This window comes from Pseudomonas sp. MYb118 (assembly GCF_040947875.1).
Taxonomy (GTDB): domain Bacteria; phylum Pseudomonadota; class Gammaproteobacteria; order Pseudomonadales; family Pseudomonadaceae; genus Aquipseudomonas.
Genome location: NZ_JBFRXN010000002.1, coordinates 1,421,681 through 1,533,350, shown reverse-complemented (window position 1 = coordinate 1,533,350; position 111,670 = coordinate 1,421,681). Strand labels below are relative to the sequence as shown.

Genomic DNA, 111,670 nt, shown 5'->3' with positions numbered 1-111,670 from the left:
CGGAGGTATTGGGTGGCAGTTGTACGCAGGCTGGCGAACCGGAGCACAAGGAATCCGGCAGACCCGAAGGTCCCCCACGCACAACCGCCATGATTCGAAACCCGGGAGAAAACCCGTCTTCGGACGATCGTGGTGCACCTTGAGCTTCCAGGTCGCCAAACCCAGTGCTGAAACATTCAGCATTGGGAGAGCTTATAAATCGGACTGTCTGGGGGCAATCAGACGGGGGACGAGATTTGTGTAGGACGTTGCCTGGATGTTTGCGGGGGCAAAGATCGGGTGGGTGGGACGTCCTACAGATGGGGCTGAAGGTCGTTTCGACCTTCATCGCGGGCGAGCCCGCTCCTACAGGGGGAGGGCGTTATTCGCTGGGTGGGTTCAGCTTGGCTTCCAGTTCGGCGACTTTGGCTTCCAGGCTTTCCAGGCGGGCGCGGGTGCGGGCGAGGACGACCATCTGGCTGTCGAATTCTTCGCGGCTCACCAGGTCCAGTTTGCTGAAGGCGCTTTGCAGCAGCATCTTGAACTGGCTTTCGATTTCACTTTTCGGCAGCGGGGTGTCGCCGCTGAAGAGGCGGGAGGCGGTGCCGGTCAGGGCGTCGAGGAAGTCTTTGGGCGCGAGCATGGTGGATGTCCTGAAGTCGAGGCCGGCAGTGTATCACGCAGCGTGTCGGGCCTTTTCCGGGCACTGGCCCTGCACGCTTTTCGCGCATCCGGATGGACGGCGTCGCACCGTTGTTGTGCGTAACGGCCGGGCCATTTCGGCGCAAGGCCCTGCTGGCGCGGGCAAGCGCTTGAATTCTGGAGTTTTTGCCGAGATGGCAAGCTTTCTGCTTAGTCGGTAGTAACCCATGCACTGATGCAGTCGCTGTGACGAATGCAGTGCGCCAAGCGGAACGGGGGAAGTGTTTCGCGCGGAGCGGTTAGCTGGCGTCGGGCGGGCAGGTTAAGGCCGACGATGCGTTACAAAGCCAGGCACTGCGCTTAGACTTGAGACGGGTTTGTTTTCCTGGGGCAAGTCCACCAATTCGGGAGAGAGTTTTCATGAAGCTAGTCACTGCCATCATCAAGCCGTTCAAGTTGGACGACGTGCGCGAGTCGTTGTCCGAAATCGGCGTGCAGGGCATTACCGTCACTGAAGTCAAAGGCTTCGGTCGGCAGAAGGGTCACACCGAGCTGTATCGCGGCGCGGAGTATGTGGTCGATTTCCTGCCAAAGGTGAAGATTGATGTCGCCATCGACGACAAGGATCTCGACCGGGTTATCGAGGCGATAACCAAGGCGGCCAACACCGGCAAGATTGGTGACGGCAAGATCTTCGTGGTGAATCTGGAACAGGCGATTCGCATCCGTACCGGCGAAACCGATACCGACGCAATCTAAGCCGCCCCAAACCCAACGCCCCAGGAGAAAACAATATGACTCTGCGTAAATTCGCAGGGCTAGGAGCCCTGTTGTCCATCGTAATGCCAAGCCTGGCCATGGCGGCAGACGAAGTGGCAGCCCCAGTCCTCAATTCCGGCGACACCGCCTGGATGCTGACCGCCACAGCCCTTGTGCTGTTCATGACCATTCCCGGCCTCGCGCTGTTCTACGGTGGCATGGTTCGTTCGAAAAACATTCTTTCCGTCATGATGCAGTGCTTCGCCATCACCGGCCTGATCAGCGTCCTGTGGGTCATTTTTGGCTACAGCCTGGCGTTCGACACCACCGGCATGGAGCAAGGCGTCGTCAACTTCAATTCCTTCGTCGGCGGTCTGGGCAAGGCCTTCCTCGTCGGCGTAACGCCAGACAGCATCACCGGCCCGGCGGCGCTGTTCCCTGAAGCGGTGTTCATCACCTTCCAGATGACCTTCGCCATCATCACCCCGGCGCTGATCGTCGGTGCCTTCGCCGAGCGCATGAAGTTCTCCGCGATGCTGGTGTTCATGGGTATCTGGTTCACCCTGGTCTATGCACCGATTGCGCACATGGTCTGGTCCGGCAACGGCGGCCTGATGTGGGACTGGGGCGTGCTCGATTTCGCGGGTGGCACCGTAGTGCACATCAACGCCGGTATCGCAGGCCTGGTGGCGTGCATCGTGCTCGGCAAGCGCAAAGGCTTCCCGACCACTCCGATGGCCCCGCATAACCTGGGTTACACGCTGATGGGCGCGGCGATGCTGTGGATCGGCTGGTTCGGTTTCAACGCCGGTTCCGCCGCAGCGGCCAACGGCACCGCCGGCATGGCGATGCTGGTGACCCAGGTCGCTACCGCCGCCGCTGCACTGGGCTGGATGTTCGCCGAGTGGATCACCCACGGCAAACCAAGTGCACTGGGTATCGCCTCGGGTGTGGTTGCCGGCCTGGTGGCGATCACCCCGGCCGCTGGCACCGTGGGCCCGATGGGCGCCCTGGTGATCGGCCTGGCGGCAGGTGTGGTGTGCTTCTTCTGCGCCACCACCCTGAAACGCAAACTCGGTTATGACGACTCCCTGGACGCCTTCGGCGTGCACGGCATCGGCGGTATCCTCGGCGCGATCCTCACCGGTGTGTTCGCTGCTCCGTCGCTGGGTGGCTTCGGCACCGTCACCGACATCGCCGCACAAGTGTGGATCCAGTGCAAAGGCGTCGGCTTCACCGTTATCTACACCGCGATTGTCACCTACGTCATCCTCAAGGTGCTGGACGCGGTCATGGGCTTGCGTGTCACCGAAGAAGAAGAGGCAGTGGGTATCGACCTGGCCCTTCACAACGAGCGCGGCTACAACCTGTAAGACGCGCGCAACAAAAAACTGCCCGGTTCGCCGGGCATTTTTTTGCCCGGGATTTGTCATTGAAGAAACTGCTGAAAGGTTTTTTCGTACACGTTTGATGGTGTTTGCGGCGGGTGTTTTTTTGCGGTCAATCACTTACGTGATCGAAGGCGTATCAGGGCCTTTGTTTTTTTCCAGAGCGCGCTAGAATGCGCCCCGAACGTGCGGAGAACTGTATGTGGCAACAGACTCTGATTACCCTGCGGGCCAGGCCCCGGGGCTTTCATCTGGTAACGGACGAGTTACTCGCCGGCCTGCCTGAACTCAAGGCATGTCGGGTCGGTCTGTTGCATTTGTGGCTGCAGCATACCTCGGCGTCGTTGACCATCAACGAGAACGCCGATCCGGCGGTACGTCGCGACTTCGAACGATTTTTCAATCGTCTGATCCCACAAGGCACAGACGGCTATGAGCATAACGACGAAGGCCTGGACGACCTCCCGGCGCACTTCAAGGCCAGCGTACTTGGCTGTCAGCTCTCTTTGCCGGTTTCGGCAGGCAGGCTGGCGCTGGGGACCTGGCAAGGCGTTTATCTGGGCGAGCACCGTGATCATGGCGGTGCTCGTAAAGTCCTCGCCACCTTGTACGGTGAAGGGGCATAAACCGCTGGTCACCAGCGGTTACTGAATTTTTCCAGCAGCCGTCGACAGGCGGCTAAGCTGGACTATAACTAACCTGCTTTTCGCAAGTCATGAGGTAGAACATGAGCGACGATGATCTGGAAAACGACGACCTCGAAGTAGGCGACGAAGACGAAACCGAAGAAGGTCTGGAAGCAGCGGCGGACGACGTCGCTGAAGACGACGGCGGCGATGCGCCGGCCCCTACTGCCAAAGGCAAGGCCAAGGCTGCGGTGTCGGTCGATGAGCTGCCGAGCGTGGAAGCCAAGAACAAGGAGCGCGATGCCCTGGCCAAGGCCATGGAAGAGTTCCTGGCGCGCGGTGGCAAGGTGCAGGAAGTGGAGGCCAATGTGGTCGCCGATCCGCCCAAGAAGCCCGACAATAAGTACGGCAGCCGGCCTATCTGATCGCCTGCCCTTGCTTGCTGAAAAAGCCCGCCGTCGCTGCGGGCTTTTTCATGGGCGGACAAAAACCCAATTGGCTGGAGACTTCCCTTTGTGGGAGCGAGCCTGCTCGCGATGGCGGCGGGTCAGTCAATATCTTCATCGACTGATGCGCCGTCATCGCGAGCAGGCTCGCTCCCACAGGGGGCACAGGGGCCACAGGTGTGTCAGGCGTGGGTCTTGTTCCAAACCGCCAACAACGCCGGCAGCTCGGTCAGGCTGCGGATCTCGGCATCCGGCAGGCGCTCAGCCTCCCAGACCTTGCCGGCCGGGTTGAACCAGATCGCCCGCAGCCCCGCCTGTTGCGCCCCGGCGATGTCGTCTCCGGGATGGTCGCCGATGTGCACCGCCGTCTCGGCCGTGGCCTCGCCGCGGTGCAGGGCTTCATGGAACAGGCGCGCATCCGGCTTGGCGACGCCGATGTCTTCGGCGCACAGGGCGAACTTGAAGTAGTCCGCCAGCCCCAGCCTGCGCACGTCGGCGTTGCCATTGGTGACCACGCCCAGGGCGTAGTGATTGGCGAGGATTTCCAGGGTCGGCTGCACGTCCGGGAAGATGTCCAGCTGATGCCGTGCGTGCAGGAATACTTCAAAGCTCTGGTCCGCCAGGTCGGACGCCTCGCCGTGCGGGTAACCCGCCTCTTGCAGCGCATGGAACAGCACGCGCCGACGCAACGCGCTGATGCGGTGCTTGAGCTCCGGCTCTGCGCTCAGGACGCGTTCGCGAATCTCCCACAAATGTTCGACCGGCAGCGCCCCCAGGTTCGGTGCGTTCAGGCTCAGCCACTCACGCAACACGGCTTCGGCAGTGACGATGACCGGGGCGGTGTCCCACAGGGTGTCGTCGAGGTCGAAGGTGATCAACTGGATAGTCATGAATCATCGCCCTTAATGCGTTTGGCCCGTGGATGGGCACTGTCGTAGACCGTCGCCAGGTGCTGGAAGTCCAGGTGGGTGTAGATCTGGGTGGTCTTGATGTCCGAGTGGCCGAGCAGCTCCTGCACGGCGCGCAGGTCCTGGGACGATTCGAGCAAGTGGCTGGCAAAGGAATGCCGCAGCATGTGCGGGTGCAGGTTTTGCCCCAGCTCGCGCTCGCCCGCCGCCTTGATGCGCACCTGCACCGCCCGTGGTCCGAGGCGTCGGCCTTGCTGGCTGATGAACACGGCGTCGTCCGCCGGGTTGGCCATGGCGCGTAATGGCAGCCACAACTCCAGCGCTTCGCGGGCCTTCTGGCCCACGGGCAGCAGGCGGGTCTTGCTGCCTTTGCCCAGCACCTGGACCATGCCGTCCGCCAGGTCCAGTTGGTCGAGGTTGAGTCCGGTCAGTTCCGACAGGCGCAGCCCCGAGGAGTAGAACAGCTCCAGGATCGCCTGGTCGCGGCGCGCGAGAAAATCATCCTCCACGGCGCCTTCCAGCAGTTGCAGCGCGCGGTCGGTGTCGAGAGTCTTGGGCAGGCGGCGCTCACCCTTGGGCGGCGCCAGGCCGTTGGCCGGATCGTGGTCGCACAGGCCTTCGCGGTTCAGGTAGTGGTAGAGCCCGCGCACTGCCGAGAGCAGGCGCGCCAGGCTGCGCGACGATTGGCCCTGGGCGTGCAGGCGGGCGATCAGGCTGCGCAGGCGCTGGATGTCCAGCGCAGCCCAGCTGCCGATGTTCTGCTTGATGCAGTAGCCCAGCACCTTGTCGAGGTCGCGGCGATAGGCCGACAGGGTGTGGGGCGACACCTGCCGCTCACTGCGCAGGTGTTCGCAGTAAGCGTCCAGTTGCCGTTCCACGATCAGCGTACCGAGCGCAGGGGATTGTTGACCCGTGGCAGCACGCGACCCATGACTTCGGCGATGTAGCTCAGGAACAGGGTGCCGACCGAGCTCTTGTAGTGCTGCGGATCACGGCTGGCGATGGCCAGGATGCCGTGGATGCCCTGGTGACTGATGGCGACGACGGCGGTAGAGCCGATCTGCTTGCGCTGTTCTTCGCCGAACAGGAAGTCCAGTTCATGCTCGCGCAGACTGCCGCTGACACTCTTGTCTTCCGAGAGCAGGCCGCCGATGGCGGTCTGTGCGTCGGCATGGGTCACCCAGCGGCCGACCGGCATCGGGTTGTCGCCCAGCAGGATCAGGCTGACAAACGGTACCTGGAAGTCCTGGCGCAGGCTGTCTTCGACGCACATCACCACGTCTTCCAGGCTGGCGGCATCCATCAGCGCGAGGATCAGGCGACGGGTCTTGTCGAACAGCCGGTCGTTGTCCCGGGCCACGTCCATCAAATGCGAAAGACGATGGCGCAACTCGATGTTGCGGTCGCGCAGGATGGTCATCTGCCGCTCGACCAGCGAGATGGTGTCGCCACGCCGGTGCGGGATGCGCAGCGACGGCAACAGTTCTTCGTGCTCGACGAAAAAGTCCGGGTGCGCCTCCAGGTACGCGGCAATAGCCGCCGCCTCGAGGCTTTCGGCAGGGGACTCGTCGGATGGTCGGGCGGGAACCTGAGGCTTGTCGGTCATGGTTTTAGCTCGCTCAAAGACGCACTTGTCCTTCGTAGACTCGCACTGCCGGGCCGGTCATCAGCACCGGTTGGCCTGGGCCTGCCCATTCGATGGACAGACGCCCGCCGGGCAGGTCGATCAACAGCGGCGAATCCATCCACCCCTGGCTGATGGCCGCTACTGCGGCCGCGCAAGCGCCGGTGCCGCAGGCCTGGGTTTCCCCGGCACCGCGCTCCCAGACGCGCAACTGCGCGCGGTTACGGTCGATGACCTGGAGGAAACCGACATTGACCCGTGCCGGAAAGCGCGGGTGATGTTCGATTTTCGGCCCCAGCTCATGCACCGGTGCGTTGTTGATGTCGTTGACCCGCAGCACGGCGTGGGGGTTGCCCATCGACACGGCAGCCAGTTCCACGGCCTGGCCATCGACGTCCAGCGCATAGCTGGATGCCTGGGTGTCGGCGACGAACGGGATGTCTGCCGGCACCAGGCGCGGTGCGCCCATGTCGACGCTGATCTGGCCGTCGTTGCGTACATCCAGCTCGATGATGCCGCTTTTGGTCTCGACGCGAATCTGCCGCTTGGCGGTCAGGCGCTTGTCGATGACAAAGCGGGCGAAGCAGCGCGCGCCGTTGCCGCACTGTTCCACTTCGGAGCCGTCGGAGTTGAAGATCCGGTAACGGAAATCCACGTCCGGGTTGCTCGGCGCCTCGACGATCAGCAGCTGGTCGAAACCGATGCCGGTGTGCCGATCACCCCATTGCTTGGCGTGCTTGGGCAGGATGTGCGCGTGCTGGCTGACCAGGTCGAGAACCATGAAGTCATTGCCCAGGCCGTGCATCTTGGTAAAACGCAGCAGCATGGTTTTACTCCGGCAGCAGGCTTTCGCCAGCGAACAACTCGGCTACCGTTTCACGGCGACGCACTTCGAAGGCCTGGTCACCGTCCACCAACACTTCGGCGGTACGCCCGCGGGTGTTGTAGTTGGAACTCATGACAAACCCGTAGGCACCGGCCGAATGCACGGCCAGCAGATCGCCTTCTTCCAGGGCCAGTTCACGTTCCTTGGCCAGGAAGTCGCCGGTCTCGCAGATCGGCCCGACGACGTCGTAGGTGCGCGCAGCGGTATCGCGAGGGCGTACGGCGGTGACGTTCATCCACGCCTGGTACAGCGCCGGGCGGATCAGGTCGTTCATGGCCGCGTCGACGATGGCGAAATCTTTGTGCTCGGTGTGCTTGAGGTACTCGACCTGAGTCAGCAGCACGCCGGCGTTGGCGACGATGAAGCGGCCCGGTTCGAACACCAGCGCCAGGTCGCGACCGTCCAGGCGTTCGCGCACGGCCTTGATGTAGTCGGCCACCAGTGGCGGCTCTTCATCGCGATAACGCACACCCACGCCACCACCGAGGTCGATGTGGCGCAGGTAGATGCCGCAGTCGCCCAGGCGATCGACCAGGCCCAGCAGGCGGTCGAGGGCGTCGAGGAACGGTGGCAGGCTGGTCAGTTGCGAACCGATGTGGCAATCGACACCGACCACTTCCAGGTTGGGCAACTGTGCGGCGCGGATGTACACGTCCTCGGCGTCGGCGATGGCGATGCCGAACTTGTTTTCCTTCAGACCGGTGGAAATGTACGGGTGGGTGCCGGCATCGACGTCCGGGTTCACGCGCAGCGAGATCGGTGCACGAACGCCCAGTTCGGCGGCGACCACTTGCAGGCGTTCCAGCTCATCGGTGGATTCGACGTTGAAGCAGTGAACGCCGACTTCCAGGGCGCGACGCATGTCGTCACGGGTCTTGCCGACGCCGGAGAACACGATCTTGTCGGCGCTGCCGCCAGCGGCGAGTACCCGTTCCAGTTCACCGCGCGAAACGATGTCGAAACCGGCGCCAAGACGGGCCAGGACATTCAGTACGCCCAGGTTGGAGTTGGCCTTGACCGCGAAGCAGACCAGGTGCGGCACGCCTTCCAGCGCATCGGCATAGGCCAGGTACTGGGCTTCGATGTGGGCGCGGGAGTAGACGTAAGTCGGCGTGCCAAAGCGTTCGGCGATGGCGGACAGGGCAACCCCTTCCGCGAACAGCTCCCCGCCACGGTAGTTAAAAGCGTCCATGGCGTTCCCTTATTGGTAGACGTCGTGCTTGTGTGCCTTGGAAGGCTGCTTCTGCGAGGACTGGGCCTGCTCGGCCGGGTCCTGGTTCTCGTCTGGCAGGTACAGCGGGCCTTTTTGACCGCAGGCCGACACAAGGCAAGCAAAAGCGACGATCGAAGTGAGCGCAGCAAAGGAAGAGATCAGGCGCTTCATGGCGAAATCCTTGAAAATGCATTAATTGCGCCGGAGTATACCGGCCACCCGGCAGATTGCCTATGCAACGGGCTTCCCGTCCGGCGGGGGCTGGTCTATACCAATTTTCTCCTGTGGGGCTTGCTCTCATAACAACTGTCACCTTGGCTGTTTTTTTTGCAATCGAGGAGGCTCGCCCGTATCTTGCGGCGCTTGAGTCTGATCAGACACTTTTTGAGGTTGCCGTAATGAGTTTGTCCGAAGCGCGTTTCCACGATCTGGTCGATGCCACCCAGCAAACCCTGGAAGACATCTTTGACGACAGCGATATGGATATCGACCTGGAGAGCTCGGCCGGTGTGCTGACCGTCAAGTTCGAAAACGGCAGCCAGCTGATCTTCAGCCGCCAGGAACCCCTGCGTCAGCTGTGGCTGGCCGCCGTGTCGGGTGGTTTCCACTTCGACTATGACGAAGAAAGCGAGCGCTGGATGTGCGACAAAAGCGAAGAGCAACTGGGCGAAATGCTCGAGCGCATCGTCCTGCAGCAGGCCGGCGCCGAGTTCGACTTCGAAGGTCTGTGAGGTCGTGACCCAGCCCGCACCGGTCCGGCCGCCCAAGCCGCTCTACAGCAATGTCAGTCCGGCCGTGCCTTCGCCGTGCAGCGGCGTGTGCCGGCTGGATGAGCAGAAAGTCTGCCGCGGCTGTTTCCGCCATGTCGAAGACATCCGCGAATGGCGTTCGGCCGACGACGCCCGCCGCCGGGTCATCTGTGAGCAGGCCGCACAGCGCAAGCAGCCTGCACCGGACTCCTGTGGGAGCGAGCCTGCTCGCGATGGTTTCAAGCAAAACACGTAGTATCTGCATGCCTGCGTTGTCCGGACGGCCATCGCGAGCAGGCTCGCTCCCACAGAAATCGCCAGCCAAGGGACAAGACACCCCTGGCTTGTATATTTTTTGAGCTGTGTTAGTGTCCGGATACGCCTCAACTCACCGAGGCTCGTGAAAACCCCGCCTGATTTTGGCGGGGTTTTGCTTTTTTCGTGCAGAAGAAAGGAGTCTGCCCTGATCATGACCGCACCTTCCATCACCCTTACCCGACTGGACGTGCAACGTCTGGAGCGCCTGATCGAAAGCCTGGATGAAACCCTGCCGGGTGTGATCGCGCTGCAAACCGAACTGGATCGCGCCGAAACCCTGGTCGGCCACGATGAAGTGCCGGCCGATGTCGTGACCATGAATTCCCGCGTGCATTGCCGTGAAGAGGGCAGTGGCAAGGATTATCACCTGACCCTGGTCTACCCCAAGGACGCCAACGCCGATGAAGGCCGGATCTCGATCCTGGCGCCGGTGGGCAGCGCGTTGCTCGGCCTGAAGGTCGGGCAGCACATCGACTGGCCTGCTCCGGGTGGCAAAACGCTCAAGCTGACATTGCTTGAAGTGGAATCGCAGCCTGCCAACGGCGGCGCTTTCCCGGAATAACGTTTCAAATCAATTCAAGCGCGTCATTCAAGGCGCGCTCCAGGTCAGCCTTGTAACGCAGATACAAATTGCTCGAGCTTTGCCCTTCGCCGATCAGGCCGGACAGGTCCAGGTCGGTGATGTAGCAGCGATAGCGCTCGACTTCCCGGCGCTGCTCGACGATCTCCCGGGCGACCCTGCTGAACAGCTGGTCGCCATGTTCCAGTTCGGAAAACTCCCGCTGATTGCAGTACAACGTGACTTGCACCTCGCCTGGCGCAGCTTTGCCGACGATCGCCTGTACGTCGTAGAACGGCTTGGCCACCGGAGTTTGTGGCGCGGGTCGGGCCTCGACCCGGCGAGCCCTGCCGGGGCCGGAAGGCAGCAGTTGGTAATACAGCGTATCGAAGCCCGGCTGGGCGGCATCCATCGGCAGTAACGCCTCGCGCCGGTACTGGATCGACTGCAGGAAGCGCTGCAGCGGCACCAACAGACTCTGTTCGTCGTGATACGGCAGGCGCTGTTGCCACAGGGCATCGAATTCATCCAGCACATACAGGTCGGCCTGATCGTCCTGGATCCGGTAGAACACCTGGATGCACTCGGGCTGGCCCATGGGCAGGACCAGCGCCAGGTCGTGGTCTTCCAGCGCCATCGGATCCAGGTGCAGCGGGCTGTAAGTCGGCAGCTCTTCGCCCAGGTAGTCCAGCAGCGCCGGCAGCGTGGCGAGGGCGACATGATTGACCTGCCCCGGCACCAGCTCTAGCACGTGGTAATGCTGCTGGACCTGAATCAGGTAGCGATGATTGAGTTGGCTCAGCAGCAGGTTCTGCGCGGTATCGAGCACCTCTTCGACCCGCCGGGCGATGAATTGCGCGCGGTTATGGCAGAAGCAGCGCACGTGCAGCTTCGGCTGGCGGGGGCCGTTCGGCAGGTTGTTGAGGTAGTCGCGCAGGCAGTCGAGCAGGGCGTGAGGCCCGTCGAAGCGATTGACCAACACTTCGTTCCAGCTGTTGAGCGTGACCTGATCCAGGGTCAGTACCAGGTTCTCCCTGACGCCGGCGTAACTCAGGGAGTCGGTGCGCTCAGTGGTCATCAGGATGTTCAGGTCGCGATGGTGCTTGAGCGGGTCGACGCCGACGTTCACCAGGATCAGCACTTCGCTCGGCACGCTGGCACGCAACAGCGGTTCTTCGGCCACCGTGGGCAGGGGCAGGGCGATGCTCTGCTGCAGGCTGCCGAGCAGGTTGAACAGTTCGAACTCGCTCAGGTCGCTCTCACCGGGGTGCAGGGCCAGGCGGGTGCTGCTGTCGATCACACCGTTGCGATGACACCAGGTCAGCAGCTCCAGCAAGTGGCGGCTGCGCTTGATCGGGGCGAAGTGCTCCCACTCCAGGGCCGTCAGGCTGCCGTTGTACAGGCCCCAGTAGGTTTGCACCGATTCGGCCTTGTTGGGCGCATGCACCAGCGTCAGGGTGTCTTCGGCCAGGTCCGGCGCGATGCCCGGGTTGATGAACTCGACCTTGTCGGCCTTGCGCTCGAACGCCGCGTACAGGCGTCGGCCCAGTACATTGAGGTCGCGTTTGTTGATCAGGCTGACCGTCTGCTCGTTGCGGGCGAACTCGGTCAGGAAGCGATAACTGTAATTGAGCTCGTTGACCAGCGAGCGGCGCTCGGCGCTGACCTGGCGGACTTTCCACTGGCTGCGGCTGTCCAGCAGGGCCAGTTGTCGATGATCCCAGTGCCATTCGTGCGCCAGTCGTTCCAGCAATGAACGTTGCCAGCTCTGGCTGCGACTGTTGCCGGTGAGTTTGCGGTTGACCTTCAGGTACAGCGCACGGCGTACCAGCTCCAGGCGCTCGGTTTCGCCACGGGTGATCAAGTATTCCTCGATGCGCCGGTAAACCACGACGTACGGGTCCAGTTCGTCGAGGTCCAGGCGGTTGGCGAATACCGCCTGCTTGAAGCGCAGGCTCAGGCACTGGACCCTCGGGTGTTCGCTGGCGTAGACCTCGGTCAGCAGCAGTTTGAGCACCGACTTGTAGGGCGACTCGATACCCTTGAACAACTGCCACAGGCCGGCGCCGATGAATTCGCCGGGCGGGATGTAGGCCAGGTGACCCAGGTCGAGGGTTTCGTCGGCGCGGATAAAACGCTTGGACAGCAACGTGTGGGTGTAGCGGTCGTAGCTCGACTCTTCGTACACCGGCACCAGCCACCAGATCGGTGTGCGCCCGGCCAGCCAGATGGCGGTACGGTAGAACTCGTCCAGCAGCAGGTAGTGCTGGGTGGTGCCGCAGTCTTCGGAACTCAATTGCGTATCGCGCTCGCCGAGCACGAAACGGGCCGGGTCGATCAGGAAAAAATGCGCCTCGGCGCCCTGGCTTGCTGCCCAGGCTTCCAGCAACTGGCACTTTTTGCGCAGCTCGGCGAGCTCGTGTTCCGTCAGGTCCGGCGCGTGGGACACCCAGAAGTCCATGTCGCTTTGGTCGGCCTGGGCCAGGGTGCCGAGGCTGCCCATCAGGAACAGGCCGTGGATCGGTCGTGGCGGGTTGCTGCCATGGCGCGGTTTATAGGAAAACGAGCGGGTCAGGCGCTGGGCGTCGGCCAGGGCGTTGGCGTCGGGTTCGAAGTTCGACAGCCCGGCCGGTGTGCTGCCCGAAACGTAGCCGGGCAACAGCGGGTGATTGACGTGAAAAAACAGCGGCAACAAGGTCAGCACGCCTTGCTGGCGGGTCGAAAGCCCTTCCATGGCGCGGGCCATGCGCCCTTCGTTGAGTTTCAGGAAACGCGCGCGCAACTGGCTGAGCACCTTGCGGTCGATGCCTTCTTCCAGATCGGGGCGAATTTCATGGGTGCGGGTCATGTCAGCTCAAACCGGCTCGCAAGGGGCGCGGACAACGTGTCTCGCGATGATGCGCAGTTTAGCCTCCCGCCAGCGGGACGTTCAGCTGGATTTTTGTTTTTTGGCGTCAGATTTCTGCTGCCTGGCGACGGCAAGCGACAGGGTGTGCCCGCGGAAATCCCGTGAATGGGCTTTCCGTGGGCGATACGCTGATGATCAGGCCGTTTCGGAAGCTTTCAGAATCGTCAGGACGGTCTGCACATTTTGCGCAGCGTCACGACCCAGGCTGGTCAGGTAACCACCATCGGGCTGGTCGATCAGTTCTTTTTCAAACAGGCGTTGTGCGGCGGCGATAGCTTTTGGGGCAGCGGTCTGATGAATTTTCAAGCCTTCCTGGGAACTGTCCAGGTTGAAGAGTGCGAGGATTTCCAGTTCGGCAACCAGTTCAGGGCTTAGCGACATAGGGACTCCAGACTTTCTAGGAATTGGACGACAGCGCCCCTAAGGTGAACCTGCTGATGCGGCATGTCCAGTGCCAATCTGCGTCTTTCTCACTGTAGGAGCGAGCTTGCTCGCGAGACGGTGTGTCAGCTTGAGGTGATGTCGGCTGACACACCGCTTCGCGAGCAATCGAGCGTCGACCGGCTGCTCCTACAGGGAACGCGAAATCACTGCTTTTCCGGGGGCAATTCGGGCAGGGCGCGCAGCGCTGCTTCGTACCATTCGGTGTTGAACGGGCGGTCTTCTTCGAGGATCGCGTCGATTTCTACCGCCAGCACGTGGGCCATCAGGTTGAGGATGTCTTCACGCTCGTAACCCACCAGCGTCAGCTTGTTGAAGGTGGCCTTGGCGGCGGGCGGGTTTTCGCTTTCGATCTGGTTCTCGATCGCTTCGATCAGGGTGTTCTCGGCGAATGCTTCTTCGTCGTTGTCGATATCTGTTGGCTCGCTCATGGCAGGCTCCTCAAGTTCAGGCGGGCAGTTTACCTGCATTCAGTGCGGTGATGCTGCTGGCGAGAACGCCCCGGGCGTTCTATAAAACAGGACTGCCCACCCCGCACGGCCCGGAGGCTTTGTGATGCTCGAGCTTTATGGATTTTCCGTCAGCAATTACTACAACATGGTGAAGCTGGCGCTGCTGGAAAAAGACCTGCCGTACAAGGAAGTGCCGTTCTACGGCAGCCAGACGCCTGAAACCCTGGCCATCAGCCCTCGCGGCAAGGTGCCGGTGTTGCGTGTCGAGCAGGGGTTCATCAACGAGACATCGGTCATCCTCGAATACCTCGAGCAAACCCAGAAGGGCAAACCGCTACTGCCCGTCGAGCCTTTCGAGCGGGCCCAGGTACTGGCGCTGGCCAGGGAAATCGAGCTGTACATCGAACTGCCTGCGCGTGCCTGTTACGCCGAGGCGTATTTCGGCATGCCCCTGCCGGAGGCGATCAAGGAAAAGACCAAAGCCGAACTGCTGCTGGGCGTCGCCTCACTGGGCCGGCACGGCAAATTCAGCCCCTATGTGGCGGGCGACAGCCTGAGCGTGGCGGATCTGTACTTCCTGTACAGCGTGCCGCTGGCCTGTGGGGTGGCGAAGAAGCTGTTCGATATGGATCTGCTGGAGCAATTGCCAGCGGCCAAGGCACTGCTCGAGCGTCTGGAGCAGAATCCGAACGTGCAGAAGGTGGCGGCGGACCGTGAGGCGGCGATGCCGGCGTTCATGGCGATGGTGGCGGGGAAGAAGTAGATTCGAAACCTGTGGGAACGAGCCTGTCGCACCGTCGCGATGGGCAGCCCATCCGGCATCCACGGTGCCTGACACAAAGCCATCGCGAGCAGGCTCGCTCCCACAGTGGATCTCCTGTGATAGCAGGATCCCTGTGGGAGCGAGCCCGCTCGCGAGATTTTGGCTTTTTAGCTGTTACCGGCCAGCAAGCAACGCCTGGCCCCGCACCACAGCCGCCTTCACCTGCGCCGGCGCAGTACCGCCGATGTGGTTACGGGCATTGACCGAACCTTCCAGGGTCAGGACGGCAAACACGTCCTGGTCGATCTGGTCGCTGAACTTGCGCAGCTCTTCCAGGCTCATTTCCGCCAGGTCCTTGCCGGTGTCCACGCCGTATTTCACGGCATGGCCAACGATTTCGTGGCAGTCACGGAACGGCAGGCCACGGCGCACCAGGTAATCGGCCAGGTCGGTGGCGGTGGAGAACCCGCGAAGGGCCGCTTCGCGCATCATGGCGTGCTTGGGCTTGATCGCCGGGATCATGTCGGCGAAGGCGCGCAGCGAGTCGCGCAGGGTGTCGGCAGCGTCGAACAGCGGCTCCTTGTCTTCCTGGTTGTCCTTGTTGTAGGCCAGCGGCTGGCCTTTCATCAGGGTCAGCAGGCCCATCAATGCGCCGAACACCCGGCCGGTCTTGCCGCGCACCAGCTCCGGTACGTCCGGGTTTTTCTTTTGCGGCATGATCGAACTGCCGGTGCAGAAGCGGTCCGGCAGGTCGATGAACTGGAACTGCGCGCTGGTCCACAGCACCAGCTCTTCGGAGAAGCGCGACAGGTGCATCATCGCGATGCTGGCGGCCGAGCAGAACTCGATGGCGAAGTCACGATCGGAAACGTTATCCAGCGAGTTGCCGCCGACAGCTTCGAAACCCAGCAACTGCGCGGTGTATTCGCGGTCGATCGGGTAGGTGGTACCGGCCAGCGCGGCGCTGCCCAATGGCATGCGGTTGGCGCGCTTGCGGCAGTCCACCAGGCGCTCGTAGTCGCGGCTGAGCATTTCGAACCAGGCCAGCATGTGGTGGCCGAACGTCACCGGCTGTGCGGTTTGCAGGTGGGTGAAGCCCGGCATGATGCTTTCGGCTTCATGTTCGGCCTGTTCCAGCAGGCCTTTTTGCAGGCGGGTGATTTCGCCCAGGATCAGGTCGATCTCGTCGCGCAGCCACAGGCGGATATCGGTGGCGACCTGGTCGTTGCGGCTGCGGCCGGTGTGCAGCTTCTTGCCGGTGACGCCGATGCGGTCGGTCAGGCGGGCCTCGATGTTCATGTGCACGTCTTCGAGGTCGATGCGCCAGTCGAATTGGCCGGCCTCGATTTCGCCCTGAATGGTTTTCAGGCCATCAATGATGCTGTCGCGCTCGGCATCGGTCAGCACGCCGACCTTGGCCAGCATGGTGGCGTGGGCGATCGAGCCCATGATGTCGTGGCGATACAGGCGCTGGTCGAAGGTGACGGAGGCGGTGAAGCGGGCGACGAAGGCGTCGACGGGTTCACTGAAGCGGCCGCCCCAGGACTGATTGGTCTTGTCAGTGCTCATGAATTCGCTCGTATCGGCTGGAATAAAGATGGCGTTGAAACTGTCGCGAATGATAACAGGGTTGCCAATCCTGTCGCTGGCGCTGGTCGACAGGTTTTTCCGGCACCGCGTATGTGCTCGACACGCTGCATGGCGGGAAATGCGCAACGATATTTTTCAATTGAGCAATAACGCGCCTGCAACCGTCTACAGTTGGACAGTAGGAACAATGCACTTATGGGTGCGGCTGCTGACTATAAGAAGAGGGGGTGTTCATATTGCGTATCAGCAAACCCTGTGGCGATGCCTCGCCAATGCGGGCCTGGGCCGCCAATTACCCGGCAGTTGAAAATTTTGCCGTCGGACGAGCGGCACTTTTTGGCCCTCGCGCTAGTCTTAGCGTGGATCGCGGTGACGGACGTCACTTCACCTGTCTACGCTATCCTTTTGCGAGACTCACGCAGGAATCCAGCGCAATATGAATGTCCTGATCGTTGACGACGACCCCCTTGCCCGCGAGCGCCTGAGCCGAATGGTTGGCGAACTCGAGGGTTACAGTGTCCTGGAGCCCAGCGCCACGAATGGCGAAGAGGCGCTGGCACTGATCGACAGCCACAAGCCGGATGTCGTATTGCTCGACATCCGTATGCCAGGCCTTGATGGCTTGCAGGTGGCTGCCCGACTGTGCGAGCGCGAGACCCCGCCGGCCGTGGTGTTTTGCACAGAACCCAATGAATTTGCCGTGGAAGCCTTTCAGGCCAGCGCCTTGGGCTATCTGGTGAAACCCGTGCGTACAGAACAATTGCATGATGCGATGAAAAAAGCCGAGCGGCCCAATCGTGTGCAGCTCGCCGCCCTGACCCGTCCCGCCGCCGAGTCCGGCAGCGGCCCTCGCAGCCATATCAGCGCCCGCACCCGCAAGGGCATCGAGCTGATCCCCTTGGGCCAGGTGGTTTATTTCATTGCCGACCACAAATACGTGACCTTGCGCCATGAAGGCGGCGAAGTGCTGCTGGATGAACCGCTCAAGGCGCTGGAAGATGAATTCGGTGACCGGTTCGTGCGTATCCACCGCAACGCCCTGGTCGCCCGCGACCGCATCGAGCGCCTGCAACGCACGCCGCTGGGGCACTTCCAGCTGTTTCTCAAAGGTCTCAATGGCGACGCCCTGATCGTCAGCCGCCGCCATGTGGCCGGCGTGCGCAAGATGATGCAACAGCTTTAATTCGCCCTGCGCAGGCGAATTTCTCACCCGATTGCCGGACATCCGGGGCCAGGGAGGCCGAGTATTACCTGATACAAGTCAAAGTGGATTTGGCTGAGCTGTTATCATCCGCCGTATCTCTTCCAGTACGGATTGATTGATCCATGTCCTCTCGCGAAATCCGCATCGCCACCCGCAAAAGCGCCCTCGCCCTGTGGCAGGCCGAATACGTCAAAGCGTGTCTGGAGAAGGCCCACCCGGGTCTGCTCGTGACGCTGGTCCCCATGGTCAGTCGCGGCGACAAGCTGCTGGACTCGCCGCTGTCGAAGATCGGCGGCAAAGGCCTGTTCGTCAAAGAGCTGGAAACCGCACTGCTGGAGAACGAAGCCGACATCGCCGTGCACTCCATGAAGGACGTGCCGATGGACTTCCCCGAAGGTCTCGGCCTGTTCTGCATCTGCGAGCGCGAAGACCCGCGTGACGCCTTCGTTTCCAATACCTATGAAAGCCTGGACGCCTTGCCAAAGGGCAGCATCGTTGGCACCTCCAGCCTGCGCCGTCAGGCCCAACTGCTGACCCGCCGTCCGGACCTCGAGATCCGCTTCCTGCGTGGTAACGTCAACACGCGCCTGGCCAAGCTGGACGCGGGCGAGTACGACGCCATCATCCTCGCAGCGGCCGGCCTGATCCGCCTGGGCTTCGAAGATCGCATCACTTCGAGCATCAGCGTCGATGACAGCCTGCCTGCCGGTGGCCAGGGCGCCGTGGGGATCGAATGTCGCACCGCCGACAGCGAGATCCACCAGTTGCTCGCACCGTTGCACCATCAGGACACCGCCACCCGCGTAACGGCCGAACGTGCACTGAACAAACATCTGAATGGCGGCTGCCAGGTGCCGATCGCCTGCTACGCCGTGCTCGAAGGCGAGCAGGTCTGGTTGCGCGGCCTGGTCGGTGACCCCAACGGCGGCCTGCTGTTGAGCGCCGAAGCCCGCGCGCCGCGCAGCGATGCCCAGGCACTGGGTGTGCAGGTGGCCGAAGACCTGCTGAGCCAGGGCGCCGATGACATCCTCAAGGCGGTCTATGGCGAGGCAGGCCACGAGTGAGCGGCTGGCGCCTGCTGCTGACGCGTCCCGAGGATGAGTCGGCAGCGCTGAGCGTTGTGCTGGCCGAAGTGGGGATTTTCAGCAGCAGCCTGCCGCTTTTGGAAATCGAACCGATTCCGGCCTCTGACACAATGCGGCGCGTGATCGGGGCGTTGGAGAGCTACTGCGCAATTATCGTGATCAGCAAGCCGGCCGCCAGAATCGCGGTGCAGTTGCTCCAGCGATACGGGCAGCAAACCGATGGTTTGAAGTGGTTCAGTGTGGGCGCGGCGACGGCGCAGATCCTCGACAGTCACGGGCTCGACGTGGGTTTCCCGGCGCAGGGCGATGACAGCGAAGCCTTGCTCGAGCTGGCGGCGTTGCGCCAGGCTGTGGCAGGGTCTGATCCGCGGGTGTTGATCATGCGTGGGGAGGGCGGGCGCGAGTTGCTCGCCGAGCGTTTGCGTGCGCTTGGTGCTAGTGTCGATTATCTGGAACTGTACCGTCGTGGCCTGCCGGACTATGCGCCGACGGCCTTGCCAGAGCGGATCGACGCGGAACGCTTGAACGGGCTGGTGGTCAGCAGTGGACAGGGTTTCGAGCACCTGCACCAATTGGCCGGCGCTGACTGGCCGCGATTGGCGCGGTTGCCGTTGTTTGTTCCAAGCCCGAGGGTCGCCGAGCTGGCTCGTGCCGCCGGGGCCCAAACAGTTGTGGATTGTCGTGGCGCCAGTGCCGCGGCCTTGCTGACGGCGTTGCGGGAACATCCCGAACCCGTTTCCTAATGCAAAGGATGGATACGTGAACGAAACTGCCTTGCCTAAAGATGACTCCCGGCCAGTGATCGATCCCGATGCGTCGGTTGTAACACCGGCTGAAAGTACACCGCCTGCGGCCGAGCAGCGCCGGGGCAACGGGCTGGCAATCGTCGCGCTGTTACTGGGCGCCGCCGGCGTGGCAGTAGGCGGCTGGGGCGTGTGGCAGGTGCGTCACCTGCAAGCCAATACACAGCAGCAGCTGAGCCAGGTGCAGGCGCTGAACGATCAGGCGCAGAGCCTCAAACTCAATGAACAACGCCTGAGTGCGCGCCTCGAACAGATGCCGGCCGCCGAAGAGCTGGATGCCCGCAGTCGCCTGGTGGTGCAGTTGCAGGGTGATCAGCAGCGTTTGAACCAGCGCCTGGAAACCGTCCTGGGTGCGAGCCGCAAGGACTGGCGCCTGGCCGAGGCCGAACACTTGCTGCGCCTGGCCAGCCTGCGGCTTTCGGCGTTGCAGGACATCAGCAGCGCCCAGGCGTTGGTGCAGGGCGCCGACGAGATTCTGCGCGAGCAGAACGACCCCGGTTCGTTCGCCGCCCGCGAGCAAGTGGCGAAAACCCTGGTCGCCCTGCGCAGCACCGAGCAACCGGATCGCACCGGCCTGTTCCTGCGCCTGGGGGCGTTGCGTGACCAGGTGATCAACCTCAGCGAGCTGGCGCCCGAGTACAAGGACCGTGGCGAGTCGCTGCTGGGCCTGACCGCCGATGGCGATGGCGCCAGTCGTTGGTCGCAGTGGTGGGATCAGATTTCCCGCTACATCCGCATCGACTTCAATGCCGACAAGAATGTTCGTCCATTGCTGGCCGGCCAGAGCCTGAGCCAGGTCCGCCTGGCCCTGAGCCTGGCGCTGGAGCAGGCGCAATGGGCGGCGCTCAATGGACAAGCGCCGGTGTACACCCAGGCGCTGGCCGAAGCGCGGGACGTGCTCAAGGGTAATTTCAACCCCGACAATCCGCAGAGCAAAGTGATGCTTGAGCAGGTGGCCGAGCTGAGCAAGGAGCCGGTCACCGTGGTGACGCCTGACCTCACGGGCACCCTGAGCGCCGTCCAGGCCTACCTCGAACGTCGCAACGTCAACGCCGAAGACTCGATCAAACCCATGGCCAAACCAGCCGCAAACACTGCGCAGGAGGCCACGCCATGAAGCGCCTCTATGTGATCGTGTTTCTGGTCATCGCCGCTGCCGCCGCACTGGGGCTGGCGATTGCCGAACATTCCGGCTACGTGCTGATCGCTTACAAGAGCTTCCGTTTCGAATCGAGCCTGTGGGCGACCCTGGCTCTGGTGGCGGTGTTGTGGCTGGTGTTCTGGGGGATCAAGGCGCTGGTCGAACTGGTGATGACCTCCGGTGGCGTGGTCAATCCGTGGTCGCGACGCAACCGCAGCCGGCGGGTGCAAGTGGCCATCGAGCATGGCCAGCTGGATCTCGCCGAAGGTCGCTGGGCCAGCGCGCAGCGGCATTTGCATCGCGCCGCCGAAGCCGAACGTCAGCCGTTGCTGTATTACCTCGGCGCCGCCCGTGCGGCCAATGAACAAGGTCACTACGAAGAAAGTGACAACCTGTTGGAGCGTGCACTGGAACGCCAGCCCCAGGCTGAACTGGCCATTGCCCTCAACCATGCACAGTTGCAGACCGATCGTGGTGACACCGAAGGCGCCCTGGCCACGCTGCAAGCCATGCACGAGCGGCATCCGCATAACGCTCAGGTGTTGCGTCAGTTGCAGCGTTTGTATCAACAGCGTGGCCAATGGTCAGAGGTGATTCGCCTGCTGCCGGAACTGCGCAAGGACAAGGTATTGCCCGCCACCGAGCTGGCCGAGCTGGAGCGTCGGGCGTGGGGTGAAAACCTATCCCTGGCCGCTCGGCGCGAAGAGGATGGTACGGTCGGCTTGCAGTCACTCGAACGCGCCTGGCAGCAGCTCACTTCGGCGCAGCGCCAGGAGCCGCAATTGATCGTGGCCTACGCCGAGCAGCTTCGCCAACTGGGTGCTCAGGTCGAGGCTGAGGAAGTTCTGCGCAGCGCACTCAAGCGCAACTATGACAGTCACCTGGCGCGCCTCTACGGTTTGGTTCGCGGCAATGATCCGGCGCGTCAGTTGCAGGCCGCCGAGGGTTGGCTGAAGAATCACCCGGACGATCCGAGCCTGTTGCTCACCCTGGGCCGCCTGTGCCTGCAAAACAGTTTGTGGGGCAAGGCCCGCGATTATCTGGAAGGCAGCCTGCGCTTGCAGCGCAACCCGGAAGCCTGTGCGGAGCTGGCGCGGTTGCTGGCACAACTGGGCGATACCGAAGGCAGCAACCAACTGTTTCAGGAAGGCCTGGGCCTTCTGGATGATCGCTTGCTGGCGGCACCGTTGCCGATGCCCGCTCGCGTCTGATCGAGCATTCCTTCAGCCGCCGCCGAGGGTGGCGGCTGAAGGAATGCGTGTCCGGCAGGTCGTCAAACCCGGCAAACTCTTGTCCATTTCTTACATTTTTTTCGGCCAATGGAAGATTCCTACAGAGGCCTGCATCTTATCCGTTGGACTCTATCGGGAATTGCCTACAGGTGCGGTAGAACTGTCCCTGCTGCGCTGTCTTGAAAGGCTGGCACGCTTTCCTCTACCGTAACCACTTGTCTCTATCGGTACGGAAAAGCCATGTTGTTGGCCTGCTCACGCTCCTTGTTTTTCATGGTTTTTGTTGCCGGTGCCTTGGCGTTGGGCGTTTCTTATTATCTGGAATATGCAGTGGGCCTGCAGCCTTGCGCGATGTGTCTGTTGCAGCGTATTTGCCTGGCGTTGCTGACGGGGTGCTGCCTCCTGGCAGCGGTGCATGGGCCTGGTCGTATGGGGTCTTTCGGGTACTGGCTGCTGGGTTTGCTGTTCAGCCTGGCAGGGACCGTGACCGCGTGGCGTCAGGTGCTGTTGCAGGCCGATCCGAAGGCGCATCTGGCGATGTGCTCGCCCAGCCTGTCCGACCTGCTGGCAAACAATCCCTGGGTGTCGGTGGTGCCGCTCATGTTTAATGGCACCGCCGATTGCGCGCACATCTCCTGGACGCTGTTCGACCTGAGTCTTCCGGAGTGGAGTCTGTTGTTCTTCGTCGCCATCACGACCCTGGGTGTTTACCAGTTGCTGCGCCTGTTGCGCAGCGCCTTGCGGCGACCGCTCAGCGGCGAGTCGTCGCATCCGGCGCTGGCGGGCGATTAAACACTTGTATGAACTTTATCTCCTGCGTACCTTGAAGCCATTGGCGTGCGGGCATAATCTGGCCCGCACGTGTCGTCGCAATTTGTTGCTCGAATGGCGCTCTGCCTGGCCGATCTTGATCTTCAAGTATGTGACAGGTGCAGAGCAGCATGACCCACAAGGGAAGAGAGATCACCATGCTCGAAAGTTGTCAGAATGCTCAGGAACGCTGGGGTGGAGTGCATCTGCTGATCGATCGCTGGTTGCAGGAGCGTCACGAACTGGTTCGGGCCTATGATGATCTCGGCGCCAAGCCTGAGGCCCTGGGGGAGAACCGCAAGCCATTGCAGGAATTCTGCGGCGTGTTGGTCGACTACGTATCCGCCGGGCATTTCGAGATCTACGAGCAACTGACCGGCGAAGCCAAGGCCTTTGGCGACACGCGCGGGCTCGAACTGGCCGAGACGATCTACCCGCGCATCGACGTCATCACCGAGAAGCTGCTCGCGTTCAACGACCTGTGTGATGCAGGTAAATGCGTGGCAGAAAAATTCAAGGAGCTGGGTGGTCTGCTGCACGAGCGCTTCGAACTGGAAGACTGCCTGATCGAAGTCCTGCACACCGCTCACAAGGAAGAAGATTCAGTTCAAGCCTGAACCCTCTTTTGAATTACCCAAAAAACGGTGCGCCTTGCGCACCGTTTTTCGTTTCCGGCGTTCAGCTCGTCGCACCGCGCAATTCGATCTCGAACACCAGTGGCGTGAATGGCTCGATCAGGTCGCCTGCACCGTCAGCCCCATAGGCCTGATCCGAAGGGATCACCAATCGCCACTTCGCACCGACCGGCATGTTCTGCAAGGCGCTGCGCCATCCGCTGATCACACTGTCCAGGCTGAACCACTGCGGCTGGTTGTTCTGATCGAACACGGTGCCGTCGGGAAGACGGCCGACGTACAAAACCTGCACTTTGCCATTCGGGCCTGGCTTGGCTCCGTTGCCTGGCGCCAGCTCTGTGAGCAGGACACCGTCGGCCAGTTCACGAACACCCGGCTTGGCTTTTTCCGCCGCCAGAAAACGCTTTTCGCTTTCGACGGCCGCGTCGTTCTGCGGCGCGTTTTGCTGCAAGGCCATCTGCGCTTCGTGCTCCGTCAGGATCTGTTCGATCTGCTCGTCTTTCAACGCCAGCGGCTTGCCTTGATAGGCTTGTTGCAAGCCCTCGATCAAGGCCTGGAGTTGCAGCTCGGGAGCCTCGAGACGCAGGCGCTCACCGAGGCTTGCGCCCAGGCTGTAGGCGAGATCGTGGGCTTCGGTTTCCCTGGTTTTTTCGGCGGCATCGGCCACGGAAAAAAATACGCACAGCGATAAAAAAAGGTAGCGCGACATCGTCACTCTCCGACCTGAGATGCGGCAGATTATGCCAGTGTGAATGCGCGCGACAGTGAACTTGTTTTGCGTAAACGCAGAAGATTTTCGATCCGTTGCAACGCAACGCTTTCGATACTGTCAACATGCCCTAGCGGCGGTAGCAGCAGAGGGCTAGTATGAGCCGCACCCACGTCAGCCAGGAGGTAAACCATGTCGGCCACCAAGAAGTCTGTAAATACCCCGTTGCACTTACTTCAACAACTCTCGGGCAGCTTGCTCGAGCATCTGGAAACCGCTTGTTCCGAAGCCTTGGCTGATGCGGAAAAACTGCTCGCCAAACTGGAAAAACAGCGCGGCAAAGCGCAGGAAAAACTGCACAAGTCCCGCACCAAATTGCAGGACGCTGCATCGGCTGGTAAAGCCAAGGCACAAGCCAAAGCCAAGGACGCGGTCAAGGAGCTCGAGGACTTGCTCGACGCTCTGAAAAATCGTCAGTCCGAAACCCGCGGCTACATTCTGCAACTCAAGCGCGACGCTCAAGAAAGCCTGAAACTGGCCCAGGGCGTAGGTCGCGTGCAAGAGGCTGTGAGCAAGGCGTTGTCCCTGCGCTCGGCCAAGCCTGCGGCAACTCCTGCCAAGAAAGTCGCTGCAAAACCTGCTGCTGCAAAAGCACCGGCCAAGCCAGCTGCCAAGCCTGCGGCGAAAAAACCCGTAGCTGCCAGCGCAGCCAAACCAGCGGCCAAACCGGCTGCTAAAACTGCCGCTGCCAAACCAGCCGCCAAGCCTGCTGCCAAGCCAGCCGCTGCCAAAACCGCAGCCGCCAAACCGGCTGCAAAACCCGCTGCTGCCAAACCTGCCGCCGCTAAACCGGCCGCCAAGCCAGCAGCAAAACCAGCCGCAAGAACGGCTGCCGCCAAACCAGCAGCCAAACCTGTCGCGGCTAAACCCGCTGCCAAGCCAGCGGTAAAAACCGCCGCTAAACCTGCTGCCAAACCGGTAGCGAAAACCGCTGCTGCCAAGCCAGCCGCCAAACCAGCTGCACGTACTGCCGCTGCCAAACCTGCTGCTGCCAAACCGGCTAGCGCTGCCAAGCCTGCTGCTGCCAAACCGGCCACTGCCGCCAAGCCAGCTACCGCTAAACCAGCCACCGCTGCCAAGCCAGCCGCTGCAGCAAAACCAGCTGCGAAACCTGCCGCTGCCAAACCGGCTGCAAAACCTGCCGCCAAGCCTGCTGCTGCCAAGCCAGCCGCAAAACCTGCAGCCAAACCCGCGGTGAAAAAACCGGCCGTTGCTGCCAAGCCGACCCCGGCACCTGCTGCCAAGCCAGTGACCACGACGCCTTCGGCTTCGGTTGCTTCGGCACCGGTAGCTTCCAGCGCGACCACTACCCCGACGCCAACACCTGTTGCCCCGTCGAGCGCCAGCACCACCCCAACCAGCGCTTCCTAAGTGCCGGTTGCCGCGACGCGCAGCTGATGCAGCGCGTCGCGGGCCAGGTGTTGGGCGTTCGCCGCGACACCGGCAAGCCAGGCCGACACGTCGGTCGCCTGATCCTGTGGCCAGTCCTGTGCCAATCGCTCCAGTCGCACCAACAGTTGCCGTTCAGCTTCCAGCTCGAGCGCCTTGATCTGCTCGCGTAAGGCATTGAGCTCGGCATCTGCACGGGCCCCGGTTTTCCATTGCGTGCGCAAGGAGCGCAGCGGCGCAACGACCTGCATATCCCAGGGTTCGACCACCTCACGAAGCTGTTGCAGGCGTTGTTCGCTACAGGCGACGCCACGTTGCCCCAGCCACAAGCCGCACAGCAACAGGCACACATTGACCCCGCTCGATTGCAGGGTCAGGCATGCGGTCTCTACGCCGGGCCGGGCATAGGTATCAAGGGAAAAGCTCCACAGGTCAGAGGACATAGTGCTACTCGCGCCAGTTGCGAGCGAAGCTGGTAGACTCCGCCGCCATTATGATTCGACTTCAGAACCTGACTTTACAGCGTGGCCCGCAGCGTCTGCTAGAAGACGCCGAGCTGACCCTGCACGCCGGCCAGAAAGCCGGCCTCATCGGTGCCAACGGCGCCGGCAAATCGAGCCTGTTCGCCCTGCTTCGCGGCGAGCTGCACCCGGACTCGGGTGACTGCTTCCTGCCGGCCGACTGGCGTATCGCCCACATGCGCCAGGAGGTCGACACGCTCGAGCGCCTGGCGGTCGACTACGTGCTCGATGGCGACCTGCGCCTGCGTCAGGTACAACGCGACCTGGCGGCCGCCGAAGCGGCCCATGACGGTGCCGCCCAGGCGCGCCTGCATGCCGAGCTCGACAGCGCCGACGGTTACACCGCTGACGCCCGCGCTCGCAAATTGCTGGCCGGCCTCGGGTTCACCAATGAGCAGATGGATCGCCAGATCGGCGATTTCTCCGGTGGCTGGCGGATGCGCCTTAACCTGGCGCAGGCCCTGATGTGCCCATCGGACCTGCTGCTGCTCGACGAACCGACCAACCACCTGGACCTAGACGCCATCATCTGGCTCGAAGAGTGGCTCAAGAGCTACCCCGGCACCCTGTTGCTGATTTCCCACGACCGGGATTTCCTCGACGAGGTGGTCGATCACGTCGCCCACGTCGACCAGCGTAAGATCACCCTGTACCGCGGTGGCTACACTGCCTTCGAGCGCGCCCGTGCCGAACGTCTGGCCCAGCAACAGCAGGCCTACGAGAAGCAGCAGGCGCAGCGTGCGCACATGGAAAGCTACATCGCCCGCTTCAAGGCCCAGGCCACCAAGGCCCGTCAGGCCCAGAGCCGGATCAAGGCGCTGGAGCGCATGGAAGAGCTGTCCGCCGCCCACGTCGATTCGCCGTTCGATTTCGTCTTCCGCGAGTCCACCAAGATCTCCAGCCCGTTGATCGACCTGTCCGATGCCCGCCTGGGCTATGGCGAAAAGGCCGTGCTGGAGAAGGTCAAACTGCAACTGACGCCGGGCGCGCGCATCGGTTTGCTCGGCCCCAACGGCGCGGGCAAGTCGACCCTGATCAAAAACCTCGCCGGTGAACTGTCGCCGCTGGCCGGGCGCATGACCCGTGGCGAGAACACCGTGGTCGGCTACTTCGCCCAGCATCAGCTCGATTCCCTGGATTCCAAGGCCAGCCCGTTGCTGCACTTGCAGCGCCTGGCGCCCACCGAGCGTGAACAGACCCTGCGCGACTTCCTCGGCGGTTTCGACTTCCGCGGCGCGCGTATCGACGAGCCGGTGCTGAATTTCTCCGGTGGCGAGAAGGCCCGCCTGGCCCTGGCTTTGATCGCCTGGGAGCGGCCGAACCTGTTGCTGCTCGACGAACCGACCAACCACCTGGACCTGGAAATGCGCCTGGCGCTGACCATGGCCCTGCAGGAATTCAGTGGCGCGGTACTGGTGGTCTCCCACGACCGTCATCTGCTCAAGAGCACCACCGACAACTTCTACCTGGTGGCGGATGGCAAGGTCGAGGAATTCGACGGCGACCTGGAAGACTACGCCCGTTGGCTGGTCGACTTCCGCCAGCGCAATGCCCCGGTCAGCACCACGCCGGCCAACCCCGACAAGACCGACAAGAAGGCCCAGCGCCAGGCTGCCGCCGCGTTGCGCCAGCAACTGGCCCCGCACAAGCGCGAAGCCGACAAGCTCGAAGCCGAGTTGGGCAAGCTGCACGAGAAGCTGGCGAAAGTCGATGCCAGCCTCGGCGACAGCGACATCTACGAACCGGCGCGCAAGAACGAGCTGCGTGATCTGCTGGCCGAGCAGGCCAAGTTGAAAGTGCGGGAAGCGGAGCTGGAAGAGGCCTGGATGGAAGCCCTGGAACTGCTTGAAAGCATGCAGGCGGAGCTGGAGGCGCTGTCCTGATGGAGGCGTTCAAGCTGCCGCTGCCGGCGGCCTGGGTCGAACCGGTCTGGTTGGTCGTGCAGATCCTGCTGATCCTGCTGGCGGGCTATGTCGCGCAACGTTTCGTCGCCAAATGCCTGACTCGCCTGGGTGAGCGTTATCCGCTGCCGCCGCAACTGCTCATGCCGCTGCGTGGCGGCCTGCGCTGGCTGATCATGGGCAGCGCGCTGATTTTCGTCCTGGAGCGCCTAGGCGTGTCGGCCACGGTGCTGTGGACGGCGTTGTCCGGCTTCGTGGCCGTGGCGGCGGTGGCGTTCTTCGCCATGTGGAGCGTGCTCTCCAACCTGCTCTGCGCGATCCTGATCTTCACCGTCGGGCCGTTCCGTATCGGCGACATCGTCGAACTGGTGGACACCACCGACAAGCCCGGCGTCAAAGGCCGGGTGGTGGCGATCAACCTGCTCTACACCACGTTGATCGAGGCTGAGGAACTGGGAACCGGCAGCGCTATGGTGCAGGTGCCCAACAGCCTGTTCTTCCAGCGTTCGGTTCGGCGCTGGCGTGGGGGGGATGTGTTTCCATCTTCCGGGTTTGAAAAATAAACCTTCCGTTGCCTGACCGATTGCTACCTGTAGGAGCGAGCTTGCTCGCGATGGTGGTCCAGGCACCGCCGGGTGTCAGGCAGCCAGCGTCATCGTTGGCGACCATCGCGACGGTTCGACGCCTCGACAAGCTCGCTCCTACAGGGATTGTGTCTGACACATCCCGCAAAAAAATCGGTAGTCATCCGCCCGAAGCCGCATTAGCTTAGACATCTGTCACGAGTCTGAGTCGAGGTGTGCGATGGAGCTTCAAACATGGCTGGCGTTTTTTGCCGCCTGCTGGGTGATCAGTCTGTCTCCCGGTGCTGGCGCCATTGCGTCGATGTCCAGTGGTCTGCAATACGGTTTCTGGCGCGGTTACTGGAACGCCCTGGGTCTGCAATTGGGTCTGGCGGTGCAGATCGCGATCGTCGGCGCCGGTGTGGGCGCGATTCTGACGGCCTCGGCCACCGCGTTTTACGCGATCAAGTGGTTCGGTGTGGCCTACCTGGTTTACCTGGCGATCAAGCAATGGCGCGCGCTGCCCAGCGACATGAGCGACGACGCGGCCGTGCGCCAGATCGGCAAGCCGATGGCCCTGGTGTTCCGCGGCTTTCTGGTGAACATCAGCAACCCCAAGGCCCTGGTGTTCATGCTGGCGGTATTACCGCAGTTCATCGACCCGCATGCGCCGCTGCTGATCCAGTACCTGGTGATCGGCGTGACCATGGTCTGTGTCGACCTGATCGTCATGGCCGGCTACACGGGCCTGGCGTCGAAAGTGCTGCGCCTGCTGCGCACGCCTAAACAGCAGAAGCGCATGAACCGCACGTTTGCCGGTTTGTTCATCGGCGCGGCGGCGTTCATGGCGACCTTGCGCAAAGCCGCGGTGTAAACCGTCCAGGCACAAAAAAGGCGACCCTTTGGGTCGCCTTTTTCATGTCCGCTATCAGCGCAGGATCACCGGCGCCGTATCCGCTGGCAGGTTGTTGCGTGCCGCCGGTTTGCCTGGCTGTACGTTGCCATCGCCGCCGAGCTGCTGGCTCAGTTGCGCGGCTACGTCCTCGCCCAGCGCCTTGGACACGTCACGCACCACCCGTGGACGGTTCAGCGAGACGCGCACGTCGCGATGATTGACCAGCTTGGTGTCCTGGCCTTCGCCCATCGCCGTGAAGGCCGAGGTGATCTCGAAGGTGCGGGTGTTGATCAGGCTGAAGTCGGCCACCAGGGTCAACGCCAGGATCGCCGAGTAGCTGTCGGTATTGGCCAGCTCGGTGACATCGCGGTTGAAGTCGATGTCCGACACGGTGCCGAACAGCACATAGTCGGCGCCCTTGAAGTTGCCGGCCTTGATCCGCTTGATCACGTCGTACACATCGCCCTTGGAAGCGGCGGTATACGGCGTGCCTTGCACCAGCTGGAACATACCGGTGCGCAGGATCTCGCCCTTGATGTCGCCAGTGAATTTACGCAGCTCACCTTGTTCGATGTAGCTGGTGGTGGCTTCGATTTCGTTGTAGCTCGAAGCACCGCTGGCGCTGTAACGGTTGGCCTGGAAGTTGTTCTGCGCCGAAACGATGTGGATGTACTGCTCCACACGTTCCTGGTACGCCAGGTCCGTCACTGCGACTTTCGGCGCCGCTTGCACGCTGAACGCGCAAGCCATTGCCATCATGCCAATCCATGCGCGCATTGATTAACGCTCCGTGGTCTTGCGGATCTCTTTTTCGTCCATCCACTCGGCCAGACCGCTTTCAACGTCGATCAGTTGCAGGCTGAATTTGTAGAAGACGTCCTTGTAGTCGCTGCTGCGCTTGACGATCGAGCTGATCGAACCTTCAAGACGGTATTTGGCGGCGATCATGTTGCCGGTCTTGGCCACGGTGTTCTTCTTGTACAGGCCGCTCTGGTTTTGCAGCTTGAGCTGGTCGACCTGGCTCTGCATCTGGGTGTTGTCGCTGGCGAAGCGAGCGGTGCCGGACTTCATCAGCTGGGTTTTGATGCTGGTGGTGATTTCGCGGGTGTCGATGTACTCGCTGGTCTTGTTCTTCACGTCATAGACCTGAACCACCGGACGGCCCTGCAGGATGCCGGACTGGGCCAGGGAGCGGGTCATGGATTCGGCGATCATTTGCAGGTCGGTCGAACCGAACTCATTGGTCACGGTTTCCACGGCCTTGGTGTCGCCGTAGCTGATGTTCTTGCTGCCCAGGGTCGGCGAAGTGTTGGCACAGCCACTGGCCAGCAGGGCGATGACGGCGATGAAGGAAAAGCGTGCAAACATGGGAATGCTCTCTGAAACTGAACGAAAAGGGGTTAAGGCGTTTTGATTTCCAGGCGGAAATCCACGGCTTTCGGAGTCGGCGCGATGGCCTGGATGAAGCTGGTCTGCTCGCCGTACATCAGCTGGCTTTTCCAGGTTTCTTCTTCGCCAATCGGGAAGCCTTCAGGGCCGAGCCAGGCAAAGCGGTAGTAGAAGGTCTTGTTGTTGTAGCTGGTGTTGCTCAGCTGCACATTGACCGTCATGAAACCGTTTTCCCGGGCGACGCGCATGGCGCCTACCACGATGTTCTTCAGTTTGCCCATGGCCACGACCTTGCTGGCCGCAGTGCCAGGCTCCGGTGGTGGCGGTGTGGCGCAACCGGCCAGCAAGGCCAGTGCGCAGACGGCGATCAGTTTGAAACGCATGCAAAGACTCCGTTCTTAAGGTTGTTTGAGGCTGGCCACGGCCGTCGGGTTCGCGCTCGGGGTGACGTGGGCGGCCACGCCGCTGGCGAATACCTGGTTACCTACGGCACGCAGGCTGATGACCTGGTAGCGCTGGTCCACGGTGATCTTGACCTGCGAGCCACCGGCCGCACTTGGCAGGGTGACCTGGTGCTCGCCTTTCTTCAGGCGCAGGCGCACCACCTGGGTGTTGTCCGGCAGGGTGCGCCACGTACGGGTATCGGCACCTTCGAGCACCGCTGAAGTGATACCGACCGCCAGGCCGGCGAGCGGGTTGGTTTCGTTGATCTTCTTCTGCGCCACGCCACGAGTGACGGCGCGCACGGTGGTGCGCACGATGATGCCAGGCATGTCGTCACGCAGCGCGCGGCGGGACATGGCGGTGGTGCTGTTGAGCAACGTCAGGTCCAGCTGTTTGCCATCCACGCCGAGCTGGGCGAACGGGGTGGTGGAAGTGTCAGGCTTGATGATCGGGAACGACAGTGGGGTGATCACCACGTTGCCGCTGATCGGCAGGGGCAGGGGGATGCGGATCGAGTCACGGGCGGGTGCCAGGCCGCTCTGCACGACGATCAGGATGTCGCTGTCCTCGTCCTTGCTGCCCTTCTTGTCGAGGTCCTTGAGCGCCTGTTCCAGCAGCGGGGTGTTCGGGCGCAGTTCGGCGGCCTTGCGGTAACCCGGCGCGGCCAGGTCCCTCTCACCCAGGGCTTCATAGACGAAGCCGGCCAGGTAATGACTGAACGCACTCTGGTAGCTGTTTTTCAGGCTGACCACTTCCGGCGCATCGAGGCTGGCCACCGGGTAACCCTGCAAGTCCTTGTATTCAGTCTTGATGCCTTCCTTCTCGGCTTCCTCTTCGCTCTTGAGGTATTCCTTGTCGCGCAGGTCGGCGATCACGGCTTCGCGTTCGTGGGTTTTCTTGATGGCGGTACGAGCGCCGTCGAAGTCGTTGACGGCCAGCAGGTTCAGGGCCATCTGCGTGGTCAGCATGACTTTTTCGTAGTCGTAGCCTTCGTAGCGGCGGACCTTGTCGTTGACCAGGAAGCTGCCGAACTGGGCGAGGTATTTGCCGGTGTCGAGCTTGACCGCGTCTTCCCACTGGCCGACCACGACGTCGGCGCTGCCCCAGGCGTTCTGGCTGCCGGACAGGTCGCCCTTGGCGCGCAGCAGCTCACCCTTCTCGAAGTAATAGAGCAGGTCCTTGTCTTCTCCGGTGTTGTTCTTTTCCAGCAGGGTCAGGGCCGCATCGACGTTGCCGGAAGCCAGTTGCTGGTTGGTTTGTGCGAGTTCGGAATCGTAATTGCGGAACGCCGAACAGCCGGAGAGCAGGGTGACAGCGCCGAGCGCGATCACGGTAAGGGCGCGGGAGGCCATGGATACTTCTTCCCTGAAAGCAGCCGTTGCTTGCCGGTCTGGCTGGTGAGACCTATCGGCGCAGACTGGCGTCCTGCCAATTCCCCGGAGCGGGGAGCTTGAATGCCCTGTCGAGCAGAAATACGGGCGCGGCATTATAAACAGGGATGATGGCTTTGTAGTGGCTTTTTAGTCTGCCTATTTCAGAAAGTGCCATCATCCAGTGAAGCGAAAGTCGAGATCCCTGACCTGCGATTCACAACAAAGCTTGAGTGAAAGTCTTTCGAAGTGAACAATGTGTTACTTCGTATTTCCAATTGAGATTCATCAATGACTGCCCCGTCCCGTTTCCTGGCCTGGCTGGCGTTGCCGCTGGTTGCCTTGTGCAGCTTCAATCTGCTGGCCGACACCGTGGAAGGTGCGCCGCAGGCGCTGCATCTGCTCGATTACATTGGTGCGGATTACCCGCAATCGGTTGACGCCGGCCACGTTATCAATGAATCCGAATACCGCGAACAGCTGGAATTTGCCAAGGTGTTGCAAGGCCTGGTCGCCGCGATGCCGGACAAACCTGAAAAGGCCGGGCTTGAGCAGGGCGTGCACGCGCTGCAAGGCGCCATCGCCGCCCGTCAGGAGGGCACGGAGGTGGCCCGCCAGGCGCGCCAGCTCGGGGCGCAGCTGGCGGTGACCTACGAGGTGAGCCAGGCACCGGTCATTACCCCGGACCCGACCCGCGGCGCGCCACTGTATGCCCAGCATTGCTCGGTGTGCCACGGCGACACCGGGGCCGGTGATGGCCCGGCCGGTGTCGGCCTGACACCGCCACCGGCCAATCTGCGGGATGCCGCGCGCCTGGATCACCTGAGCCTCTATGCGATCTACAACACCCTGGGGATGGGCGTCGAAGACACCGACATGCCGGCCTTCGCCGATCAGCTGGATGATCGCCAGCGTTGGGACCTGGCGACGTACATCGCCGGTTTCAGTGCCGATCCTGCCGCCGCAACCAGCGAAAAGACCTATGACATCGCCCAACTGGCCCGTCAGACCCCGGCCGAGGTGCAGGCCGCCGAAGGCCCACAAGCGGTCGCGACGTTCCGTGCCCAGCGGGCGCAACCGACCCAGGTCAAACGTGGTCCGGGGCAATTGCTCGACTACACCGCGACCACCCTGGACAAGAGCATCGTGGCCTATCGCGCCGGTGATCACGATCAGGCCTACGACCTGTCGGTGGCGGCTTACCTTGAAGGTTTCGAACTGGTCGAAAGCTCCCTGGACAACGTCGATGCCAACGTGCGCAAGGACACTGAAAAGTCCCTGATGGCGTTTCGGCAGTCGTTGCAGGACGGTTTGCCGGTGGCTGAGGTCGAGCAGCGCCTGGACGCAGCCAAGGCCAAGCTGAAGGAGTCTGCCGGCCTGCTCGGCGGCGATGGCTTGAGCTGGTCGCTGAGCTACATTTCCGGCCTGCTGATTCTGCTGCGCGAAGGCCTGGAAGCGATTCTGGTGCTGGCGGCGATCCTCGCGTTCCTGCGCAACACCGGCCAGGAATCGGCGGTACGCAGCGTCAACGCCGGTTGGGGCCTGGCGTTGCTGGCGGGCCTGGGAACCTGGGCCCTGGCGGCGTATGTGATTGATGTCAGCGGCTCGCAGCGCGAACTGCTGGAAGGTGCTACAGCGTTGTTTGCCTCGGTCATGGTGCTCTGGCTGGGCGTGTGGATGCACGACCGTCGCCACGCGGCCGCCTGGCAGGATTACATCAAGAGCAGCCTGGTGGGCGGCGGTGGGCGTTTCGGTTTTGCCACGCTGGCGTTCTTCTCGGTGTATCGCGAGCTGTTCGAAGTGATCCTGTTCTACGAAACCCTGTGGTTGCAGGCCGGGCCGGCGGGGCACAACGCGGTGCTTGCCGGTGGTGCGACGGCGCTGGTGCTGCTGGTGGGCCTGGCGTGGGTGATCCTGCGCGGCTCGGCGAAGCTGCCGCTGGCGTTGTTCTTCAGCATCAACGCCGCGTTGTTGTGCGCGCTGTCGGTGGTGTTTGCCGGGCATGGCGTGAAGGCGTTGCAGGAAGCCGGGATCTTCGGCACGCGGCCGGTCGCCTTCTTTGAGTTCGACTGGTTGGGTATTCATGCCGATGCCTACTCGCTGAGTGCCCAGGCCGTGGCGATCATTGCGATTGTTGTGCTGTATGGGCGTAGTTGGCTGGCAGAGAAGCGGCGGGTGCAGGTTTCCTGAAGCATTCGCTGCGCTCATGATCGCGAGCAAGCTCGCTCCCACAGTGATTTGGGGTGGACACAGTTTTTGTGTTTGACGCCAAAAACTGTGGGAGCGAGCCTGCTCGCGATTTTTTTGAAGAGGTAAACGCAATGCGCGTATGGATCGATGCCGACGCCTGCCCACGCCAGGCCAGGGATCTGGTGGTCAAGTTCGCCCTCAAGCGTCAGTTCGAGGTGGTGATGGTGGCGGGGCAGCCGCAGGTCAAGCCGGCGTTGGTGCTGGTTAAGTTGATCGTGGTGCCCAGCGGCCCGGACGCCGCCGACGACTACCTGGTCGAGCACGCCGTGCCCGGCGAGCTGGTGATCTGCAGCGATGTGCCGCTGGCCGATCGCCTGGTGAAGAAGGGCGTGTCGGCGCTGGACCCGCGCGGCAAGGAGTTCGACGCGCAGAACATGGGCGACAGGCTGGCGGTGCGCAACCTGTTTACCGACCTGCGTGAGCAGGGGCAGATGGGCGGAGGCCCGGCGCCCTATGGCGAGCGCGAGAAGCAGGCGTTCGCCAATGGGCTGGATCGGATTCTCACGCGGTTGGCGCGTAAGGCCTGATGTTTGCCCCCCTGTGGGAGCGAGCCTGCTCGCGATGGTCGTCAACGATAACGCTGGCAGCCTGACACCCTGCGGTGTCTAGATTTCATCGCGAGCAGGCTCGCTCCCACAGGTGGGAATACCGCGTGGTTTACGCATCATTCTCGTGAGTCAGCTCCAGCACCCGGTCGATCAGCTTGTTGATGCCCGATGCCGCCTCGCTGATGCTCTGGGCCAGCATATAGGCCGGGGTGGTCACCAGTTTGCGGGCCTTGTCCTCGATGATGTCGGTGACGGCGCAGTCGGTGTGCGTGGCGCCCATCTTGTTCATCGCCGCTGCGGTCTCGGTGTCGTTGCCGATGGTGCAGTTGACGCCCGGTCCGTAGATCTTCGCCGCCAGCGCCGGGGAAATGCAGATCAGCCCCACCGGCTTGCCCGCCTCGGCAAACGCTTCAGCCAGGGCCAGGACCTCGGGCTGAACCGTGCAGCCGGCACCTTCGATGGCGAAATTGGACAGGTTCTTGGCCACGCCGAACCCGCCCGGCACGATCAGCGCGTCGAAGTCGTCGACTTCGGCCTCGCGGATATCCTTCACATTGCCCCGGACGATCCGCGCCGATTCCACCAGGACGTTACGCGACTCGGGCATCTCTTCACCGGTCAGGTGGTTGAGTACGTGCAATTGCGCGATGTTGGGGGCGAAACACTGTACGTGAGCGCCGCGCTGGTCCAGGCGCAGCAGGGTGATCACGCTTTCCTGAATTTCAGCGCCGTCGTATACGCCACAACCGGAAAGGATCACTGCAACTTTTTTGCTCATGGGCTTTTCTCCTGATTCATGGCGTTAAATGTCCACTAATTTGTCACTCGTTGCCATAGGGTTAATTCGCGGCTACACCTAGGATCTATCCTAAAAATTCCCATCAGGGCGTGTCATGGACTTCATTCTGTACGCGGTGCCGTTCTTCTTCGTGCTGATTGCCGTCGAGCTGTTGGCCGACCGCTGGCGCGGGGTGAGCAATTACCGGGTGGCCGACGCGATCAACAGCATCAGCACCGGCGTGCTGTCGACCACCACCGGCCTCTTGACCAAGGGCGTCGGGCTTGTGACCTACGCGTTCGCGCTCAAGCACCTGGGGTTGTTCGAGCTGCCGACCGACAGCGTCTGGACCTGGGTATTCGCCTTCGTCTTCTACGACTTCTGCTACTACTGGCTGCATCGCTGTGGCCACGAACGCAATATCCTCTGGGCGGCGCACTCGGTGCATCACCAGAGCGAGGACTACAACCTCTCCACGGCGCTGCGCCAGACCAGCACCGGGTTCCTGCTGAGCTGGATCTTCTACCTGCCGATGGCCGTGTTCGGCGTGCCGCTGCTGGTGTTCGTCAGCGTGGCGGCGCTGAACCTGCTGTATCAGTTCTGGGTGCACACCCGGCACATTCCCAAGCTCGGCTGGTTCGAGTGGTTCTTCGTCACGCCATCCAATCATCGGGCCCACCATGCACAGAACGCTCTCTATATGGATCGGAACTACGGCGGGGTGTTCATTATTTGGGATCGGCTGTTCGGTTCGTTCCAGGAAGAGGACGACAACGAACCGGTGATTTTCGGCGTGACCACGCCTTTGGCCAGCTGGAATCCGTTGTGGGCCAACTTGCAGTTCTACGTGCAGCTGTGGGATGACGCGCGCCGGGCGCAAAGCCCCTGGGACAAGCTGCGGATCTGGTTCATGCGCACCGGTTGGCGGCCGGCGGACGTGGCGGCGAAGTACCCGATGAACAAGCCGGACCTGAGCCAGTTCCGCAAGTTCGAAGTGCCGTTGGACGGGCGTCAGCAGATCTACATCGTGTTGCAGTTCTGCGCCTACATCGCGCTGGGCAGCTACCTGATGAACTTCGAGCCGCAACTGTCTACCGCCGCGCTGGTGCTTGGCTGGAGTGCGGTGGCGCTGGGGTTGTTCACGTTGGGCGTGGCCCTGGAGAATCGCCCGTGGGCGTTGAAGCTGGAGCTTGTGCGGTTGGCGTCCAACGTGCCACTGGTGTGGCTGGCGCCGGTGGTCGGGCTGTGGCCGGCCAGCGCGGTGGGCTGGGTCGGCCTGCTCAGTTACAGCCTGCTCAGTGTCATCGGTCTCTACTGCTGCAGAAACCGCTTCACTCGCCTGGCGTCTTGATCTCGGCAGCCTTGGCCTGTTCGGCTTTCAGGGCCTGCTCTTCGGCATAGACCTGTTTGGCCAGGCGCGCATTCTTGAAGCGCCGGCGCAGCCACAGGCCCAGGCCCAGCACCAGCAACGCGCCCAACACCCACAGCTCATACTTCTTGATGCTGCCCAGCATGCCTTCGAGCACCGCGCCGAAGTGATAGGCGGCTGCCGCCAGGGCGGTCGCCCAGATCGCCGCACCAATGCCGTTGAGCAACAGGTAGCGTCCCGGCGGATAGCCGGAAAGGCCGATAGCCACCGGCATCACGGTACGCAGGCCGTAGACGAAGCGGAAGCTCAATACCCAGATGTCGGGGTGCCTGCGGATGTGCTCCAGCGCCCGGTCGCCCATCATTTGCCAGCGCGGCTTGCGCGCCAACAGCTTGCGTCCGTGCTTGCGCCCCATGAAGTACCACAGCTGATCGCCGGCATAGCTGCCGAAGAACGCCACGACCACCACAAGGTTGATGTCCATGTATCCACGGAACGCGAGGAAGCCCGCGAGCACCAGGATGGTTTCGCCTTCGAAGAATGTGCCGATAAACAGGGCAAAGTAGCCGAAGTCATGCAGAAATTGTTGGAGCATTGTCTGGGTGCTGGCGAAATGAACGCGCAGCCTACCCCTTCGGACACATTCGTGAAAGTGTCCAAATGTGTCTCGACGTGAACAATTCCTACAAGGACAATGGAATGCGGCTACCTGTCGCAGGGATGCACATAACTGTCATACGGTGGTCATAATGGCCGCTTATAACTGTCACGCTCGCCCGTCAGCGCGGGCTCAGGAGTCTGCCGTGAGCTTTACCCCCGCTAATCGCTTGTTCCCAGCCACTCGTCTGCGTCGTAATCGTCGTGATGAATTTTCGCGCCGGCTGGTGCGAGAAAATGTCCTGACCACCAACGACCTGATCTTGCCGGTGTTCGTGCTCGATGGCGAAAACCGTCGTGAAGCGGTGGCTTCGATGCCGGGCGTCGAACGCCTGACCATCGACCTGTTGCTGGAAGAAGCGGCCAAGTGGGTAGACCTGGGAATTCCAGCCGTGGCGCTGTTCCCGGTCACGCCGACCAAGCTCAAATCCCTGGACGCTGCTGAAGCGTGGAATCCTGAAGGCATTGCCCAGCGCGCCACCCGTGCGTTGCGTGCGCAATTCCCCGAGCTTGGGGTGATCACCGACGTGGCGCTGGACCCGTTCACCACCCACGGCCAGGACGGCATCCTCGACGAAGAAGGCTACGTGCAGAACGACATCACCGTCGATGCACTGGTGCGCCAGGCCCTGTCCCACGCCGAAGCCGGCGCGCAGGTGGTGGCGCCCTCGGACATGATGGACGGACGCATCCAGGCGATCCGCGAGGCCCTCGAAGTGGCCGGGCACGTCAACGTGCGCATCATGGCCTACTCGGCCAAATACGCCAGCGCCTACTACGGCCCGTTCCGCGATGCGGTGGGTTCGGCGCTGAACCTGGGCAAGGCCAACAAGGCCTCCTACCAGATGGACCCGGCCAACGGCGACGAAGCCCTGCATGAAGTGGCGGCGGACCTGGCCGAAGGTGCGGACATGGTCATGGTCAAGCCAGGCATGCCGTACCTGGATATCCTTTGCCGGGTCAAAGAAGAATTCAAAGTGCCGACCTTTGTCTATCAGGTCAGCGGTGAATACGCCATGCACATGGCAGCGATCCAGAATGGCTGGTTGAGCGAAGGGGTGATCCTTGAATCCCTGACCGCTTTTAAACGTGCAGGCGCTGATGGCATCCTGACGTACTTTGCCGTTCGTGCTGCTCAATTGCTACGAGAGCAACCATAGCCCTCCCAGGAACATTCCATGAATACCGAAGGACTCACTGAAGTTGCCGTAAACGAGGCTCTACCTGTGGTGGAACAACTCGAAGAGACCCCGCCGGAGCTGGAGGCCGTAGCCCCGGTGCCGGCCGCCGAGCCTGCGGCGCCGGCGATTGCCATTCCCGGTCTGGATGACAGCAGCCTGTACATCCATCGTGAACTCTCGCAACTGCAGTTCAACATCCGCGTGCTGGAGCAGGCGCTGGATGAGTCCTACCCGTTGCTGGAGCGGCTGAAGTTCTTGCTGATCTTCTCCAGCAACCTGGACGAGTTCTTCGAAATTCGTGTGGCAGGCCTGAAGAAGCAGATCACGTTCGCCCGTGAACAGGCGGGCGCCGATGGCCTGCAACCGCACCAGGCCCTGGCCCGGATCAGCGAGCTGGTGCACGGTCATGTCGACCGCCAGTACGCGATCCTCAACGACATCCTGCTGCCGGAGCTGGAAAAACATCAGGTCCGCTTCATCCGTCGCCGTCACTGGACGACCAAGATCAAGACCTGGGTCCGGCGCTTTTTCCGCGACGAGATCGCCCCGATCATCACCCCGATCGGCCTCGACCCGACGCACCCGTTCCCGTTGCTGGTGAACAAAAGCCTGAACTTCATCGTCGAGCTCGAAGGCATCGACGCCTTCGGTCGCGACTCGGGCCTGGCGATCATCCCGGCGCCGCGCCTGCTGCCGCGCATCATCAAGGTGCCGGAAGAAGTCGGCGGTGCCGGCGACAACTACGTGTTCCTGTCGTCGATGATCCATGCGCACGCCGATGACCTGTTCCAGGGCATGAAGGTCAAGGGCTGCTACCAGTTCCGCCTGACCCGTAACGCCGACCTGGCGCTGGACTCCGAAGACGTGGAAGACCTGGCCCGCGCCCTGCGCGGCGAGCTGTTCTCCCGCCGCTACGGTGACGCGGTGCGCCTGGAAGTGGCCGACACCTGCCCGAAACACCTGTCGGACTACCTGCTCAAGCAATTCAACCTGAGCGAGAGCGAGCTGTATCAGGTCAACGGTCCGGTGAACCTGACGCGTCTGTTCAGCATCACCGGCCTGGACAGCCAGCGCGAGCTGCAGCACCCGCCGTTCACGCCGCAGATCCCGAAACTTTTGCAGAACAGCGAGAACATCTTCAGCGTGATCAGCAAGCAGGACATCCTGCTGCTGCACCCGTTCGAGTCGTTTACTCCGGTGGTCGACCTGCTGCGCCAGGCCGCCAAGGACCCGCACGTACTTGCGGTTCGCCAGACCCTGTACCGTTCCGGCGCCAACTCGGAAATCGTCGATGCGCTGGTGGATGCGGCGCGTAACGGCAAGGAAGTCACCGCGGTGATCGAGCTGCGGGCGCGGTTCGATGAAGAGTCCAACCTGCAACTGGCCAGCCGTCTGCAAGCGGCCGGTGCGGTGGTGATCTACGGTGTGGTCGGCTTCAAGACCCACGCCAAGATGATGTTGATCCTGCGCCGCGAAGCGGGCGAGATCGTGCGTTATGCGCACCTGGGTACCGGTAACTACCACGCCGGCAACGCCCGCCTGTACACCGACTACAGCCTGCTGACTTCCGACGACGCCCTGTGCGAAGACGTCGGCAAGCTGTTCAGCCAGCTGATCGGCATGGGCAAGACCCTGCGCATGAAAAAGCTGCTGCACGCGCCGTTCACGCTGAAGAAGGGCATGCTCGACATGATTGCCCGCGAAACCCAGTTCGCCCTCGACGGCAAGCCGGCGCACATCATCGCCAAGTTCAACTCGCTGACCGATCCGAAGATCATCCGCGCGTTGTACAAGGCCAGCCAGTCCGGCGTGCGCATCGACCTGGTGGTGCGCGGCATGTGCTGCCTGCGTCCGGGCATTGCCGGCGTCTCGCACAACATCCACGTGCGTTCGATCATCGGCCGCTTCCTGGAACACACGCGGATCTTCTACTTCCTCAATGGAGGCGAAGAGCAGATGTTCCTGTCCAGCGCCGACTGGATGGAGCGCAACCTCGACAAGCGTGTCGAGACCTGCTTCCCGGTGGAAGGCAAGAAACTGATCATGCGGGTCAAGAAAGAGCTGGAGTTGTACCTCACCGACAACACCCACAGCTGGAGCCTGCAGGCGGACGGTCGCTACATCCGCAACACCCCGACCGGCAACCAGAACCCGCGCAGCGCGCAGGCGACCCTGCTGGAGCGCCTGGGCATGCCGATCTTCAGCGTGACCTGATGTTCTCGGCGGCATAAAAAATGGCGATCCCTGCGGATCGCCATTTTTTTTGGCCTTTGTGCCACTTTTTCTGCAGGAGATCCCCTGTGGGAGCGAGCCTGCTCGCGATGGCGGTGTGTCAGCCAACACCGCCATCGCGAGCAGGCTCGCTCCCACAGTTCTTGTCTCTCCCGTTGTTTCAGGGGTGGGGCAGCAAGTCCCCTATCAGCGCACGTTAAGGGTGAAGTTAACCCGCGTCAGCCACTCGGCTTCCAGCGCGAAGTCGGCCTGGGTCAGTTGGTTGTCATCCAGCCATTTTTCCGGGAACAGCACATCCAGACTGTCGCCGTTGGCCTTCAGCACCACCTGGGGCATCTGCTGGGTGCCGCGGATGTGGTGGAACAGGATCGCGAAGCGCAGCAGCACGCACAGGCGGATCAGCTTGATGCCGTCGTCGTCGAACTCGGCGAACTTGTCCTTGGGAATGTTGCGGCGGTGGCCGCGTACCAGCAGGGCGAGCATTTGCTGGTCTTCACGGGAGAAGCCGGCGAGGTCCGAGTGCTCGATCAGGTAGGCGCCGTGCTTGTGGTAGTGATAGTGCGCGATATCCAGGCCCACTTCATGGACCTTGGCGGCCCAGCTGAGCAGCTCGCGCCAGACGCCGTCCTCCAGGTCCCAGTCGGCGGCCACCTGGTCGAATGCGTGCAACGCCTTGCGCTCGACCCGCTCGGCCTGCTCCAGATCAACGTGATAACGCTCCATCAGCGAGCTGAGGGTGCGCTCACGCACGTCTTCGTGATGATGGCGACCCAGCAGGTCATACAGCACACCTTCACGCAGGGCGCCTTCACAGTGGTCCATACGCTGCAATTCGAGGGCGTCGAAGATCGCTTCGAGAATGGCCAGGCCGGCCGGGAAAATCGCCCGACGGTCAGGCTTGATGCCTTCGAAGTCGATCTTCTCGACGTCGCCCAACTTGAACAATTTGCGCTTGAGCCAGGCCAGGCCTTCGGCGTTGACTTCGCCCGTGCCGTGGCCGCCGGCTTTCAAGGCCAGGCCGATCGCCCGGATGGTGCCCGAGGAGCCGATGGCTTCATCCCAGGTCAGGCGGTGCAGGGCGTGCTCGATGCTCATCAGCTCCAGGCGTGCGGCGGTGTACGCCTGGGCGTAGCGGGCCGGGGTGACCTTGCCGTCCTTGAAATAGCGCTGGGTGAAGCTCACGCAGCCCATCTGCAGGCTCTCGCGCAGCAGCGGTTCGAAGCGCTGGCCGATGATGAATTCGGTACTGCCGCCGCCGATGTCGGCCACCAGGCGCTTGCCCGGGGTGTCGGCGAGGGTGTGGGAGACGCCGAGGTAGATCAGGCGCGCTTCTTCACGACCGGAGATGACTTCGACCGGGTGGCCGAGGATTTCCTCGGCGCGGTGGATGAACTCCGCGCGGTTGCGCGCTTCACGCAGGGCGTTGGTGCCGACGATGCGTACGGCGCCCAGTGGCATGCCATTGATCAGTTGGGCGAAGCGTTTCAGGCAATCGAGCCCGCGTTGCATGGACTCTTCGCTGAGACGACGCTCTTCGTCGATGCCGGCCGCCAGCTGTACCTTTTCCCCAAGGCGCTCGAGAATACGGATTTCGCCATTCTGGGCCTTGGCCACGACCATGTGAAAGCTGTTGGAGCCCAGGTCGATCGCGGCGATCAGGGACAGGTTCTTGGCTTTGGATTGCGGCATGGTCAGGGGGTCTCGTTCGATAACCCCGACATCGTGCCACGATCAAACGCCTACGCCAACGCGCAGTGTTCAAAGCCTTGATCCTGCGCAGTCAATCGCGAGCCGGCGCGCTCGCGCATCGGCGTGTGGAGGCTTCGGCGAACAACCACTGACCGGCCCGGTTCAGGAACTGGCGGATCATCAATGCCATGCACAGATACATCAGCGTGGTGAGGGCGTAGGTTTCGAATACGTGCAGATTGCGCGATTGCAGGACATTGGCGACGAAGCTCAACTCCTGGGTGGCGATCATGGAACACACCGACGAGCCGAGCATGACGACGATGATCTGGTTGCTCAGGGCCGGCCAGGCGCTGTTCAGGACCGGGCGCATGGCTTCCAGGCGCGGTACGGGAATGACCTGGAGCTGGTCACGGATAATGAGCGTGGCATGCGCTCCCAGGTTGATGACCATCGCCAGTGCGGCGGCCTGCCAGGCAGAGACCGGGACGCCAATGGCGGGCAGGCCGAAAAAGATGCACAGCAACTGCATCAGGAATGGCGTGTTGCGGATCAGCTCCACATAAAGGCGGAAAAGGTCGGCGAACGGGCGAATGTTCCGTGCCTGCACCAACGCGCCGACGAGGCCGATGCTGATGCCCAGCACGGCGCCGATGGCCGTGAGCTCAAGGGTGAACAGCGCGCCGCGCAGCAGCAGTTCGGTGTTGTCCGCCAATGGCAGTACAGCGGAGGAGTAAGCCATGGATGTCTCCGAATCGGCCGCGAGTGATTGCACTGATTCGGTAGAGCACGGGGCATGCCAACGCGCAGTGGCTGCCGCGCGACGGCGCTGTGCGGCTTTTAAAGGGCCGCTTGATCAGCGCAGATGCACTGCAATGGCGCGCTGGTGTCCGGCGATGAACGCCTTTGGGGCCGGCGCTGGAAATGACCGTTCATCCGGAACGAGCGGCAGCGGGTGTCGGCAAGTCACCGCCAGGCACGGCTTGGGCTATACACAGACTCATGAAACACCATAGCGAGACTCAATCATCTGCGGCTTCCTGAACGAGGGAAGGGCGGCTATGATGGGCCACGTTTTTTTGCTTACAACCCTGGAGAATTCCATGAGCAGCGATCTTATCAAACACGTTAGCGACGCTAGCTTCGAGGCCGATGTACTCAAGGCCGAAGGCGCTGTGCTGGTCGACTACTGGGCTGAATGGTGCGGCCCTTGCAAAATGATCGCTCCTGTTCTGGACGAGATTGCCGAGACCTACAAAGGCAAGCTGACCGTTGCCAAACTGAACATCGACGAAAACCAGGAAACCCCGGCCAAGCACGGCGTGCGTGGTATCCCGACGCTGATGCTGTTCAAGAACGGCAACGTTGAAGCGACCAAGGTCGGCGCCCTGTCGAAGTCGCAACTGGCGGCTTTCCTCGACGCGAACATCTGAGTGTCGCTGTAAAGTGTCAAGAAAGGCCCCGCATATTGCGGGGCTTTTTCGTTGTAGAGGGCTAGACGCTCTGAAACTCAGGTGGTACATTCGGCCCCGCACTGGTTTCTCCACTGCCCCCTGCTAGCCGTCGCCGACGCACTCCTTTCGAACAAGTACGCGATCCTGTCGCCTTCTCCGCGGCGCGGCCTCATTAAGCCAAAAGCTTAATTTCCCCCCTCCATAAATGATTACGTCATTCCTATATGAATCTGACTGAACTCAAGCAAAAGCCGATTACCGAACTGCTCGAATTGGCCGAACAGATGGGCATAGAAAATATGGCCCGTTCGCGCAAGCAGGACGTGATTTTCTCCCTGCTCAAGAAGCACGCGAAGAGCGGCGAGGAAATCTCCGGTGATGGCGTGCTGGAGATTCTCCAGGACGGCTTCGGCTTCCTGCGCTCCGCTGACTCTTCCTACCTGGCCGGCCCGGACGATATCTACGTCTCGCCAAGCCAGATCCGCCGTTTCAACTTGCGCACCGGTGACACCATCGTTGGCAAGATCCGCCCTCCGAAGGAAGGCGAGCGTTATTTCGCGCTGCTCAAGGTCGACACGATCAACTTCGACCGTCCGGAAAACGCGAAAAACAAGATTCTCTTCGAGAACCTGACCCCGCTGTTCCCGAACGTGCGCATGAAGATGGAAGCCGGTAACGGTTCCACCGAAGACCTCACCGGTCGTGTCATCGACCTGTGCGCCCCGATCGGCAAAGGCCAGCGCGGTCTGATCGTTGCTCCGCCGAAAGCGGGCAAGACGATCATGCTGCAGAACATCGCCGCGAACATCGCGCGCAACAACCCTGAAGTTCATCTGATCGTGCTGCTGATCGACGAGCGTCCGGAAGAAGTGACCGAGATGCAGCGCACCGTGCGCGGCGAAGTGGTTGCCTCGACGTTCGACGAGCCGCCAACCCGCCACGTGCAGGTCGCCGAGATGGTGATCGAGAAGGCCAAGCGCCTGGTCGAACACAAAAAGGACGTGGTGATCCTGCTCGACTCCATCACCCGTCTGGCCCGCGCCTACAACACCGTGATCCCGAGCTCCGGCAAAGTGCTCACCGGTGGTGTCGATGCCCACGCCCTGGAGAAACCGAAGCGTTTCTTCGGTGCTGCCCGGAACATCGAAGAAGGCGGCTCGCTGACCATCATCGCCACCGCGCTGGTTGAAACCGGCTCGAAGATGGACGAAGTGATCTACGAGGAGTTCAAGGGTACCGGCAACATGGAGCTGCCACTGGACCGTCGTATCGCTGAAAAACGCGTGTTCCCGGCCATCAACATCAACCGTTCCGGCACCCGCCGCGAAGAGTTGCTGACCGCCGACGACGAGTTGCAGCGCATGTGGATCCTGCGCAAGTTGCTGCACCCGATGGACGAGATCGCCGCCATCGAGTTCCTGGTCGACAAGTTGAAAACGACCAAGACCAACGACGAGTTCTTCCTGTCGATGAAGCGCAAGTAACACTGCAGGCTTCAACAAAAAGCGTCCCGCATGGGGCGCTTTTTTTTGCCTGTCTGCTATTTTGTATCTGATTTGATAACTTTCGCGTACACACGATGTCCCTTGCGGATGGGTTTGTATTGGGCAAGGGACGTTAATGCACACATTTGGTAATCGCCGCGACATCGACGGTTTGCGCGCGCTGGCCGTCATTCCGGTCGTACTCTTTCACTTTGGCTTCAACACGTTCAGCGGCGGCTTCGTCGGTGTCGACGTGTTCTTCGTCATTTCCGGATTCCTGATCACCAGTATCCTGTTCCGCGAGATCAGCGCGCAGCGTTTCAGCTTCGTCGATTTCTGGGCTCGACGTGCACGGCGCATCATTCCGGCACTCAGCGTGGTGATGCTGGCCACGCTGGTGCTGGGCTGGCTGCTGCTGACGGCCAAGGACTTCTCCGAGCTGGGCAGGACGGTGCGTTACCAGTCACTGTTCATTTCCAACATCCTGTTCATGCGTGAGGATGGTTATTTCCAGCCCGCGTCCGACTTGAAACCGTTACTGCACACCTGGTCGCTGGCCGTTGAAGAGCAGTACTACATCTTCTTCCCGCTGCTGATGGTGCTGTTGATGCGCTATATCCGGCATTGGCGCTGGATGCTGTTCGCGGTGCTGCTGGTATCGTTCGGGTTGAACATCGCCTGGATCGAGCGCAAGCCGGATTTCACCTTCTTCGCCCTGCCGACCCGCGCCTGGGAGTTGCTGTGCGGCGCCATGCTCGCCGTGATGCCGGCACCGAAACAGGCGGTGCGGCCGTGGCTGTATCAGGCGGTGGGCCTCGCTGGCCTGGCGGCGGTGCTGATCGCGGTGTTCACCTTTGACAAGTCCACCGTGTTCCCAGGGTGGGCGGCCTTGCTGCCGGTGCTGGGCACTACCGCGCTGATCTGGTCGGGTGCGCAGGGGCCGAGCTGGAGTGCGCGGCTGTTGAGCCTGCCCGCGATGGTCTGGGTCGGTCTGCTGTCCTACTCGCTGTACCTGTGGCACTGGCCGGTTTACGTCTATGCCAACGCCATTTCGGTCGACGGCATTCAAGCAATGGAAGCCCTCGGCTGGATTGCCCTTGCACTCGCGCTGGCATGGTTGAGTTTGCGCTACGTCGAATTGCCGTTTCGCGAGAAGCGCCTGCTGTCCAGCCGCAACGCGGTGCTGGCCGGCGGGCTGGCGACTATCGTCGTGCTCGTGGTGGCCGGTTCGGCGATCCGCTCGGCTGACGGTTTCCCTCAGCGGCTCACTGGCAAGGCGCTGGAGTATGCCCAGGCGCGTGAATGGCGTGCGGGGCAGATGAAATGCATGCTGGTGACCAAGGACAAGAAATTGGACAAGGCCTGTCTGCTCGGGCAAAACCAGACGCTGGAAGCGACCCGCATGGTGTGGGGCGACAGCCACGCGGCGGCGTTGATGCCAGCCGTTGAACAAGGCGCCAATCGTGAGGGGCGCCCGGTGTGGTTGTTCAGCATGAGTGCCTGCCCACCGGTGCTGAGCGACGAGCCGCGCCAGCGCTGCAGGGATTTCAACCAGCAGACCATGGACCAGATACGTCGCCTGCACATCAAGGACGTCGTACTCGCCTCCAACTGGAGCCTGTATGTCTACGGCCGCGAGGACGGTGACAGGAAAGTCCTGCTTAACGAACATGACAATACAGCCCAGGCCGAAGCGCGCATGGCCGCTGCAATCAAGGGGCGGGTGGCGGCGATCCGGGAGACTGGCGCACAGGTCTGGCTGTTCAAGGAAGTGCCGCTGCAGCACAAGGGCGCCGTCAGCCGTCTGACGAGTCTCGCTCGGGTCGGGCGTTCCGCCGAAGGGCTGGGCCGTCCGCTCGAAGAGCACCTGGCGCGTCAGCACTTCCTCAGCGGTCTGTTCGACTCGCTGAGTGCTGCCGATCCAGGTGTGCATGTGATTGATCCAACGCCGATGATGTGCGGGGAGCGGATTTGCAACATCGAGGTCAATGGCCGGTCGCAATACCGCGACGAAGACCACCTCTCGGACGCTGGCAGCGCGCGCCTGAGCCCGCTGTTTACACCGCTCCTGCTGGGTGCGGCGCACAATTGACGGCGGCAATGCGCTGACAGGCTGCTGTTCGGCCGTCAGAGCAGGTAGGATGTACGCCTATTTTCGGGGTGGCATCTTCAATGAAATTCAAGGACCTTCGGGATTTCGTGCAGCAACTTGAGCAGCGCGGAGAGTTGAAACGCATTCAGATTCCGGTCTCTCCCGTGTTGGAGATGACCGAAGTCTGCGACCGTACGCTGCGGGCCAAAGGCCCGGCGTTGCTGTTCGAGAAACCCACCGGTTACGACATTCCGGTACTGGGCAACCTGTTCGGCACCCCGGAGCGGGTGGCCATGGGCATGGGCGCCGAGTCGGTCAGCGAGCTGCGCGAGATTGGCAAGCTGCTGGCGTTCCTGAAAGAGCCCGAGCCACCCAAAGGCCTGAAAGACGCCTGGTCCAAGCTGCCGATTTTCCGCAAGATCATTTCCATGGCGCCCAAGGTCGTCAAGGATGCGGTCTGCCAGGAGGTGGTCATCGAGGGTGATGATGTCGACCTCGCGATGCTGCCGGTGCAGACCTGCTGGCCGGGCGACGTTGCCCCGCTGATCACCTGGGGGCTGACCGTCACCAAGGGGCCGAACAAGGATCGCCAGAACCTTGGCATCTATCGCCAGCAAGTGATCGGCCGCAACAAAGTCATCATGCGCTGGCTGAGCCATCGCGGCGGCGCCCTGGACTACCGCGAGTGGTGCGAGAAGCACCCCGGCCAACCGTTCCCGGTGTCCGTGGCCCTGGGCGCCGATCCGGCGACCATTCTCGGTGCCGTGACGCCGGTACCCGACAGCCTCTCCGAATACGCCTTCGCCGGGCTGCTGCGCGACAACCGCACCGAACTGGTGAAGTGTCGTGGCAATGACCTGCAAGTGCCGGCCACCGCCGAGATCATCCTCGAGGGCGTGATCCATCCGGGCGAGATGGCCGACGAAGGCCCGTACGGCGACCACACCGGCTATTACAACGAAGTCGACAGCTTCCCGGTGTTCACCGTCGAGCGCATCACCCACCGGACCAAGCCGATCTACCACAGCACCTACACCGGTCGTCCACCGGACGAACCGGCCATTCTCGGCGTGGCGCTGAACGAAGTGTTCGTGCCGATCCTGCAAAAGCAGTTCCCGGAGATCACCGACTTCTACCTGCCGCCCGAGGGTTGCTCGTACCGCATGGCCGTCGTGACCATGAAGAAGTCCTACCCGGGCCATGCCAAGCGGGTAATGCTCGGTGTCTGGTCGTTTTTGCGACAGTTCATGTACACCAAGTTCGTTATCGTCACCGACGACGATATCAATGCGCGTGACTGGAACGACGTGATCTGGGCCATCACCACGCGCATGGACCCCAAGCGCGACACGGTGATGATCGACAACACGCCGATCGACTACCTGGACTTCGCCTCGCCGGTGTCTGGCCTGGGCTCGAAAATGGGCCTGGACGCCACCCACAAATGGCCGGGGGAAACCACCCGCGAATGGGGCCGGGTCATCGTCAAGGACGATGCCGTGACCCAACGGATCGATGCCATCTGGAATCAGTTAGGAATAGATTGATGCGTGTAACCTTGCAGCCGTCCGGAGCAGTGCTTGAGATACTGCCAGGCGAGCGGATTCTCGATGGCGCACGCCGTCTGGGCTATGAATGCCCGCAAAGTTGCCGCAATGGCAACTGCAACGTGTGTGCCGCGTTGCTGGTGGAAGGACGGGTCGAGCAGGCCGGCGCGGTGCGCGACCATGGCGAGTTCTACACTTGCATAGCAGAGCCGCTGGAAGACTGCATCGTGCTGTGGGATGGCGTGCTTGCGCTGGGAGAGTTGCCGGTGCGCAGCTTGTCGTGTCAGGTCATCGAGTGCAAGAACGTCGGCGGCGACACCTGGCGCGTCAGTCTGCGAGCGCCGGCGGGCAAGCCGCCACGCTATCACGCCGGGCAATACCTGATGATCGAGCGTGAGGACGGCGAGAAATCGGCCTTTTCCCTGGCCTCGGCACCTCATTCGGGGCGCGATCTGCAAATTCACGTGCTGGCGCGCGAAGGCAGTGCACGCGGCCTGATCGAACAGCTTCAGCGCAACAAGATGGCGCGCATCGAAATGCCGTTCGGCGACACCCACTTGGCGGAGCTGCCCGACGGCCCGCTGGTGCTGATCGCTGCGGGTACGGGCATGGGCCAGATCCACAGCCTGCTCGAGCATTGCCGGGCCAGCGGATTCAAACACCCGGTGCACCTGTATTGGGGCGTGCGTCGTCCCGAAGAGTTCTACGAAATCGAGCATTGGGATGAGTGGGAGAAATTGCCCAACCTGTTCCTGCACAAGGTCGTCAGCGACCAATGTGGCTGGCAGGGGCGTTGCGGCATGCTGCACCAGGCGGTGTGCGAGGACTTCCCCGATCTGAACACCCTGCACGTCTACGCCAGCGGCTCGCCGGCCATGGTCTATGGCACCCTGGACGCGTTGGTCGAAGCGGGGATGGACGCCCACCAGATGCGCGCTGATGTGTTCGCCTACGCCCCCCGCAACTAACCCCCCGTACCTGTAGGAGCGAGCTTGCTCGCGATGGCGGATCAGACACCTCGGAGTGTCAGAACGACAGCGTCATCGTTGACCTCCCATCGCGAGCAAGCTCGCTCCTACAGGAACCGCATATAACCCGCTATATAGCCGATAGATATTTATAAATTTGAATAAATATCGGTAAGTTATATATATCCAGGCAACAAATTAAGAACCGTGCCATGGCATTTAAATTGCCTCGAAAGATATGTGCCTTATTGTTACAGCGGTGCGTTCTATTTAGTAATTCATTATTCGCGGGGAGCTGAACGCTATTCGCCATGAGCGCCATTGAATCTGCCTTTCTGGCTTATCCTCCTCGGCTCGACCTCGGGCCGCAGCACACGCACGAACAACTGCTCAGCTCAATGCAGTCGACCATGGCGCGCCACAAGGGTGGGCCGGTCTGGCTGTTTGCCTATGGCTCTTTGATCTGGCGCCCTGAATGCGCGGCCGTTGAACGGGTGCGGGGGCGGGTACATGGCTACCATCGCGGTTTGTACCTGTGGTCCCACGAACATCGCGGCACGCCAGAGGTGCCGGGGCTGGTGTTCGGGCTGGATCGCGGGGGTTCTTGCAGCGGCTTTGCCTATCGCCTGCCGGAAGAGCAGCTCGAAGCTTCGCTCTATGCGCTATGGCAGCGCGAAATGCCGTTTCCTTCCTACCGCCCGCACTGGCTCAACTGCCGTCTTGAAGATGGCAATCAGGTTCAGGCGTTGGGGTTTGTCCTGGAGCGCCACTTGCCCAGCTATGCCGGCAATCTGCCGGATCATGTGCTGAGCCATGTGTTCGAAAACGCTTGCGGACGCTACGGCACGACTCGCGATTATGTCGAGCAGACCGCCAGCGCCCTGCGTAGCCACGCCATGCCAGACCGGAATCTGGAGGCGCGGCTCAAGCGTTGCAAATCAAAAACGGATCAAGCGGTGGCTTCGCGGGCCTGACTGGCCGCCTGTTTGTGCCACAGGGTCGGAGCCAGGAAAGCCATGGCCAGCAGGCAGGCGCCGATCAGCAGGACAAAACCGCCGTCCCAGCCAAAGTGGTCCACGGTGTAGCCCATGGCCGCACTCGCTGCGACTGAGCCGCCCAGGTAGCCGAACAACCCGGTGAAGCCCGCGGCGGTACCGGCCGCCTTCTTCGGTGCCAGTTCCAGCGCCTGCAAGCCGATCAGCATGACCGGGCCATAAATCAGGAAGCCGATCGACACCAGGGCGATCATGTCCACGGTCGGGTTGCCGGCCGGGTTCAGCCAGTACACCAGGGTCGCCACGGTCACCAGGGCCATGAACACCATGCCGGTCAGGCCACGGTTGCCACGGAAGATCTTGTCCGACATCCAGCCGCACAACAGCGTGCCCGGAATACCCGCCCACTCATAGAAGAAGTACGCCCACGAGGACTTGTCCACCGTGAAGCCCTTGGCTTCCTTGAGGTAGGTCGGCGCCCAGTCCAGCACGCCATAGCGCAGCAGGTAGACGAAGACGTTGGCCAGGGCGATGTACCAGAGCATCTTGTTGCGCAGCACGTACTTGACGAAGATTTCCTTGGCGCTGAATTCCTTCTCGTGGCTGGCGTCGTAGCCTTCCGGGTAGTCGTTCTTGTACTTCTCGATGGGCGGCAGGCCTACCGATTGCGGGGTGTCGCGCATGGTGGCGAACGCAAACACGGCCACCGCCAGGGCCACGGCTGCCGGCACATAGAATGCCGCGTGCCAGTCATTGAACAGGCCCATGCCGAGCAGGAACAGCGGGCCGATCAGGCCACCACCGACGTTATGCGCCACGTTCCACAGTGACACCACGCCACCGCGTTCCTTCTGCGACCACCAGTGCACCATGGTCCGGCCACTGGGCGGCCAACCCATGCCCTGGGCCCAGCCGTTGATGAACAGCAGGATGAACATGATGGTGACGCTGGACGTGGCCCAGTGTGTGAAACCGAAAATGAACATGACCGCCGCCGAGACCAGCAGACCGAACGGCAGGAAGTAGCGCGGGTTGGAGCGGTCGGAAACGATGCCCATCAGAAACTTGGACAAACCGTAGGCGATGGCAATCGCCGACAACGCCACGCCCAGCTCGCCGCGGGTGTAACCCTCTTCGATCAGGTAAGGCATGGCCAGGGAGAAGTTTTTGCGCAGCAGGTAGTAACCCGCATAGCCAATGAAGATGCCGGCGAAGATCTGCCAGCGCAGGCGTCGGTAGGTGCTGTCTATTTTTTCTTCAGGCAAGGGTGCCTGGTGCGAAGCAGGGCGAAAGAAAGCAAACATTCCAAGAGCTCCAGATTTCTTGTTTTGACTGCGGATGCGAATGTTACAGTTTCATTACCGAAAATAGCATCTGTTCGCATGACCAAACAGCGGAAAATGTTCGACATCGCACATTCCTTTACGAACATGTCGCTTCGGTGCACTTGGGAGGCGCTGCGGGAATTTTTACTTCGCGAGCATTGATGACGCAGCCACAGGCGGAGTAGGGCAGGTCTTTGCGAAACGTCCTGCAATCGAACAGGAAGCTGTCACGTTATGTGAAAAACCATCGGGTCTTAACCTTTTCGCACTGGCCGGATCTGGCTATGGGACGCGAGGGAGTGAGGTTATGCGGTGGTTTGTGGCGGCGGTTTTATGGGGTGTGTGCGGGGTTTTGAGCGCGGGGGAGGTGTTCCTGATTCCGGCGGATAATCCCAAGCCGATGTATCCGAGGCCGACCTATCGGGCGGGTATTGAAGGTGAGGTTCGGGTCAGCCTGTTCGTGAATGCTGATGGCACCGTCAGCCAGGTCACCGCTCCAAAGGACGCCCAACCCGAACTGGCCGAGGCTGCATTGACTGCGGTGAGGCAATGGCGATACGAGCCGTGGGAAGTCAGCGCCGAACGCCCGGCGCGGATCGAGGTGATTGCGCCGATGGTCTTCCGGCTGGATGACACTCCGCCGGTTCACGCCAACCAACCCTTGAAGAAGGTCCGATGTGCGGACCTGAGTCGTATGGCAAGCCGTTACATGGAGTACTTCTGGATCGACCTGCCGATGTTCAACTGGACCCGAAGCTACTTGACCCACTCCATCTCACCGTCGCAATTGTCGGATGAGAGGCGCCTGGAGTTGATCGCCAAACTCAATAGGGATGTGCCCAGCATTATTCGACGATGTAACTCGCACCCATCGAGTCGCGCTGTGCGCTTTTTTCCGAGAGAGGTTCGTGAGCTGCTTTAACAGTAAGTGCCTTGCGAGTTCTAAAAAAGAAAAAGCCAGGGCAACCCTATCCATTGCCCAGGCCTTCTACACATCAACCGAACCTCAACGCACCTGCACCACCACTTTCCCGACCGCCTTGCGCTGGCCAAGGTCATTGATCGCCTGCGCCGCGTTGTTCAGCGGGTAGACCTGCGACACGAGCGGTTTCAGTTTACCTTCGGCGTACCAGCCGAACAGTTGCTGGAAGTTGGCGGCGTTGTCCTGGGGCTGGCGCTGGGCGAAGGAGCCCCAGAACACGCCGACCACTGCGGCGCCCTTGAGCAGGGCGAGGTTTACCGGCAGGTCGGGGATGCGTCCGCTGGCGAAGCCGACTACCAGCAGGCGGCCGTTCCAGGCGATGGAGCGCACGGCCTGGTCGAACAGGTCGCCGCCGACCGGGTCGTAGATCACGTCGGCGCCCTGGCCGTCGGTCAGGCGCTTGATTTCGTCCTTGAGGCTGGTTTCGCTGTAGTTGATCAGTTCATCGGCGCCGGCGGCCTTGGCGGTGGCCAGTTTTTCAGCGCTGCCGGCGGCGGCGATGACGCGGGCGCCCATGGCCTTGCCGATTTCCACGGCGGCCAGGCCCACACCGCCCGAGGCGCCGAGTACCAGCAGGGTTTCTCTGGGTTGCAGGTTGGCCCGTTGCTTGAGGGCGTGCATCGAGGTGCCGTAGGTCATGCTGAAGCCGGCGGCGGTGTTGAAGTCCATGCCGGGCGGAACGGGCAGCACGTTATAGCCGGGCACCGCGACCTGCTCGGCGAAACTGCCCCAGCCGGTGAGGGCCATGACCCGGTCACCGACTTTCAGGTGGCTGACCTTTTCACCCACGGCGCTGACCACGCCGGCGGCTTCACCACCGGGGGAAAACGGGAAGGGCGGCTTGAACTGGTACTTGCCCTCGATGATCAGCGTGTCGGGGAAATTCACGGCGGCGGCGTGGACATCCAGCAGGATTTCGTTCTTTTTCGCGACAGGGCTGGCGACGTCTTCCAGCACCAGCGATTCGGCAGGGCCGAAGGCTTTGCACAGCACGGCTTTCATCAGGGCTATTCCTTTTGTTGTGATGGCCGATAAGTGTAGGTGTGAGTGTCGACGGGTCAACGAGCATGCCTGGCCCTGATAGTCAGCCATAAGCTTGTACTTGCGCGGCGGGCCGTTATGCTAGGCCGCAAACCGGATTGAGGAGCGAATTGTGAAAGCGTGGATCATGTTGTTGCTGGCCCTGTCTCTGCCTGTGGCCGCCGTGGCTGAAGAAGCCAAAGAAGGTGAGGCGGCACCCAAGGTCAATTACATCACCCTGACGCCGCCGTTCGTGGGCAACTACGGCCTGGACGGCACGCCGAAACTCAAGGTGTACAAGGCCGATGTGGCATTGCGCGTAACGGGTGACGAGGCGACCAAACTGGTGAAGGCCAACGAGCCGTTGATCCGCAACCAACTGGTGGCGCTGTTTGCCCAGCAGACCGGTGAGACGATGAACAACGTCGAGGCCAAGGAAAAGCTGCGTCAGGAAGCCCTGAAACAGACTCAGCAGATCATGAACGATGAAACCGGCAAGCCGGTAGTCGAGGACCTGCTGTTCAATAACCTGATCATTCAGTAACACCGATTCCTGTAGGAGCGAGCTTGTCGAGGCGTCGAACCGTCGCGAAAAGGTCGTCAACGATGATGCGGGCTGTCTGATTCCCCGCTGTGTCTGGGCCTTCATCGCGAGCGTGCTCGCTCCTACAGTTATCGCAGGGCGAGGACGGCGGCCCATTGCTCGGCGGTCACCGGCATCACCGACAGCCGCGAACCCTTCTGCACCAGGGGCATTTCTGCCAGCGCCGCCTGCTGCTTGAGAAAATCCAGCTTCAGCACCCGGGGAAACGTCTGGACATGCGCTACGTCAATGGCGCTCCAGGCGTTTTTCTCTACGCTGGCCTTCGGATCGTAATAATGACTCTCCGGCTCCAGGGCTGTCGGGTCGGGATACGCCGCTTTGACAATCTTGCCGATTCCGGCAATTCCGGGCTCCGGGCAGCTGGAATGGTAAAAAAAGAACTCGTCGCCCACCGCCATGGACCGCAGGAAATTGCGCGCCTGGTAGTTGCGAACGCCGTCCCAGCGCGCCTGACCGAGCTGCTCAAGGCCCTTGATCGAGAGTTCGTCGGGCTCGGATTTCATCAGCCAGTAGGCCATTGGATTTGCTCCTTGCGGATCGAGTGGGCAAGTTGTCGGGCAATTTTATGACAAACCGACGGTCGGTTGACGCCAGCGTTTGCGTGTCAGTTCACGTTGTCGCAAAATGCCGGCCTTCTTAGCTTGACACTGCTGCACGGCCTACACCTAAAACGGAAACCGCTGCTGTCATCGTGTTGATATGCCTTTGGGGGGCAGTCGATGAAACGCAAACCGGATTTACTATGGATTTTGGTTATTTTGTTTGGCCTGGGTGTCGTGACTACCGGCTATGCCCAAAGCTTGTGGAGCAGCAAGACCGACGCGCCGATTGAAATTGCCCAGCAACAGCAATCGACCGCCTTCAAGCGCTGATCCTGCCTTTCGGCGCCGCTGACTGCAGTGGCGCCTAGCCTGCGTAATACCAGGCCCTGTCCGTGACCGTTCCCTGCAACGGCACATCCCAGCTCGCCTGGGCCAATCGTTCGACCTTCTGACATTCATGGGCCAGCCCCAGCAGCGTCGGCTTGCGCCAGTTCTGACGGCGCGCCAGGTACGCCAGGCTGCGGTCATAGAAGCCGCCGCCCATGCCCAGGCGCCCGCCGACATCGTCGAACCCCACCAGCGGCAACAACACCAGATCCAGTGCCCAGACCTTGCGTTGGCGAGCGAGATTCGCCCGTGGCTCGAGAATGCGGAAACGGTTGGGCGTGAGCTTTTCGCCGGGGCGAATGCGCTGGAACACCATCTTGGTCCGTGGCCAGGCGCTGAGCACCGGCAGGTAAGTCGCCTTGCCGCGCCGTTGGGCGGCGCGCAGCAGGAGGCGTGGGTCGATTTCGCCATCGGTCGGCAAATACAGGGAGATGTGCCTGGCACGGCGGAACAGCGGCTGCTGGGCCAGTTGCCGGTACAGCCCACGAGCCGCCTGGCGCTGTTGGCTGGGTGTCAGCGCGCGGCGCGCCTTGCGCAGCATGCGTCGAAGTTGCGGGCGGGGTAGCAGCGCAGGTTCGCTCATGGATTCAAGGCTTCGGCAGTGAGGGCTGCGCCCATAAAAAAGCCGATGCCGGTGTTTGAACCGGCATCGGACTGGAATCAGGCTCCCCGGATGAACCGCTGCTGACTTAGCCCTTGAACCCGAAAGTTCAAGGTGGAAGATGCAGTAGGCTTTAAGGCTTTCCGTCTAGCGGACATGCACACCAGCCCAACGTGCAACCTCCAGGGTAGTGCGAATCGGCTCAGGGACGTGGTCAACTGGCAAGCACCCCAGGGAGTGATGCGAGTATAACCCAAGCGGCCAGGCGAATCAGCCCTTGGTGACGTCCGGATCGGTCGCCAGTACCAGATCGACGCGATCGAGCAGGTCACGCACCTGCTCGCGGGTGGCGCTGCTGACCGGCACATCCGGGCGTTCGGTCTTGTGCAGCATTTCGTGGGTGATGTTCAGCGCGGCCATCACGGCGATGCGATCGGCGCCGATGACTTTGCCGCTGCTGCGGATTTCGCGCATCTTGCCGTCCAGGTAACGGGCAGCGCTGACCAGATTGCTGCGCTCTTCCTGCGGGCAGATGATCGAGTACTCTTTGTCGAGGATCTGCACGGTGACGCTATTGCTTGAACTCATGAGTCTTGCTCCAGGGCCTTGAGGCGCGAAATCATTGATTCGACCTTACGCCGGGCGATTTCGTTCTTTTCAATGAGGTGAGCGCGTTCCTCGCGCCAGGTTTTTTCCTGAGCTAATAGGAGTGCGTTTTGACTCTTAAGTTGCTCGACCCGATCAATCAGCAGTTCGAGTCTGGCCATCAGCGCTTGCAGGTCGGTGTCTTCCATTGTGTCCACTGAAAATGTCTGATGGGGGACGAACCCTGTAGGAGCGAGCTTGCTCGCGATGAACCTGAGAACGCCGCAGGGTGTCAGGACTCCTGCGTTATCGTTGACGACCATCGCGAGCAAGCTCGCTCCTACAGAGGAGTCGATGTAGGATACAAGGCCTTCATTCTAGACATTGCGCCGTCTGGCGCCTAGCTGCCCATGCCTATTCAGAACTCCCCATACCAAGCCTTCGCCACCCTGCTGACCTCCAGCGGCCACAACGTCTCGCCCGCCGAACTGCATGGCCTGCTCCTCGGGCGCAGTTGCGCCGGTGCCGGCTTCGATGCCGAAGGCTGGCTGATCGACGCCGCCGAGCTGCTGGAAAACGAGCCTTCCGACAACGTACGTAACGCCTTGATCGGCCTTCAGGAAATGGTCAAGGGCGAACTCACCGGCGACGACGTGACCGTGGTCCTGCTGCTGCCGACCGATGACGCGCCGCTGGCCGAACGTGCCGCCGCACTGGGCCAATGGTGCCAGGGCTTCCTCAGCGGTTTCGGCCTGAACTGCCGCGACAGCAGCATGCTGAGCACCGAGGCCACCGAAGTGTTGCAGGATCTGTCTGCGATCTCCCAGGTGCAAGATGCTTTGGAAGAGTCCGACGACGGCGAAAACGACTATATGGAAGTCATGGAGTACCTGCGCGTCGCGCCGCTGTTGCTGTTCTCCGAAACGCGCAAGGCCGATACGCCGGCTGCTGCCAAACCGTCGTTGCATTAATCGAAAGCCAGGAAAAGCCATCTGCCCATGATCCATATCCCGAAAGCGGAATACGGCCGTCGCCGCAAGGCCCTGATGGCGCAGATGGAACCCAACAGCATCGCCATACTGCCCGCCGCCGCGGTGGCCATCCGCAATCGTGACGTCGAGCATGTCTATCGCCAGGACAGCGACTTCCAGTACCTCAGCGGCTTCCCCGAACCGCAGGCCGTCATCGTGCTGATGCCCGGCCGTGAGCATGGCGAGTACATCTTGTTCTGCCGTGAGCGCAATGCCGAACGTGAACTCTGGGACGGCCTGCGCGCCGGCCAGGAAGGCGCGATCCGCGACTTCGGCGCCGACGACGCGTTCCCCATCACCGACATCGACGACATCCTGCCGGGCCTGATCGAAGGGCGCGACCGGGTGTACTCGGCCATGGGCAGCAACCCCGAGTTCGACCGCCACCTGATGGACTGGATCAACGTGATCCGCTCCAAGGCGCACCTCGGTGCCCAGCCGCCGAACGAATTCGTTGCGCTGGATCATCTGCTGCATGACATGCGCCTGTATAAATCGGCGGCGGAAGTGAAGGTGATGCGCGAAGCTGCGCGGATTTCCGCCCAGGCGCATATCCGGGCGATGCAGGCCAGCCGGCCGGGGCTGTATGAATTCAGCCTCGAAGCCGAGCTCGACTACGAGTTTCGCAAGGGCGGGGCGAAGATGCCGGCCTACGGCTCGATCGTCGCGTCCGGGCGCAACAGCTGCGTGCTGCATTACCAGCAGAATGACGCGGTGCTCAAGGACGGCGACCTGGTGCTGATCGACGCCGGATGCGAAATCGACTGTTACGCCAGCGACATCACCCGTACCTGGCCGGTCAACGGCAAGTTCAGCGCCGAGCAGAAGGCGATCTACGAGCTGGTGCTGGCCTCGCAACAGGCAGCTTTTGCCGAGATCGCGCCGAACAGGCACTGGAACCAGGCGCACGAAGCCACGGTCCAGGTGATTACCGCCGGGCTGGTGAAACTGGGCCTGCTGCAGGGCGACGTCGACGAGTTGATCGCCAGCGAAGCCTATAAGGCGTTCTACATGCACCGCGCCGGCCACTGGCTGGGGATGGATGTGCATGACGTGGGCGAGTACAAGGTCGGCGGCGAATGGCGCGTGCTGGAAGTCGGCATGGCGCTGACCGTGGAGCCGGGGATCTACATTGCCCCGGACAACCAGAACGTTGCGAAGAAATGGCGCGGCATTGGCGTGCGCATCGAGGACGATGTAGTGGTCACCAAAACCGGCTGTGAAATCCTGACCCATGGCGTGCCGAAAACGGTCGCCGAAATCGAGGCCCTGATGGCCCAAGCGCGGACACAAGCGGCATGAGTCGAGTCAATCTGGCAATTATCGGTGGCGGTCTGGTCGGTGCCAGCCTGGCCTTGGCGTTGCAGGCCGGGGCCAAGGCCCGCGGCTGGAAGATCGTGCTGATCGAACCGTTCGCCCCGGGCAACAGTTATCAGCCGAGCTATGACGCCCGTTCTTCGGCGCTGTCCTACGGTGCCAAGCAGATTTATCAGCGGTTGGGCCTGTGGCAGGAGATCTCCCGCCGCGCCGAGCCGATCAAGCAGATTCATGTGTCCGACCGTGGCCGCTTCTCTACCGCGCGCCTGTCGGCGATGGAAGAGGGCGTACCGGCCCTGGGCTATGTGGTGGAAAACGCCTGGCTGGGCCAATGCCTGTGGCAAGGGCTGGACAAGGATGTGGTGACCTGGCGCTGCCCGGCGGAAGTCACGCGCATGGAGCCGTTGACCGACGGCTACCGCCTGACCCTCAACGACGAAACCACCCTGGAGTGCGACCTCGCGGTGCTCGCCGATGGCGGCCGCTCCGGCCTGCGCGAGCAATTGGGGATTGGTGTGCGCCAGCGCCCGTACAACCAGAGCGCGCTGATCGCCAACATCACCCCGAGCGAAGCGCACAACGGCATGGCCTTCGAGCGTTTCACCGATGACGGCCCGATGGCCTTGCTGCCCCTGGCGGACAACCGCTGCGCGCTGGTCTGGACGCGCTTGGGCATGGACGCGCAACGGCTGGCGGCGCTGGATGAACGCAGCTTCCTCAGCGAATTGCAGAACGTCTTCGGCTACCGCCTGGGCACCTTGAAACAAGTGGGCGCGCGGCACCTCTACCCGCTGACGCTGATCGAGGCCGAAGAGCAGGTGCGCCCGCATCTGGCGGTACTCGGCAACGCCGCCCACAGCCTGCACCCGATTGCCGGCCAGGGTTTCAACCTGTCGCTGCGCGATGCCCAGGCCCTGGCCGATGCATTGCTGGCCAGCGACAAGCCGTTGGGCGACTTTGCCACGCTGCAGGCCTACCGCGAGCGCCAGCGCCTGGACCAGAACCTCACCGTGGGTTTCTCCGACCAGGTCACGCGTCTGTTCGGCAGCACACTGCCGCTGGTGTCGCTGGGCCGCAACATCGGCCTGCTTGGCCTTGATCTGTTGCCGCCGGCCAAGCGCTGGTTCGCCCGCCAGGCCATGGGCCTGGGTACCCGTCCCGATGCGTAAGTGGCTGACAGACAAGGTTGGCAAGGCGCGGCTGCTGCGTTGGCTGATGACGTTCTACCCGCCGTACTTCGGGGCAGGCGTGCGGGTGCGGCACATCAGCGACGACTTCCGTGACATCCAGGTGTCCATGGGGCTGGGCTGGTACAACCGCAATTACGTCGGCACCCAGTTCGGCGGCAGCCTGTATTCGATGGTCGATCCGTTCTACATGCTGATGCTGATGGAAAACCTCGGGCGCCATTACATCGTCTGGGACAAGGCGGCCGACATCGACTTCATTTCGCCGGGCAAGGGCCCGGTGTTCGCCAGTTTCAGGATCGACGAGACCCTGCTCGACGAGATTCGCCGGCAGACGGCGACGGGCGACAAGTACCTGCCGCAAATGCAGGTGGATATTCACGACGGCGCCGGCACTCTGGTAGCGCGGGTGCGCAAAACCCTTTACGTGCGGCAAAAGCCGCAAACGAGACAGGCTTAAAGCATGGATATGCGCGCAGATCTGCTGATTGTCGGTGCCGGAATGGTCGGCAGCGCCCTGGCGCTGGCGTTACGCGACAGCGGGCTGGACATCCTGCTGCTCGACGGCAGCCCGATGACCGTCAAACCCTACGATGCACAGGCACCGTTCGAACCGCGGGTGAGCGCCCTGTCGGCGGCCAGCCAACGGATTCTCGAACGCCTGGGCGCCTGGGAAGGCATCACCCAGCGGCGCAGCAGCCCCTACACCGACATGCAGGTGTGGGATGGCAGCGGCACCGGGCAGATCCACTTCAGTGCGGCCAGCGTACATGCCGACGGGTTGGGGCATATCGTCGAAAACCGGGTGGTTCAGGACGCCTTGCTCGACCGCCTGCACGACAGCGACCTGGGCCTGTTGGCCGGTGCGCGGCTGGAGCAGATGCGTCGCTCCGGCGATGACTGGCTGCTGACCCTGGTCGATGGCCGCACGTTGCGCGCACCGCTGGTGATCGCTGCCGACGGCGCCAACTCGGCGGTGCGGCGCCTGACCGGCGTGGCCACCCGCGAATGGGATTACCTGCACCACGCCATCGTCACCAGCGTACGCAGTGCCAATCCGCACCAGATGACCGCCTGGCAACGTTTTACCGACAACGGCCCGCTGGCGTTCCTGCCACTGGTGCGCGACGGCCAGCAGGATTGGTGTTCGATCGTCTGGTCGACGACCCCCAGCGAGGCCGAACGCTTGATGGCGCTGGACGACGAAAACTTCTGCCGCGAACTGGAACGGGCCTTCGAAGGTCGCCTGGGGCCGGTGCTCAGCGCCGACCCGCGCCTGTGCGTGCCGCTGCGCCAGCGCCATGCCAAGCGTTACGTGGCCGAGGGCCTGGCGCTGATCGGCGACGCCGCCCACACCATTCACCCGCTGGCCGGGCAGGGTGTGAACCTGGGCTTCCTCGATGCGGCGGTACTTGCCGAAGTGCTGCTGCAAGCGAGCGAACGCGGTGAACGCCTGGCGGACACCAAGGTGCTCAGCCGCTTCGAGCGCCGGCGCATGCCGCACAACCTGGCGCTGATGGCGGCGATGGAGGGCTTCGAACGCCTGTTCCAGGCCGACCCGCTGCCGCTGCGCTGGCTGCGCAATGCCGGGCTCAAAATGGTCGATCAGATGCCGGAGGCCAAGGCATTGTTCGTGCGAGAGGCGCTGGGGTTGACTGGGGATCTGCCGGCATTGGCAAAGGCCTGAGATTTTCGCTGGGGCTGCTCTCCTTGTGGGAGCGAGCCTGCTCGCGATGGGGATTTATCAGTCGATACATCATTGAATGATCCACCGCTATCGCGAGCAGGCTCGCTCCCACAGGCTCTCTGAGCTTGCCTGTGCAACATCTGGTAACTCCTCCGCCAACTGTTCGATTGAGTCGCTAAATGTGAGTCCTTATCATTTGGCCTCACTTTTCCAATCGAGAGATGACTCCCATGTTGGCATCGAAGCGTCTACTGACGGCACTCGCCCTGACCCTGATCGGCAGCACCGCCGCCCAGGCCGCTGATGAGGTGGTGGTCTACTCCTCGCGTATCGACGAGCTGATCAAGCCAGTGTTCGATGCCTACACCGCGAAGACCGGGGTGAAGGTCAAGTTCATCACCGACAAGGAAGCGCCGTTGATGCAGCGCATCAAGGCCGAAGGCGAGAACGCCACCGCCGACCTGCTGCTGACCGTCGATGCCGGCAACCTCTGGCAGGCCGAGCAGATGGGCATCCTGCAGCCCTTCACCTCGAAGACCATCGACGCCAACATTCCGCTGCAATACCGCTCGTCCAGCCACGCCTGGACCGGCCTGAGCCTGCGCGCGCGGACCATCGCCTATTCCACCGAGCGTGTTAAACCGGGCGAGTTGACCACCTACGAAGCCCTGGCCGACAAGAACTGGGAAGGCCGCCTGTGCCTGCGTACGGCGAAGAAGGTCTACAACCAGTCGCTGACCGCCACCATGATCGAAACCCACGGCGCCGAGAAAACCGAGAAAATCCTCAAGGGCTGGGTCAACAACCTGTCCACCGATGTGTTCTCCGACGACGTCGCGGTGCTGGAAGCCATCAACGCCGGCCAGTGCGATGTCGGCATCGTCAACACCTACTACTACGGCCGCCTGCACCAGCAAAAGCCGGACCTGCCGGTGAAGCTGTTCTGGCCCAACCAGGCGGATCGCGGCGTGCACGTGAACCTGTCGGGCATCGGCCTGACCAAACATGCGCCGCATCCGGAAGCGGCCAAGGCGCTGGTGGAGTGGATGACCACACCTGAAGCGCAGAAAATCTTCGCTGACGTGAACCAGGAGTTCCCGGCCAACCCGGCCGTTCAGCCATCGGCCGAAGTGGCGGCGTGGGGCAAGTTCGTCGCCGACACCCTGCCGGTGGAAGTGGCAGGCAAGCGCCAGGCCGAAGCCATCCGCATGATGGATCGGGCTGGCTGGAACTGACGTCACCGTTATACTGCGCGTCCTGATCGTGCCCACGCCTGACGTGGGCACGTTCATTTTTCGACGAGAATTTTTCCTTGGCTCACCCCGCCCAACGCCGCTGGTATCCCCTGGTCTTCGCCATCGCTGCGTTGGTCCTGCTGCCCCTTAGCGTTCTGCTGCTGTCCTGGCAAACCATCGATCAACAGATCTGGTCCCACCTGTGGGAAACCCAGATGCCGCGCCTGCTGGGCAATACGCTGACCCTGGTGCTGGGTGTCGGTGCCGGCGTGACGTTGCTGGGTGTCAGCCTCGCCTGGCTCACCAGCCTCTGCGAGTTTCCCGGACGCAAATGGCTGGATTGGGCGTTGATGCTGCCCTTCGCGATTCCTGCCTACGTGCTGGCGTTCGTCTTCGTCGGCCTGCTGGATTTCGCCGGTCCCGTGCAGACGCTGCTGCGCGAATGGTTCGGCAGCGGCTTGCGGCTGCCGCGCGTGCGGTCCACCGGCGGCGTCATCTTTGTGCTGGTGCTGGTTTTCTACCCGTACGTCTACCTGCTGGCGCGCACCGCGTTCCTCGCGCAGGGCAAGGGCCTGATGGAAGCCGCGCGGGTCCTCGGGCAATCGCCGTGGCAGGCGTTCTGGCGCGTAGCGCTGCCGATGGCGCGGCCGGCGATCGGCGCGGGTGTCGCGCTGGCGCTGATGGAAACCCTGGCGGATTTCGGTGCGGTGTCGGTGTTCAACTTCGATACGTTCACCACGGCCATCTACAAGACCTGGTACGGCTTCTTCAGCCTGTCCAGCGCCGCGCAACTGGCCAGTCTGTTGCTGCTGGTGGTGATGCTGGTGCTCTACGGAGAGCGGCGTGCCCGTGGCGCCAACCGGGCGAGTAACGAGCGACCTCGGGTCAAGGCGCTGTATCACCTGCACGGGTTCAAGGCGCTGGCGGCGATGAGCTGGTGCGGCCTGGTGTTCGCGTGTGCCTTCGTCATCCCGATGCTGCAACTGCTGGTGTGGTTCTGGCAGCGCGGCCGTTTCGACCTGGACGAGCGTTACACCGGGTTGATTATTCATACGCTGTACTTGGGCGGCATGGCAGCGCTGATTACGGTCGCGGTCGCGCTGGTGCTGGCGTTCGCCGGCCGCCTGGCGCCGACACGGGCGATCCGTTCCGGCATCAGCCTGGCGAACCTCGGGTATGCGCTGCCGGGTTCGGTGCTGGCGGTGTCGATCATGCTGGCGTTCAGTTACCTGGATCGCACACTGGTGATCCCCGTCTCCGGCTGGCTGGGCGGCGCCGGCAAGCCCTTGCTGCTGGGCAGCCTGTCGGCCCTGTTGCTGGCCTATCTGGTGCGATTCATCGCCGTGGCCTTCGGCCCGCTGGAAAACAGCCTGGCGCGAATACGGCCATCTTTGCCCGAAGCGGCACGTAGCCTCGGCGTCAGTGGGCCACGACTGTTTTTCAAAGTGTATCTTCCGCTGTTGTTGCCGGGGACCTTGAGCGCCGCGTTGCTGGTGTTCGTCGACGTGCTCAAGGAAATGCCCGCCACCCTGCTGATGCGCCCGTTTGGCTGGGACACTCTGGCCGTGCGGATCTTTGAAATGACCAGTGAAGGGGAGTGGGCGCGAGCGTCATTGCCGGCCCTGACTCTGGTTTTGGTCGGGTTGTTGCCGGTCATCGGGTTGATCCGGCGTTCGGCCCATCAAAACAGCTAGGTGCCAGTCCTACACCTTGCGGCTACAATGCGCGGCATTCGGTGCGGTCCGTCTGACAGACCCGGTGGCTGAAATCGGCTGAAAGCCTCTTGTACCAGGACGCTTATCCCGCGCAGCGCCGGCCCGTACCCTCGCCAAGCCCGGAAGGAGAAACCCATGGGACAGCGTACGCCTCTGTATGACCTTCACCTCGCCCTGGGCGCGAAGATGGTCGATTTTGGCGGTTGGGACATGCCTTTGCATTACGGCTCGCAGGTCGAGGAGCACCATCAGGTGCGCCGCGATTGCGGTGTTTTCGATGTCTCGCACATGACCGTGATCGACATCAGTGGTGCACAGGCCAAGGCCTGGCTCCAGCATTTGCTGGCCAATGACGTCGAGCGCCTGCACAGCGCCGGTCGCGCCTTGTACAGCACCATGCTCAATGAGCGTGGCGGCATCGTCGATGACATGATCGTCTACCGGCTCGATGACGGTTATCGCCTGGTGGTCAACGCCTCCACCCGCGACCAGGACCTGGCGTGGATGCAGGCCCAACTCGACGGTTTTGACGTGCGCCTGCACGAACGCCAGGAGCTGGCGATGCTGGCGATTCAGGGACCCCATGCCAGGCACAAGATTGGCGAGCTGGTCACCCAGTCGCGCAGCAATCTGATTCAGCTGCTCAAACCCTTCGAAGGCCAGCCCGACGGTGACTGGTTCATCGCCCGCACCGGCTACACCGGCGAAGACGGGTTGGAGATCATCCTGCCAGCCGATCAGGCCCCCGGTTTCTTCAACGACCTGGTGGGCGCGGGTATCTCGCCGATCGGACTCGGTGCGCGCGATACGCTGCGGGTCGAGGCCGGCATGAACCTGTATGGCCAGGATATTCACCAGGACGTTTCGCCGCTGGCGTCGAACATGGCCTGGAGCATTGCCTGGGAACCGGCCAGTCGCCAGTTCATCGGGCGTGCGGCCCTGGAGGCCGAACAGGCTGCTGGCGTGCAGCACAAACTGGTGGGGCTGGTGCTCGAGGAACGCGGTGTTTTGCGTGCCCATCAGGTGGTTCGCATCGCCAATGTTGGCGAAGGGGAGATCACCAGTGGTAGTTTCTCTCCTACGCTTAGCAAGTCGATTGCACTGGCGCGCGTGCCGATGGCGACCGCCGACCGCGCGGAAGTGGAAATCCGTGGCAAATGGTACCCGGTCCGGGTGGTCAAGCCGACCTTCGTCCGCCATGGCAAAACCTTGATCTAATCTATTCCGGCGGGCAACGACCGCTGACAATTTCCTTGAGGACACAGAACATGAGCGATATCCCTGCCGACCTGCGTTTTGCCGAAAGTCACGAATGGGCCCGTCTGGAAGCCGATGGCACCGTCACCGTGGGCATCAGCGATCACGCTCAGGAAGCCTTGGGCGATGTGGTGTTCGTTGAACTGACCGAAGTGGGTAAGGTGTTTGCGGCTGGCGATCAATCCGGCGTGGTCGAGTCGGTCAAGGCGGCCTCCGACATCTACTCCCCGGTTGCCGGTGAAGTGATTGCCATCAACGAAGAGTTGAGCGGCACGCCTGAACTGCTCAACTCCGACCCGTACGGCGCGTGGATCTTCAAGGTCAAGCCAAGCAACCCCGATGACCTGAACAAGCTGCTCGATGCGGCGGGCTACAAAGCCGCCATCGGCGAGTAAGCCTGACGCTTCACCCCAAAGCCCCGACCTGTCGGGGCTTTTTTATGGGCATCAGGCACCCCGCGTTATCGTTGACGACCATCGCGAGCAAGCTCGCTCCTACAGGTGCGGTGTGATCCCTGTGGGAGCGAGCCTGCTCGCGATGAACGCCCAGGCACCGCGGCCATCAGGTTTGGTGGTGTCCCTGTGGGAGCGGGCTTGCCCGCGATGGTCGCCCAGGCACGGCGGGCATCCAGGCACCCTGCGCTATCGTTGACGGTTATCGCGAGCAAGCTCGCTCCTACAGGGGGAGGGGTGGCTGCTATGCTGGATTGACCGTGTTGCATCGACGCTGAGCGCCAGTCAAGAGAGAGCCCGTCATGTCCCAGTTGCCGTCCCTGAGCCAGTTACGCGATCCCAATGCCTTCCTGCGCCGTCACCTCGGCCCCGATGCCGCCGAGCAGCAGGCGATGCTCGACAGTCTGGGCCTTGGCAGCCGTGTCGAGCTGATTGAGCAGACGGTGCCGCCGAGTATCCGCCTCAACCGGGCCCTGGACCTGCCGCCGGCCCTCGATGAGCAGGCGGCACTGGCGAAATTGCGCGGTTATGCCGAGCAGAACCAGGTCTGGACCAGCCTGATCGGCATGGGGTATCACGGCACGCTCACCCCCACCGTCATCCTGCGCAATGTGCTGGAAAATCCCGGTTGGTACACCGCCTACACGCCCTATCAGCCTGAAATCGCCCAGGGCCGGCTCGAAGCGCTGCTCAATTTCCAGCAATTGACCATCGACCTGACCGGTCTGGAACTGGCCAACGCCTCCCTGCTCGACGAAGCCACCGCCGCCGCCGAAGCGATGGCCCTGGCCAAGCGCGTGGCCAAGTCGCGCAGTAACCTGTTTTTCGTCGATGAAAACTGTCATCCACAAACCATTTCGGTGGTGCGCACCCGTGCTGAAGGTTTCGGCTTCGAGCTCATCGTCGACACCCTGGACAACCTCAAGCAGCACCAGGTATTCGGTGCGCTGCTGCAATACCCCGACACCTACGGCGAAATCCGCGACCTGCGGCCGTTGATTGATCACCTGCACGCCCAGCAAGCCCTGGCCTGTGTGGCCGCCGACCTGTTGAGCCTGCTGTTGCTCACCCCGCCAGGCGAGCTGGGTGCCGACGTGGTCTTCGGGTCGTCCCAGCGCTTCGGCGTGCCCATGGGCTATGGCGGCCCGCATGCGGCGTTTTTTGCCAGTCGTGACGAATACAAACGGGCGATTCCCGGGCGAATCATTGGTGTCTCCAAGGATGCCCGCGGCAACACCGCATTGCGCATGGCGCTGCAAACCCGCGAACAGCACATCCGCCGGGAGAAGGCCAACTCGAACATCTGCACCGCGCAGGTGCTGCTGGCCAACATCGCCAGCTTCTATGCGGTGTATCACGGCCCGCAAGGCCTGAAGTCCATCGCCCAGCGCGTGCACCGACTCACCTGCATCCTCGCCGCTGGCCTGGAACGCCGGGGTATCAAACGCCTCAACCAGCACTTCTTCGACACGCTGACGCTGGAAGTGGGCGGCGCCCAGACGGCGATCATCGAAAGCGCCCAGGCCGCGCAGATCAACCTGCGCATTCTCGGGCGCGGGCAATTGGGCTTGAGCCTCGATGAAGCCTGCGACGAAACCACCGTGGCCAGGCTGTTCGATGTGTTCCTCGGCGCCGACCATGGCCTGGAGGTCGATACGCTGGACGGCGAAAACCTGCCGGCTGGCATTCCGGACGGATTGCTGCGCACCTCGCCGTACCTGCGGCACCCGGTGTTCAACGCCCATCACAGCGAAACCGAGATGCTGCGCTACCTCAAGCAGCTGGAAAACAAGGACCTGGCCCTCAACCAGTCAATGATCCCGCTGGGCTCCTGCACCATGAAGCTCAACGCCACCAGCGAGATGATCCCCATCACCTGGCCGCAATTCGCCAACCTGCATCCGTTCGCGCCCAGGGAGCAAGCGCTTGGCTACACCTTGATGATCGAAGAGCTGGAGAGTTGGCTCTGCGCCATTACCGGTTTCGATGCCATCTGCATGCAGCCCAATTCCGGCGCCCAGGGCGAGTACGCCGGCTTGCTGGCGATTCGCAAATACCATGAAAGCCGCCACCAGGGCGCGCGGGACATCTGCCTGATTCCTTCCTCGGCCCACGGCACCAACCCGGCGTCCGCGCAGATGGCCGGGATGCGCGTGGTGATCGTCGAGTGCGACGAGGCAGGCAACGTCGATCTGGCGGACTTGAAGGACAAGGCCAGCGATGCCGGCGACAAGTTGTCCTGCCTGATGGCGACCTACCCATCGACCCATGGTGTGTACGAAGAGGGCATCCGCGAGATCTGCGAAGTGGTTCACCAGCACGGCGGCCAGGTGTACATGGATGGCGCCAACCTCAATGCGCAGGTCGGGCTGGCACGGCCGGCGGACATTGGTGCCGACGTTTCGCACATGAACCTGCACAAGACCTTCTGCATCCCCCATGGCGGTGGCGGGCCCGGCATGGGCCCGATTGGCGTACGTGCGCACCTGGCGCTGTTCGTGGCCAATCACCCGGTGGTGACCATTGATGGCCCGCTGGCGCAAAACGACGCAGTCAGTGCGGCGCCCTGGGGCAGCGCGAGCATTCTGCCGATCAGCTGGATGTACATCGCCATGATGGGGCCACAACTGGCGGACGCCAGTGAGGTGGCGATCCTGGCGGCGAATTACCTGGCGCGGCATCTGTCCGGCGCCTTCCCGGTGCTCTACACCGGACGTAACGAACGGGTGGCCCACGAGTGCATCCTCGATCTGCGACCGCTCAAGGCGCTGACCGGCATCAGCGAGGAAGACGTGGCCAAGCGCCTGATGGATTATGGTTTCCATGCGCCGACCATGTCGTTTCCGGTGCCGGGTACGTTGATGGTCGAGCCGACCGAAAGTGAATCGAAAGCCGAGCTGGACCGTTTCATTGGCGCCATGCTGAGCATTCGCGCGGAAATCACCGAGGTGCAGAACGGCACCTGGCCGGCCGAAGACAACCCGCTCAAGCGCGCGCCACACACCCTGGCCGACATTACCGGCGTCTGGGAACGGCCTTACACCGCCGAGCAGGCGGTAACGCCGGATGCCCACACCAAGGCCCACAAGTATTGGCCCGTGGTGAATCGGGTGGATAACGTCTACGGCGATCGCAACCTGTTCTGCGCGTGCGTGCCGGTGGATGAGTATCGGTGAAGCTGCTCTGAAACATTGATGTACCTGTGGGAGCGAGCCTGCTCGCGATAAGTTTGGATTCGCCGAGGTAGTACCGGCCTTGCGCGTTATCGTTCACCGCCATCGCGAGCAGGCTCGCTCCCACAGGGGCGACGGGTGTCCAGCAGTTTTGGGATGGGCAAAAAAACGCCGCTCAATTGAGCGGCGTTTTTTTGTACAGCGGGAAACTTACTCGGATGCCACGGCGTTCTTCGCCAGGATCGCATTCGCCAGTTCCATGTCCGTGGCCTGCAGGCCAGGGTTGTCGGCGCGGACTTTCTGCATGGCGGCTTCCAGGTACGGGCCACGGATGCTGCCTTCACTGGCGACGAAACTGCCGGCATCGTCCTGTGCGGCGATGATCAGTTTGTGATCCTTGAAGGTCAGGTAAGTCGAGCCGGTGGTCGCGCCTGACGAAATGACGTTACGCCAAAAACTGTCGGCCATCGCCGAACCGACTGGCAGGGACAACAGGGCGACGGTAGCAACAGCGAGTTTGAAACGCATGATGGGTGACTCCACTGGGGGTTATATCTACGGCGTTGGATCGCCAACGCCCCTGTGGAGTTCCATGGTGCTCACTCGGCTTTTTCCACCTGCAGCACGACTCCGTGCTGGCCGACGACCCGGACCCGGCTGCCGGCGACGGCGTCCGGCCCGCGCGCCATCCACACGCCATCGGCCACCTTGATCTTGCCGCGCCCGTCGACAATCGACTCGTGCACCACAAAGGTCTTGCCGATCAGTTCCTGCCCGCGCAGGTTCAGGTTCGGCTCATCGCTCTGCCGCACGGCGCTGTGCTGGCGTCGCCACCAATACAGCGCGGTGGCGATCGACAGCAGGCCGAACAGCAAAAACTGCAGCTCCCAGGACAGATGCGGCACCACGAACGTCATCACGCCGACGGCGGCGGCCGCCATGCCGATCCACAGCAGATAACCGCCAGCACCAAACACTTCGAGAATCAGCAGCACCGTGCCCAGCGCCAGCCAGTCCCAGAACGATAGGTTTTGCAGGAATGCCCACATGGCGTGCCTCAGGCTTTCTTGTTATCGAACGTGGCCTTGACGATTTCGCCGATGCCGCCCACCGCGCCGATCATCGAGCTGGCCTCGAGCGGCATCAGGATGACTTTGCTGTTGTTGGCGGCTGCCAGTCCGCCCAGCGCATCAATGTATTTCTGAGCAACGAAGTAGTTGACCGCCTGCACGTTGCCGCTGGCAATGGCCTCGGACACCACTTTGGTCGCCTGGGCTTCGGCTTCGGCCTGGCGTTCACGGGCTTCGGCTTCGAGGAACGCCGACTGGCGAGCGCCTTCGGCCTCGAGGATCTGCGCCTGTTTCTTGCCTTCGGCGGTGAGGATCGCCGCGGCGCGCATGCCTTCGGCTTCGAGGATTTGCGCACGCTTGATCCGCTCGGCTTTCATCTGCCCCGACATCGCCGCCATCAGGTCGGCGGGCGGGCTGATGTCCTTGATCTCGATACGGGTGATCTTGATGCCCCACGGCGCGGTGGCTTCGTCGACGGTGCGCAGCAGTTTCTCGTTGATGTTGTCACGCTGGCTGAGCATCGCGTCCAGCTCCATCGAGCCGAGCACGGTGCGGATATTGGTTTGCAGCAGGTTGCGGATGGCGTGTTCGAGGTTGTTCACCTCGTACGCGGCCTGGGCGGTGTTGACCACCTGGAAGAAGCACACGGCGTCGATCTGCACCGTGGCGTTGTCGGCCGTGATCACTTCCTGCGGGGGAATGTCCAGCACGCTTTCCATAACGTTGATCTTGCGGCCGATACGGTCCATGACCGGAATGATGATGTTCAGGCCAGGTTTGAGGGTATTGGTGTAACGACCGAAACGCTCGACCGTCCATTGATAACCCTGTGGCACCACCTTGAAGCCCATGAAAAGAATGGCGACCACGAGGCCGACAAAAAGCAAAAGCACGCTACCGATCTGCATAACGATTCCCTGTTGATCAATGAAGTTGCGATAGCCGAAGTGTAACGGCGCGGCCTGAAGATAAAAACCGTCAGCCCGCGCCTACGCGGTCATTTCTGCTCGCTTTGCGGCGTCACCCGCAACACTTCTTCAATGGTGGTCAATCCGGCAGCAACCTTCTGCGCACCCGACAGGCGCAAACTGCGCATGCCTTCCTTGAAGGCCTGTCGACGGATCGCCAGCAGGTCGGTGTCGGGGCTGATCAGCGCTTTCAGGCTATCGCTCAGTTGCATGATCTCGTAGACCCCGGCGCGCCCGCGATACCCGGTGTCGCGGCACTCCAGGCAGCCGATGGCACGCTGGGCGTTGCCCGGCAGCGGCGCCTGCCAGGGTTTGGTCAGGGTTTGCCAGTCGTCTTCGGCCAGGGTCAGCGGCGCCTTGCAATGCGGGCACAACGTGCGCACCAGCCGCTGGGCCATGACACCCAGCACCGTGGCCTTGATCAGGTAATGCGGCACGCCCAGTTCCAGCAGGCGGCTGATGGCGCTGGGCGCGTCGTTGGTGTGCAGGGTCGAGAGCACCAGGTGACCGGTGAGCGCGGCCTGAATCGCCATCTCCGCGGTCTCGAGATCGCGGATCTCGCCGATCATGATGATGTCCGGGTCCTGACGCATGAGTGCGCGCACGCCGGAGGCGAATGTCAGGTCGATGTTGTGTTGCACCTGCATCTGGTTGAACGCCGGTTCGACCATCTCGATCGGGTCTTCGATGGTGCAGAGGTTGACCTCCGGGGTCGCCAGCTTTTTCAGGGTGGTGTAGAGCGTGGTGGTCTTGCCCGAACCGGTCGGCCCGGTGACCAGGATGATGCCGTTGGGCTGCTGGGTCATGTCCTGCCAGCGGCGCAAGTCATCGGCGGAGAAGCCCAGTTGATCGAAATCCTTGAGCAGCACTTCGGGGTCGAAGATCCGCATGACCATCTTTTCGCCGAACGCCGTCGGCAATGTCGACAGCCGCAGCTCGACTTCGCCGCCGTCCGGGGTCTTGGTTTTCACCCGGCCGTCCTGGGGTTTGCGTTTTTCCGCGACGTTCATCCGCCCCAGCGACTTGAGGCGACTGACGATGGCCATGGTCACCTGCGGCGGGAATTGATAGACGTTGTGCAACACGCCGTCGATGCGAAACCGCACCGTGCCCTGTTCGCGGCGTGGCTCGATGTGGATATCGCTGGCCCGCTGCTGGAAGGCGTACTGGAACAGCCAGTCGACGATGTTGACGATGTGCGCGTCGTTGGCGTCCGGCTCTTGGTCGCTGGCGCCCAGGTTGAGCAGTTGTTCGAAGTTGCCCAGGCCGCTGGCCTGGGACGGTTGATCGCCATGGGTCGCACCGCTGACCGATTTGGCCAGGCGGAAAAACTCCACGCTGAAGCGCTGGATGTCCACCGGGTTGGCCACCACGCGCTTGATCGGCAGCTTCAGCACGTGGGTCAGGTCGGCTTCCCAGCCTTTGACGTAGGGCTGGGCGCTGGCCACGGTCACCGCATCACGGTCGATGGATACCGCGAGAATCTTGTGGCGCTGGGCGAAGGCGTAGGACATCAGCGGGGTAATGGCCGCGACGTTGATTTTCAGCGGGTCGATGCGCAGGTACGGTTGGCCGGCCTGCTGCGACAGCCACAGGGTCAGGTTTTCCAGGTCCAGGTGTTTGCCCGGACGACTGAGGTCATCCAGTTGCTGGCTGGCGATGAATTCCAGCGGGTGCATCTGGCCATTGGCGGCGTGACGGCGGCGGGCGTTGAGCGCGTGCTCGGCCGAGTCCTGGCTGATAAAACCCTGGGCGACCAGTTCGCGCAGTAGATCGTTGAGATCCAGCCAGCGGTCCTGAATGGCAAGTTGAACGGACATGCGGGCTCCTCGAAGGCATCAGTCCGCAAAGGATAGTCGCGGTGCCGCTGACCGTTGGGCCACTACCCGACGAAGCCCGTATCGAAGTTTTTCAGCCCGCCGCCACCGCGGCTTCGAGCCACGGCGAATCAGCGGCGTGCAACTCCACGGAGCAGACACTGATCAGGTTGCGCAATTTTTCCGCGATCACCCAGGCTCTGTGCCAGCTCAGCCCGTCCATGACGATGTCGATCGACAGCATCTCCTCCTCGCGTTGCACGTTGACCTGTTGCGCAATCAGGTACTGCATGGCGAACAGGTTGAGCACGCGGCACAGCAGGTCGGGCTCGGCTTCGGCCAGCAGTTGATAGCGAACGCGGCAGTGGGCGTTGCTGGCATTCCAGCTATCGGCGCGGGCAGTGGCGGTATGGACGGCTTCCAGGTGCGGCATGATCGGTCTCCAAAATCACTGGAGAAATTTTTACATTCGATGCCGGGTATTTCTTATCTATGATGGAGGCCTATGGCGATTTATCGAATTGAATAATTCAATAACACATTAATCGAAGGATATTTTATGCAAAGCGAGCTGGACAGCTACGACCGCAGGATCCTCGCGCTGCTGCAAGAGGACGCTTCCCTTTCCAGCGCACAGATCGCCGAACGGGTCGGGCTGTCGCAGTCGCCGTGCTGGCGTCGGATCCAGCGGATGAAAGACGAGGGCATCATTCGCGGGCAAGTGACCTTGCTGGACCGCAAGAAGATCGGACTGAACACGCAGATCTTCGCCGAGATCAAACTCAACGCCCACGGCCGTTCGAACTTCACCGAGTTCACCGAGGCGATTCGCGGGTTTCCCGAAGTGCTGGAGTGTTACGTGTTGATGGGGTCGGTGGACTTCATGCTGCGCATCGTGGCCGCGGACATCGAGGCCTACGAGCGGTTCTTCTTCGAGAAGCTGTCGCTGGTGCCGGGGATCCAGGAAGTGAACTCGATCGTGGCGTTATCCGAGATCAAATCGACGACGAGTTTGCCGGTGATGCCGTAAGGCCTCACTGCTCCCTGTCATGCACCAAACCCCCTGTGGGAGCGGGCTTGCTCGCGATGGCGGCGTATCAGTCGAAACAGATGTGACTGACATACCGCTATCGCGAGCAAGCTCGCTCCTACAGGGGCGGATCAGCCGCGCAGCAGGATGCGCCAGGCGCGGTTCTGGTAAACGGCAATCGCCTGCTGCTTGCGCGCGTCGAGCAGCTCATCGGTGATCGTCGGTTCGCCGGCCAGTTGGGCAAGCTGCTTGAGCTCGCCGTACAGGCGGTCCATCTCCGCGATGTCCAGCACGTGACGGGCATGGTGCAGCCAGACCTGGATGCGTTCGATGCGCGGCAACTGCTCGGCCAGGTCTTCCGGTTGCTGCTGGTAGCGCTGCAATTGCAGGGAAGTGGCTTCTTCGGCCAACAGGCGCGGCAGCCAGCTGGCCAATTGCGCAGCGCCCTGGCGGTTGCCGCGCACGTTGCGCTCGGCGGCCCAGGTGCGGGCCATCAGCCAACGCGACAGGTTCAGGGAGAACTGGCCCCAGCGCGGGTCTTCGAGTTCTTCGAGGAATTGCTCGGGCGCGGCCTTGCGCACGTCTTCGTCGTCGATGCCGACCTGCACCAGCGGGCGCCAGTCTTCGAGCAAGGCATCCAGGGCGGCGCGCAGGTCGTGAGTGGACTGGCGCGGTGCGGCCTGGCCCAGGCTGCTGAGCAAGGCACGCATTTCGGCGAGGTTGTCGACCCAGTCCTGCAGCAGGCGCCAGTGGCCGTTGAAGCGATACTGTTCGGCCAGGCGCTGGCTGCTGCCGAGCAGGTGCCAGCAGAGCGCGGCGAAGGCGTCGTCCAGCGGTGTTTCGGCGGTCAGTTGCGGCGCCGGCAGGCTCAGCGAGTAGCTGTTGGCGTCGTACAGGCGATAACCGCGCTCGGCCTTGCTGATGTCACACGGCATCAGTGGCAGGGTCGCGGCCAGTTCGCTGGCCAGTTCCAGCAGGGCTTCAGGCTCGCCTTCGCGCAGCTCCAGCTCCAGCTCGCAGATTTCTTCCTTCTGCTTGCCGACCACGACGTGGCCCAGGTCCAGCGCGGCTTCGATGACCACTTTGGCCTTGCCACGGCCCCAGGCGATTTCTGCACGCTCGCGCACGAAATCGGTGGTGAAGATCGGCTTCAGGGTTTTCTTGTCCAGCTCGGCCAGTTGCTCCGGCCAGCATTCGCCGTCGAGTTTCTTGACGTCGAGTTTGGCCTTGGGCAGGTTCCAGTTGTACTCGTTGCGCTCGGACAGGCCGGCGACGCTCTGGCCGCGGGTCTTGAGGGTCTGGATGATCTCGTCGCCATCGCGGCGCAGGCGCAGGGCCACCTTGGCGCGGGCCAGATCACGCTCGGGCGTGTCGAGATACTGGTTCATCAGTTCACGGCGTTCCCAGCCATTTTTGTTGCGTTTTTTCAGCAGCGGGTGCTCGCGCAGGGCAGCGAGGGTTTCGCGGCTGACGCGGAGTTTGATTTCGGTTTCTTTCTGCATGGCCGGACAATCCAGGATCGGGAGTGCAGCCGGGGAAAAGATGGCTGCCAAGGCCGTGCAGTGTACAGGACTCGCCAGTGCTTCGCCGGACGACGGTTTATTCCTGTCGCCGGATGGTTCTATGATGGACTTCAATCCGCAATGGGAGTCAGCGATGCCTTTGCCGTCCATGAAAGATCAGTTCGCTGCGCTGATTGCCACGCCCTCGGTCAGTTGCACCCAGGCGCGTCTGGATCAGTCCAACCGCCCGGTGATCGACTTGCTGGCGACGTGGCTTGGCGACCTGGGGTTTGCCTGCGATATCCAGCAGGTCAGCCCCGGCAAGTTCAACCTGCTCGCCAGTTTCGGTTCCGGCCCCGGTGGCCTGGTGCTGGCCGGGCACAGCGACACCGTGCCGTTCGACGGCGCCTTGTGGCAGACCGATCCGTTGAAACTGACAGAACTCGATGGCCGCTGGATTGGCCTGGGCAGTTGCGACATGAAAGGTTTTTTCGCCCTGGCCATCGAGGCGGTCAAGCCCCTGCTCGACCAGCCGTTCAAACAGCCGCTGCTGATTCTGGCCACCTGCGATGAAGAAAGCTCGATGTCCGGCGCCCGCGCCCTGGCCGAAGCCGGGCGACCGCTGGGGCGTGCGGCGGTGATCGGCGAGCCGACCGGGCTCAAGCCGATCCGCATGCACAAGGGCATCATGATGGAGCGCATCGACATCCTCGGGCAGAGCGGGCACTCCTCGGACCCGCGCCTGGGCCACAGCGCCCTCGAAGCGATGCACGATGCCATCGGCGAACTGCGCGGCCTGCGCCTGCTGTGGCAGCGCGAGTTCCGCAACCCGCAGTTTGGCGTGCCGACGCCGACGATGAATTTCGGTTGCATCCACGGTGGCGACAACCCCAACCGCATTTGTGGCCAGTGTTCGCTGGAGTTCGACCTGCGCCCCCTGCCGGGCATGGACCCCAAGGCCCTGCGTGCGGAGATTCTGCAGCGGCTCAAGCCGGTTGCCGAACGACATCAGGTGAAGATCGACTACGCGCCGCTGTTCCCCGATGTGCCGTCATTCGAGCAGGCCGAAGGCGCCGAACTGGTGCGCATCGCCGAAAAGCTCACCGGGCACAGCGCCGAAGCGGTGGCGTTTGGCACCGAAGCACCTTATCTTCAGCGTCTTGGCTGCGAAACCGTGGTACTGGGCCCTGGCGACATCGCCTGCGCCCACCAACCGGGGGAATACCTCGAAATGTCACGTTTGCAGCCTACGGTGCATCTATTACGTCAGTTGGTTGAGCATTACTGCCTGACACCGGCTTCGGCCGGGTGAACACCGCAACCTTGTTGGATGAAATCACTGTGGGAGCGAGCCTGCTCGCGATTAGGGTGCATCAGTTTCCTATCGGCTGGCTGACACTCCGCTATCGCGAGCAGGCTCGCTCCCACAGGGGCAGTGTTTGTGTATTGCGTGAGCAGCCGTTTAAATTACCGTTGTCCAGCCCCGTATTCATGAGGAGAGCGCGCGTGTCGCCAAGCCTGTTCCGACGATAACCATCAGCCCGTTGTGCGTTTTCCGTTTCGCCCATTTTTTTGGCTGCTCTTTATTACAGGCCCAGGTTCATGCCCGATTACGTAAATTGGCTACGTCACGCTTCCCCTTACATCAACGCCCACCGCGACTGCACCTTTGTCGTCATGCTGCCCGGCGACGGCGTTGAGCACCCCAACTTCGGCAATATCGTCCACGACCTGGTGCTGTTGCACAGTCTTGGCGTGCGCCTGGTGCTGGTGCACGGCTCCCGCCCCCAGATCGAAGCCCGCCTCGCCGCACGCGGCCTGACCCCGCACTATCACCACGGCATGCGCATCACCGATGCTGCGACCCTTGAGTGTGTGATGGATGCCGTCGGCCAGTTGCGCATTGCCATCGAGGCGCGGCTGTCGATGGACATGGCTTCCTCGCCGATGCAGGGCTCACGCCTGCGGGTGGCCAGCGGCAACCTGGTGACCGCGCGGCCGATCGGCGTGCTCGAAGGCGTCGACTATCACCACACCGGCGAAGTGCGCCGGGTGGACCGCAAGGGCATCAATCGCCTGCTGGACGAACGCTCCATCGTGCTGCTGTCGCCCCTGGGTTACTCGCCTACCGGGGAAACCTTCAACCTCGCCTGTGAAGACGTCGCCACCCGCGCGGCCATCGACCTGGGTGCCGACAAATTGCTGCTGTTTGGCGAGGAACAAGGCCTGCTCGATGAGAACGGTCGCCTGGTCCGCGAACTGCGCCCGCAGCAGGTGCCGGCGCATTTGCAGCGCCTGGGCAGCAACTACCAGGCCGAACTGCTGGATGCGGCGGCCGAAGCCTGCCGGGGCGGCGTGGCACGCAGCCACATTGTCAGTTATGCCGAAGATGGCGCGCTGCTGACCGAGCTGTTCACCCGCGACGGTGGCGGTACGCTGGTGGCGCAGGAACAATTCGAGGTGGTGCGCGAGGCGGCGATCGAAGACGTCGGCGGACTGTTGGAATTGATCAGCCCGCTGGAAGAGCAGGGGATTCTGGTGCGCCGCTCGCGCGAGGTATTGGAGCGCGAGATCGAGCAGTTCAGCGTGGTCGAGCGTGAAGGCATGATCATCGCTTGCGCGGCGCTCTATCAGATTGCCGATTCGGATGCCGGGGAGCTGGCGTGCCTGGCGGTGAACCCGGAGTACCGCCACGGCGGTCGCGGCGATGAACTGCTCGAACGCATCGAAACCCGCGCCCGGGCCCAGGGCTTGAAGACGCTGTTCGTGCTCACCACGCGCACGGCCCACTGGTTCCGTGAGCGGGGCTTTGCCCCCAGCAGCGTCGAACGCCTGCCCTCGGCGCGGGCGTCGCTGTACAACTATCAGCGAAATTCGAAAATCTTCGAAAAAGCCCTCTGATACTCGGGCCGCCCGTTCCCCCTGTAGGAGCGGGCTCGCCCCGGGCGGCGTTCCGACTATGGGGCCTTGCCAATCGCTGAAAATGCCGGCCTGCGGATAATCGCAAAAAAGCGATCCTGATCAATTTTTCGCCAACATTTCTCTCTTAAGATCCGCCCGTCGGCAGTTTTCGCTCAACCTGAAAATAAAAATCGCCGATACACAAACTGTAACATTCGGCCGGGATCATGCGCGCTTCGCCCTGAAGGCGTCGCGTTTTCGATAGGGATTGACGTTAATCGCGCAGGTCAAAAGCTAATTGATCTAAACAAAGTCAGACAAATACTGTTTAGAAATTAGCGCGGGTGCCGATATGCTGTGTCCGGTTCAGGCTCAGCGCACAAGCTTTATTCCTGAATGATATGAAAACTGATGAAACAATTCTTTTTGGGTTTATGAATTAGTCATTACCCTGAAAGGACCAGACATCACGGCGATTAGACCTTGGTCGTAGACACACATGGTTACGATTGACTTGTGAGTCACGGTGCGGCGCTAATCGCGCATCTTCGGATCCCGGGCATACGACCCAGGACCAGGAACACAAGAATTAGAAACGTAGAGGAGCGAAACAATGAACAAGTCCACCTTGGCCCTGGCCGTGGCCGTAGGGGTTATGGCGCAGCAGGCAGGCGCCGCCGGTTTCATCGAAGACAGCAAGGCCACCCTGGGGCTGCGTAACTTCTACATCAACACCGACAACCGTAACGGTACCGGCGCAAACAAAAACGAAGAGTGGGGCCAAGGCTTCGATCTGCGTTTCACTTCCGGTTACACCCAAGGCACCGTAGGCTTCGGTATCGACGCCATCGGCCTGCTGGGCGTACGTCTGGATTCCGGTGGTGGCACTAACGGTGCTACTGCGACCTCCTACGGCGGCACTGTGTTCCCAAGCAAATCCAACGGTGAAGCGGTTGATAACTTCTCCAGCCTGGGTCTGACTGCCAAAGCCAAGATCTCCCAGACCGAACTGAAGCTGGGTACCCTGCAGCCGAAAAACCCGGTCATCGTGACCAACGACGGTCGTCTGCTGCCACAAACCTGGCAGGGTGGCCAGATCACTTCCGGCGACATCAAGGACCTGACCCTGGTTGGCGGTCAGATCGAAGCCGTGAAAGGCCGTAACTCCAGCAACAACGAACAGATGAGCATCGCCGGTGCCAACAGCCGTGGCCCGAACTTCCGTGACAGCAACAAGTTCATCTACGCTGGTGGCGACTACAAAATCACCAAAGACCTGACTGCCCAGTACTACTACGGCAATCTGGAAAACTTCTACAAGCAACACTTCCTGGGTCTGGTGCACAACTGGGCAATCGGTCCAGGCGTGCTGAAGTCCGACTTCCGTTACTTCAACAGCTCGGATGACGGCAACAACGCCAACGATCCGCTGTACTACAGCACCGGTAACTACAGCAGCACCGGCAACGGTAAAGGCAAAGTCGACAACAATCTGTACAGCGGCCTGTTCCTGTACACCGTTGCCGGTCACACCTTTGGTGGTGGTTACCAGGTCAGCAACGGCAGCAGCGACTTCCCTTGGCTGAACCAGGGTGACGGTTCTTCGAACTACACCATCACCGACATGCAGATCCAGAAGTTCAACCGTGCCGGCGAGAAAACGTGGCAGGCTCGCTACTCGTATGACTTCGCCAAGGTTGGCGTTCCTGGCCTGACCGCCGGTATGGTTTACCTGCGTGGTAGCGACATCGACACCAACCGCCAGAACGCTACTACACCTGCGGGCAACAACAACAGCGAGTGGGAGCGCGACCTGACTGTTGCTTACGTTGTGCCAGAAGGTCCGCTGAAAAACGTTGGTTTCATGTGGAAAAACGCTTCGTGGCGCAGCGGCATCCCAGGTCAGCGCGACCAGGACGAAAACCGTCTGATCCTCAGCTACTCGATCCCGCTGCTGTAATAGCGCTCGCGTAACAGCTGAAAAAAAGCCCCGCCCGGCATCACGCCGGGCGGGGCTTTTGCATTTCAGCGCGGGGTCACCCCCGTAATCCCGCGCTGAAATCCCCTCTTTACAGCAACTCAAGGCCTTCTCGAACCTTGAGCGCGATAGTCTTCGCGATGGCGCGGCACGTCCAGTGAACAGATTTTTAATATTCTTTAACGATCTAATAGCGTCTCTATTTATTCTTTTTATCAAACCTTAAATACGGTCTACAGTTGAGTTCTCTACCTCACTCATCAGGAGCCCACCATGAGCATCAGACTCGGCGACATCGCCCCCGATTTTGAACAGGATTCCAGCGAAGGCACTATCCGTTTCCATGATTGGCTGGGCGACAGTTGGGGCGTGCTGTTTTCCCACCCGGCGGACTTCACCCCGGTGTGCACCACCGAGCTGGGCTTTACCGCCAAGCTCAAGGACGAGTTCAGCAAGCGTGGGGTCAAGGCCATCGCCTTGTCCGTCGACCCGGTGGACTCGCACCACAAGTGGATCGGCGACATCAACGAAACCCAGAACACCATCGTCAATTTCCCGATCCTGGCCGACGCCGACCGCAAGGTCTCGGACCTGTACGACCTGATCCATCCCAACGCCAGCGACACCCTGACCGTGCGCTCGCTGTTCGTGATCGACCCGAACAAAAAAGTTCGGCTGACCATCACCTACCCGGCGAGCACCGGTCGCAACTTCAATGAAATCCTGCGGGTGATCGACTCGCTGCAACTGACCGACAACTACAAGGTGGCCACCCCGGCCAACTGGCAGGACGGTGATGAAGTGGTGATCGTGCCGTCGCTCAAGGATGAAGAAGAGCTCAAGCAGCGCTTCCCCAAAGGCTATCGCGCCGTAAGGCCCTACCTGCGCCTGACGCCGCAGCCGAATCGCTGATCGACTAGATTCACCCATCCCCTGTAGGAGCGAGCTTGCTCGCGATGGACTGCCAAGCCCCGCGGGGTGTCAGGCACAAAGTCATCGCGAGCAAGCTCGCTCCTACAGGAAGTGGGGCGCACTCAAATACAACGCAGGGGACTTCCAGGCCGTTTCGACGGCCTTTTTTTATGCCTTCATATATCTCCGTATCGAATAACCAAATGAATAAATATGATTTATGGATATATAAATCACCTGTTAAGGTCTCTCCATCGAAGCGAGATCGCACACTGCGAATCGCCTGTACCGTTCAAGGAATCGTCTGAATGCTGGTTGTCTCACTCGGTGGCAGTCCCAGCCAACGCTCCCGGTCCGGGGTGCTGCTGGAACGCTCCCAACGCTGGTTGCAAGCGCAGGGTGTGGAAGTGGTGAGTTACGGAGTGCGGGACTTCCCGGCCGAGGACTTGCTGCACGCACGGTTCGACAGTCCGAAAGTGATCGACCTGTTGCAACAGATCGAAAGCGCCGACGGCCTGCTGATCGCCACCCCGGTGTACAAGGCATCGTTCTCCGGTGCGTTGAAAACCGTGCTGGATCTGCTGCCCGAGCGTGCGCTGGCGCACAAGGTGGTACTGCCCATGGCCACCGGCGGCAGCATCGCCCACATGCTGGCGGTGGATTACGCGCTCAAGCCGGTGCTGTCGGCGTTGAAGGCCGATGAGTTGCTACAGGGGATCTTCGCTGTCGACAGCCAGATCGCCTACGGCGAAGGCAGTGCCGCGGCGCAACTGGCCCCGGAGCTGGAGCAACGACTGAACGAATCGCTGGAATTGTTTGCCAGCGCCATGGCGCGACGGCCCAAGCCGCTCGATCCGGGCCTGTTGAATGATCGTTTGTTGAGTGCTCGCTGGAGCATCTGAGCCACACCCTGATTTGATGTACTCACCTTACTCCGCCGCCAACGGCCCAGCAGGTGCAGCCAAAACCCAACTGCAAAAAGGAGAGCGCCATGCGCCCGGTCATTTTGCGTCGTGGTCTGGTCGCGCTGTTCGTTGCGGCTGTGTCCTTCGGCGCCATTACTCAAGCTCAAGCCGAGACTCTGCGGATCGGTTATCAGAAATACGGCACCCTGGTGCTGCTCAAGGCCAAGGGTACCCTGGAAAAGCGCCTAGCTGCCCAGGGCGTGGACGTACAGTGGACGGAGTTCCCCGGTGGCCCGCAGCTGCTTGAAGGCCTGAACGTCGGCTCCATCGACTTTGGCGTCACCGGTGAAACGCCACCGGTGTTCGCCCAGGCTGCCGGCGCCGATCTGCTCTACGTTGCCTACGAACCACCAGCGCCCCACAGCGAGGCGATCCTGGTGCCCAAGGATTCGCCGATCAAATCGGTGAAGGACCTCAAGGGCAAGAAAGTCGCGCTGAACAAAGGCTCCAACGTGCACTACCTGCTGGTCCGCGCGCTGGAAGACGCCGGCCTCAAATACAGCGACATCCAGACTGTGTTCCTGCCGCCGGCCGACGCCCGCGCCGCGTTCGAGCGCGGCAGTGTCGATGCCTGGGTGATCTGGGACCCGTACCAGGCCGCCGCCGAACAGCAACTGCAAGCGCACACCCTGCGTGACGGCCAGGGCATCGTCGACAACCACCAGTTCTACCTGGCCACCAAGCCGTACGCACAGAAAAACCCCGAGGTGATCAAGACCCTCGTGGAAGAAGTGCGCGGCGTCGGCGAATGGTCCAAGGCCAATCCCGAGGACGTGACCAAACAGGTCGCACCACTGCTGGGCCTGCCCGCCGATATCACCCTGACTTCGGTGAAGCGCCAGGGCTACGGCGCGCTGTTCCTGACCCCTGAAGTGGTCGCCGCACAGCAGAAAATCGCCGACAGCTTCTACCAGCTCAAATTGATTCCCAAGCCCTTGAGCATCAAGGACGTGATCTGGACACCACCGGCCGCCGTGGCCATGGCGCAGTAATCCGATTCCCCAAGGAGACCACTCCATGAGCCTCAATATTTTCTGGTTCCTGCCCACCCACGGCGACGGCCATTACCTTGGCACCGCCGAAGGCGCTCGCGCCGTGGACCACGGTTACTTGCAACAGATCGCCCAAGCGGCCGATCGCCTGGGCTTCGGCGGGGTGTTGATCCCCACCGGTCGCTCCTGCGAAGACTCGTGGCTGGTGGCGGCGTCGCTGATCCCGGTGACCCAGCGCCTGAAGTTCCTGGTCGCCCTGCGCCCCGGGATCATTTCCCCGACGGTGGCGGCGCGTCAGGCGGCAACCCTCGATCGTCTGTCCGGCGGGCGCGCGCTGTTCAACCTGGTGACCGGCGGTGACCCGGAAGAATTGGCCGGCGATGGTTTGTTCCTGACCCACGAAGAGCGCTACCAGGCCTCGGTGGAGTTCACCCGCATCTGGCGCCGCGTGCTCGAAGGCGAAACCGTCGACTACGATGGCCAGCACATCAGCGTCAAAGGCGCCAAGCTGCTCTATCCGCCGTTGCAGCAACCACGGCCGCCGCTGTACTTCGGCGGTTCCTCGGAGGCGGCGCAGGATCTGGCAGCGGAGCAGGTGGAGATGGTCCTGACCTGGGGCGAACCGCCGGCCGCTGTGGCCGAGAAGATCGCGCAGGTGCGTGCCAAGGCCGCGAAGCTGGGGCGCACGGTGCGTTTCGGTATTCGTCTGCACGTGATCGTGCGGGAAACCAACGCCGAGGCCTGGCAGGCGGCAGATCGCCTGATCTCGCACCTGGACGACGACACCATCGCCCGTGCCCAGGCCTCCCTGGCGCGCTTCGATTCGGTCGGCCAGCAGCGCATGGCGGCCCTGCACGGCGGCAGCCGCGACAACCTCGAAGTCAGCCCCAACCTGTGGGCGGGCGTCGGCCTGGTGCGCGGTGGCGCCGGTACGGCCCTGGTGGGCGATGGCCCGACCGTTGCCGCACGCGTAAAGGAATACGCGGACCTGGGCATCGACACGTTCATCTTCTCCGGTTATCCACACCTGGAGGAGTCCTACCGCGTGGCCGAGCTGCTGTTTCCGCACCTGGATATCGAGCGTCCCGAGTTGCCGAAAAGTGCCGGTTACGTCAGCCCGTTCGGCGAGATGATCGCCAATGACGTGCTGCCCAAAGCCGCGTCGCAGAGCTGAGGCGCGCCATGAAGAAAATTATCCACAACCTGGCGCCCTGGGCGTTGCCGGTCCTGCTGGTAGCGGTGTGGCAGTTGTCGGTGTCGGCGGGCTGGTTGTCGACGCGGATCCTGCCGGCACCCATCGCGGTGATCGAGGCCGGGGTCAGCCTGGTCAGCAGCGGGGAAATCTGGACGCACCTGGCGATCAGTGGCTGGCGCGCGGCACTGGGTTTTGCCATCGGTGGCGGCATCGGCCTGGTCCTGGGCTTCATCACCGGGCTGTCGAAATGGGGCGAGCGCCTGCTCGACAGTTCGGTGCAGATGATCCGCAACGTGCCGCACCTGGCGCTGATTCCACTGGTGATCCTGTGGTTCGGCATTGATGAGTCGGCGAAGATTTTCCTGGTCGCCCTGGGTACGTTGTTTCCGATCTACCTCAACACCTATCACGGCATCCGCAACGTCGACCCGGCGCTGGTGGAAATGGCGCGCAGCTATGGCTTGTCCGGCTTCAGCCTGTTCCGCCAGGTGATCCTGCCGGGTGCATTGCCTTCGATTCTGGTCGGCGTGCGCTTCGCCCTGGGCTTCATGTGGCTGACCCTGATCGTCGCCGAGACCATCTCGGCCAGCTCCGGCATCGGCTACCTGGCGATGAATGCCCGGGAGTTCCTGCAGACCGACGTCGTGGTCCTGGCGATTCTGTTGTACGCCGTACTCGGCAAGCTCGCCGACCTCGCGGCCCGAGGGCTGGAGCGCGTCTGGCTGCGCTGGCATCCGGCCTATCAGGTCGCCAAGGGAGGTGCGGCATGACGGCCCAACAACCTCCACGCCTGCTGCGCGGGATTCCGCTGGCGGTGCGCAAGCTGCAAAAGACCTTCGGTTCGCGACGGGTGTTGCGCGAGATCGACCTGCACATTCCGGCGGGCCAGTTCGTCGCCGTGGTGGGGCGCAGCGGTTGCGGCAAAAGCACCTTGCTGCGCCTGCTCGCCGGTCTCGACCAGCCCACGGGCGGCGAGCTGCTGGCCGGCACCGCGCCGCTCAGCGATGCCCGGGAAGACACGCGCCTGATGTTCCAGGAAGCGCGGCTGCTGCCGTGGAAAAAGATCATCGACAACGTCGGCCTGGGCCTCACCGGCGATTGGCGGCCCCAGGCGCTGCAAGCGCTGGAGGCGGTCGGCCTGGCGGATCGCGCCAACGAGTGGCCGGCGGCGTTGTCCGGTGGCCAGAAGCAGCGGGTGGCTCTGGCCCGGGCGCTGATCCATCAGCCGCGCCTGCTGCTGCTCGACGAGCCGCTGGGGGCGCTGGATGCCCTGACCCGAATCGAAATGCAGCAGCTGATCGAGCGGCTCTGGCAGCAGCACGGCTTTACCGTGCTGCTGGTGACCCACGATGTCAGCGAAGCCGTGGCGATTGCCGATCGGGTGATCCTGATCGAAGACGGCGAAGTTGGCCTCGACCTTCAGGTGGAACTGCCGCGCCCGCGAGTGCGTGGCTCCCATCGGCTGGCGGCGCTGGAAACCGAAGTGCTCAACCGCGTCCTCGCGCTGCCTGGCGAGCCGCCGGAACCGGAACCTGTTTCACCCTTGCCTACGCAACTGCGTTGGGCCCAATAACTCAAGCCTCATCCAACGACAGGAATCAACATCATGACTATCAAAGCCATCAACGTGCGTAACCAGTTCAAAGGCTCGATCAAGGAAATCGTCCTCGGCGACGTGCTCTCGGAAATCGACGTACAGACTGCTTCCGGCATCGTCACCTCGGTGATCACCACCCGCTCGGTGAAAGAGCTGGAGCTGGTGGTCGGCAGCGAGGTGATCGCGTTCGTGAAATCCACTGAGGTGTCGATCGCCAAGTTGTGATTGCATCTGTTGTTTCGGCGGTGCGCCCATCGCGAGCAGGCTCGCTCCCACAATTGACTCATTCCAACTGAAGGAATGCGGTCTACTGTGGGAGCGAGACCGGCTTGCCGGCGATTGGGCCAGTCAGGCCAAAGCCGCTCGCTTGGGCAGATAAGGCGGCAGATAAAGCCCCAGATACGCATCGAACACCCGCATCCCTTCCTCGGCCATGCGCGGGGTGATTTGCCCGTGCTGCTGCACCGAGCGGGCGTAGACGCGGTCGCCCAGCTCCATGGCCAGGGCAAACACATCGACATCGCCCGGCAGTTTCGGCAGCTCGAAGTGGCGGTCGAACAGCTTGTGCATCAGGTCGCCGAGTTCGATGTCGTGCTGGCGGTCGGCCTGGGTGACCTCGGTCAGTCCGTGCTGGGCCAGGATCAGTTGGCGGGCAGCGGCATCTTCGTCGTAGATCTCGAGCATCCGTTGTTCCACCAGCCGTGACAGGTCACGCCAGTCGTTGAGTGCATCGTGATCAATGGGGGCTTGCAGGCAGGCGCGGAACGCGGCGTGAACGTCGGCGGTCAGCGCTTCGAGCAGGGCCGGGACGCTGGCGAAGAAGTGGTAGACCGAGGAGGGCGGAATCTCCGCACGCTCGGCGACGCTGTAGATCGACAGGCTGGCCACGCCCTCGGCGGCCAGCAGCGCGCGGGCGGCGTCGAGTATCGAAACGATTCGCGCCTGGCTGGCGGCGCGGGGTTTGCGGGGGGTGGCTGCGCGTGTCATCGGGCTCTCCTGCGGGGCAGCGGGCATTGTACGAGCCGAGTTGTGTGTTGTCTTGTCGGCCCCATCGCGGGCAAGCCCGCTCCTGCAGTGGATAGCGTTCCCATGTGGGAGCCGATCCGCCGCAGGCGGCCATAAAAAAACGCCGCTGGCTGATTCAGCCAACGGCGTTTTTCATTACGGCATTGCGCTTACACGGTATGCAGATACCAGTTGTACTCGAGGTCGGAGATGGAGTGTTCGAACTCCTCCAGCTCGCTTTCCTTGCACGCGACGAAGATGTCGATGTACTTCGGATCGATGTACTTGGCCATGACTTCGCTGTCGTCCAGCTCGCGCAGTGCATCGCGCAGGTTGTTCGGCAGGCTCTGCTCGTTCTGCTCGTAGCTGTTGCCTTCGGTCGGGGCCGGTGGCTCGATCTTGTTGGTCAGGCCGTGGTGCACGCCCGCCAGGACCGAAGCCATCAACAGGTACGGGTTGGCATCGGCGCCGGCAACGCGGTGTTCCAGGCGCACCGCATCGGCCGAACCGGTCGGTACGCGCAGGGCCACGGTGCGGTTGTCCAGGCCCCAGCTTGGCGAGTTCGGCACGTAGAACTGGGCGCCGAAACGACGGTACGAGTTGACGTTGGGGCAGAGGAAAGCCATCTGCGCCGGTAGGGTCTCGAGCACACCGCCGATCGCGTGACGCAGCGCGGCGTTCTGCTCGGGATCCTCGCTGGCAAAAATATTTTTGCCGTCTTTGTCGAGTACCGAAATGTGGACGTGAAGACCGTTGCCTGCCTGGCCCGGGTAAGGCTTGGCCATGAAGGTGGTGTCCATTTCATGGTCGTAGGCGATGTTCTTGATCAGGCGCTTGAGCAGGACCGCATAGTCGCAGGCCTTGATCGGATCGGCCACGTGGTGCAGGTTCACTTCGAACTGCGCCGGGGCACTTTCCTTGACGATGGCGTCGGCCGGAATGCCCTGTTCCTTCGCACCTTCGAGGATGTCCTGGAGGCAGTCGACGTACTCGTCGAGGTCGTCGATCAGGTAGACCTGTGTCGAGTGCGGGCGTTTGCCGGAAATCGGCGAGCGGGGCGGTTGCGGGCGACCGTTCACGTTCTCCTGGTCGATCAGGTAGAACTCCAGTTCGAAGGCGGCGCAGATGGTCAGGCCCAGCTCGTCGAACTTGGTAACAACTTGTCGCAGAACTTCGCGCGGGTCGGCGAAGAAAGGTTCACCTTCGAGTTCGTGCATGGTCATCAGCAGTTGCGCGGTCGGACGCTTCTGCCAGGGCTCATTGCACAGGGTGTCGGGGATCGGATAACAGATTCGGTCAGCATCACCGATGTCCAGGCCCAGGCCGGTGCTTTCCACCGTAGAGCCGTTGATATCCAGGGCAAATAGGGAGGCCGGCAGGTTGATGCCTTTCTCGTAAACCTTGTGGAGGCTGGTGCGTTCGATGCGCTTGCCGCGCACCACACCATTCATATCCGCAATCAGAAGGTCAACGTACAGAACCTCAGGATGTTCCTTAAGGAACACGTTCGCTTCGTTAAGCTGAACGGCACGCGGGGGTACCGACATGATGCAACACCTTTGTTGTTAAAAATATCAATCATTGATCTCTTCGGGTTCCAGTCAACCCGAACGGCATGTCGAAGTCAAGCGAGGCCTTTTTTGCCCTAAAAAAGCGCTCGCGGGGCTTTTTTGAGGCACTTTGGGGCGTTTTTATGCCCGGCAACACTTACCCGACCGCGGGCTTGAGCGGGCCGTGTTGTATTTTTTACGGGGGTGTTGTGTAAAAAAATGAACAAGGCTAAGCTCGATTCAAACCCATAACAGCAATAATACCGGGGTGCTTCATGTCTCGCCTGCCGATCATCGGCATCACCGAATGCTTCAAGCAGTACGGTCCGCATGCTTATCACTTCAGTCGGGCGTCCGTTATTCTGGACGGCGCCGATGGCACCCCCATTACGGTTACTCCTTTCAATATAGAACCGATTCACAATAGCGGCCCGGCTATCGTGCGGCACCGCAGCGCTCGCGATTCTGCACGCCCGGCATGGCACGTGCACTTGAGAGAAAACACGATAGCCTGTCGTTGACGTACATTTCAACGCGACGCCCATGCGTCACAACATCGCCTGATTTGCGATAGTCAGGAAACTCAAAGCCTAGAGGCATTTATGAGTAACAACCTCGACCAGCTCACCGATTGGCTGAAAAGCCACAAGATCACAGAAGTCGAATGCATGATCTCCGACTTGACCGGGATTACCCGGGGCAAGATCTCGCCGACCAACAAGTTCATTGCCGAGAAAGGCATGCGCCTTCCCGAAAGCGTGCTGTTGCAGACCGTGACCGGCGACTATGTCGAAGACGACATCTATTACGAACTGCTCGACCCGGCTGACATCGACATGGTCTGCCGTCCCGACCAGAACGCGGTCTACCCGGTGCCCTGGGCCATCGAGCCGACCGCTCAGGTGATCCACGACACCTACGACAAACAAGGCAACCCGATCGAGCTGTCGCCGCGCAACGTGCTCAAGAAGGTGCTGAAACTCTATGCCGACAAGGGCTGGCAGCCGATCGTGGCGCCGGAGATGGAGTTTTACCTGACCAAGCGCAGCGACGACCCGGACTATCCGTTGCAGCCGCCCATCGGCCGTTCGGGGCGCCCGGAAATCGGTCGTCAGTCGTTCTCCATCGAAGCGGCGAACGAATTTGATCCGCTGTTCGAAGACGTCTACGACTGGTGCGAATTGCAGGAGCTGGACCTCGACACGCTGATCCACGAGGACGGCACCGCGCAGATGGAAATCAACTTCCGTCACGGCGATGCCCTGTCCCTGGCCGACCAGATCCTGGTGTTCAAGCGCACCATGCGCGAAGCCGCGCTCAAGCACGATGTGGCGGCCACCTTCATGGCCAAGCCGATGACCGGCGAGCCGGGCAGCGCGATGCACCTGCACCAGAGCATCGTTGACATGGAAACCGGCAAGAACATCTTCTCCAATGAAGACGGGACCATGAGCCAGTTGTTCCTGCACCACATCGGTGGCCTGCAGAAGCTGATTCCCGAGCTGTTGCCGCTGTTCGCGCCGAACGTCAACTCGTTCCGCCGCTTCCTGCCGGATACCTCGGCACCGGTGAACGTGGAGTGGGGCGAAGAGAACCGTACCGTGGGCCTGCGGGTTCCGGATGCCGGGCCGCAAAACCGTCGGGTGGAAAACCGTCTGCCGGGGGCGGACGCCAACCCGTACCTGGCGATCGCCGCGAGCCTGCTCTGCGGCTACATCGGCATGGTCGAAGGCATGAACCCGAGTGCGCCGGTGGTGGGGCGTGGCTATGAACGTCGCAACCTGCGCCTGCCATTGACCATCGAGGACGCGCTGGAGCGTATGGAAAACAGCGCGACCATCGAGAAATACCTCGGCAAGAACTTCATCACAGGCTACGTCGCGGTCAAGCGGGCCGAGCATGAAAACTTCAAGCGCGTGATCAGTTCGTGGGAACGGGAATTCCTGCTCTTCGCCGTCTGATGCGCCGGGCGCTGTCGTTGTCGGGCAGCGCTTTCATCTGGATTTTTTAGGAGATTCGTATGACCAGCAACAACCCGCAAACCCGTGAATGGCAGGCCCTGAGCAACGATCACCACCTGGCGCCGTTCAGCGACTTCAAGCAGCTGAAGGAAAAAGGCCCGCGGATCATCACCAATGCCAAGGGTGTCTATCTGTGGGACAGCGAAGGCAACAAGATTCTCGACGGCATGGCCGGCCTGTGGTGTGTAGCGATTGGTTACGGTCGCGATGAACTGGCCGAAGCCGCCCAGAAACAGATGCGCGAACTGCCTTACTACAACCTGTTCTTCCAGACCGCGCACCCGCCGGTACTGGAGCTGTCCAAGGCCATCGCCGACATCGCCCCCGAGGGCATGAACCACGTGTTCTTCACCGGTTCCGGCTCCGAAGGCAACGACACCATGCTGCGCATGGTTCGCCACTACTGGGCGATCAAGGGCCAGCCGAACAAGAAGGTCATCATCAGCCGCAAGAACGGCTACCACGGCTCGACCGTGGCCGGCGCGAGCCTGGGCGGCATGACCTACATGCACGAGCAGGGCGACTTGCCGATTCCGGGCATCGTGCACATCGCGCAACCGTACTGGTTCAGCGAAGGCGGCGACATGACCCCGGAAGAATTCGGCGTCTGGGCGGCCAACCAGCTGGAAGAGAAGATTCTGGAAATCGGCGTGGACAACGTCGGTGCCTTTATCGCCGAGCCGATCCAGGGTGCCGGTGGCGTGATCATTCCGCCAGAAACCTACTGGCCGCGCATCAAGGAAATCCTCGCCAAGTACGACATCCTGTTCGTGGCGGACGAAGTGATCTGCGGTTTCGGCCGTACCGGTGAGTGGTTCGGTACCGATTTCTACGGCCTCAAGCCCGACATGATGACCATCGCCAAGGGCCTGACCTCCGGTTACATCCCGATGGGTGGCCTGATCGTGCGCGATGAAGTGGTGGCGGTGCTCAATGAAGGCGGCGATTTCAACCACGGTTTCACCTACTCCGGGCACCCGGTGGCGGCAGCCGTGGCGCTGGAAAACATCCGCATCATGCGCGAAGAGAAAATTATCGAGCGCGTTCACGCAGAAACGGCACCGTATTTGCAGAAACGTCTGCGCGAACTGAACGATCACCCGCTGGTGGGGGAAGTGCGTGGGGTCGGTCTGCTGGGGGCGATCGAGCTGGTACAGGACAAGGCCACGCGCAAGCGCTACGAAGGCAAGGGCGTCGGCATGATCTGCCGCCAGTTCTGCTTCGACAGCGGCCTGATCATGCGCGCCGTGGGCGACACCATGATCATCGCGCCGCCACTGGTCATCACCAAGGCGGAAGTCGATGAGCTGGTGGAGAAGGCACGCAAGTGTCTGGACCTGACCCTGAGTGCGTTGCAGGGCTAAGTGCTAGGCTCTGAGCGGGAGACATGAAACTTTCGCTCAGGGCAGCCATAAAGGGTGGCCTTTCCTTGAAAGACCGCCTCGGATCTTGCCAGACTAGCCGCGGTTCCAGTTGTCCGGGTTCGGCCGCTGAACAAAGTGGTTCAAAAAAGAAAAATTTGGAGCATTAACGCATGAAGGCATTAGGAAAAAAGCTTGCTGGCAAGACTCTCCTCGCCATGTCCCTGATGGGCATGATGGCGGGTGCGGTGCAGGCGGACGACAAGGTGTTGCACGTCTACAACTGGTCCGATTACATCGCGCCGGACACCATCAAGAAGTTTGAAGACGAGTCGGGCATCAAGGTGGTCTACGACGTCTTCGACAGCAACGAAACCCTGGAAGCCAAACTGCTGGCAGGCAAGTCCGGCTACGACGTCGTCGTACCGTCGAACAACTTCCTGGCCAAGCAGATCAAGGCCGGCGTCTACCAGAAGCTGGACAAGTCCAAGCTGCCTAACTGGAAGAACCTGAACACCGACCTGCTCAAGGCGGTCTCGGTCAGCGACCCGGGCAACGAACACGCCTTCCCGTACATGTGGGGTTCGATCGGCATCGGCTTCAACGCCGAGAAGGTCAAGGCCGCACTGGGTGCCGATGCACCGACCAATTCCTGGGACCTGGTCTTCAAGCCTGAAAACGCTGCCAAGCTGAAATCCTGCGGTATCAGTTTCCTCGACTCGCCGACCGAGATGATTCCGGCGGCGCTGCACTACCTGGGCTATCCAACCGACAGCCAGGACAAGAAACAACTGGCCGAAGCCGAAGCGCTGTTCCTCAAAGTGCGTCCTTCGATTGCCTACTTCCACTCGTCCAAGTACATCTCGGACCTGGCCAACGGCAACATCTGCGTGGCCATCGGTTACTCGGGTGACATCTACCAGGCCAAGTCCCGCGCGGCTGAAGCCGGTGACAAGGTGAAAGTCAGCTACAACATTCCGAAAGAAGGTGCCGGCAGCTTCTATGACATGGTCGCCATCCCTAAAGATGCCGAAAACGTCGAAGGCGCCTACAAGTTCATGACCTTCCTGCAGAAGCCGGAAATCATGGCCGAGATCACCAACGCCGTACGTTTCCCTAACGGCAACGCGGCAGCCACTGCACTGGTCGATAAAGACATCACCAGCGATCCAGGCGTTTACCCACCAGCCGACGTGCTGGCCAAGCTGTACGCGATTGCCGACTTGCCGGCCGCGACCCAGCGCCTGCTGACCCGCAGCTGGACCAAGATCAAGTCCGGTAAGTAACACCTCCTGTAGGAGCGAGCTTGCTCGCGATGGTCGCTAACGATGACGCGGGGTGTCTGACACCCCACCGTGTATCGTTCATCTTTCGCGAGCAGGCTCGCTCCCACAGGAATCCCAACAGGGATCTGCATAAAAGTTTTGCTGGAATGGTTTTTCGAGGGTAAGTTGCGCGCCGGTTTTGTTGCTGGGCAGGTACGACTGTCATGTAACTCGGGGCAACTTGGGCCCAACTAATTTTAGAGGACCTCCACTTGCCTATTTTTTCTATGTTGCGCAATGCACTGTTGATCGGTACCGGCCTGACCCTGGCGGTCAGCGCCCAGGCGGCGGGCACCGTGCATATTTATAACTGGTCGGATTACATCGGGGAAAACACCCTGGCCGACTTCCAGAAAGAGACCGGGATCAAGCCGGTCTACGACGTGTTCGACTCCAACGAGACCCTGGAAGGCAAGCTGCTGGCGGGCCGTACCGGCTACGACGTGGTGGTGCCGTCCAACCACTTCCTGGGCAAGCAGATCAAGGCGGGCGCTTTCCAGAAGCTCGACAAGTCGCAGCTGCCCAACTATTCCAACCTCGACCCGGTGCTGCTCAAGCGCCTGGAACAGAACGACCCGGGCAACCTCTACGCCGTGCCGTACCTGTGGGGCACCAACGGCATCGGCTACAACGTCGACAAGGTCAAGGCCGCGCTGGGCGTCGACAAGATCGACTCCTGGGCCGCGGTGTTCGAGCCGGAGAACATCAAGAAGCTGCAAAGCTGCGGCGTGGCGTTCCTCGACTCCGCCGATGAAATGATGCCCACGGTCCTCAACTACCTGGGCCTGAATGCCAACAGCACCAACCCGGCCGACTACAAGAAGGCCGAAGAGAAGTTGCTGGCCGTGCGGCCTTACGTGACCTACTTCCACTCCTCCAAGTACATCGCGGACCTGGCCAACGGCGACATCTGCGTGGCCATCGGTTTCTCCGGCGACATCTTCCAGGCCAAGAACCGTGCGGCAGAAGCGAAGAAGGGTGTGGACATCGCCTACTCGGTGCCCAAGGAAGGCGGCGCGCTGTGGTTCGACATGCTGGCGATCCCGAAAGACTCGGCCAACGTCAAACAGGCTCACGCGTTCATCAACTATTTGTTGAAACCTGAAGTGATCGCGCAGGTCAGTGACTACGTCGGTTACGCCAACCCCAACCCGGCGTCGGACAAGTTGATGGATCAGGAGATCCGCAACGACGCATCGGTGTATCCACCCCAGGAGGTGCTCGACAAGACCTACGTGTCCATCGAGTTGCCACCGAACATTCAACGTCTGATGACCCGTAGCTGGACCAAGGTCAAGACGGGTAAATAGAGCTCAAGACTCAAGCTATCCAGGTTGGCTCACCTTGAGCGAACTGCACTCTTTTTTTCTGGGAGTTTCGTAAATGGCAGTTGCCTCCGGCGCCTATAAGAAAGCCCTCGAGGGCGACCAGTCACCTAAGCAGGTGCTGGTCAAAATCGACCGGGTCACGAAGAAGTTCGACGAGACGATTGCCGTGGACGACGTGTCCCTGGAAATCAAGAAGGGCGAGATCTTCGCCCTGCTCGGCGGTTCGGGATCGGGCAAGTCCACTTTGCTGCGCATGCTCGCCGGCTTCGAACGACCGACCGAGGGGCGTATTTTCCTCGATGGCGTGGACATCACCGATATGCCGCCCTACGAGCGGCCGATCAACATGATGTTCCAGTCCTACGCCTTGTTCCCGCACATGACCGTGGCGCAGAACATCGCCTTCGGCCTCAAGCAGGACAAGCTGCCGGCCGCCGAGATCGACGCGCGCGTGGCGGACATGCTCAAGCTGGTGCAGATGACCCAGTACGCCAAACGCAAGCCGCACCAGTTGTCCGGTGGTCAGCGCCAGCGTGTGGCCCTGGCACGTTCCCTGGCCAAGCGTCCCAAGCTGCTGCTGCTCGACGAACCGATGGGCGCCCTGGACAAGAAGCTGCGCTCGCAGATGCAACTGGAGCTGGTGGAGATCATCGAACGCGTCGGCGTGACCTGCGTGATGGTGACCCACGACCAGGAAGAGGCCATGACCATGGCCGAGCGCATCGCGATCATGCACCTGGGCTGGATCGCCCAGATCGGCAGCCCGATCGACATCTACGAAACCCCGACCAGCCGCCTGGTCTGCGAGTTCATCGGCAACGTCAACATCTTCGACGGTGAAGTGATCGACGACGCCGAAGGCCACGCGACCATCACCTGCAAGGACCTCGACCGCCAGATCTACGTCGGCCACGGTATCAGCACCTCGGTGCAGGACAAGTCGGTGACCTACGCGATCCGTCCGGAAAAGCTGCTGGTGACGCCGACCATGCCGACCTGCGAGTACAACTGGTCCAGCGGCAAGGTGCACGACATCGCCTACCTGGGCGGGCACTCGGTGTTCTACGTCGAACTGCCGAGCGGCAAGATCGTCCAGTCCTTCGTCGCCAACGCCGAACGCCGTGGCGCTCGTCCGACCTGGGGTGACCAGGTCTACGTGTGGTGGGAAGACGACAGCGGCGTGGTACTGCGCTCATGAACATGCGCAAATTCAAACGCCGGCTCAATCGAATAATTCCCGGTGGCCGTCAGTTGGTCATCGGGGTTCCTTTCATCTGGCTGTTCCTGTTCTTCATGTTGCCGTTCTTCATCGTTTTGAAGATTAGCTTCGCCGAAGCGGACGTCGCCATCCCGCCGTACACCGAGATCTACACCTACGCCGAGCAGAAGCTGCAAGTGCTGCTCAACCTTGGCAACTACGCCATGCTCGCCGGCGACGAGTTGTACATCGCTGCGTACCTGGGTTCGCTGAAGATGGCGCTGATCAGCACCATCCTCTGCCTGCTCATCGGCTACCCGATGGCCTACGCCATCGCCAGCGCCCGTAAAGAGCTGCAGACGGTGCTGGTGCTGCTGATCATGATGCCGACCTGGACCGCGATCCTGATCCGCGTGTATGCGTGGATGGGCATCCTCAGCAACAACGGCCTGCTCAATGGTTTCCTCATGAGCATGGGCCTGATCGACGAACCGCTGCAGATCCTCAACACCAACCTGGCGGTGTACATCGGCGTCGTCTATTCGTACCTGCCGTTCATGATCCTGCCGCTCTACGCCAACCTGGTGAAGCACGATCACAGCCTGCTGGAAGCCGCATCGGACCTCGGTTCAAGCACCTTCAACAGCTTCTGGAAGATCACCATCCCGCTGTCCAAGAACGGCATCATCGCCGGCTGCATGCTGGTGTTCATCCCGGTGGTGGGCGAGTTCGTGATTCCTGAACTGCTGGGCGGCCCGGAAACCCTGATGATCGGTAAAGTGCTGTGGCAGGAGTTCTTCAACAACCGTGACTGGCCGGTGGCGTCCGCCCTGGCGGTGGTGATGCTGGCGATCCTGATCGTGCCGATCATCCTGTTCAACCGCAGTCAGGCCAAGGAAATGGAGGGTAAAGAATGAAGCGCTTCCGTTTCTCCAGCCTGATGCTGGTTCTGGGCCTGGTGTTTATCTACCTGCCGATGCTGATCCTGGTGATCTACTCGTTCAACGCTTCCAAGCTGGTGACGGTGTGGGGCGGCTGGTCGATCAAGTGGTACGTCGGGCTGATGGACAATACGCAACTGATGGGCTCGGTGCTGCGCTCGCTGGAGATCGCCTGCTACACGGCGGTGGCCGCGGTGGCGCTGGGCACCCTGGCGGCGTTCGTCCTGACCCGCATCACCCGCTTCAAGGGGCGTACGCTGTTCGGTGGCCTGGTCACCGCGCCGCTGGTGATGCCGGAAGTGATCACCGGTCTTTCGCTGTTGCTGCTGTTCGTGGCCATGGCGCAGATGATCGGCTGGCCGCAGGAACGCGGCATCGTCACCATCTGGATCGCCCACACGACGTTCTGTGCGGCGTACGTGGCGGTGGTGGTGTCGGCGCGCCTGCGTGAGCTGGACCTGTCCATCGAAGAGGCGGCCATGGACCTGGGTGCCAAGCCGTGGAAGGTGTTCTTCCTGATCACCATCCCGATGATCGCGCCATCGCTGGGGGCTGGCGGCATGATGTCGTTCGCCCTGTCGCTGGACGACCTGGTGCTGGCCAGCTTCGTTTCGGGTCCAGGGTCCACGACCCTGCCGATGGAAGTGTTCTCGGCGGTGCGCCTGGGCGTGAAGCCGGAGATCAACGCCGTGGCCAGCCTGATCCTGTTGGCGGTATCGCTGATGACCTTCCTGGTCTGGTTCTTCAGCCGCCGTGCCGAAGAAGCGCGCAAGCGCGCCATCCAGCAAGCCATCGAAGAAAGCGCTGCCGACTCCTGGAAACAACCGGAAGTGCGCCGGGCACAGGCGCCGGAAGCGGCCTGAGGTCAGGCGGAGTCCCTTTGGGGGGACTTACCTTGTGGGAGCGAGCCTGCTCGCGATGATCTGTCAGTGACATCCATGTCGACTGACACTCCATCGCGAGCAGGCTCGCTCCCACAGTTGTTTTTGTCTGATCGTTCAGGAAATCCAGGGCGACCTGCGGATCACCTCGACGAAGTTCATCGGCTTGAACCCCGGCTCCTGATCCACCAGCACATCGGTCTTGACGTTGCCGAAGGTGGTCTGCGGGCGATGGCGCAGGCCGTCGGCGAAGGCGCAGATGATGCACTCCTTGAACCCCTCACCCCGTGGATGCGCATGCACCACCGCCTCGCGCTGCACTGTGGAAAACGCCGCGTAGTCCATGCCCAACACGTCCATCTCGACGCCCGCCGTCACCAGCGCCACGGTCGGTCGCAGGTGTTGTGGCACGCCCGGTGTGGTGTGCAGGGCGATCGACAGCCAGACCTGCTCGATGTCGTCATCGCTCAAGCCGTAGGGCTTGAGAAAGGCCGCAGCCGCATTGGCGCCATCGACTTCGAAGCGTTCGTTGTCACTGCGATGCCCTTCGACCAGACCCAGGTCGTGGAACATCGCACCGACGTACAACAGCTCCGGGTTGTAGGCCAGTTGCTTGCGTTCACCGCTCAAAGCGCCGAACAGGAACACCCGGCGCGAGTGGTGGTACAACAGGTCGGATTCGATGTCGCGGATATATTCGGTGGTGGCCCGGGCCAGGGCGCTGTCGGGGATTTTGATGCCGGCGATGGTCGTGCTCATGCTGCTGTCCTCACAGGGAGCGCCGGAGCGGCGCTGATGGGACAAGTCTGTTCCCGACCCCAACACCGGACAATCGAGCCATGGCTGCGATCCGGGCCAATGAGCCTGTGAATCGTGCCAGCCTCGCTTGTTGGGCGCGGATTGGCTAATTTGCACGGCAATCTACGCGTGTTCCGTAACCCTGTGGGAGCGAGCCTGCTCGCGATGATCTGTCTGTGACATGTGTGTTGGCTGACACTCCATCGCGAGCAAGCTCGCTCCTACAGGGGGGAGGGGGATGGCATCTATGGGGAGCAACCCACATCATGAGTAAAACCGTCGCCATCGTGGTGTTTGCCGGCGTGCAGTCGCTGGACGTCAGCGGGCCCATGGATGTGTTTGCCGAGGCCAATCGGTTCCTCGCGCCGCAGGATCACTATCGGCTGGAGGTGATCGGCGTCGAGCCTGGTGCCATGCCGTGTTCCAACGGCCTGGCCTTGCAGGCCCATCGGCATTTCAGCGAGGCGCTGGACGCCTATGACCTGTTGCTGGTGGCCGGCGGTCCGCAGTTGCCCGGCCTGGACTTCGGCCCGGCGTTCGATGCCTGGCTGCGCGATGCCTGCGCCCGGGCGCAACGGTTTGGTTCGATCTGCAACGGCGCCTTCATGCTGGCTCGCGCTGGCTTACTGGAGGGGCGCACGGTCACCACGCATTGGGAGGATGCCGCGGCATTGGCTGCGCTGTGCCCGCAGGCCCAGGTCGACGCCGATCGCCTTTACGTGCAGGACGGCGAGCTGTACACCTCGGCTGGCGTCACGGCGGGCATCGACCTGTCGCTGTACCTGCTGGCGAAGGACCACGGGTCGGAGATCGCCCTGCGCGTGGCCAAGCGCCTGGTGGTGTTCACCCAGCGCTCCGGCGGGCAGTCGCAGTTCAGCCCGTTCCTGGCGCCCCACGCCGAGCCGACCTCGGCGGTGGCGATGGTCCAGCGCCATGTGCTGGCCCACCTCAACGCCGGCCTGACCAATGCCGAGCTGGCCCGTGCGGCCAATATGAGCGCGCGCAATTTCTCGCGGGTGTTTGCCCGGGAAGCGAAGGTGACCCCGGCCGAGTTCGTCGAGCGGGCGAGGGTGGATGCGGCGCGGGTGATGCTGGAGAGCACGGCGGCACCGCTGAAAACCGTGGCTTATGAGTGCGGCTTTCGCGATGCCCAGCACATGCGCAGTGTGTTCAATCGGCGGCTGGGGGTGACGCCGCAGCAGTTTCGGTTGAATTTTGCCCCGGTGGTTTGAAGTTGGATCTTCTGTGGCTGTAAGGGCCTCATCGCGGGCAAGCCCGCTCCCACAGGTTTTGTGTGCGGCGCAAATCCCTGTAGGAGCGAGCTTGCTCGCGATGAGGCCAGAACAGGCAATAAAGATCTAGGGAGCAACCCGCGCCGGCAACAGCTTCAAGGTACTCCGAGTATTGGCTATCACCTCCTCATCATTCAGATGCGCCTGGAAGTACAACCCTTCGATATAGGACTCCGCCTGGTCGTCATAGTGACGATCGAACGGCACGCCGCTCTGGCCCACCGGGTTGACGGTCAGGCTGTGGGTCGGGTCGGCGAAGTCGATCAGGCGGCGGGTCGAGGGCCCGTAGGTGACTGGCCAGGGCGCCGGGCCGATCTTCGCCGAGAGGTTGTTCGGCACTTCGTGGGTGCCGGGCGCGGCGAACGGGCCGACGTTGAAAATACGCTCCAGCGGCTTCTGCTGGCCCAGTGGGTGGCCGTGGGTCAGGGTGTGCGCTTTGCCCCACTGCCACTGGCTGAAATCGGCGCCCAGCACGCCCTTGAGGTGGGCGATGCTGGCTTGCCACGCGACCTTGACCGTGTCGGCGCGGGTTTCCTTGCCGGGGGTGTTGCGATTGTCCCACCACGGCGAGTCGGCATTGGCCGCCAGGCGCGGCAGGGCGGCGTCGATCACCCGGGTCGAGAGCAGCGTTTCGAAAAAGTCGTTGCCCAGCTCGTCACGCATCGCCGCATCCGCCAGGTTGAACAGCAACTGGTTGAACAGCGTGGCGCTGGTGGACTCCAGCGGATAGTCGCCTTGCCATTGCCCCAGTTGCTCCACCAGTTTCAGTTCGGCCGGATCGCTGACCACTTCGCGCAGCACCGGCAACAGCGGTGCGAGCAGGCGCGGGCCGTAGGCGGTGGTGGTGCCCAGTTGCAGCTTCTGGCTGGACTCCAGGTCCCATTTGACGGCTTTGTCGCCGAGCTGGCGGTTGAGCTGCTGACCGCGGTCCGCGAGGTTGTAGTAACCGGGTATCTCCATGCCGCTGGCGGACACCGGCTGGAAGTTGGCTGAGACGATGTAGCCCCGTGCCGGGTTTTCTTCCTGCGGATTGGCGCTGAACGGGTAGAAGCCGTCCTTGTCGGCCTCCGGGCTGCTGCCATCGAGGATGAACCACGGCTTCACGCCTGCCGGACGCTTGGGCAGTTGCGCTGCGGCCCACCAGCCGATGTCGCCCTTGGCATTGGCCCAAACGATGTTCAGGCCGGGTGCATGGACCTTGGCGGCGGCGCTGCGGGCCTTGGCCAGGGTGTCGGCGCGGTTGAGCTGGTAAAAGCCTTCGAGGATCGGGTTCTGGCTTTCAAGAAAGCCCCACCACATGGCGATCGGCGTCTTGCCTGCGTGGGCACCCAGCGCATCGTTGACGATCGGGCCGTGGGGCGACTGGCGCAGCACCAGCTTCACCGGCTCTTGGCCCTTGACCGCGATCTGTTGCTCGCTGGTGATCAGGTCCACCCAGCGGTCGCGGTACCAGACCTGGTTGGCGTTGTCCGGGTTGACCTTCTCGGCGATCAGGTCGAGGTCGTCGTTCTGGAACATGGTGATGCTCCAGCCGAAGTCGCGGTTCATCCCCAGCGAGGCGAACGGCATCAGCGCCTGGTAGTGGCCGTACAGCTCAAAGCCCGGCGCCGAGAGCTGCGCTTCGTACCACACCGAGGGCACCGAGAAGCGAATATGCGGATCGCCCGCCAGCAACGGCTTGCCGCTTTTGGTGCGGCTGCCGGATACCGCCCAGGCGTTGCTGCCCTCGAACTGCGGCAGGCCGTTATCGGCCAGCGCCTGTTCGCTCAGGCGGGCGAGGGCGTTGAGGTCTTGCCAGTCGCCGCTGGCGAGGGCCGGGCCGTTGCCTGAACGGTTTGCCAGCACGCCTTTGGGCTGCCAGTCGAGGTCGAAGACATTCAGGTAATCCGGCCCCAGTTGGTCGCGCACATAGGTCAGCAAGGGTTCGGTACGAAACGCCGCGGCAAAGCTGTAGGCCATGTAGCCGGCGATGCTGATGGTGTCCTCGGCGGTAAAGGGGCGCTTGGCGATGCCCAGCACGTCGAACTCCACGGGCTTGGCGTGGCTGTCCTGATACTGGTTGATGCCATCCAGGTAGGCCTGCATGGCGATGAAGGCCGGCGATTGTTTATCCAGGTTGGCGAGGTAGGTTGCGGCGCGCTCGCGAATGCGCAGGGTGCGCATCAGCTTGTCGGTGTCGAGCAGTTTCGGGCCCAGTACTTCGGCCAGCTCGCCACGGGCGAGGCGGCGCAGGACTTCCATCTGGAACAGCCGGTCCTGGGCATGCACATAGCCCAGGGCGCGATACAGGTCGGTTTCGTTGTCGGCGCGAATGTGCGGCACGCCGCGCTCGTCATAGCGCACGGTGACCGAGCCTTGCAGGTGTTGCAGTTCTACCATGCCCTGGCGCGTCGGCTGCTTGCTGTAGAAGTAGCCGCCAACGCCTGCGGCGAGGACGACGATCAGCACGAGCAGCGCAATCAGGAGACGTTTCATGGAGATTCCTTGTTCTTGTTTTGAGTGACAGCAGTTCCCTGGCATCACTGTTTAACATGACCTGTTGAATCAGCCCATCGCCCGTAGGAGGGATTCTTGTCGCCTGAGTTGTCGTTACTTCGCTGCGCTCTCGGACCAGGGGCAGTAACACCCCACCGCCAGTGTGTGCGTGGCACTCACCGGGCGGCCGTCGTTCAACGCCTGGAGAATCGGCTCGATGAAGCTGTTGTTCGAATTGCAGGTCAGGCCTTCGCTGTATGGGCCGAAATACGCCAGCTTGCCGCTGCGGTCCCAGATCGCCACGGCGGGGCTGGCCGGAATCTGTTCCGAGCCTGGAAGCACTTCGATGGATTTCAGGCTGCCGAGGGTGCTTGGCAATTGGCCGTGACTGCCGGGCTTCTGCACCGAATAGAACTCGACGCCTTGGGGCACGTAGTGCTCGATCAGCTCGCTCAGGTGCTGCTGATTGCCGACGTTGCACGGGCAGGCCGGGTCCCAGAAATGCACGAAGCGGATGGCGCCGGGCCCGGCCAAGTGGTCGGGCAGGCGCAACGGGTCGCCGGAAAAAACCGCGGTGTGAGAGCTGAACGCACGCAGGTAACGCCCCTGGAACCAGTCGTAGGCCGCCCACAGAACACCGGCACAAAGGAGGGCGAGCAGGCTGGCGAGCAGAGTGGTGCGGTAGGGCGAACGCATGGGTGGCAATCCTCGAAGATCGCCCAGCTTGCCATGCTTGTCGCGACAGATGAATATCGCAGGCTTATAAAGTCCGCTTCGTGTTTTGGAATCGCCCATGTCCGCCACTTTCGACCCCGATCATCTGCGCGCCAGCCTGCGGCCCCTGGCCGAGTGGCAGCCGCTGTCCGAAGAGGCGTTGGCGTACCAGCGGTTTTATGGCCTGGATTTTCCGGGACGCCCATTGCGCACCGGGCTGGGGCGTTTCCAGGTGGACGGCTACGAGCTGGTCAGCCAGTGCTGGTGGCCCGAGCGGGCCAAGGCCACGCTGTTCATGTTCCACGGGTTTTATGATCACACCGGGCTCTACCGGCATGTCATCGCCTGGGCGCTGGACCAGGGCTTTGCGGTGATCGCCTGCGACTTGCCGGGGCATGGCCTGTCCAGTGGCGAGCGGGCGAGCATCGGCGACTTTTCCGAGTATCAGGACACCCTTTACGGGTTGTTCGCCGAGGCACGTTCGCTGGATCTGCCCCAGCCCTGGCACCTGTGCGGGCAGAGCACCGGCGGCGCGATTGTGGTCGATCATGTGCTCAACGCCGGCAGCGCCAGCCCGGCCCAGGGCCAGGTGATTCTGCTGGCACCGCTGGTGCGGCCGCGCTCATGGGCGTGGTCGAAGCTCAGTTACTACCTGCTTCGGCCCTTCGTGAAAGGCATCGCCCGGCGCTTCAGCGAAAACTCCAACGACCCGCAGTTCCTCACGTTCCTGCAAGCCGACCCCTTGCAGGCGCGCCGTTTGCCGACCGCCTGGGTCGGTGCGTTGAAACGCTGGATCAAGCGCATCGAAGCTGCACCGGCCAGCAACCGGCAGCCCCTGATCGTGCAGGGGCAGGCAGACATGACGGTGGACTGGCAGCACAACCTCGAAGTGCTGAAAGCCAAGTTCAACCGTCCGCAGGTGTTGATGCTGCCCGAGGGGCGACATCACCTGGCGAATGAGACGCTGGAAATGCGCAGGGAGTTTTTTGGGTTTTTGAGTCGGCGGGTGAAGGGCAGGAATGTGTAGTGGCTGTTCGGGCCTCATCGCGAGCAGGCTCGCTCCTACAGGGTGCGCCGCTGCCCCTGTAGGAGCGAGCCTGCTCGCGATGGGGCCCTCTCAGGCGCCAAAGATCACTGGCTGAGGTTCGAAGAACTCTGCCCCACCGCCAACCCCGCCCGGATCGCCGCCAGCGCCGCCTGGTAATAGGCCTGGCCTTCCGCCGACTCGGCAAAGGTGGCGAACTCTTCCAGCTCGTTATCCGACAGGTCGCGGTACACATACAGGAGCGTGTTGTTCAGGTCGCTGCCGATCTGGTCCATCAGGCGCTGGCGTTGACCATTCAACAGGCCCTGGGCCTGGCCGCCGCCGAGCAGGCCGGGGATCATCGCGCTGAGGCTGTCGGCGGCGACACCGGCGATCGCCAGGCTGACTTCCGCGCCGGCTTCGCGGGCGGGCAGGGCCTGGGCCAGGTGGCCGATGATCAGCAGACGGCTGTCACTGGCCTGCATCTTTGGCAGGCCCTTGGCATTTTTCGCCAGCTGATCGCGACGGGTCGCCAGTAGCTCGGCGGCCACGATCTTCTTGCCCAGTGGCGACTGGAAGAAGGCCAGCGCCGGCTTGGGGTCCGCGAGGTTCTTGCGCAGTTGCGCCTCGGCGCGCTGGTCGACGGCCTGGGGGGCAAAGCGTTGATTGCTGTTGTTCACCAGCGCCTGGAACACCGCCGGCGGCAGGCTGTTCTGGTAACGCTGCTGCGCGGCTGTCAGGGCATCGTTGAAATGCGCACGTTGTTCCGGCCAGCCGGCGACCTTGTACAACTGGTCGTGGCCGTCTGCCCAGGCGGGCATAACGCAGAACATCAGCAGTGAGAAAAGCAAACGACGCATAGGGACTCCTGTCAGCAGCCGACTATTCTCCGTGCGGCATACCGACTTGTCGAGAATTCGTATCAAGCCGCCGCGTGGCTCTGTCGGATTTTCCGGCACAGGCATACTATGCGCGCCATGCAAATATCCTCTGATCACCCGCTGCTGTTACGTATCGTCGACGACCTGGCCGAACATGGCTGGTCGCAGCAGAATATTTTCCTGCCTCTGGATCTGACCCGGGCGTTGGCGGCTGAGTGCCGTAAACGTGCGGCCGAGGGTGACCTGGCCCCGGCCGGCGTAGGGCGCGGGTCGACCACGGAGATTCGCGAGGCGATTCGCGGCGACAAGATCCAGTGGATCGAACCGGGCCAGGCAGCCGCCTGCGACAGTTACCTGGCGCTGATGGACAGCCTGCGCGAAGCGATCAATCGCGGCCTGTACCTGGGCCTGGAAGACTTCGAGTGCCATTTCGCCCTGTACCCGCCCGGGGCGTTCTACCTCAAGCACCTCGACCGCTTCCGTGACGACGACCGGCGTGCGGTGTCGGCGGTGCTCTACCTCAATGATGCCTGGCTGCCGCAAGAGGGCGGCCAGTTGCGCATGTACCTGGCGGACCGTGGCGAGTACGACGTGCAGCCCACCGGCGGCTGCCTGGTGGTGTTCCTCTCGGGCGAGGTGCCCCATGAAGTGCTGCCGGCAACCCGTGATCGCCTGTCGTTGACCGGCTGGTTCCGCCGTCGCGGCAACGAGCCGTTCTGATCATGCACAAGGTGCTGGTGAGTCGCTGCCTGCTGGGCCACCGCGTGCGGTATGACGGTGGCGCCAGCGGGCCGTTCGATCAGCTCCAGCAATGGCTCGATGACGGGCGTGTGGTGCCCTTGTGCCCTGAGGTCGCCGGTGGCTTGCCGACGCCACGGGCGGCAGCGGAAATCCCCGGCGGGCAGGGTGTGCAGGTGCTGGATGGACAGGCATCGGTCATCACCACCGAGGGCGAGGACGTCAGCGCGCAGTTCCTGGCTGGGGCACAGCAGGCGCTGGCCCTGGTGCAGGCCCACGGCATCCGCATCGCCGTGCTCAAGGCCAACAGCCCGTCCTGCGGCAACCGCCTGACCTATGACGGCACGTTCAGCGGGGTCAAGGTCAGCGGCGAGGGGGTGACGGCGGCGTTGCTCACGCGCCATGGGGTGCAGGTGTTCAGCGAGCTGGAACTGGCCGAGGCGGCGGTGGCGTTGGCTGCACTAATTTGAGAAAGACACATCATCCTTGTAGGAGCGAGCTTGCTCGCGATTGCGGTGTCTCAGTCAACAATGATGTGGCTGATACACCGCAATCGCGAGCAAGCTCGCTCCTACAGGGGGCTTGGCGTGATTTCAAGCCTCAGGGCTGCACCCCATCCCCCGCCAGCCACTTCTTCTCCAGCGCCTCCAGGCGCCCATCGGCCTTGATCCGTTGCAAGGCGTTTTCCAGGCTGGCGCGGAACGCCGGGTTGCCCTTCTGGAACGGTATCGCCAGGCTGACCGGCGCGACGGCCTTGGGTTTTTCCTCGGCCAGTGACTGCACCAGCAGCATCGAACGAGGCTGCTCTTCCTTCTGCGCGATCAATTGCCCGTCGACCTGGGCGTAAGGTTCGCTGAAGTCGAAACGATCCTTGAGTTCCGGGGTCAGTGCTATGTGGTTGATAGCGATGTCGTACTTGCCGCTTTCCACGCCGGTCAGCAGATCGCCCGAGTCGGTGACGACGAAGTCGGCCCGTACATCGAGCTCGTTGGCCAGCAATTGACCCAGTTCGACTTCAAAGCCTGCGAGGTTGCCGTCGTTCTTGAAATTGAAGGGCGGTGTATTAGCCTCAAGGGCGATACGCAATTCGCCACGGTCGTTCACATCGTCAATCAATTCGGCGTGAGCCAAGGGGCTCAGGAGGGGTAGCAGGCAGATCAGGCCAGGCAACAAGCGCATGGTCACTCCTTGGAATTTCTTATGGCGACCCTTTGATTCAGGCTCGCTTTGCTATGGTTGTCGAGTGCCTTCGACAACGAATGGTCATGAAGTTGTCATGACCACGCGAATTTTACGAAAAAACCGGAGAAGAGAATGAAAACCTTTATGTCACGTGCTGCTTTGGCTGGTTTGCTGATGGGTGTCTCGGTGCTGGCCAGTGCCGCGACGCCGGCGCCGGAAGGTGCCGAAGTGTTCATCGTTTCTCCCGAGGACGGGGCCACGGTTTCCCAGCAGTTCAAGGTTCAGTTCGGGACGAAGAACGTTGCCCTGGCACCGGCAGGCGATGCCACGCAGAACACCGGTCACCACCACTTGCTGATCGACGCCAAGGAGATCGTGCCGGCCGGCGCGGTGGTCCCGACCGACGCCAACCACATGCACTTCGGCAAGGCCCAGACCTTTGCCGAGATCAAACTGGCCCCCGGCAAGCACACCTTGCAGCTGGAGTTGGGCGACAAGAATCACATGGCGTTCGACCCGCCGATCGTGTCGAAGAAAATCACCGTCAACGTGGAATAAAAAAAGGGAACCCCGCCGGGGTTCCCTTTTTTTATAGCTGCAAGCCTCAAGCCTCAAGCCTCAGGCTACAAGCCGAAGCAAATCTCGGCTTGTAGCTTGTAGCTTGCAGCTTGTCGCTGTCTTAGAACAGCACGCGGCAACGAATAGTGCCGTTGATGTGCGACAGTTTCTCTTGCGCCAGATCCGAGTATTCGGCGTCGACGTCGATCACCACGTAACCGACTTTCTCGTTGGTCTGCAGGAACTGACCGGAGATGTTGATGCCGTTTTCGGCGAAGACCTTGTTGATCTCGCTCATCACACCCGGGATGTTCTCGTGGATGTGCAGCAGGCGGTGCTTGCCAGGGTGAGCCGGCAGGGCCACTTCCGGGAAGTTCACCGACGATACCGAGGTACCGTTGTCACTGTACTTGACCAGTTTTTCCGCCACTTCCAGACCGATGTTGGCTTGCGCTTCAGCGGTGGAGCCACCGATGTGCGGGGTCAGGATCACGTTGTCCAGGCCACGCAGCGGGCTTTCGAACTCTTCGTCGTTGGAACGTGGTTCCACCGGGAAGACGTCGATGGCCGCGCCGATCAGGTGCTTGTCCTTGATGGCGGCTGCCAGGTGGTCCAGTTCGACCACGGTGCCGCGAGCGGCGTTGATCAGGATGCCGCCTTTCTTGATGGCGCGGATTTCCTTCTCGCCGATCATCCACTGGGTCGCAGCGGTTTCCGGAACGTGCAGGGTGACGATGTCGGACATGCCCAGCAGTTCGTGCAGGTTGCCGACCTGGGTGGCGTTACCCAGTGGCAGCTTGGTCACGGTGTCGTAGAAGTACACCTGCATGCCCAGGCCTTCGGCCAGGACCGACAACTGCGTACCGATCGAGCCATAACCGACGATGCCCAGCTTCTTGCCACGGATCTCGAAGGAGTTGGCCGCGCTCTTGATCCAGCCGCCACGGTGGCAGGAAGCGTTCTTCTCAGGGATGCCGCGCAGCAACAGGATCGCTTCGGCCAGCACCAGCTCGGCGACGGAGCGGGTGTTGGAGTACGGCGCGTTGAACACGGCGATACCGCGCTCGCGGGCCGCGTTCAGGTCGACCTGATTGGTGCCGATGCAGAAGCAACCGACTGCGACGAGCTTCTTCGCGTGATCGAAGATTTCTTCAGTCAATTGAGTGCGGGAGCGAATGCCGATGAAGTGAGCATCGGCGATCTTTTCCTTCAGCTGAGCTTCCGGCAGAGAACCGGTGAGGTACTCGATATTGGTGTAGCCGGACGACTTGAGGACGTCGACAGCCGATTGGTGGACGCCTTCGAGAAGAAGGAACTTGATCTTGCTCTTATCGAGAGAAGTCTTGCTCATCTGCGTAAACCTGTATCCCGGAGAAAAATGGCAGGAAATGGTCAACAGACGCTGACCCGGACGACAAATCTGCCGTCGCCGCATCGGGGCCGTTGGGCACTGAGCTGCGGGGTCGGTATGCTAGCATAGCGACCCGCTAAACACCCGTTCCTGCGACGTGAAGCGTTCTCAGGATGACCATGAATTGTTCGAGAGTTCTGTCGATGACCAGTCCTGCCCAGATTGAAGAACTGAAGACCTTGGTCGAGCCAGGCAAGGTGTTGCTTGATGCCGACTCCCTGAATACCTACGGCAAGGACTGGACCAAGCAATTCGCCCCGGCGCCCACGGCCATCGTGTTCCCCAAGACCATCGAACAGGTGCAGGCCATCGTTCGTTGGGCCAACCAGCACAAGGTGGCGCTGGTGCCTTCCGGCGGTCGCACCGGGCTGTCCGCCGCTGCGGTGGCGGCCAATGGTGAAGTGGTGGTGTCGTTCGACTACATGAACCAGATCCTCGACGTGAACCTGACCGACCGCACCGCCGTGTGCCAGCCGGGGGTGGTGACCGAGCATCTGCAGAACGTCGCCGAGGAAAAGGGCCTGTATTACCCGGTGGATTTCGCGTCCGCGGGTTCCAGCCAGATTGGCGGCAATATCGGCACCAATGCCGGCGGGATCAAGGTGATTCGCTATGGCATGACCCGCAACTGGGTGGCGGGCATGAAGGTGGTGACCGGCAAGGGCGACCTGCTGGAGCTGAACCACGACCTGATCAAGAACGCCACCGGCTACGACATGCGCCAGTTGTTCATCGGCGCCGAAGGCACCCTGGGCTTTGTGGTCGAGGCGACCATGCGCCTGGACCGTGCGCCGAAGAACCTCACGGCCATGGTGCTCGGCACCGCCGATCTCGACTCGATCATGCCGGTGTTGCACGCCTTCCACGGCAAGCTCGACCTGACCGCTTTCGAGTTCTTTTCCGACAAGGCCCTGGCCAACGTCATGGCCCGCGGCGATGTGCCGTCGCCGTTCGACACCGAATGCCCGTTCTACGCCCTGCTGGAATTCGAGGCGACCACTGAGGAAGTGGCCAACCTGGCCCTGGAAATCTTCGAAAACTGTGTCGAGCAGGGCTGGGTGCTGGACGGCGTGATGAGCCAGAACCAGACCCAGTTGCAGAACCTGTGGAAGTTGCGCGAGTACATCTCCGAGACCATCTCCCACCGCACGCCGTACAAAAACGATATTTCAGTCACTGTGTCGAAAGTTACGGCGTTTTTGCAGGAAATTGACGCGATCGTCGCAGAAGACTACCCGGATTTCGAAGTGGTCTGGTACGGCCACATTGGTGACGGCAACCTGCACCTGAACATCCTCAAGCCGGAAGATCTGG

Annotated in this window: 109 protein-coding genes, 1 other RNA gene and 1 pseudogene (1 of these 111 only partly in view); 69 read left to right on the top strand and 42 right to left on the bottom strand. The window is 61.9% G+C overall.

The genetic code is table 11. The features are described 5' to 3' along the window. Positions 1-361: 361 nt before the first annotated feature. The gene (locus ABVN20_RS12935) at positions 362-622 is read right to left on the bottom strand and encodes an accessory factor UbiK family protein (RefSeq protein ID WP_368556058.1); all 261 of its coding nucleotides are present in this window, start codon (positions 620-622) and stop codon (positions 362-364) included. A gap of 419 nt (positions 623-1,041) precedes the next feature. Between ABVN20_RS12935 and glnK the strand changes: the two genes are divergently transcribed. The 4 genes from glnK (at position 1,042) to sutA (ending at position 3,819) form a co-directional block, all read left to right on the top strand. Next, positions 1,042-1,380 carry a P-II family nitrogen regulator gene (gene glnK, locus ABVN20_RS12930; protein WP_002555808.1) on the top strand — a complete coding sequence of 113 codons (339 nt, stop codon included), beginning with the start codon at positions 1,042-1,044 and terminating at the stop codon, positions 1,378-1,380. 35 nt (positions 1,381-1,415) lie between these two features. Then, entirely contained in the window at positions 1,416-2,753 is a 1,338-nt protein-coding gene (locus ABVN20_RS12925; RefSeq protein WP_368556057.1) for an ammonium transporter, read from the top strand. 215 nt (positions 2,754-2,968) lie between these two features. Beyond that, positions 2,969-3,394, top strand: a complete 426-nt coding sequence (locus tag ABVN20_RS12920; RefSeq protein WP_368556055.1) for a secondary thiamine-phosphate synthase enzyme YjbQ — start codon at positions 2,969-2,971, stop codon at positions 3,392-3,394. A gap of 101 nt (positions 3,395-3,495) precedes the next feature. Further along, positions 3,496-3,819 (top strand): transcriptional regulator SutA, encoded by a 324-nt coding sequence (sutA, locus tag ABVN20_RS12915; RefSeq protein WP_368556054.1) that lies wholly within the window; start codon positions 3,496-3,498, stop codon positions 3,817-3,819. 203 nt (positions 3,820-4,022) lie between these two features. Here the strand turns inward: sutA and ABVN20_RS12910 are convergent, their stop codons facing one another. Genes ABVN20_RS12910 through ABVN20_RS12885 form a run of 6 tightly spaced genes read right to left on the bottom strand, consistent with a single transcriptional unit; the run spans position 4,023 to position 8,642 of the window. Next, positions 4,023-4,730 carry an HAD family hydrolase gene (locus tag ABVN20_RS12910; RefSeq protein WP_368556053.1) on the bottom strand — a complete coding sequence of 236 codons (708 nt, stop codon included), beginning with the start codon at positions 4,728-4,730 and terminating at the stop codon, positions 4,023-4,025. After that, complete coding sequence (xerC, locus tag ABVN20_RS12905) at positions 4,727-5,626, bottom strand: tyrosine recombinase XerC (protein ID WP_368556051.1); 900 nt, start codon at positions 5,624-5,626, stop codon at positions 4,727-4,729. Before xerC ends, ABVN20_RS12910 begins: the two co-directional genes overlap by 4 nt. A 2-nt stretch (positions 5,627-5,628) precedes the next feature. After that, complete coding sequence (locus tag ABVN20_RS12900; protein ID WP_368556050.1) at positions 5,629-6,354, bottom strand: DUF484 family protein; 726 nt, start codon at positions 6,352-6,354, stop codon at positions 5,629-5,631. 13 nt (positions 6,355-6,367) lie between these two features. Beyond that, a complete protein-coding gene (gene dapF, locus ABVN20_RS12895; RefSeq protein ID WP_368556048.1) occupies positions 6,368-7,198 on the bottom strand; it encodes a diaminopimelate epimerase in 831 nt (276 codons plus the stop codon). A 4-nt stretch (positions 7,199-7,202) separates the two neighbouring features. Next, positions 7,203-8,450 carry a diaminopimelate decarboxylase gene (lysA, locus tag ABVN20_RS12890; protein WP_368556047.1) on the bottom strand — a complete coding sequence of 416 codons (1,248 nt, stop codon included), beginning with the start codon at positions 8,448-8,450 and terminating at the stop codon, positions 7,203-7,205. A 9-nt stretch (positions 8,451-8,459) separates the two neighbouring features. Then, a complete protein-coding gene (locus ABVN20_RS12885) occupies positions 8,460-8,642 on the bottom strand; it encodes a lipoprotein (protein ID WP_368556046.1) in 183 nt (60 codons plus the stop codon). 227 nt (positions 8,643-8,869) lie between these two features. Between ABVN20_RS12885 and cyaY the strand changes: the two genes are divergently transcribed. The 3 genes from cyaY (at position 8,870) to rnk (ending at position 10,100) form a co-directional block, all read left to right on the top strand. Then, complete coding sequence (gene cyaY, locus ABVN20_RS12880; RefSeq protein ID WP_368556045.1) at positions 8,870-9,202, top strand: iron donor protein CyaY; 333 nt, start codon at positions 8,870-8,872, stop codon at positions 9,200-9,202. 4 nt (positions 9,203-9,206) lie between these two features. Then, the gene (locus tag ABVN20_RS12875; protein ID WP_368556044.1) at positions 9,207-9,476 is read left to right on the top strand and encodes a DUF1289 domain-containing protein; all 270 of its coding nucleotides are present in this window, start codon (positions 9,207-9,209) and stop codon (positions 9,474-9,476) included. 213 nt (positions 9,477-9,689) lie between these two features. Beyond that, positions 9,690-10,100: a nucleoside diphosphate kinase regulator gene (gene rnk, locus ABVN20_RS12870; protein WP_368556043.1), complete on the top strand. Its 411-nt coding sequence runs from the start codon at positions 9,690-9,692 to the stop codon at positions 10,098-10,100. A gap of 4 nt (positions 10,101-10,104) precedes the next feature. Here rnk and ABVN20_RS12865 read toward each other — a convergent pair whose 3' ends face one another. The 3 genes from ABVN20_RS12865 to ABVN20_RS12855 form a co-directional block, all read right to left on the bottom strand. Next, a complete protein-coding gene (locus tag ABVN20_RS12865; RefSeq protein WP_368556042.1) occupies positions 10,105-12,945 on the bottom strand; it encodes a class I adenylate cyclase in 2,841 nt (946 codons plus the stop codon). A gap of 195 nt (positions 12,946-13,140) precedes the next feature. After that, positions 13,141-13,386, bottom strand: coding sequence for a TIGR02647 family protein (locus ABVN20_RS12860; RefSeq protein ID WP_368556041.1), 246 nt, complete (start codon positions 13,384-13,386; stop codon positions 13,141-13,143). A gap of 206 nt (positions 13,387-13,592) precedes the next feature. After that, positions 13,593-13,877 (bottom strand): hypothetical protein, encoded by a 285-nt coding sequence (locus tag ABVN20_RS12855; RefSeq protein ID WP_368556040.1) that lies wholly within the window; start codon positions 13,875-13,877, stop codon positions 13,593-13,595. A 124-nt stretch (positions 13,878-14,001) separates the two neighbouring features. Here ABVN20_RS12855 and ABVN20_RS12850 point away from each other — a divergent pair, with 124 nt between their 5' ends. Further along, complete coding sequence (locus tag ABVN20_RS12850) at positions 14,002-14,661, top strand: glutathione S-transferase family protein (RefSeq protein WP_368556039.1); 660 nt, start codon at positions 14,002-14,004, stop codon at positions 14,659-14,661. Between the two features lie 174 nt (positions 14,662-14,835). Here the strand turns inward: ABVN20_RS12850 and argH are convergent, their stop codons facing one another. Then, positions 14,836-16,230, bottom strand: coding sequence for an argininosuccinate lyase (gene argH / locus ABVN20_RS12845; protein ID WP_368556038.1), 1,395 nt, complete (start codon positions 16,228-16,230; stop codon positions 14,836-14,838). 28 nt (positions 16,231-16,258) lie between these two features. On the opposite strand from argH, the gene ABVN20_RS12840 reads away from it, so the two are divergent. The 8 genes from ABVN20_RS12840 to rsd all read left to right on the top strand — a co-directional run bounded on the left by ABVN20_RS12840 (position 16,259) and on the right by rsd (position 23,143). After that, positions 16,259-16,558, top strand: coding sequence for a hypothetical protein (locus ABVN20_RS12840; RefSeq protein ID WP_368556036.1), 300 nt, complete (start codon positions 16,259-16,261; stop codon positions 16,556-16,558). A gap of 129 nt (positions 16,559-16,687) precedes the next feature. After that, positions 16,688-17,434 carry a LytR/AlgR family response regulator transcription factor gene (locus ABVN20_RS12835; protein ID WP_368556034.1) on the top strand — a complete coding sequence of 249 codons (747 nt, stop codon included), beginning with the start codon at positions 16,688-16,690 and terminating at the stop codon, positions 17,432-17,434. 143 nt (positions 17,435-17,577) lie between these two features. Further along, entirely contained in the window at positions 17,578-18,519 is a 942-nt protein-coding gene (gene hemC / locus ABVN20_RS12830; RefSeq protein ID WP_368556032.1) for a hydroxymethylbilane synthase, read from the top strand. Next, positions 18,516-19,283, top strand: coding sequence for a uroporphyrinogen-III synthase (locus tag ABVN20_RS12825; RefSeq protein ID WP_368556031.1), 768 nt, complete (start codon positions 18,516-18,518; stop codon positions 19,281-19,283). The genes hemC and ABVN20_RS12825 overlap by 4 nt, the downstream gene beginning before the upstream one ends. A 16-nt stretch (positions 19,284-19,299) precedes the next feature. Beyond that, on the top strand, positions 19,300-20,460 hold the full coding sequence (locus tag ABVN20_RS12820) for a uroporphyrinogen-III C-methyltransferase (RefSeq protein WP_368556030.1): 1,161 nt from the start codon (positions 19,300-19,302) through the stop codon (positions 20,458-20,460). Beyond that, positions 20,457-21,695 carry a heme biosynthesis protein HemY gene (locus tag ABVN20_RS12815; RefSeq protein ID WP_368556028.1) on the top strand — a complete coding sequence of 413 codons (1,239 nt, stop codon included), beginning with the start codon at positions 20,457-20,459 and terminating at the stop codon, positions 21,693-21,695. Before ABVN20_RS12820 ends, ABVN20_RS12815 begins: the two co-directional genes overlap by 4 nt. A 261-nt stretch (positions 21,696-21,956) precedes the next feature. Further along, the gene (locus tag ABVN20_RS12810; protein WP_368556027.1) at positions 21,957-22,508 is read left to right on the top strand and encodes a disulfide bond formation protein B; all 552 of its coding nucleotides are present in this window, start codon (positions 21,957-21,959) and stop codon (positions 22,506-22,508) included. Between the two features lie 176 nt (positions 22,509-22,684). After that, a complete protein-coding gene (gene rsd, locus ABVN20_RS12805; RefSeq protein ID WP_368556025.1) occupies positions 22,685-23,143 on the top strand; it encodes a sigma D regulator in 459 nt (152 codons plus the stop codon). A 61-nt stretch (positions 23,144-23,204) separates the two neighbouring features. On the opposite strand, the gene ABVN20_RS12800 is transcribed toward rsd, so the two are convergent. Continuing rightward, positions 23,205-23,870, bottom strand: a complete 666-nt coding sequence (locus ABVN20_RS12800) for an FKBP-type peptidyl-prolyl cis-trans isomerase (RefSeq protein WP_368556024.1) — start codon at positions 23,868-23,870, stop codon at positions 23,205-23,207. Between the two features lie 192 nt (positions 23,871-24,062). Here ABVN20_RS12800 and ABVN20_RS12795 point away from each other — a divergent pair, with 192 nt between their 5' ends. Then, the gene (locus tag ABVN20_RS12795) at positions 24,063-25,301 is read left to right on the top strand and encodes an AlgP family protein (RefSeq protein WP_368556023.1); all 1,239 of its coding nucleotides are present in this window, start codon (positions 24,063-24,065) and stop codon (positions 25,299-25,301) included. Here ABVN20_RS12795 and ABVN20_RS12790 read toward each other — a convergent pair. Beyond that, positions 25,298-25,762 (bottom strand): TIGR02444 family protein, encoded by a 465-nt coding sequence (locus ABVN20_RS12790; protein WP_368556022.1) that lies wholly within the window; start codon positions 25,760-25,762, stop codon positions 25,298-25,300. The genes ABVN20_RS12795 and ABVN20_RS12790 overlap by 4 nt on opposite strands. A 50-nt stretch (positions 25,763-25,812) precedes the next feature. Between ABVN20_RS12790 and ABVN20_RS12785 the strand changes: the two genes are divergently transcribed. The 3 genes from ABVN20_RS12785 (at position 25,813) to rhtB (ending at position 29,178) form a co-directional block, all read left to right on the top strand. After that, entirely contained in the window at positions 25,813-27,723 is a 1,911-nt protein-coding gene (locus ABVN20_RS12785) for an ATP-binding cassette domain-containing protein (RefSeq protein ID WP_368556021.1), read from the top strand. Next, entirely contained in the window at positions 27,723-28,304 is a 582-nt protein-coding gene (locus ABVN20_RS12780; protein ID WP_368556020.1) for a mechanosensitive ion channel domain-containing protein, read from the top strand. The genes ABVN20_RS12785 and ABVN20_RS12780 overlap by 1 nt, the downstream gene beginning before the upstream one ends. Before the next feature lie 241 nt (positions 28,305-28,545). Then, positions 28,546-29,178, top strand: coding sequence for a homoserine/homoserine lactone efflux protein (gene rhtB / locus ABVN20_RS12775; protein ID WP_368556019.1), 633 nt, complete (start codon positions 28,546-28,548; stop codon positions 29,176-29,178). 54 nt (positions 29,179-29,232) lie between these two features. Here the strand turns inward: rhtB and ABVN20_RS12770 are convergent, their stop codons facing one another. The 4 genes from ABVN20_RS12770 to ABVN20_RS12755 are packed head-to-tail and all read right to left on the bottom strand — an operon-like array spanning position 29,233 to position 32,384. Next, positions 29,233-29,976 carry a penicillin-binding protein activator LpoB gene (locus ABVN20_RS12770; RefSeq protein WP_368556018.1) on the bottom strand — a complete coding sequence of 248 codons (744 nt, stop codon included), beginning with the start codon at positions 29,974-29,976 and terminating at the stop codon, positions 29,233-29,235. Between the two features lie 3 nt (positions 29,977-29,979). Next, a complete protein-coding gene (lpoB, locus tag ABVN20_RS12765) occupies positions 29,980-30,567 on the bottom strand; it encodes a penicillin-binding protein activator LpoB (RefSeq protein WP_368556016.1) in 588 nt (195 codons plus the stop codon). Positions 30,568-30,599: 32 nt separating this feature from the next. Next, positions 30,600-30,971: a DUF1425 domain-containing protein gene (locus tag ABVN20_RS12760; RefSeq protein WP_368556014.1), complete on the bottom strand. Its 372-nt coding sequence runs from the start codon at positions 30,969-30,971 to the stop codon at positions 30,600-30,602. Positions 30,972-30,986: 15 nt separating this feature from the next. Further along, complete coding sequence (locus ABVN20_RS12755) at positions 30,987-32,384, bottom strand: COG3014 family protein (protein WP_368556013.1); 1,398 nt, start codon at positions 32,382-32,384, stop codon at positions 30,987-30,989. A 309-nt stretch (positions 32,385-32,693) separates the two neighbouring features. Between ABVN20_RS12755 and ABVN20_RS12750 the strand changes: the two genes are divergently transcribed. Continuing rightward, positions 32,694-34,592 (top strand): FTR1 family protein, encoded by a 1,899-nt coding sequence (locus tag ABVN20_RS12750; RefSeq protein WP_368556012.1) that lies wholly within the window; start codon positions 32,694-32,696, stop codon positions 34,590-34,592. A gap of 131 nt (positions 34,593-34,723) precedes the next feature. Further along, positions 34,724-35,179, top strand: coding sequence for a YaiI/YqxD family protein (locus ABVN20_RS12745; RefSeq protein ID WP_368556011.1), 456 nt, complete (start codon positions 34,724-34,726; stop codon positions 35,177-35,179). A gap of 130 nt (positions 35,180-35,309) precedes the next feature. On the opposite strand, the gene elbB is transcribed toward ABVN20_RS12745, so the two are convergent. After that, positions 35,310-35,978, bottom strand: coding sequence for an isoprenoid biosynthesis glyoxalase ElbB (gene elbB / locus ABVN20_RS12740; protein ID WP_368556009.1), 669 nt, complete (start codon positions 35,976-35,978; stop codon positions 35,310-35,312). A 115-nt stretch (positions 35,979-36,093) separates the two neighbouring features. On the opposite strand from elbB, the gene ABVN20_RS12735 reads away from it, so the two are divergent. After that, a complete protein-coding gene (locus ABVN20_RS12735) occupies positions 36,094-37,329 on the top strand; it encodes a sterol desaturase family protein (protein ID WP_368556008.1) in 1,236 nt (411 codons plus the stop codon). On the opposite strand, the gene ABVN20_RS12730 is transcribed toward ABVN20_RS12735, so the two are convergent. Continuing rightward, entirely contained in the window at positions 37,310-37,942 is a 633-nt protein-coding gene (locus tag ABVN20_RS12730; protein WP_368556007.1) for a DedA family protein, read from the bottom strand. The two genes, ABVN20_RS12735 and ABVN20_RS12730, sit on opposite strands and share 20 nt — an antisense overlap. Before the next feature lie 208 nt (positions 37,943-38,150). Here ABVN20_RS12730 and hemB point away from each other — a divergent pair, with 208 nt between their 5' ends. Then, positions 38,151-39,164 carry a porphobilinogen synthase gene (gene hemB, locus ABVN20_RS12725; RefSeq protein ID WP_368556005.1) on the top strand — a complete coding sequence of 338 codons (1,014 nt, stop codon included), beginning with the start codon at positions 38,151-38,153 and terminating at the stop codon, positions 39,162-39,164. A gap of 18 nt (positions 39,165-39,182) precedes the next feature. Next, on the top strand, positions 39,183-41,399 hold the full coding sequence (gene ppk1, locus ABVN20_RS12720) for a polyphosphate kinase 1 (RefSeq protein ID WP_368556004.1): 2,217 nt from the start codon (positions 39,183-39,185) through the stop codon (positions 41,397-41,399). A 204-nt stretch (positions 41,400-41,603) separates the two neighbouring features. Here the strand turns inward: ppk1 and ppx are convergent, their stop codons facing one another. Together ppx and ABVN20_RS12710 are read right to left on the bottom strand one after the other, a co-directional pair. After that, entirely contained in the window at positions 41,604-43,106 is a 1,503-nt protein-coding gene (gene ppx / locus ABVN20_RS12715; RefSeq protein WP_368556003.1) for an exopolyphosphatase, read from the bottom strand. A gap of 91 nt (positions 43,107-43,197) precedes the next feature. Then, entirely contained in the window at positions 43,198-43,848 is a 651-nt protein-coding gene (locus ABVN20_RS12710; RefSeq protein WP_368556002.1) for an amino acid ABC transporter permease, read from the bottom strand. A gap of 361 nt (positions 43,849-44,209) precedes the next feature. On the opposite strand from ABVN20_RS12710, the gene trxA reads away from it, so the two are divergent. The 6 genes from trxA to ABVN20_RS12680 all read left to right on the top strand — a co-directional run bounded on the left by trxA (position 44,210) and on the right by ABVN20_RS12680 (position 51,625). After that, positions 44,210-44,539 carry a thioredoxin TrxA gene (gene trxA, locus ABVN20_RS12705; RefSeq protein ID WP_003206727.1) on the top strand — a complete coding sequence of 110 codons (330 nt, stop codon included), beginning with the start codon at positions 44,210-44,212 and terminating at the stop codon, positions 44,537-44,539. A gap of 245 nt (positions 44,540-44,784) precedes the next feature. Next, positions 44,785-46,044 (top strand): transcription termination factor Rho, encoded by a 1,260-nt coding sequence (gene rho / locus ABVN20_RS12700; RefSeq protein ID WP_368556000.1) that lies wholly within the window; start codon positions 44,785-44,787, stop codon positions 46,042-46,044. A gap of 136 nt (positions 46,045-46,180) precedes the next feature. Next, on the top strand, positions 46,181-48,136 hold the full coding sequence (locus ABVN20_RS12695) for an acyltransferase family protein (protein WP_368555999.1): 1,956 nt from the start codon (positions 46,181-46,183) through the stop codon (positions 48,134-48,136). 80 nt (positions 48,137-48,216) lie between these two features. Beyond that, entirely contained in the window at positions 48,217-49,683 is a 1,467-nt protein-coding gene (ubiD, locus tag ABVN20_RS12690; RefSeq protein ID WP_368555997.1) for a 4-hydroxy-3-polyprenylbenzoate decarboxylase, read from the top strand. Then, the gene (locus ABVN20_RS12685; RefSeq protein ID WP_368555996.1) at positions 49,683-50,651 is read left to right on the top strand and encodes a CDP-6-deoxy-delta-3,4-glucoseen reductase; all 969 of its coding nucleotides are present in this window, start codon (positions 49,683-49,685) and stop codon (positions 50,649-50,651) included. Before ubiD ends, ABVN20_RS12685 begins: the two co-directional genes overlap by 1 nt. A 311-nt stretch (positions 50,652-50,962) precedes the next feature. Continuing rightward, positions 50,963-51,625 (top strand): gamma-glutamylcyclotransferase, encoded by a 663-nt coding sequence (locus tag ABVN20_RS12680; RefSeq protein WP_368555993.1) that lies wholly within the window; start codon positions 50,963-50,965, stop codon positions 51,623-51,625. On the opposite strand, the gene glpT is transcribed toward ABVN20_RS12680, so the two are convergent. Further along, positions 51,601-52,950 carry a glycerol-3-phosphate transporter gene (glpT, locus tag ABVN20_RS12675; protein ID WP_368555991.1) on the bottom strand — a complete coding sequence of 450 codons (1,350 nt, stop codon included), beginning with the start codon at positions 52,948-52,950 and terminating at the stop codon, positions 51,601-51,603. The genes ABVN20_RS12680 and glpT overlap by 25 nt on opposite strands. A gap of 328 nt (positions 52,951-53,278) precedes the next feature. Between glpT and ABVN20_RS12670 the strand changes: the two genes are divergently transcribed. Then, positions 53,279-53,893, top strand: a complete 615-nt coding sequence (locus tag ABVN20_RS12670; protein WP_368555988.1) for an energy transducer TonB — start codon at positions 53,279-53,281, stop codon at positions 53,891-53,893. An 84-nt stretch (positions 53,894-53,977) separates the two neighbouring features. Here the strand turns inward: ABVN20_RS12670 and ABVN20_RS12665 are convergent, their stop codons facing one another. Then, positions 53,978-54,955 carry an NADPH:quinone oxidoreductase family protein gene (locus tag ABVN20_RS12665; RefSeq protein WP_368555987.1) on the bottom strand — a complete coding sequence of 326 codons (978 nt, stop codon included), beginning with the start codon at positions 54,953-54,955 and terminating at the stop codon, positions 53,978-53,980. A 151-nt stretch (positions 54,956-55,106) separates the two neighbouring features. On the opposite strand from ABVN20_RS12665, the gene ABVN20_RS12660 reads away from it, so the two are divergent. Further along, complete coding sequence (locus ABVN20_RS12660; RefSeq protein ID WP_368555985.1) at positions 55,107-55,517, top strand: flagellar basal body-associated protein FliL; 411 nt, start codon at positions 55,107-55,109, stop codon at positions 55,515-55,517. 128 nt (positions 55,518-55,645) lie between these two features. Here ABVN20_RS12660 and ABVN20_RS12655 read toward each other — a convergent pair whose 3' ends face one another. Beyond that, a complete protein-coding gene (locus tag ABVN20_RS12655; protein ID WP_368555984.1) occupies positions 55,646-56,095 on the bottom strand; it encodes an EVE domain-containing protein in 450 nt (149 codons plus the stop codon). 201 nt (positions 56,096-56,296) lie between these two features. On the opposite strand from ABVN20_RS12655, the gene ABVN20_RS12650 reads away from it, so the two are divergent. Beyond that, a complete protein-coding gene (locus tag ABVN20_RS12650; RefSeq protein WP_368555983.1) occupies positions 56,297-56,449 on the top strand; it encodes a hypothetical protein in 153 nt (50 codons plus the stop codon). 34 nt (positions 56,450-56,483) lie between these two features. Here ABVN20_RS12650 and ABVN20_RS12645 read toward each other — a convergent pair whose 3' ends face one another. The 4 genes from ABVN20_RS12645 to ABVN20_RS12630 form a co-directional block, all read right to left on the bottom strand. Further along, the gene (locus ABVN20_RS12645) at positions 56,484-57,089 is read right to left on the bottom strand and encodes a 5-formyltetrahydrofolate cyclo-ligase (protein ID WP_368555982.1); all 606 of its coding nucleotides are present in this window, start codon (positions 57,087-57,089) and stop codon (positions 56,484-56,486) included. Positions 57,090-57,168: 79 nt separating this feature from the next. Next, positions 57,169-57,347: non-coding RNA, 6S RNA (ssrS, locus tag ABVN20_RS12640), on the bottom strand. A gap of 30 nt (positions 57,348-57,377) precedes the next feature. Continuing rightward, positions 57,378-57,695, bottom strand: a complete 318-nt coding sequence (locus ABVN20_RS12635) for a cell division protein ZapA (RefSeq protein WP_368555980.1) — start codon at positions 57,693-57,695, stop codon at positions 57,378-57,380. Next, positions 57,692-57,901: a TIGR02449 family protein gene (locus ABVN20_RS12630; protein ID WP_044466189.1), complete on the bottom strand. Its 210-nt coding sequence runs from the start codon at positions 57,899-57,901 to the stop codon at positions 57,692-57,694. Before ABVN20_RS12630 ends, ABVN20_RS12635 begins: the two co-directional genes overlap by 4 nt. 201 nt (positions 57,902-58,102) lie before the next feature. Here ABVN20_RS12630 and ABVN20_RS12625 point away from each other — a divergent pair, with 201 nt between their 5' ends. The 10 genes from ABVN20_RS12625 to gcvP all read left to right on the top strand — a co-directional run bounded on the left by ABVN20_RS12625 (position 58,103) and on the right by gcvP (position 70,749). Further along, on the top strand, positions 58,103-58,663 hold the full coding sequence (locus ABVN20_RS12625; RefSeq protein WP_368555979.1) for a YecA family protein: 561 nt from the start codon (positions 58,103-58,105) through the stop codon (positions 58,661-58,663). A 27-nt stretch (positions 58,664-58,690) separates the two neighbouring features. After that, positions 58,691-60,025 carry a Xaa-Pro aminopeptidase gene (gene pepP / locus ABVN20_RS12620; protein ID WP_368555978.1) on the top strand — a complete coding sequence of 445 codons (1,335 nt, stop codon included), beginning with the start codon at positions 58,691-58,693 and terminating at the stop codon, positions 60,023-60,025. Next, positions 60,022-61,209, top strand: a complete 1,188-nt coding sequence (gene ubiH, locus ABVN20_RS12615) for a 2-octaprenyl-6-methoxyphenyl hydroxylase (RefSeq protein ID WP_368555977.1) — start codon at positions 60,022-60,024, stop codon at positions 61,207-61,209. The genes pepP and ubiH overlap by 4 nt, the downstream gene beginning before the upstream one ends. After that, a complete protein-coding gene (locus ABVN20_RS12610) occupies positions 61,202-61,687 on the top strand; it encodes a DUF4442 domain-containing protein (protein WP_368555976.1) in 486 nt (161 codons plus the stop codon). The genes ubiH and ABVN20_RS12610 overlap by 8 nt, the downstream gene beginning before the upstream one ends. A 9-nt stretch (positions 61,688-61,696) precedes the next feature. Beyond that, positions 61,697-62,914, top strand: coding sequence for a 2-octaprenyl-3-methyl-6-methoxy-1,4-benzoquinol hydroxylase (locus tag ABVN20_RS12605; RefSeq protein ID WP_368557703.1), 1,218 nt, complete (start codon positions 61,697-61,699; stop codon positions 62,912-62,914). A gap of 230 nt (positions 62,915-63,144) precedes the next feature. Then, complete coding sequence (locus ABVN20_RS12600; RefSeq protein WP_368555975.1) at positions 63,145-64,149, top strand: extracellular solute-binding protein; 1,005 nt, start codon at positions 63,145-63,147, stop codon at positions 64,147-64,149. A 77-nt stretch (positions 64,150-64,226) separates the two neighbouring features. Continuing rightward, positions 64,227-65,843: an ABC transporter permease gene (locus ABVN20_RS12595; RefSeq protein WP_368555974.1), complete on the top strand. Its 1,617-nt coding sequence runs from the start codon at positions 64,227-64,229 to the stop codon at positions 65,841-65,843. Between the two features lie 156 nt (positions 65,844-65,999). Continuing rightward, a complete protein-coding gene (gene gcvT / locus ABVN20_RS12590) occupies positions 66,000-67,082 on the top strand; it encodes a glycine cleavage system aminomethyltransferase GcvT (RefSeq protein ID WP_368555973.1) in 1,083 nt (360 codons plus the stop codon). A 50-nt stretch (positions 67,083-67,132) separates the two neighbouring features. Continuing rightward, a complete protein-coding gene (gene gcvH / locus ABVN20_RS12585) occupies positions 67,133-67,516 on the top strand; it encodes a glycine cleavage system protein GcvH (protein ID WP_368555972.1) in 384 nt (127 codons plus the stop codon). A 359-nt stretch (positions 67,517-67,875) separates the two neighbouring features. Then, a complete protein-coding gene (gene gcvP / locus ABVN20_RS12580) occupies positions 67,876-70,749 on the top strand; it encodes an aminomethyl-transferring glycine dehydrogenase (protein ID WP_368555971.1) in 2,874 nt (957 codons plus the stop codon). Positions 70,750-70,956: 207 nt separating this feature from the next. Here the strand turns inward: gcvP and ABVN20_RS12575 are convergent, their stop codons facing one another. The 5 genes from ABVN20_RS12575 to ABVN20_RS12555 all read right to left on the bottom strand — a co-directional run bounded on the left by ABVN20_RS12575 (position 70,957) and on the right by ABVN20_RS12555 (position 75,034). Continuing rightward, the gene (locus tag ABVN20_RS12575; protein ID WP_368555969.1) at positions 70,957-71,274 is read right to left on the bottom strand and encodes a DUF2388 domain-containing protein; all 318 of its coding nucleotides are present in this window, start codon (positions 71,272-71,274) and stop codon (positions 70,957-70,959) included. A gap of 71 nt (positions 71,275-71,345) precedes the next feature. After that, on the bottom strand, positions 71,346-71,795 hold the full coding sequence (locus ABVN20_RS12570; protein ID WP_368555968.1) for an NfeD family protein: 450 nt from the start codon (positions 71,793-71,795) through the stop codon (positions 71,346-71,348). Between the two features lie 8 nt (positions 71,796-71,803). Next, positions 71,804-72,724, bottom strand: a complete 921-nt coding sequence (locus ABVN20_RS12565) for an SPFH domain-containing protein (RefSeq protein WP_368555967.1) — start codon at positions 72,722-72,724, stop codon at positions 71,804-71,806. An 89-nt stretch (positions 72,725-72,813) separates the two neighbouring features. Then, complete coding sequence (locus ABVN20_RS12560) at positions 72,814-74,604, bottom strand: GspE/PulE family protein (RefSeq protein WP_368555966.1); 1,791 nt, start codon at positions 74,602-74,604, stop codon at positions 72,814-72,816. Between the two features lie 91 nt (positions 74,605-74,695). After that, positions 74,696-75,034 carry a hypothetical protein gene (locus tag ABVN20_RS12555; protein ID WP_368555965.1) on the bottom strand — a complete coding sequence of 113 codons (339 nt, stop codon included), beginning with the start codon at positions 75,032-75,034 and terminating at the stop codon, positions 74,696-74,698. A gap of 126 nt (positions 75,035-75,160) precedes the next feature. On the opposite strand from ABVN20_RS12555, the gene ABVN20_RS12550 reads away from it, so the two are divergent. Next, the gene (locus ABVN20_RS12550; protein ID WP_368555964.1) at positions 75,161-75,631 is read left to right on the top strand and encodes an Lrp/AsnC family transcriptional regulator; all 471 of its coding nucleotides are present in this window, start codon (positions 75,161-75,163) and stop codon (positions 75,629-75,631) included. A 131-nt stretch (positions 75,632-75,762) separates the two neighbouring features. On the opposite strand, the gene ABVN20_RS12545 is transcribed toward ABVN20_RS12550, so the two are convergent. After that, a complete protein-coding gene (locus ABVN20_RS12545) occupies positions 75,763-77,133 on the bottom strand; it encodes an inorganic triphosphatase (RefSeq protein WP_368555963.1) in 1,371 nt (456 codons plus the stop codon). 154 nt (positions 77,134-77,287) lie between these two features. Between ABVN20_RS12545 and argE the strand changes: the two genes are divergently transcribed. From argE to ABVN20_RS12495, 10 genes are all read left to right on the top strand, one after another. Beyond that, entirely contained in the window at positions 77,288-78,445 is a 1,158-nt protein-coding gene (gene argE, locus ABVN20_RS12540; RefSeq protein WP_368555961.1) for an acetylornithine deacetylase, read from the top strand. Positions 78,446-78,735: 290 nt separating this feature from the next. Beyond that, entirely contained in the window at positions 78,736-80,034 is a 1,299-nt protein-coding gene (argA, locus tag ABVN20_RS12535; protein WP_368555960.1) for an amino-acid N-acetyltransferase, read from the top strand. Positions 80,035-80,647: 613 nt separating this feature from the next. After that, entirely contained in the window at positions 80,648-81,994 is a 1,347-nt protein-coding gene (locus tag ABVN20_RS12530) for an OprD family porin (protein ID WP_368555959.1), read from the top strand. Between the two features lie 291 nt (positions 81,995-82,285). After that, positions 82,286-82,924 (top strand): peroxiredoxin, encoded by a 639-nt coding sequence (locus tag ABVN20_RS12525; RefSeq protein ID WP_368555957.1) that lies wholly within the window; start codon positions 82,286-82,288, stop codon positions 82,922-82,924. A 308-nt stretch (positions 82,925-83,232) separates the two neighbouring features. Continuing rightward, positions 83,233-83,826: an NADPH-dependent FMN reductase gene (gene ssuE, locus ABVN20_RS12520; protein WP_368555956.1), complete on the top strand. Its 594-nt coding sequence runs from the start codon at positions 83,233-83,235 to the stop codon at positions 83,824-83,826. Positions 83,827-83,915: 89 nt separating this feature from the next. Further along, positions 83,916-84,881 carry a sulfonate ABC transporter substrate-binding protein gene (locus tag ABVN20_RS12515; RefSeq protein WP_368555955.1) on the top strand — a complete coding sequence of 322 codons (966 nt, stop codon included), beginning with the start codon at positions 83,916-83,918 and terminating at the stop codon, positions 84,879-84,881. Between the two features lie 25 nt (positions 84,882-84,906). Continuing rightward, the gene (ssuD, locus tag ABVN20_RS12510; protein WP_368555954.1) at positions 84,907-86,055 is read left to right on the top strand and encodes an FMNH2-dependent alkanesulfonate monooxygenase; all 1,149 of its coding nucleotides are present in this window, start codon (positions 84,907-84,909) and stop codon (positions 86,053-86,055) included. Between the two features lie 8 nt (positions 86,056-86,063). Continuing rightward, on the top strand, positions 86,064-86,846 hold the full coding sequence (ssuC, locus tag ABVN20_RS12505; RefSeq protein WP_368555953.1) for an aliphatic sulfonate ABC transporter permease SsuC: 783 nt from the start codon (positions 86,064-86,066) through the stop codon (positions 86,844-86,846). Further along, complete coding sequence (gene ssuB / locus ABVN20_RS12500) at positions 86,843-87,649, top strand: aliphatic sulfonates ABC transporter ATP-binding protein (RefSeq protein ID WP_368555951.1); 807 nt, start codon at positions 86,843-86,845, stop codon at positions 87,647-87,649. Before ssuC ends, ssuB begins: the two co-directional genes overlap by 4 nt. Positions 87,650-87,682: 33 nt before the next feature. Further along, positions 87,683-87,898, top strand: a complete 216-nt coding sequence (locus ABVN20_RS12495) for a molybdopterin-binding protein (protein ID WP_003229256.1) — start codon at positions 87,683-87,685, stop codon at positions 87,896-87,898. 123 nt (positions 87,899-88,021) lie between these two features. Here ABVN20_RS12495 and ABVN20_RS12490 read toward each other — a convergent pair whose 3' ends face one another. Together ABVN20_RS12490 and ABVN20_RS12485 are read right to left on the bottom strand one after the other, a co-directional pair. Beyond that, complete coding sequence (locus ABVN20_RS12490) at positions 88,022-88,660, bottom strand: TetR/AcrR family transcriptional regulator (RefSeq protein ID WP_368555950.1); 639 nt, start codon at positions 88,658-88,660, stop codon at positions 88,022-88,024. Between the two features lie 188 nt (positions 88,661-88,848). Continuing rightward, positions 88,849-90,225, bottom strand: coding sequence for a glutamine synthetase family protein (locus tag ABVN20_RS12485; RefSeq protein WP_368555948.1), 1,377 nt, complete (start codon positions 90,223-90,225; stop codon positions 88,849-88,851). 278 nt (positions 90,226-90,503) lie between these two features. Between ABVN20_RS12485 and ABVN20_RS12480 the strand changes: the two are divergent. From ABVN20_RS12480 to ABVN20_RS12445, 8 genes and pseudogenes are all read left to right on the top strand, one after another. Continuing rightward, positions 90,504-90,665: pseudogene (locus ABVN20_RS12480) on the top strand (gamma-glutamyl-gamma-aminobutyrate hydrolase family protein); the annotation flags it as partial. 165 nt (positions 90,666-90,830) lie between these two features. Further along, positions 90,831-92,189 (top strand): glutamine synthetase family protein, encoded by a 1,359-nt coding sequence (locus tag ABVN20_RS12475; protein ID WP_368555947.1) that lies wholly within the window; start codon positions 90,831-90,833, stop codon positions 92,187-92,189. 59 nt (positions 92,190-92,248) lie between these two features. Next, positions 92,249-93,613, top strand: coding sequence for an aspartate aminotransferase family protein (locus ABVN20_RS12470; RefSeq protein ID WP_368555946.1), 1,365 nt, complete (start codon positions 92,249-92,251; stop codon positions 93,611-93,613). A gap of 170 nt (positions 93,614-93,783) precedes the next feature. Next, entirely contained in the window at positions 93,784-94,896 is a 1,113-nt protein-coding gene (locus ABVN20_RS12465; protein ID WP_368555944.1) for a polyamine ABC transporter substrate-binding protein, read from the top strand. A 251-nt stretch (positions 94,897-95,147) separates the two neighbouring features. Then, positions 95,148-96,245, top strand: coding sequence for a polyamine ABC transporter substrate-binding protein (locus tag ABVN20_RS12460; RefSeq protein WP_368555943.1), 1,098 nt, complete (start codon positions 95,148-95,150; stop codon positions 96,243-96,245). A 73-nt stretch (positions 96,246-96,318) separates the two neighbouring features. After that, positions 96,319-97,461, top strand: coding sequence for an ABC transporter ATP-binding protein (locus ABVN20_RS12455; RefSeq protein WP_192306964.1), 1,143 nt, complete (start codon positions 96,319-96,321; stop codon positions 97,459-97,461). A 35-nt stretch (positions 97,462-97,496) separates the two neighbouring features. Then, complete coding sequence (locus ABVN20_RS12450; protein WP_368557702.1) at positions 97,497-98,378, top strand: ABC transporter permease subunit; 882 nt, start codon at positions 97,497-97,499, stop codon at positions 98,376-98,378. Continuing rightward, positions 98,375-99,265 (top strand): ABC transporter permease subunit, encoded by an 891-nt coding sequence (locus tag ABVN20_RS12445; protein ID WP_368555942.1) that lies wholly within the window; start codon positions 98,375-98,377, stop codon positions 99,263-99,265. Before ABVN20_RS12450 ends, ABVN20_RS12445 begins: the two co-directional genes overlap by 4 nt. Positions 99,266-99,400: 135 nt before the next feature. Here the strand turns inward: ABVN20_RS12445 and ABVN20_RS12440 are convergent, their stop codons facing one another. Beyond that, entirely contained in the window at positions 99,401-100,042 is a 642-nt protein-coding gene (locus tag ABVN20_RS12440) for an HD domain-containing protein (protein WP_368555941.1), read from the bottom strand. A gap of 305 nt (positions 100,043-100,347) precedes the next feature. Between ABVN20_RS12440 and ABVN20_RS12435 the strand changes: the two genes are divergently transcribed. Continuing rightward, complete coding sequence (locus ABVN20_RS12435; protein WP_368555939.1) at positions 100,348-101,313, top strand: GlxA family transcriptional regulator; 966 nt, start codon at positions 100,348-100,350, stop codon at positions 101,311-101,313. Between the two features lie 126 nt (positions 101,314-101,439). On the opposite strand, the gene ABVN20_RS12430 is transcribed toward ABVN20_RS12435, so the two are convergent. After that, positions 101,440-103,848 (bottom strand): penicillin acylase family protein, encoded by a 2,409-nt coding sequence (locus tag ABVN20_RS12430; RefSeq protein WP_368555938.1) that lies wholly within the window; start codon positions 103,846-103,848, stop codon positions 101,440-101,442. Between the two features lie 114 nt (positions 103,849-103,962). Further along, positions 103,963-104,544, bottom strand: a complete 582-nt coding sequence (locus tag ABVN20_RS12425) for a DUF6436 domain-containing protein (protein ID WP_368555937.1) — start codon at positions 104,542-104,544, stop codon at positions 103,963-103,965. 97 nt (positions 104,545-104,641) lie between these two features. Between ABVN20_RS12425 and ABVN20_RS12420 the strand changes: the two genes are divergently transcribed. Beyond that, complete coding sequence (locus ABVN20_RS12420; protein WP_368555935.1) at positions 104,642-105,589, top strand: alpha/beta hydrolase; 948 nt, start codon at positions 104,642-104,644, stop codon at positions 105,587-105,589. Positions 105,590-105,693: 104 nt separating this feature from the next. On the opposite strand, the gene ABVN20_RS12415 is transcribed toward ABVN20_RS12420, so the two are convergent. Next, positions 105,694-106,446 (bottom strand): DUF2059 domain-containing protein, encoded by a 753-nt coding sequence (locus tag ABVN20_RS12415; protein WP_368555934.1) that lies wholly within the window; start codon positions 106,444-106,446, stop codon positions 105,694-105,696. A gap of 108 nt (positions 106,447-106,554) precedes the next feature. On the opposite strand from ABVN20_RS12415, the gene ABVN20_RS12410 reads away from it, so the two are divergent. Both ABVN20_RS12410 and ABVN20_RS12405 read left to right on the top strand, forming a co-directional pair. Continuing rightward, on the top strand, positions 106,555-107,187 hold the full coding sequence (locus ABVN20_RS12410) for a 2OG-Fe(II) oxygenase (RefSeq protein ID WP_368555933.1): 633 nt from the start codon (positions 106,555-106,557) through the stop codon (positions 107,185-107,187). Positions 107,188-107,189: 2 nt separating this feature from the next. Further along, the gene (locus tag ABVN20_RS12405; protein ID WP_368555932.1) at positions 107,190-107,675 is read left to right on the top strand and encodes a DUF523 domain-containing protein; all 486 of its coding nucleotides are present in this window, start codon (positions 107,190-107,192) and stop codon (positions 107,673-107,675) included. A 130-nt stretch (positions 107,676-107,805) separates the two neighbouring features. Here the strand turns inward: ABVN20_RS12405 and ABVN20_RS12400 are convergent, their stop codons facing one another. Beyond that, positions 107,806-108,384 (bottom strand): transporter substrate-binding domain-containing protein, encoded by a 579-nt coding sequence (locus ABVN20_RS12400; RefSeq protein WP_368555931.1) that lies wholly within the window; start codon positions 108,382-108,384, stop codon positions 107,806-107,808. 135 nt (positions 108,385-108,519) lie between these two features. On the opposite strand from ABVN20_RS12400, the gene ABVN20_RS12395 reads away from it, so the two are divergent. After that, positions 108,520-108,945 (top strand): DUF4399 domain-containing protein, encoded by a 426-nt coding sequence (locus tag ABVN20_RS12395; protein WP_368555929.1) that lies wholly within the window; start codon positions 108,520-108,522, stop codon positions 108,943-108,945. A 121-nt stretch (positions 108,946-109,066) separates the two neighbouring features. Here ABVN20_RS12395 and serA read toward each other — a convergent pair whose 3' ends face one another. Next, positions 109,067-110,296, bottom strand: coding sequence for a phosphoglycerate dehydrogenase (gene serA, locus ABVN20_RS12390; RefSeq protein ID WP_368555928.1), 1,230 nt, complete (start codon positions 110,294-110,296; stop codon positions 109,067-109,069). Between the two features lie 203 nt (positions 110,297-110,499). Here serA and ABVN20_RS12385 point away from each other — a divergent pair, with 203 nt between their 5' ends. Continuing rightward, on the top strand, positions 110,500-111,670 hold the 5' portion of the coding sequence (locus ABVN20_RS12385) for an FAD-binding oxidoreductase (RefSeq protein WP_368555926.1). The gene runs 224 nt beyond the window's last position; only the first 1,171 of its 1,395 coding nucleotides appear in the window; its start codon is at positions 110,500-110,502; its stop codon lies off the right edge, out of view.

Excerpts from the sequence above, each read along its gene's own strand:
- ABVN20_RS12935 (WP_368556058.1), bottom strand. The coding sequence starts at position 622 with ATGCTCGCGCCCAAAGACTTCCTCGACGCCCTGACCGGCACCGCCTCC.
- glnK (WP_002555808.1), top strand. The coding sequence starts at position 1,042 with ATGAAGCTAGTCACTGCCATCATCAAGCCGTTCAAGTTGGACGACGTG.
- ABVN20_RS12925 (WP_368556057.1), top strand. The coding sequence starts at position 1,416 with ATGACTCTGCGTAAATTCGCAGGGCTAGGAGCCCTGTTGTCCATCGTA.
- ABVN20_RS12920 (WP_368556055.1), top strand. The coding sequence starts at position 2,969 with ATGTGGCAACAGACTCTGATTACCCTGCGGGCCAGGCCCCGGGGCTTT.
- sutA (WP_368556054.1), top strand. The coding sequence starts at position 3,496 with ATGAGCGACGATGATCTGGAAAACGACGACCTCGAAGTAGGCGACGAA.
- ABVN20_RS12910 (WP_368556053.1), bottom strand. The coding sequence starts at position 4,730 with ATGACTATCCAGTTGATCACCTTCGACCTCGACGACACCCTGTGGGAC.
- ABVN20_RS12900 (WP_368556050.1), bottom strand. The coding sequence starts at position 6,354 with ATGACCGACAAGCCTCAGGTTCCCGCCCGACCATCCGACGAGTCCCCT.
- dapF (WP_368556048.1), bottom strand. The coding sequence starts at position 7,198 with ATGCTGCTGCGTTTTACCAAGATGCACGGCCTGGGCAATGACTTCATG.
- lysA (WP_368556047.1), bottom strand. The coding sequence starts at position 8,450 with ATGGACGCTTTTAACTACCGTGGCGGGGAGCTGTTCGCGGAAGGGGTT.
- ABVN20_RS12885 (WP_368556046.1), bottom strand. The coding sequence starts at position 8,642 with ATGAAGCGCCTGATCTCTTCCTTTGCTGCGCTCACTTCGATCGTCGCT.
- cyaY (WP_368556045.1), top strand. The coding sequence starts at position 8,870 with ATGAGTTTGTCCGAAGCGCGTTTCCACGATCTGGTCGATGCCACCCAG.
- rnk (WP_368556043.1), top strand. The coding sequence starts at position 9,690 with ATGACCGCACCTTCCATCACCCTTACCCGACTGGACGTGCAACGTCTG.
- ABVN20_RS12865 (WP_368556042.1), bottom strand. The coding sequence starts at position 12,945 with ATGACCCGCACCCATGAAATTCGCCCCGATCTGGAAGAAGGCATCGAC.
- ABVN20_RS12860 (WP_368556041.1), bottom strand. The coding sequence starts at position 13,386 with ATGTCGCTAAGCCCTGAACTGGTTGCCGAACTGGAAATCCTCGCACTC.
- ABVN20_RS12855 (WP_368556040.1), bottom strand. The coding sequence starts at position 13,877 with ATGAGCGAGCCAACAGATATCGACAACGACGAAGAAGCATTCGCCGAG.
- ABVN20_RS12850 (WP_368556039.1), top strand. The coding sequence starts at position 14,002 with ATGCTCGAGCTTTATGGATTTTCCGTCAGCAATTACTACAACATGGTG.
- argH (WP_368556038.1), bottom strand. The coding sequence starts at position 16,230 with ATGAGCACTGACAAGACCAATCAGTCCTGGGGCGGCCGCTTCAGTGAA.
- ABVN20_RS12840 (WP_368556036.1), top strand. The coding sequence starts at position 16,259 with ATGGCGTTGAAACTGTCGCGAATGATAACAGGGTTGCCAATCCTGTCG.
- ABVN20_RS12835 (WP_368556034.1), top strand. The coding sequence starts at position 16,688 with ATGAATGTCCTGATCGTTGACGACGACCCCCTTGCCCGCGAGCGCCTG.
- hemC (WP_368556032.1), top strand. The coding sequence starts at position 17,578 with ATGTCCTCTCGCGAAATCCGCATCGCCACCCGCAAAAGCGCCCTCGCC.
- ABVN20_RS12815 (WP_368556028.1), top strand. The coding sequence starts at position 20,457 with ATGAAGCGCCTCTATGTGATCGTGTTTCTGGTCATCGCCGCTGCCGCC.
- ABVN20_RS12810 (WP_368556027.1), top strand. The coding sequence starts at position 21,957 with ATGTTGTTGGCCTGCTCACGCTCCTTGTTTTTCATGGTTTTTGTTGCC.
- rsd (WP_368556025.1), top strand. The coding sequence starts at position 22,685 with ATGCTCGAAAGTTGTCAGAATGCTCAGGAACGCTGGGGTGGAGTGCAT.
- ABVN20_RS12800 (WP_368556024.1), bottom strand. The coding sequence starts at position 23,870 with ATGTCGCGCTACCTTTTTTTATCGCTGTGCGTATTTTTTTCCGTGGCC.
- ABVN20_RS12795 (WP_368556023.1), top strand. The coding sequence starts at position 24,063 with ATGTCGGCCACCAAGAAGTCTGTAAATACCCCGTTGCACTTACTTCAA.
- ABVN20_RS12790 (WP_368556022.1), bottom strand. The coding sequence starts at position 25,762 with ATGTCCTCTGACCTGTGGAGCTTTTCCCTTGATACCTATGCCCGGCCC.
- ABVN20_RS12785 (WP_368556021.1), top strand. The coding sequence starts at position 25,813 with ATGATTCGACTTCAGAACCTGACTTTACAGCGTGGCCCGCAGCGTCTG.
- ABVN20_RS12780 (WP_368556020.1), top strand. The coding sequence starts at position 27,723 with ATGGAGGCGTTCAAGCTGCCGCTGCCGGCGGCCTGGGTCGAACCGGTC.
- rhtB (WP_368556019.1), top strand. The coding sequence starts at position 28,546 with ATGGAGCTTCAAACATGGCTGGCGTTTTTTGCCGCCTGCTGGGTGATC.
- ABVN20_RS12770 (WP_368556018.1), bottom strand. The coding sequence starts at position 29,976 with ATGCGCGCATGGATTGGCATGATGGCAATGGCTTGCGCGTTCAGCGTG.
- lpoB (WP_368556016.1), bottom strand. The coding sequence starts at position 30,567 with ATGTTTGCACGCTTTTCCTTCATCGCCGTCATCGCCCTGCTGGCCAGT.
- ABVN20_RS12760 (WP_368556014.1), bottom strand. The coding sequence starts at position 30,971 with ATGCGTTTCAAACTGATCGCCGTCTGCGCACTGGCCTTGCTGGCCGGT.
- ABVN20_RS12755 (WP_368556013.1), bottom strand. The coding sequence starts at position 32,384 with ATGGCCTCCCGCGCCCTTACCGTGATCGCGCTCGGCGCTGTCACCCTG.
- ABVN20_RS12750 (WP_368556012.1), top strand. The coding sequence starts at position 32,694 with ATGACTGCCCCGTCCCGTTTCCTGGCCTGGCTGGCGTTGCCGCTGGTT.
- ABVN20_RS12745 (WP_368556011.1), top strand. The coding sequence starts at position 34,724 with ATGCGCGTATGGATCGATGCCGACGCCTGCCCACGCCAGGCCAGGGAT.
- elbB (WP_368556009.1), bottom strand. The coding sequence starts at position 35,978 with ATGAGCAAAAAAGTTGCAGTGATCCTTTCCGGTTGTGGCGTATACGAC.
- ABVN20_RS12735 (WP_368556008.1), top strand. The coding sequence starts at position 36,094 with ATGGACTTCATTCTGTACGCGGTGCCGTTCTTCTTCGTGCTGATTGCC.
- ABVN20_RS12730 (WP_368556007.1), bottom strand. The coding sequence starts at position 37,942 with ATGCTCCAACAATTTCTGCATGACTTCGGCTACTTTGCCCTGTTTATC.
- ppk1 (WP_368556004.1), top strand. The coding sequence starts at position 39,183 with ATGAATACCGAAGGACTCACTGAAGTTGCCGTAAACGAGGCTCTACCT.
- ppx (WP_368556003.1), bottom strand. The coding sequence starts at position 43,106 with ATGCCGCAATCCAAAGCCAAGAACCTGTCCCTGATCGCCGCGATCGAC.
- ABVN20_RS12710 (WP_368556002.1), bottom strand. The coding sequence starts at position 43,848 with ATGGCTTACTCCTCCGCTGTACTGCCATTGGCGGACAACACCGAACTG.
- trxA (WP_003206727.1), top strand. The coding sequence starts at position 44,210 with ATGAGCAGCGATCTTATCAAACACGTTAGCGACGCTAGCTTCGAGGCC.
- rho (WP_368556000.1), top strand. The coding sequence starts at position 44,785 with ATGAATCTGACTGAACTCAAGCAAAAGCCGATTACCGAACTGCTCGAA.
- ABVN20_RS12695 (WP_368555999.1), top strand. The coding sequence starts at position 46,181 with ATGCACACATTTGGTAATCGCCGCGACATCGACGGTTTGCGCGCGCTG.
- ubiD (WP_368555997.1), top strand. The coding sequence starts at position 48,217 with ATGAAATTCAAGGACCTTCGGGATTTCGTGCAGCAACTTGAGCAGCGC.
- ABVN20_RS12685 (WP_368555996.1), top strand. The coding sequence starts at position 49,683 with ATGCGTGTAACCTTGCAGCCGTCCGGAGCAGTGCTTGAGATACTGCCA.
- ABVN20_RS12680 (WP_368555993.1), top strand. The coding sequence starts at position 50,963 with ATGAGCGCCATTGAATCTGCCTTTCTGGCTTATCCTCCTCGGCTCGAC.
- glpT (WP_368555991.1), bottom strand. The coding sequence starts at position 52,950 with ATGTTTGCTTTCTTTCGCCCTGCTTCGCACCAGGCACCCTTGCCTGAA.
- ABVN20_RS12670 (WP_368555988.1), top strand. The coding sequence starts at position 53,279 with ATGCGGTGGTTTGTGGCGGCGGTTTTATGGGGTGTGTGCGGGGTTTTG.
- ABVN20_RS12665 (WP_368555987.1), bottom strand. The coding sequence starts at position 54,955 with ATGAAAGCCGTGCTGTGCAAAGCCTTCGGCCCTGCCGAATCGCTGGTG.
- ABVN20_RS12655 (WP_368555984.1), bottom strand. The coding sequence starts at position 56,095 with ATGGCCTACTGGCTGATGAAATCCGAGCCCGACGAACTCTCGATCAAG.
- ABVN20_RS12650 (WP_368555983.1), top strand. The coding sequence starts at position 56,297 with ATGAAACGCAAACCGGATTTACTATGGATTTTGGTTATTTTGTTTGGC.
- ABVN20_RS12645 (WP_368555982.1), bottom strand. The coding sequence starts at position 57,089 with ATGAGCGAACCTGCGCTGCTACCCCGCCCGCAACTTCGACGCATGCTG.
- ABVN20_RS12635 (WP_368555980.1), bottom strand. The coding sequence starts at position 57,695 with ATGAGTTCAAGCAATAGCGTCACCGTGCAGATCCTCGACAAAGAGTAC.
- ABVN20_RS12630 (WP_044466189.1), bottom strand. The coding sequence starts at position 57,901 with ATGGAAGACACCGACCTGCAAGCGCTGATGGCCAGACTCGAACTGCTG.
- ABVN20_RS12625 (WP_368555979.1), top strand. The coding sequence starts at position 58,103 with ATGCCTATTCAGAACTCCCCATACCAAGCCTTCGCCACCCTGCTGACC.
- pepP (WP_368555978.1), top strand. The coding sequence starts at position 58,691 with ATGATCCATATCCCGAAAGCGGAATACGGCCGTCGCCGCAAGGCCCTG.
- ubiH (WP_368555977.1), top strand. The coding sequence starts at position 60,022 with ATGAGTCGAGTCAATCTGGCAATTATCGGTGGCGGTCTGGTCGGTGCC.
- ABVN20_RS12610 (WP_368555976.1), top strand. The coding sequence starts at position 61,202 with ATGCGTAAGTGGCTGACAGACAAGGTTGGCAAGGCGCGGCTGCTGCGT.
- ABVN20_RS12605 (WP_368557703.1), top strand. The coding sequence starts at position 61,697 with ATGCGCGCAGATCTGCTGATTGTCGGTGCCGGAATGGTCGGCAGCGCC.
- ABVN20_RS12600 (WP_368555975.1), top strand. The coding sequence starts at position 63,145 with ATGTTGGCATCGAAGCGTCTACTGACGGCACTCGCCCTGACCCTGATC.
- gcvT (WP_368555973.1), top strand. The coding sequence starts at position 66,000 with ATGGGACAGCGTACGCCTCTGTATGACCTTCACCTCGCCCTGGGCGCG.
- gcvH (WP_368555972.1), top strand. The coding sequence starts at position 67,133 with ATGAGCGATATCCCTGCCGACCTGCGTTTTGCCGAAAGTCACGAATGG.
- gcvP (WP_368555971.1), top strand. The coding sequence starts at position 67,876 with ATGTCCCAGTTGCCGTCCCTGAGCCAGTTACGCGATCCCAATGCCTTC.
- ABVN20_RS12575 (WP_368555969.1), bottom strand. The coding sequence starts at position 71,274 with ATGCGTTTCAAACTCGCTGTTGCTACCGTCGCCCTGTTGTCCCTGCCA.
- ABVN20_RS12570 (WP_368555968.1), bottom strand. The coding sequence starts at position 71,795 with ATGTGGGCATTCCTGCAAAACCTATCGTTCTGGGACTGGCTGGCGCTG.
- ABVN20_RS12565 (WP_368555967.1), bottom strand. The coding sequence starts at position 72,724 with ATGCAGATCGGTAGCGTGCTTTTGCTTTTTGTCGGCCTCGTGGTCGCC.
- ABVN20_RS12560 (WP_368555966.1), bottom strand. The coding sequence starts at position 74,604 with ATGTCCGTTCAACTTGCCATTCAGGACCGCTGGCTGGATCTCAACGAT.
- ABVN20_RS12555 (WP_368555965.1), bottom strand. The coding sequence starts at position 75,034 with ATGCCGCACCTGGAAGCCGTCCATACCGCCACTGCCCGCGCCGATAGC.
- ABVN20_RS12550 (WP_368555964.1), top strand. The coding sequence starts at position 75,161 with ATGCAAAGCGAGCTGGACAGCTACGACCGCAGGATCCTCGCGCTGCTG.
- ABVN20_RS12545 (WP_368555963.1), bottom strand. The coding sequence starts at position 77,133 with ATGCAGAAAGAAACCGAAATCAAACTCCGCGTCAGCCGCGAAACCCTC.
- argE (WP_368555961.1), top strand. The coding sequence starts at position 77,288 with ATGCCTTTGCCGTCCATGAAAGATCAGTTCGCTGCGCTGATTGCCACG.
- argA (WP_368555960.1), top strand. The coding sequence starts at position 78,736 with ATGCCCGATTACGTAAATTGGCTACGTCACGCTTCCCCTTACATCAAC.
- ABVN20_RS12530 (WP_368555959.1), top strand. The coding sequence starts at position 80,648 with ATGAACAAGTCCACCTTGGCCCTGGCCGTGGCCGTAGGGGTTATGGCG.
- ABVN20_RS12525 (WP_368555957.1), top strand. The coding sequence starts at position 82,286 with ATGAGCATCAGACTCGGCGACATCGCCCCCGATTTTGAACAGGATTCC.
- ssuE (WP_368555956.1), top strand. The coding sequence starts at position 83,233 with ATGCTGGTTGTCTCACTCGGTGGCAGTCCCAGCCAACGCTCCCGGTCC.
- ABVN20_RS12515 (WP_368555955.1), top strand. The coding sequence starts at position 83,916 with ATGCGCCCGGTCATTTTGCGTCGTGGTCTGGTCGCGCTGTTCGTTGCG.
- ssuD (WP_368555954.1), top strand. The coding sequence starts at position 84,907 with ATGAGCCTCAATATTTTCTGGTTCCTGCCCACCCACGGCGACGGCCAT.
- ssuC (WP_368555953.1), top strand. The coding sequence starts at position 86,064 with ATGAAGAAAATTATCCACAACCTGGCGCCCTGGGCGTTGCCGGTCCTG.
- ssuB (WP_368555951.1), top strand. The coding sequence starts at position 86,843 with ATGACGGCCCAACAACCTCCACGCCTGCTGCGCGGGATTCCGCTGGCG.
- ABVN20_RS12495 (WP_003229256.1), top strand. The coding sequence starts at position 87,683 with ATGACTATCAAAGCCATCAACGTGCGTAACCAGTTCAAAGGCTCGATC.
- ABVN20_RS12490 (WP_368555950.1), bottom strand. The coding sequence starts at position 88,660 with ATGACACGCGCAGCCACCCCCCGCAAACCCCGCGCCGCCAGCCAGGCG.
- ABVN20_RS12485 (WP_368555948.1), bottom strand. The coding sequence starts at position 90,225 with ATGTCGGTACCCCCGCGTGCCGTTCAGCTTAACGAAGCGAACGTGTTC.
- ABVN20_RS12475 (WP_368555947.1), top strand. The coding sequence starts at position 90,831 with ATGAGTAACAACCTCGACCAGCTCACCGATTGGCTGAAAAGCCACAAG.
- ABVN20_RS12470 (WP_368555946.1), top strand. The coding sequence starts at position 92,249 with ATGACCAGCAACAACCCGCAAACCCGTGAATGGCAGGCCCTGAGCAAC.
- ABVN20_RS12465 (WP_368555944.1), top strand. The coding sequence starts at position 93,784 with ATGAAGGCATTAGGAAAAAAGCTTGCTGGCAAGACTCTCCTCGCCATG.
- ABVN20_RS12455 (WP_192306964.1), top strand. The coding sequence starts at position 96,319 with ATGGCAGTTGCCTCCGGCGCCTATAAGAAAGCCCTCGAGGGCGACCAG.
- ABVN20_RS12445 (WP_368555942.1), top strand. The coding sequence starts at position 98,375 with ATGAAGCGCTTCCGTTTCTCCAGCCTGATGCTGGTTCTGGGCCTGGTG.
- ABVN20_RS12440 (WP_368555941.1), bottom strand. The coding sequence starts at position 100,042 with ATGAGCACGACCATCGCCGGCATCAAAATCCCCGACAGCGCCCTGGCC.
- ABVN20_RS12435 (WP_368555939.1), top strand. The coding sequence starts at position 100,348 with ATGAGTAAAACCGTCGCCATCGTGGTGTTTGCCGGCGTGCAGTCGCTG.
- ABVN20_RS12430 (WP_368555938.1), bottom strand. The coding sequence starts at position 103,848 with ATGAAACGTCTCCTGATTGCGCTGCTCGTGCTGATCGTCGTCCTCGCC.
- ABVN20_RS12425 (WP_368555937.1), bottom strand. The coding sequence starts at position 104,544 with ATGCGTTCGCCCTACCGCACCACTCTGCTCGCCAGCCTGCTCGCCCTC.
- ABVN20_RS12420 (WP_368555935.1), top strand. The coding sequence starts at position 104,642 with ATGTCCGCCACTTTCGACCCCGATCATCTGCGCGCCAGCCTGCGGCCC.
- ABVN20_RS12415 (WP_368555934.1), bottom strand. The coding sequence starts at position 106,446 with ATGCGTCGTTTGCTTTTCTCACTGCTGATGTTCTGCGTTATGCCCGCC.
- ABVN20_RS12410 (WP_368555933.1), top strand. The coding sequence starts at position 106,555 with ATGCGCGCCATGCAAATATCCTCTGATCACCCGCTGCTGTTACGTATC.
- ABVN20_RS12405 (WP_368555932.1), top strand. The coding sequence starts at position 107,190 with ATGCACAAGGTGCTGGTGAGTCGCTGCCTGCTGGGCCACCGCGTGCGG.
- ABVN20_RS12400 (WP_368555931.1), bottom strand. The coding sequence starts at position 108,384 with ATGCGCTTGTTGCCTGGCCTGATCTGCCTGCTACCCCTCCTGAGCCCC.
- ABVN20_RS12395 (WP_368555929.1), top strand. The coding sequence starts at position 108,520 with ATGAAAACCTTTATGTCACGTGCTGCTTTGGCTGGTTTGCTGATGGGT.
- serA (WP_368555928.1), bottom strand. The coding sequence starts at position 110,296 with ATGAGCAAGACTTCTCTCGATAAGAGCAAGATCAAGTTCCTTCTTCTC.